Origin of the sequence: Franzmannia pantelleriensis (genome assembly GCF_900102875.1) — a bacterium.
Lineage (GTDB): Bacteria > Pseudomonadota > Gammaproteobacteria > Pseudomonadales > Halomonadaceae > Franzmannia > Franzmannia pantelleriensis.
Genome location: NZ_FNGH01000006.1, coordinates 111541 through 222317, shown reverse-complemented (window position 1 = coordinate 222317; position 110777 = coordinate 111541). Strand labels below are relative to the sequence as shown.

Below are 110777 nucleotides of genomic sequence, written 5' to 3'. Positions count from 1 at the left end.
TTTCTTCGGGTGCCCATTTGGTCGGGCTGCTCGGCTTAAGCGCCGACCGCCCCGAACTGGCCACCCCCTACGGCGGCGAGCATACCCGGCTGCAGGCGGTACTCGCCGGCGGCATGCCCACCGACCTGTTCAAGTTCAACGACGGGCGGCTAGTGGTGCAGTTCCTCGGCGGCACCCGCGCCGAGGTGCCCGAGCAGTATCGGCTCGCCTCGCCGGCGCGCCAGCTCGGCGACAGCGCCCCGGCCTTCTTCTTGTTTCATGGCACCCAGGACCGCCTGGTGCCGGTAGACCACGCCAAGGATTTCCATCAGGCGCTGCTCGACCGCGGCATTCACAGCGAACTCTATCTGCAGCGGCTGCGCGGGCACCTGACCAGCTTCGTCACCCGCGGCGGCGCCATCGACGCCGGCATCGACTTCCTAAGCCGTAGAGTCGACGACTGATCGTAGCACCATCCTCGGGTATCATGACTCGCCGACTCCTTAAGCCCGCAACAGGAAACCCGTCATGGCGCAGCCCCCTCGTCCGCTTCTCGTTATCTACACCGGAGGCACCCTCGGCATGCTGCCCAGCGTCGCGGGCCTGGTGCCCGGCGGCGACTTTGGCTCGCGTCTGACCACCGCCCTGGCCAGCCTACCCCCGGCGCGGCAGGCCGACCTGCCGGCCTTCGAGCTGATCGAGACACCCCAACCCATCGACTCCAGCGCCGCCACCCCCGCCACCTGGCAGGGCCTGGCCCGGCTGATCGCCGAGCAGCACGCCCGGCAGCGCTACGCCGGCATCGTCGTGCTGCACGGCACCGACACCCTGACCTGGAGCGCCGCCAGTCTGGCCTACCAGCTGCAGGGCATCGACATCCCGGTGGTGGTCACCGGCGCCATGCAACCGCTGGAGGCCGAGCGCTCCGACGCCCTGGATAATATCGAGGCGGCGCTGCGCTTTGCCGCCGAGCCCATGCTGCAGGAGGTCGCCGTATGCTTCGCCGGCAAGCTGCTGCGCGCCACCCGGGCGCGCAAGTGGCAGACCCAGGCCGCCGACGCCTTCAACAGCCCCAACTACCCGCCTCTAGGCGAACTCGTCGACCACCGTCCAGTGCTCTATCCCAGCCGCGGCCTGGCCGAGCAGCAGCGTGGCGCGCCACGCTTCGAGCTGCCCGACTATCAATCCAAAGTGGTGCGCATCGCGCTATGGCCGGGCATCGCCGCCTGGCAAGTCGCTGCCTGGCTCGAGCCCGCCGAGGTCCAAGGCGCCCTGCTCGAGGTATGGGGCGGCGGCAACGCCCCCGATGACCCCGAGCTGCTCGGCGTACTGGCCCGCGCCAGCGGTGAGGGCAAGCTACTCGTCGCCCTCAGCCAGTGCCCCCACGGCAGTATCGAGATCGGCCACTATGCCGCCGGCCGCGGCCTCGCCGATGCCGGCGTGCTGTGTGCCGATGCCATGACCCCGGAAGCCACATTCACCAAGCTTGTCCACCTGTTGGCCCAGCCGCTTGACCATGCCGAGCGGCGCCAACGCTTTCTCACCCCGCTGGCCGGCGAACGCTGACCGGCAGAGACGGCCGCGAGCCGCTATGGTGTAGGGACATGTCGTCTACCAGGGAGACTGCCATGCAGCCACCGGTACATCACTTCAGCGAGCTATTCGAACAGCTCGGCCTGCCCGCAGACGCCGCCTCGATCGAGGCCTTTATCGAGCAGCACTCACCGCTGCCCGACGCGCTACCACTGCCCGACGCCCCCTTCTGGAGCCGCGCGCAGGCCGACTTTCTCCACGAAGCACTGGAAGACGACGCCGACTGGGCCGAGGTGGTCGACCACCTCGATGCCTCGCTGCGCAAAGCCTGACCCCATCCCAAACGGCGCTGCCCGGCCAAATGGCCGGGCAGCGTGGTGTCAGGGTCAAGGCAACCCCGCTAAACCTGCATATTCATCACGTCTTTGTAGGCCGTGACAAGACGGTTGCGCACCTGCACGCCCATCTGAAACGCCACGCTGGCCTTCTGCATATCGACCATCACGTCGTTGAGCGCCACGTCCGGATCACCGGACTGGAAGGCCGTGGCCTTGGCGCTGGCGGTCTGCTGCAGGCGATTGATGCGCTGAATGGAGGCCTGCAGCTCGTTGGCAAAGCCGCCTTGACCAACTGCCGTCGACAGCTGCTGCCCCTTGTGCTGGGCGCCAGCGGCCTGGGTCGCCATCGACTGCATCTGCGCTACGGCTGATTGAATCGCGGGTGTACTCATGCACTCGACTCACTGGTTGGAGAGCGTGGCAGCAAGCCTAGCAAGGGAGGCCTCACCACCAAAGCATCAATTGGCGAGCAAAACTCCGGCTTTTCTTCCCTTTAGCCTTTACCTACCTCCGCATAATGGCGGTCATCACACGACCGCCCGCCCAAGGAGGCGGCGAATCGGACAGCTTGTGGAGCCGGATGGCGCAATGATTTTCGACACCGACATAGGGCAACGCCTCACAGCCGCAGGAGGCACGCCGTGAGCGAGGCCCAGACCAACGCTGGCGCTCAGGCCGCCGGCAGCCGCAGCAGCGAGGGTGCCGCAGCCGGCGCACGCGGCCTGTCTACCGCCAAGCTCGCCGAGCAGCTGCGCGCCAACCCGCTGGTACCGTTGATGGTCGCCGTGGCGGTGGTCATCGCGATCATCATCGCCCTGCTGCTGTGGGCCAGAAGCCCCGACTACCGCGTGCTGTACAGCAATCTCAGCGAGGCCGACGGCGGTCGCATCATCAACGAGCTAGACAACCGCGGCGTCAATTACCAGATGGGCTCCGGCGGCCAGGCCCTGCTCGTCCCCAGCGACCAGGTCCACAGCCTGCGCCTGCAGCTCGCCGAACAGGGCCTGCCCCAGGGCGGCAACGTCGGCTTCGAGCTGATGGACGACCAGGCCTTCGGGGTCAGCCAGTTCGCCGAACAGGTCAATTTCCAGCGTGGCCTGGAGGGCGAGCTATCGCGCTCCATCGAATCCCTGGGCCCGGTCAACCGCGCGCGCATCCACCTGGCCATGGCCAAGCCCTCGGTGTTCGTGCGCGAGCGCGAGCCGGCCAAGGCCTCGGTCGTGCTCACTCTGCATGGCGGCCGCAGCCTCAGCGAGGGCCAGGTCGACTCCATCGTTCACATGGTCTCGAGCAGCGTGCCGGAACTCTCCGCCGACGACGTCACCGTGGTCGACCAGGCCGGGCGCCTGCTCTCCCAGCGCGGTGGCAGCAGCCGCGACCTCGACGGCACCCAGCTGGCCTACATCGACGAAGTCGAGCGTTCCTACCAACGCCGCATCGAGAACATCCTGACCCCGATCCTCGGCAGCCAGAACGTACGCGCCCAGGTCGCCGCCCAGATCGACTTCTCCAGCCGCGAAGAGACCTCCGAGCGCTACGGCCCCAACCAGGCGCCTAACGAAGCGGCAGTACGCAGCTCGCAGCTGAATACCTCATACCGCGGCGGCGAAGAGCTCGCCCAGGGGATTCCCGGCGCGCTTACCAATACCCCGCCGGGCGTCGCACCCTCGCCGATCAACCAACCGCTCGACGAAGACGGCAACCCCATCGATGACGAACAGCTCGCCGAGGGCGGTGCCCCAAGCGACCTGCAGCACAGCAACGTCATCAACTATGAGGTCGACCGCAGCATCGCGCACATCCAGCACCGGCGCGGGCAGATCGATCGCCTCTCGGTGGCGGTGGTGGTCAACTATCGCGAAGAGACCAACGACGACGGCGAGATCGAGCGCGTCGCCCTCAGCGATCCCGAATTGGCCCAGCTCAACCGCCTGGTGCGTCAGGCCATGGGCTTCTCCGAGGCACGCGGCGACGAGATCGAAGTGGTCAACAGTCCCTTCACCCTCGATCAGGAAGAGTTCGAGCAGCGCGCCTGGTGGGAGTCGCCGGAACTCCGGGCCATGGCCATCAGCGCCGGCCGCTACCTGCTGATTGCCTTTATCGCCCTGCTGCTCTACTTGCTGCTGCTGCGCCCGCTGATCAAGCGCTACACCGAGCAGCCGCTGGCCGCCGTGGCCATGCCGGAACCCGGCCTGCGCACCAGCGTGGGCGGTCCCGAAGAGGACGACGATAGCCACGAGCAGCTCGAGGACGAGAGCACCTACGAGCCGCCGCGCAAGAAGCGCAAATCCTCGGCCTACGAACAGCAGCTCAAGGACGTACGCGAGATGGCCCAGGAAGACCCGCGCCTGATCGGCATGATCGTGCGCAGCTGGATCCAAAAAGACGAGGGCAAGAGCTGATGAGCAAGACCGCCCCTATCCCCATGAGCGGCGCTCGACGCAGCGCCATCCTGCTGCTCGCCCTCGACGAGGACAGCGCCGCCGAGGTGTTCAAATACCTGGCCCCGCGCGAGGTCCAGGAAATCAGCCAGGAGATGGCCACCCTCGACCAGGTCTCCCACGAGGAGATGCGTCAGGTGCTCAACGACTTCAATGACGAGTCCGAGCAGTTCACCGCCATCAACCTGCACTCCAGCGACCATATCCGCTCGGTGCTGACCAAGGCGTTGGGCAACGAGCGCGCCTCGAGCCTGATCGAAGACATCCTCGAGACCACCAGCACCAGCTCGGGCATCGACTCGCTCAACTTGATGGAAGGCTCGTTGGTGGCCGAGATGATCCGCGACGAACATCCGCAGATCATTGCCACCATCCTGGTGCATCTTGAGCGCAACCAGGCAGCCGATATCCTCGAACACTTCGACGACAAGCTGCGCAACGACGTAGTCCTGCGCATCGCCACCTTCAGCGGCGTGCAGCCAGCGGCGCTGCAAGAGCTCACCGAAGTCCTCGGCGGCATGCTCGACGGCCAGAACCTGAAGCGCAGCAAGATGGGCGGCGTAAGAACCGCCGCCGAGATCCTCAACCTGATGAACTCCAGTCAGGAAGAGGTGGTGATCGAGACGGTCCGCGCCCACAGCGAGGATCTGGCTCAGAAAATCATCGACGAGATGTTCCTGTTCGAGAACCTGCTCGACCTCGACAATCGCGCCATCCAGATGGTGCTCAAGGAGATCGACACCAACTCGCTGGTGATTGCCCTCAAGGGTGCGCCAGACGCGCTGATGGAAAAGTTCATGCGCAACATGTCACAGCGTGCCGCCCAGATGATGCAGGAAGACATGGAAGCCCGCGGCCCGATCCGTGTGTCTCAGGTCGAGGCCGAGCAGAAGACCATCTTGCAGGTGGTACGGCGTCTGTCAGACGCCGGCGAAATCGTCCTGAGCGGTGGAGACGACACCTATGTCTGACGCCTGGCGCGATCTCGATGATCGCGACGACGCCTGGCGGCGCTGGCAGATGGACGAGCTGGGCCAACCCCAGCGCGACCAGCAGGAGCGCGAACGCAAGCGCCGCGAGGCGATCCGCCAGCAGGCGTTCCAGCGCAACGCCGAGATCGAGGCGCTGCGCGAAAAAGTTCGCGAGGAAGCCCGTCAGGAAGGCTTTGCCGCCGGCCAGGCCGAGGGCTACCAGGCCGGCTACGAGCAGGGCCTGGCCGAGGGTCGCGAGGCCGGCGAGACGGAGCTCAAGCATCAGACAAAGAAGACCCTGGCGCCTCTCGCCCCGCTGGCGCAGCACTTCAGCGACGCGCTGACCCAGCTCGACCACGAGATTGCCGACGATCTGGTGGAGCTGGCACTGACCACCGGTCGCCAGCTTGCCGGCGACGCGCTCGACGCCCACCCCGAGCAGATCCTCGACATCGTTCGCGAGCTGCTCCACGCCGACCCAACCCTCAGCGGTCATCCGCGGCTGTGGCTGCACCCCGCTGATCTCAGCCTGGTCAAGGCACACCTCGGCGACGAATTCAGCGCTGCCGGATGGCGGCTACAGCCGGATGACACCATCAGTCGCGGCGGCTGCCGCGTAACCAGCCCCAGCGGCGAGCTGGACGCCACCTGGGAGCGGCGCTGGGCCACCATTACCGCCATGATTCGCCAGCGCAAGCAGAGCCCCAGCGCGCGCGGTGATGACAGCCAGACGGCCAGCGACGAGGAGGCCAGCGATGACTGACGCCGCCGCCCACAATCGCCACCAGGCCCACTGGCAGCAGACCCTTTCACGGGTCGGTGCGCGTATCGAGGCAGTGCCCCACTACCGCGCCAGCGGGCGCATCGTGCGCGCCACCGGCATGGTGCTCGAGGCGGTGGGGCTCAAGGTGGCACTGGGCAGCGGTTGTCGCATCGAGCTTAGCGGCCCGGGCGGTACCCACTACGCCGAAGCCGAAGTCGTGGGCTTTTCCGGCGACAAGCTGTTTCTAATGCCGCTGGCCGAGATCAGCGGGCTCTCCCCCGGCGCCCGGGTGCTACCGCTCACCGACAGCGACGGCGGCAATGCCCGGCGCTTCCCGATCGGTGATTCACTGCTGGGCCGCGTGGTCGACGGCAATGGCCGCCCCCTGGACGATCAGGGCCCCCTCGAGGACGCCCCGTTCGCCCCGCTGGCCACCCCACCGCTCAACCCGCTGTCGCGGGCGCCCATCGACGCCCAGATCGACGTCGGCATTCGCGCCATCAATGCGTTGCTCAGCGTCGGCCGCGGCCAGCGCATGGGGCTGTTCGCCGGCTCCGGCGTCGGCAAGTCGGTACTGTTGGGCATGATGGCCCGCTACACCCAAGCCGATGTGATCGTGGTCGGTCTGATCGGCGAGCGCGGCCGCGAAGTACAGGATTTCATTGACAACATCCTCGGCGAGGAAGGCCGCCGCCGCGCCGTGGTGGTCGCCGCCCCCGCCGACACCTCACCGCTGCAACGCCTGCAGGGCGCCTCCTACGCCACGCGCCTGGCCGAAGGCTTTCGCGATGCCGGCCGCAACGTACTGTTGATCATGGACTCACTGACCCGCTACGCCATGGCCCAGCGCGAGATCGCTCTGGCCATTGGCGAGCCGCCGGCCACCAAGGGCTATCCGCCCTCGGTGTTCGCCAAACTGCCGGGGCTGGTGGAGCGCGCAGGAAACGCCGAGCGCGGCGGTGGCTCGATCACCGCCTTTTATACCGTGCTCACCGAAGGCGACGATCAGCAGGACCCCATCGCCGACTCGGCGCGGGCGATCCTCGACGGCCATATCGTACTGTCGCGCACCCTGGCCGAGTCAGGCCACTACCCGGCCATCGACATCGAAGCTTCGATCAGCCGCGCCATGACCGCTATCGTCGATCCCGGCCAGCAGCGCCAGGCGCAGCAGTTCAAGCAGTTATTTTCACGTTTCCAGCGCAACCGCGACCTGATCAGCGTCGGCGCCTACAGCGCCGGCCACGACCCACAGCTCGACCAGGCCGTACAGATCTACCCACATCTAGAGCAGTTCCTGCAGCAGCGGATCGACGAGCAGGCCACGGTCGCCCAGTCGCAACAGTCGATGTCAGCACTCATTGGAGGGGCCTAAATGACGCAACAGCAACCGCTCGATACCCTGCTCGATCTGGCCAAAGAGGCGCGCGACAACGCCGGCATGGCACTCGCCAACGAGCGCCGTACTCAGCAGCACACCGTGGCCCAGCTCGATGCGCTGGGCCGCTACCGACTGGAGTACGCCCAGCGCCTGCAGGACGCTATGCATGCTGGCATCGACCCGGCCACCATGCATAACTACCAGCAGTTCCTGGCGTCACTGGACGCTGCTATCGCCCGCGCCAAGCAGGCACTCGGCGAGCAGGAGCAGCGCGTCGCCTCGAGCCAGCAGCACTGGCAGCAGGAGCAGCGCAAGCTTTCTTCCTACGATACTCTGGCCAGCCGCCGCGCCGCCCAAATCCGCCAGAAGGCCCAACGCCACGAGCAGCGCGTCAATGATGAACTCAGCGCCAACGCCATGCTGCGTCGCCGCCGCGAGCAAGACGAAAGCCACTGACAGGAGGCACTATATGGACATCACCGCGCTTCTAACGGCTCAAGCCGGCACCGGCAAGGCCGTCCAGGCCCAGCCCGGCAGCAAGCTGCCCGCCGATAGCGCCTTCGCCGAACAGCTCAGCCGCGCCGCCCAAGGCGCCGGCCTCACCCAGCTGCTGGGTGAGGCTCAGGGTAAGCACCCGCTGAGTGCCGATGGCGAACTGCCTCCCGAGCTTGCGGCGCTGGCCGAAGGGCTAACTGAAGGCGACGCCGAGAGCGAGATGATGGCGCTGCTTGAAGACGTAATGGACGATGCCGCCGGCATGGACGACCTAGCGCCTCTCGCCGCCCTGGAAGCAGCGCCCCTCGCCGCCCTGGAAGCACTGCTCAATGACACCGCCACACAGCGGCCGATGACAAACACGGTAACGCTGAGCGCGGATGAGGAGTCGGCGCTACTCGCCGAGGTCCGCCAGCGCATGGCGCTGATCGACGCTGCCGGCCGGCCGCAGGCCGAGACTGGCAAAGTGCTCACCAAGCAGCCCGGCGCCGAGCTGGCCGCCCTGCAGTCCCGCGCCCCCGGCCACGCGGAAGCAGAGGTGCGCCCGCTACGGATCGATGCCGAGCCCCTGCTGCTCGACCCCGCAGCGGCACGCGAAGCCAAGGGCAGTGGCCGCGACGCACTCACCGAGATCACCCAGCAGGCACTGCGCAGCGCCGCCCAGGCCGCGCCCACTGCCAGTCTCAGCGCCACCAGCGGCGCCACAGCCCAGCCGGCACCCTCAGCATCACAGCCAGGCAGTGACACGCCGCTATTCGCCGCGCTCGCCGGGCGCGGCGAGGCCCCCAACACAGCCAGCGGCGAGAACCAAGGCGTCCTGGCACCAGGCGCCGCCAGCGCCCAGGGCACCACCGCCAGCCCGCAGCCTCAGGGTCAGCCCGCGGCCAGCCCCAATGGCGCAGCGCTCAACGCGCCGGTGGCCAGTCAACAGTGGCAGCAGCAGCTCGGCCAGCAGCTGGTCAACCTCACCCAGCGCGGCGACCAACGCGTCGAACTGCGCCTCAACCCCGCCGAACTCGGGCCGCTGTCGGTGAGCCTCAAGATGGGCGAGAGCGGCGCCCAGGCGCAGTTCCTCTCCGCCCATGCCCAGGTTCGCGCCGCGGTCGAGCAGGCCATCCCACAGCTGCGTGAAGCCCTCGAGGAGCAGGGTATCTCACTCAGCGAAGCGATGGTCGGCGAACACGCTGGCGGCCAGCAGGGCGAGATGCAATTCGCCAACGGCGGCGGTAACGGCGCATCCGGAAGCCAGCCGAATGACACCCCAGACGGCAGCGACGAGGGCGACCACCAAGCGCCCCCGGCACGCTCCCTCGACCTCGACGGCCGCGTCGATCTCTATGCATGAGGCCCCGCATGACGGGGCATTTTCCCCACCACCCTCAATCTCTCATCCCCCCGGCCGATAACTCCTCATGAGGTCAAGGGCCATCGCTTTTTGGCAAAGCGCCAAGATACGCGGTTTAGGCCAGCCTTTTCGAACCATGGCGATGGCACGGCTATCGCCATACTGCTTTCTGGAATGCCCCCTGGGGGCGCCCATCCAACGGTGGCAAGACAATGGCAAAGAATCGCAGCGCGGGTAGCCGCAAACCCTGGTGGATCATCGGGCTCCTGATCATCCTGTTCTCGATGGGTAGCTCGGCCGCCATGTACTACATGATGGACAACCGCGACGGCTCCGAGACGGATAACGTCCAAGCCGCCGTCGAAGATCCCCGCGCCCCGGCGCCGATCTTCGTCGACATCAATCCGTTCACGGTCAACCTGCAGAGTCGCCACTACGACCAGCGGCTGCTGTACATCGGGCTGTCGCTGCGGGTCGGCAACGAGACCACCCGCGAGCTGATCGAAGAGCACATGCCGCAGGTTCGCAGCCGGCTGCTGATGCTGCTCACCAGCCAGCAGGCCGAGGCGTTGACCAGCCCAGAGGGCAAGCAACAGCTGTCGGCCGAGATCCTGGCACTGTTCGACCAGCCGCTGACCGACCCGCAGCCCTCGCTGATGGTCAATGACGTGCTCTACACCGAATTCATCGTCCAGTGACCGCGACGCTGAACCCTTGAGTCTTCACCGAGAAGTGCAATAGCGCCATGTCCCAAGACGACCTGCTCTCTCAGGAAGAGATCGACGCCCTGCTCAAGGGCGTCAGCGGCGAAGAAGAGTCCGCCCCTAGCGACAGCAAGGGTAGCGACAGCGACGCGCGCATTCGCCCCTATGATCCGGCCACGCAGCACCGGGTCATTCGCGAGCGTCTGCACGCCCTGGATATCATCAACGAACGCTTCGCGCGCCACTTCCGGATGAGCCTGTTCAACCTGCTGCGGCGCAGTGCCGACATCACCGTCGACACCGTGCGCTACCAGAGCTACAGCGACTTCGCCCGCAACGTGCCGGTGCCCACCAATCTCAACCTGGTGGCCCTCAAGCCGCTGCGCGGCTCGGCGCTGGTAGTATTTCCGCCCAGCCTGGTATTCATGGTGGTCGACAACCTGTTCGGCGGCGACGGGCGCTTTCTCACCAAGTCGGAAGGCCGCGAATTCACCCACACCGAGCAGCGCATCATTCGGCGTCTTCTCAACCTCGCCATCGACGCCTACCAGGAAGCCTGGCGCTCGGTATACCCGCTGGAGGTGGAATTCCTGCGCTCCGAGATGCAGGTCAAGTTCGCCAACATCACCAACTCGCCCAACGAGATCGTGGTCAACAGCACCTTCCATCTGGAAGTCGGCAACCTGACCAGCGATTTCCAGATCTGCATGCCCTACTCGATGATCGAGCCGCTGCGCGAACAGCTGAGTGGCCCGCTCACCGACAGCCACCCCGAAGAGGAGCGGCAGTGGGGCCAGCGCATGGCCGGTGAGATCAAGCGCTCCCACGTCGAGCTGATCGCCGACTTCGTCGATATTCCCAGCAGCATCGGCCGCGTGATGTCACTCGAGGTCGGCGACGTGCTGCCTATCGAACTGCCGGAAATCGTCACCGCCCGCGTCGACGGGGTGCCGGTGATGCGCTGCGAATACGGCAGCCAACACGGTCAGCGCGCGCTGCGCGTCAACAGCCTGATCGAGCATGCTTCGCCATCCAAGCCGGCCAAGGAAACTTTCGTCAAAGGGTCAACGCCGCAAGCCAAGGAATCCGATAATGACTGATCCCACCTCCTCTGATCCCAACAAGCCCGATCAGAACGCCACCGACGACGATTGGGCCAGCGCCATGGCCGAACAGGGCGATGCGGCGCCCGCCGACGACGACCCCTGGGCCGAAGCCCTGGCCGAACAGGCCGAGAGCGAGGCTGAGGAAGCCGCCGCCCCGGACAGCCAGCCGGAAGCCGCCGGCTCGAAGGTCTTCAAACCGCTCGACAAGGGTGAGGGCAGCGGTGCCGCCCGCGACCTCGAAATGGTCATGGACATCCCGGTCAAGCTCTCCGTGGAGCTCGGCCGCACCCGCATCACCATCAAGCAGCTTCTCGAGCTTGCTCAGGGTTCGGTGATCGAGCTCGATGGCCTGGCCGGTGAGCCCATGGACATCCTGATCAACGGCTACCTGATCGCCCAGGGCGAAGTGGTGGTAGTGGATGACAAGTACGGCATCCGCGTCACCGAGATCATCACTCCCTCAGAGCGCGTGCAGAAACTCAACCGATGAGCGATAGCGTTTCGACACCCGCGCCCACTCCCCAGGTCGATACCAGCGGCCTGGCGGCGCTCGAAGGTAGCGTAGGCACCAGCGACGCCCTGCTCGGCATGGCCGCGCTGGGCAAGACCGCCGCCGCCCTGGCGCTGGTGGTAGCGGTGATCTTCCTGTGCAGCTACCTGGTCAAACGCCTGCACCCCCAGGGCCGCCTACAAGGCCAGCACCTCAAGGTGGTGGGCAGCACCACCGTGGGCAACCGCGAGCGAGTGGTCATCGTCGACGTCGAAGGTACCTGGCTGGTACTCGGCGTGGGTGGCGGCCAGGTCAACAAGCTGCACGAATGCGCCGCGCCGGTGGACGCCTCGCCGCTCGCGCCGGAACATCCCGAGGGCAACAGCTTCGCCACGCGCTTCGCCAGCGCCTTGAAGCAGAATGCCGGCCTTGGCCGCGGCAAGGGAACGCGGTAGTGATGTCGATGAATCGCCTCGTTCTACCGTTACTGCTGGGCCTGCTGCTGTGGTGGCTGCCCGCCACCGCCTCCGCCCAGGCGACGATCCCCGGCATCATCACCCAGCCTACCGAGGATGGCGGCCAGCAGTGGTCGATGCATCTGCAGACCCTGCTGCTGCTCAGCTCGATGGCGTTTCTTCCGGCGCTGTTGCTGATGATGACTGGCTTCACCCGCATCATCATCGTGCTCAGCCTGCTGCGCACCGCCATGGGCACCCAGTCGGCGCCCCCCAACCAGGTGCTGTTGGGCCTGGCGCTGTTTCTGACCTTCTTCGTGATGTCGCCGGTATTCGCCCAGGTCTACCAGGACGCCTGGCTGCCGCTCTCCGCCGACGACATCAACTTCGACGAATTTCTGCTGGTCGCCAGCCAGCCGTTTCGCGAGTTCATGCTGGCCCAGACCCGCGAGCCGGACCTGGCGATGTTCGTGCGTCTGGCCGACGTCGGCGAGATGCAGGGCCCCGAAGACCTGCCGATGCGAGTCTTGATGCCGGCCTTCGTCACCAGCGAGCTAAAGACGGCGTTCCAGATCGGCTTCACCATCTTCATCCCCTTTCTGATCATCGACCTGGTGGTCGCCAGTACGCTGATGTCGCTGGGCATGATGATGGTGCCACCGGCGACCATCTCGCTACCGTTCAAGCTGATGCTGTTCGTCCTGGTGGATGGCTGGCAGCTGATCATCGGCTCGTTGGCCGAGAGTTTCTACATATGACCGCGGCGAGGAGACTGCAATGACACCCGAAGTCGTCATGGGGATGGCCTACCAGGGCATGCGGGTCACGCTGCTCCTGGCAGGGCCACTGCTGATCACCGCCCTGCTCACCGGCTTGACCGTCAGCCTGTTCCAGGCCGCCACCCAGATCAACGAGATGACCCTATCGTTCATCCCCAAGATTCTCGGGGTGTTCACGGTGCTGGTATTCGCCGGCCCCTGGCTGCTCAAGCTGATCAGCGACTTCACCCGCGAGCTGTTCACCAACATCCCGCTGATGTTGAGCTGACGGTGTAGGCTCATGGTCGAGGTGACCTTCGCCCAGCTGCAGACCTGGCTGATGCTATTTCTGTGGCCTTTCGTGCGCATTACCGCGTTTCTGATGGCCTCACCGCTGCTGGGTCACTCGGCGGTCCCCAATCAGGCCAAGATCGGCCTGGCGGTACTTCTCACCGTGGTCATCGGCCCCGGCCTGCCCGAGCTCCCCGACGCGCCGATCGTCTCCTGGGCAAGCCTCGGCATCATGGTCGAGCAGATGCTGATCGGTATCGCTATCGGGCTGACAATGCACGTGATGTTTGCGGTAGTGCAGGCGGCGGGGGAATTTATCGGCCTGCAGATGGGCCTGGCCTTTGCGACCTTCTTCGACGCCGGCAGCGGCACCAACACCATGATCCTGTCGCGGGTGTTCTACATGATCACCCTGCTGATGTTCCTGGCCTTCAACGGCCACCTGATCGTGATCGAGATCCTCGCCTCGACCTTCGTCACCCTGCCGATCGGCATGGGCGGCTTCAACGCCGGCGCCTTCGAAATGCTGGTGCGCTTCGGCGGCACTATCTTCGTCTCGGGGATGCTACTGGCGCTACCGCTGGTCGGCTCGCTGCTGATCATCAACCTGTCGTTGGGCATCCTCAACCGCTCGGCGCCACAGCTCACGGTCTTCAATATCGGCTTCCCCACCTCGCTGACCGTGGGCATTTTCCTGCTGATGGTACTGATGACCGACTTCGCGCGCTTCCTGCAGCGGCTGTTCAGCGACAGCCTGGGGTTCCTGCAGAGCCTGCTCGAGGCGATGGCGCCGCTGAACTGATGTCTCGCCTTACTCAAGGCGAGCGGCCCACGCCGTGGCTGCCGCCTTGAGTTGTTCGTGAGTACGTGCAAACACCTCCACTGACTGGCGGTAGGGGTCTTCGATTTCGCAATCACCTAGCCACTTGCCAAATAACATCGTCTTGCCCCACGACTCAGGCACCATCTGCACCACACCGTCACGCTGTGCCCGCCCCATGACCAATATCAATTGATGATTGTGCACCAACTCAGGCGTTAGCTGCCGCGCCAGGTGATCATCGACCCTCAGTCCGTCACGTTCAGCGAGGCTTCGTGCAGCGGGGTCGACCGGCCGACCGATACAGGCAGCCAGTCCCGCACTCGCGATAGCGCGACCGGGGAGGTGAGACGTCAGAAAGGCCGCACCTACCGGGCTGCGGCAAATATTGCCGGTACATACCACCAAAATCTTCTGGAACATGCCTCCCTCCTTGCGATACATCCAAGCCAACATCCTACCGCAGTAGGCTCAGCGCCTGTGCCAGCGACACCTCTTGCCGCTGCTGGTAGAGTGCGATCTCGTCGATGACCGCAGCCCCTAGCGCCTCCTCGAACTGCGCCTGGTTGGAGTGGCTGGCGTACTCGTCGTGCACGCCGTCGCCGAGGTTGGACTGGAAGATCCCCGCGGCGCTGACAGGCAGGAAGTCTTCGTAGGTCATGGGCGTGGCGACCAGCGCACCTTCGGCAATCAAGGCTTCGACGTCAGGCTCGCCGCCGACTCCGCTATCGGCGGTCGCACCCGACACGGCGCGGTAGTGAAAGAACGCCAGGCCGTCACGACGCAGCGTGGCGGGATCGTCAGGGAAGTCGGCAAACACCTCACTCAGTTGCGCCTGGTGGCTGACGTTGTCGGCGGCCGGGCCGCCCTTCCGCGAGGCCGTCAGCAGTCGATCGTAGCGCTCACGGCCCTTGCGCGTCAGCGCCACACCGCGCTGCTCGATCTCGCCGAAGCGCGCGGTGTGGTGGCCTTCGGCGGCGTCGGCGAAGCGGATCGGCTCCTCCAGCGCCTTGAAGCTGGTTTGCCGCAACAGGATCGGGCAGGCGCGGCGCGGCGGGCCTTCGATGATCGCCTTGGGGTCGATGCCGGCCTCGGGCATGCGCTGCTGAACGGCGTCGATATCCAGCGTACGCGGCGTCAGGTGGTTGATATGTGGGCCGCGAAAGCACACCACGTCGGCGATCAGGCGGTGCTCGTCGCTCAACGCGCGGTAGGTGCCCAGGTCGACGGTGGCCTCGCGGTGCCAGCGGAAGGTTTCCAGCGCCTCGGCCACGAAGCGCTCGGCCTGCTCGGCATCCAGCCCGCCCTGGCGCTCGGCGGTGGCGATCAGCTCCCGCGCCCCCGGGGTAAAGATATCGCGGGCGGCGAGGATCTCGGCGGCGCGCTGGCGCAGCGCGGCGTCTTCGATCAGCTCCAGGCGCAGCAGCGAGGTGAACACGCGGAACGGGTTGCGCTTGAGGGCAGCGTCGTCCACCGGGCGAAACGCCGTGGAGTGCACCGGCACGCCGGCCTCGGACAGGTCGTAGTAGCCTACCGGGTGCATGCCCATCACCGCGAACAACCGGCGCAGCATGGCCAGCTCATCCGGGGTGCCGACGCGAATTGCGCCGTGGCGCTCCACGTCCAGCCTCGCCAGCTCATCGCTGTCGCGCAGCTCGGCCGCCAGCGTGGGGTCGGCGTCCAGGGTCTCGCGGTTGACCGCCTCGACCAGCGCCAAAAGGCTGCCGTACTGCGGCACCTCGTGGCGGTACATCTCCGACATCGCCTTGGCGAAGTTACCGCGAATCTCGTCTGTGGCTATCCAATTGCTCATCTTGGCCTCCTGTGGCCGGTCTGTACTCAGCATAGAATGATCCAGGCGTAAAGGGATCTGGGCAGGCGGCTCAGGCCGCGAGCGACTCGAGGGCGCGCTCGAGGATCGCCAGGCCTTCGTCGAGCCGTTCGGGCTCGATGGTCAGCGGCATCAGCAGCCGGAGCACGTTCTTGTGCCGCCCGCTGGGCATCAACAGCAGGCCATGCTCACGGGCCTTGGCCAGCAGAGCAGCCAGGTGCTGGCTGCCGCTGGCGGCGGCGGTATCGTGGAAAACGATGCCGCGCATGGCACCGATCCCGGTCAGCTCGCCGAGCATCGGAAAGCGCTCGCTGGCCTGCCAGCGGCGGTGCGCCGCCACGATGGCCTGCTCGACCCGCGCGCCCCACTCGCTCAGCCGTGGCTCGCTCATGACCTGCATCACCGCTTTGGCCGCGGCGCAGGCCACCGGGTTGCCGGAGTAGGTACCGCCCAGCCCGCCCTTGGGCAAGGCGTTCATGATCGCCTCGCGCCCCGCCACTGCGGCCAGCGGCAGGCCGCCGGCCATGCTCTTGCCCATCAGCAGCAGGTCGGGCTCGATGCCCAGGTGCGAGAAAGCGAATCGCGTGCCGCTGCGCCCGAAGCCGGACTGGATCTCGTCGATGATCAAGACGATACCGTGTTGGTCGCAGACCTCACGCAGCTGCTCGGCAAAGGCGCGGTCGAGCAGGCGAAAGCCGCCCTCGCCCTGCACCGGCTCGACCACGATGGCGGCCACTTCATCAGCCGGCACCTCGACCTCGAACAGCCGCGCCAGGGCCGCCAGGCTCTGCTCGGCGCTGACGCCTCCGTCGGCGCTGGGGAACGGCAGGTGGTAGACCGGGCCTGGCAGCGCACCGAGCCGGCGCTTGTAGGGCGCCACCTTGCCGTTGAGATTGAGCGCCGCCAGGGTACGGCCGTGAAAAGCATCGTCGAAGGCGATCACCGCCTGGCGGCCGGTGTACCCGCGCGCCACTTTCAGCGCGTTCTCGGTCGCCTCGGCGCCGCTGTTAGTGAGCATGCAGCTAAGCGGGTAGCTGACCGGCACGAACGCCTGCAGCGCTTCGACCACATCGAGATAGCTGCGGTGCGGCACGGCGTTGAACGCCGAGTGGGTCAGGCGGCCGAGCTGGGCAACCGCCGCCTCGACGATCGCCGGATGGCAGTGCCCCAAGTTGAGTACGCCGATGCCGCCGACGAAGTCGATATAGCGACGCCCCTGCTCGTCCCATACCTCGGCATTGTGGCCGCGTTCGACACAGATGGGGTGCACCACCCCCATCGACTCGCTGACGAAAGGGAGCTCCATGCGCTGTCGTTCCTCCTGCTGATGAGCGGCTGTGCGCTTATCAGAGCAGAGCCCGGCGCGGGCCTCAAACGAAAAAAAGCACGCTATGCATTCCATTTCATCATAGACATGAGGGAGCATGGCAATTAAATGGCTGTATAACAGCCTTTTCCGCATCTTTTATGCCAGCATGGAATTTTAGACTGATGACACGCAACCTCCCCTCCACCACCGCCATGCAGTGCTTCGAGGCCGCCGCGCGGCACAAGAGCTTCACCCGGGCCGCCGAGGCGCTGAGCCTAACCCAGAGCGCGGTGAGCAAGCAGGTCGCGCAGCTCGAGGCCCACCTGCAGCACAAGCTGTTCCGCCGCGTGCGGCGCAGCCTGGTATTGACCCCGGAGGGGGCGATCTACCTCAGCGACGTGCGCAAGGTGCTGGCGCAGATCGAGATGTCGACCCACGCCATCATGACCTACAGCGGCAATAGCGAGGTGCTCAAGGTCGCCACCCTGCCCAGCTTCGGCGCGCGCTGGCTGGCCGACCGTCTGCCGGCGTTCCTCGCCGACAACCCGCGGATCAGCCTGGAGTTCCACGACCGGGTGGAGGACTTCGACCTCGAGCAGCAGAATATCGACGTAGCGTTCTTCTACGGCCACGGCAGCTGGCCGGACCTGGAGTGCCACAAGCTCGCCGACGAGGAGATGGTCGCCGTGGCCGCGCCCGAGCTTCTGGCCAAGCACGCGCCGAGCGGCGCCCGCGATCTCGCAGAGCTACCGCTGCTGCATCTCTCGACCCGCCCGGAAGCCTGGCATCAGTGGTTTACCGAGCAGCAGCTCGGCACCGACCGCAGTTATCACGGCACCCGCTTCGAGACCTTTCCGATGCTGATACGCACCGCCATGGCCGGCGGCGGCGTGGCGCTGGTACCGCGCTTCACGGTAGACGAAGAGCTTGCCGCCGAGCGCCTGGTCATCACCTCCCCCCACCGCCTACGCAGCGCCAGCGCCTACTATCTGGTCTATCCGGAACATCTCGGCGAACTGGCCAAGGTCAGGCGCTTTGTGGGGCATATTCTGGCATCGCTGTCGCCCGCTCGCGAATCCACTCGATAAACGAGCGCACCTTGTAGAGCTCGGCCATGTGCTCGGGATACGCCATGTAGTAGGCATCGCGGCTTTTTAGCGCAAACGGCCAGGGCATCACCAACTTGCCCTCCTGAAGTTCTTCTTCCGCCAGGAAGCGAGGCACCAGCGCCACGCCACATCCCGCCTGGGCGGCACGCAGCGCCATATAAAACGTATCGAAGCGCGGCCCGTGATAGCTGTGCTCGGTGTACTGCTGCTGGGCCTCGAACCAGTCGTGCCAGGCCTCGGGGCGCGTCGCGCTCTGCAACAGCACTAGTTGCGTCACGTCCAGCGGCTGGTCGATGGCGACCCGCTGTAGCGCCTCGGGCGAGCAGACCGCAATCATCTCTTCGTCGAGCAGCTTGATGCACTCGGCGCGCGGCCAGGCGCCGTGGCCGAAGAAGAACGCCACGTCGATGCGCTCCTGATGCAGATCGAAGGGTTCGACCCGGTTGCTGATGTTGAGGTTGATGCGTGGATAGCGGAAGCGGAAACCGTTGAGCCGCGGGATCAGCCAGCGTGCGCCGAAGGTCGGCAGCGTAGCCACATTGAGCACATCGCTCTCGCCGCCATAGGACTGCATATAACGGGTCGACATCTCGACCTGGGCGAGGATCTTGCGCGCTTCCGACAGATACACCGCCCCCTCCGGGGTGAGATGCAGCCGCCGACGTATGCGTCGAAATAGCGGATGCTCGAGCACCGATTCGAGCTGGGCGACCTGTTTGCTCACCGCGCTCTGGGTCAGGCTCAGCTCATCGGCGGCGCGGGTAAAGCTCAGGTGCCGAGCCGCCGCCTCGAAGCACTGCAGCCCGGCCAGGGAAGGAAGGTGGCGCCGACTCATGGGCCCTCCTCAGGTCACGATTTTATGGAATGATGTGGTTAGTAAACATCGTTTGATGGCGCTTAACCATGGTGGCGATACTCGATCTACGCTTTCGCGATTAACGACAACGATAGGAGTTAGAATGATCGACGATATCATGCAGCGGCTTGGTGTGGCGCCTACGCAGTACCGTGAGGGCGCTCTGGCAGTCACTACACCGGTGGACGGCAGCGTCATCGGCCAGGTGCATCCTGCCTCACAGGCCCAGGTCGACGTGCAGATTGACACCGCCGAGGCCGCCTTCCACGCCTGGCGTGAGGTCCCGGCGCCGCGCCGCGGCGAGCTGGTACGCCTGTTCGGCGAACAGCTGCGCGCTCACAAGGATGACTTGGGGGCACTGGTCACCTGGGAGTGCGGCAAGATCCTCCAGGAGGGGCTGGGCGAGGTGCAGGAGATGATCGATATCTGCGATCTCGCCGTCGGCCAGTCTCGCCAGCTGTTCGGCCTGACCATCGCCTCCGAGCGCCCCGGCCACCATATGCGCGAGAGCTGGCACCCGCTGGGGCCGATCGGTCTGATCACCGCGTTCAATTTCCCGGTGGCGCCCTGGGCCTGGAATGCTGCCCTGGCGCTGGTGTGCGGTAATAGCCTGCTGTGGAAGCCTTCCGAGAAGACCCCACTGACGGCCCTGGCCTGCCAGGCACTACTCGAACGCGCCATGTCAGACTTCGGCGATGAGGCCCCGCAGGGCCTGAGCCAGGTGATCATCGGTGAGCGCGAGGCTGGCGAGCGGGTGGTGGATGACCCGCGCGTGGCGCTGGTCAGCGCCACCGGCAGCACCCGCATGGGCCGCGAGGTGGGCCCGCGGGTCGCCGCGCGTTTCGGCCGCAGCATCCTCGAGCTGGGTGGCAACAACGCCATGATCCTGGCGCCCAGCGCCGATCTCGATATGGCCACCCGCGCCATCCTGTTCTCGGCGGTGGGCACCGCCGGGCAGCGCTGCACCACGCTGCGCCGCCTGATCGTCCATGAATCGATCAAGGACGAAGTGGTTTCGCGACTCAAGAAGGCCTATGCCGGGGTCTCCATCGGCAATCCCCTGGAAGGCAAGCTGGTCGGTCCGCTGATCGACCGCCAGGCATTCGATGCCATGCAGGGTGTACTCGCCAAGGCCCGCGACCAGGGCGCACTGGTGTTCGGCGGCGAGCGCCAGCTCAGCGATACCCACCCCGAGGGCTACTACGTGTCGCCGGCCATCGTCGAGATGCGCGAGCAGAACGAGCTGGTCAGGCACGAGACCTTTGCGCCGATTCTCTACGTGATGAGCTATCGCGAGCTGGATGAGGCGATCGCCATGAACAATGACGTGCCACAGGGGCTGTCGTCGTGCATCTTCACCACCGACGTGCGCGAGGCGGAAACCTTCGTCTCGGATGTCGGCAGCGACTGCGGTATCGCCAACGTCAATATCGGCCCCAGCGGTGCCGAGATCGGTGGCGCCTTCGGCGGCGAGAAAGAGACCGGCGGTGGTCGTGAGTCGGGTTCCGACGTATGGAAGAGCTACATGCGTCGCCAGACCAACACCGTCAACTACTCCCGTGAACTGCCGCTGGCACAGGGCATCAAGTTCGATTAAGCGTTACGCCCCCGTCTTCGCGACGGGGGCATGCCTGCTTCTCTTCGCGACAACGATAACAAGGAAGGCACCTCATGAATGACGATATCCGTATCGGCCCGCCTCCCGGGCTGACGATGGCGCTATTGCCGCTGTTGGTCACCACCGCCGTACTGATCCTGCAGTTCTTCGTTTTTGCCGATTTCACCCCTCACATTCCCTTGGCCTGCGGGATCATGGTCTGCGCCTTTTTCGGGCGCCTGCGGGGTATCCGCTGGACGCAGATGGAGGCCTCGATGCTGGAGGTGGTCAAGATCGGCATTCCGGCGATCTTCATCCTCATGGCAGTCGGCATGGTGATCGGGACCTGGATCCTATCCGGCACCGTGCCAATGCTGATCTATTACGGTTTCCATATGATCTCGCCGTCGGTGTTTCTGGTCGCCACCTGTTTGATCAGCGCGCTGGTCTCGCTGGCCACCGGCACCTCCTGGGGGACCGTGGGCACCCTGGGTATCGCGCTGATGGGCATCGGCGAAGGCCTCGGCATTCCCATGTACCTGACCGGCGGCGCGCTGGTGTCAGGCGCCTTCTTCGGCGACAAGATGTCGCCGCTCTCGGAAACCACTAACCTGACTCCGGCGGTGTGCGAGACCGACCTGTGGAGCCATATCAAGAGCATGATGGCGACCACCGTGCCGGCCATCGTGATTGCGCTGATTCTCTATGCCTGGCTCGGCGCCGGCTACGCCGATCAGCTCGAGCGCACCACCGATATCACTACCTTCCGTGAGACGCTGGCGGATACCTTTACCCTCTCGTGGATCACCATGATTCCCCCGGTGGTGGTGATCGGCATGGCGCTGGCCAAGCTGCCGCCCTTTCCCACCATCTTTACCGGCGCGGCGCTCGGCGGCCTGGTGGCCATCGGCATCCAGGGCGAGAGCCTGCACACCGTGTTCGATGTGATGCAGAACGGCTACACCAGCGATACCGGCAGCGGCGCCATCGACGAGCTATTGAGCAGCGGCGGCGTGCTGTCGATGACCTGGGTGGTGACGCTGACCTTCTTCGCACTGGGGTTTGCCGGGATGCTCGAGGCCTACGGCACCATCGACGCCATCATCCAGCGCTTGATGCGCCTGATACGCGGCCGCTTCAGCCTGGTGGCGACCAGCTCGGGCACCACGCTGGCGGTGAGCACTATCATCGGTGACGTCTACACCACGCTGGTGTTGCCCGGCCGCCTGCTCAAGGGCCAATACCAGGCGATGGGCTACAAGACCACGACCCTGTCACGCAGCATCGAGGACAATGGCACGCTCTCCTCACCGTTGATTCCATGGAACATGGGCGGTGGTTTCGTCGCCTCGACCATCGGCGTGCCGACCCTGGTCTATGCGCCGTTCGCCTTCGCTTGCTGGCTCTCGCCGCTGTTCGGTCTGCTGTGGGGCCTCACCGGTCACTTCATCCCGCGGGAAGCGCACGATCAGCCACCTGACACCGGCGCTCCCGAGCCCGAATACCGGCTGGCTAGCGGTCCTTCATCGTAATAGGCGATAGGCGGCGCTCCTGCCGCATGGGGGCGCCGCCGATCGATGCAAAAGGAGACACGCAGATGCAATCACACTGCCTGTGGGAGACGACCGCACGCGAGCCGTCGCCAGACACAGCCCGGCTCGGGCATGACCGCGAGGCCGCGGTGTGCATCGTGGGTGGCGGCATCACTGGCTTGAGCACCGCGCTGCATCTCGCCGAACAGGGCATCGACAGCGTGCTGCTGGAAGCCGGCGAGTCGGTGGCCAGCGGCGGCTCGGGCCGTAACGTCGGCCTGGTCAACGCCGGGCTATGGATACCCCCGGACGATATCGTCGAGGCGCTGGGCTGGGCCGACGGTGAGCGTGTCAATCAGATACTCGGTGCCGCACCGGCGGCGGTGTTCGACATCATCGAGCGCTACGCCATCGACTGCAGCGCAACGCGGACCGGCACTCTGCACCTGGGCCACAGCGCCAAGGGCTGCGGTGAATTGGCACGGCGCCACGACCAGCTCGCCTCCCGCGGTGCCCCGGTAACGCTGGTCGAGGGAGAGGCGTGTCATGCGCTGACCGGCACCCGCCGGATCCAGGCGGCACTGCTCGACGAGCGCGCCGGCACGCTCAACCCGGCCGCCTATACCCGCGGCCTGGCCAGGGCCGCCGTCGAGCAGGGTGCGCGGCTGTTTACCTGCAGCGCTGCCAAGGGTATCAAGCGTGACGGCGGGCGCTGGCGGGTCACCACCGAGCACGGCTCGGTCACCGCACCTCATGTGGTGCTGGCCACTAACGCCTATACCTGCGATGAGTGGAATCAGGTCAAGCAGCACTTCTTTCCCGGCCATTTCTTTCAGGTGGCTTCACAGCCGCTGGAGGGTGACGCCGCCGAGCGCATTCTTCCCCAACGCCAGGGCGCCTGGGATACCCGCATGGTGTTGAGCAGCATCCGTCGCGATGATCAGGGACGTCTGATACTCGGCAGCCTCGGCCAGGGCGAAGGCCGCCCGCAGGCTTATCTCGAGCAGTGGGCCAATCAGGTCCAGCGCCGCTACTTTCCCGAGCTCGGCAAGGTCGAGTGGCAAACCAGCTGGACTGGGCGCATCGGCTTTACACCCGACCACACCCTGCGCCTGTTCGAACCCCAGCCAGGCATTCTCGCCGCCAGCGGATACAACGGCCGCGGACTGACCACCGGCAGCGTGGTCGGCAAGGGGTTCGCGCACTTCATCGCCAGCGGTGACGACGCCCTGCTCCCGCTTCCGCTCAAGCGCCACGCGCCGATCCGCGCCCGCGGTCTGAGAAGTGCCGCCTATGAAAGCGGCTTCACGCTCTACCATGCCGGCCAGTGCCTGCGCGTGGTGACATAAAAAAACCGCTGCCGAGGCAGCGGTGAAGAGAGCAGCACATACCACTCAGAGACGATCGAACAGCGACATCCCCTGGATGTCGACGAAGGCCTTCTGGGCGGCCTGGAGGCCGACCTGGCGCAGGCTGTATTCGGAGATCGCCTCGGCGTAGTCGAGGTCGACCAGATCGGAGAGGGTCTGCTCGTAGTTGAGCATGCGGTTACCGCCCACCGAGTCGACCACATCGAGCTCGTTGAGCCGCGCGCCTACCGAGGCGCGCACGGTGAGGACGTTGTCGAGACTGTTGTCGAGCTCGCGCATCGAGGTATTGAGGGTATTGCGCAGCGCGGCCTTCTGCTGGGCGTTCTCGGCCGGATTCTCCAGCACCGCCAGGGCATTCTCGAAGGTCTTGAACAGGTTGGGGTCCATCTCGGTGGCACGACCCAGGGTAAAGCTATCGCCGTCGGCCGCTGTGCCGTTCAGCGTCAGGCTCAGGCCGCCGAAGCGGATCTGCTCACCGGCGACATAGTCGACGTCCTGGTAGTCCTCAGCGGGATCAAGATCCACCCATGCCTGAGCATTTGTATCGAAGGTTTGCACCGTATAGGTGGCATCCTCGCCGTCACCGCTGAACTCAATACGGTACTGCTGCCCATAGCCGTCGTCGGACGAATCCACTACCGTGGGCCCGCCAACGACCAAGCTGCCTTCATTATCGCCCATTTGGGTGATGTATTTGGCGCCGCTGGGCACGCTGGCGAAGATCTTGTTGCCGTTGTCGGCCACCGGCATCAGCCGCGAGGCATCAATGCGCTGCTCGCGGACGTTGTCATCCCCGACGTAGCTCACCGAGCCATCGGCTTCACGCACATAGGGGGGGCTGTTGTCCTGGTAGCCGCCGAACAGGTAGCGGCCGTTGCCGTCGGTGGCGTTGGCCTGGCCGATCACGGTCTCGTAGATACCGCGCAGCTCGCTGGCGATGGACTCACGGTCGACGTCGCTGAGGGTGTCGCTGGAGGCCTGGATCATCAGCGTCTTGGCGCTGGCAATGGCGTCGCTGACGCTGTTGAGGATGCTCTCTTCCTGGGACAGCGAGTTGCGCGCGCTGACCCGGGCGTCCATGTGCTGCTGGGTCACCGCCTTGGCCTGGTCGACGCCTACGGCCCGCGAGGCGGCCTGGGGGTCATCCGAGGGGTTGACCACGCGGCGCCCGGAGGCGATCTGCTGGCCGACCTTCATGAAATCATTCTGTTGGCGGTTCATGCTCGACACGCTCTGCTCGAACATGGTGACGGTGCTGACGCGCATCTTGGTTAACTCCTAAACGAATCAGGCACGCAGGCCCAGAATGGTATCCAGCATCGACGAACCGATATCGATGACCCTCGCATTGGCCTGGTAATACTGCTGATAGCGAATCAGGTTGGCCGCTTCTTCATCCAGATTGACGCCGGACTCGGACTGCTGGACCGCCTTGAGCTGGTCGGTGAGGCCCTGCTGGGCGTCGAGGTTGACCTGGACGATATTGGTACGGTTACCTACGTCGCTGACCATGGAGCCGTAGGCCTGGCTGACACTGGAAGTGCCGCCGACCAGCGAGACATCCTGCAGCCCCTGCATGGCCAGGGCATTGCGGTTGTCGCCGGAGCCGGGAGGCGCGGCGCCAAGGGTCAGGGTCTGACCTTCCTCGATATCGCCGAGGGTAAAACTGACGCCGTCGACGGTCAGTACATCGCCGGCCTGAATCTGATCGCCATCCTCAAGCACCTCTCCATTGCGTAAAACGTCAACGTCACCTGTGTCGTCGAACTCCAGCGTATCGCCTGCACCAACGGTGAGGTTAAAACCCTCCGCGCCGATATTCTGTAAAGCCCCGCTCTCGGCACTGAGCCCGCTGATCGGCATATCACCATCTGCTTCGACAAATCTCGCCGCAGCGATCTTGTCGAGGTCGTTGATCTGGGTCTCCATGCTGCCGGCTGCGCGGCGCGCCGGCTGGACCTCGAAGCGGTCGCCGTTCTGGAAGTCGCCATCATCAAAGCCGATCACCACGCCGCCGAAGCTCAGTTCGTTGGCATCAGGGTCGAAGTCGGCGCTGACCGACTGGCCATTGTCCTTGCGGGTAACTTCAAAGCTCGGCGGCTCGCCGGCATCGGTTACCCGCACGGTGTAATCGGTGGCGCGCAGGTCGTCGATATCACCGAAGCGGGTCGAAGCGATCTCGACATCGCCGGCGTTACGCTCATTGGCGTAGGCCTGGGGCTGGCCAATATTGAACAAGTCTGCGCCCTGCTCGCCGTTGAGGTCCTGGCCCAGGCGGTGCTGCTCGTTGAAGCCTGCCGCCAGCGAGACCGCCAACTGACCAATCTGATTCTGGGTCTTGTCGAGGGTCTCAGCGCGGAAGGTCATCAGCCCGCCCAGGGTGCCGCCGGTCACCGCCCCCTCATTGAGCTGCGAGAGGCTGCCGTTGCCGTCGCGATAGCCAAGCACCATGCGCTGAGGATCGTTGGCCGACTCCATGGCCTCGAGATCGAACTGGTTGGTGCCCGATACCAACGGCTGGCCGTTGGGCAGCGAGATGTTATAGGTCTTGCCGTCCTGGATATCGACGCGCACGTTCATGCGCTCACTGAGGTCGGCAATGGCCTGGTCGCGCTGGTTGAGCAGGCTGTTGGGGGCCTCGCCCTGGCGCGCCCGGGCCAGCGCGATCTCCTTGTTGAGACCGGCGATCTGGTCGGTGAGGTTGTTGATCTGGGTGACCTCATCGCGGATCTGACCGTTGACGCCCTGCTGCATGTCTTCCAGATAGCGGTCGAAGGAGCGGAACTGAGCGCTCATGGTATCAGCGGCGCCGAGCACGCCCTGGCGCGCGGCCGGGTCGGACGGCGATCCAGCCAGGTCTTCCATGGCCGAGAAGAAGTTCTGCATCAGCGGCGCCAGCCCGGCGTCGCGGTCGGCGAGCAGGTTGTCGATCTGGCTGACCTGGCCCTGATAGGCCTTGAGCGCGCTGGAGGAGCTGGTGGCTGCGTTGAGCTGGTCGGCGACGTACTGATTGAACTGGCGCTGAATGTCGTTGACCTTGACGCCGCCAGCCGCCCCGCCCTCGCCCAACAGCGTCAGTTCGCGGTTATAGCCCGGCGTGTAGACGTTGCTGATGTTGTTGCTGGTGGTGTTCAAGGCGTTTTGAGCGGCGTTCAGCCCGCTCAAGCCGATCGAAAAAATGCTCATGATTCCGTTCCCTTAAGCCAATGCTTGTTATATCGGCACCGCCGTTCACATCTTTAATCAAAACCAGCTGTTACCCGGCGCATAAATACTGCCGCTGGCGGGCGCCTCGCGGCTGGCCAGGGTCGGCCCGGCGGCCTCGACCGGTCCCAGGGTGTTCATGATCGAGACCAGCTTGTCGGCGTAGGCCGGATCGGTGGCATAGCCGCCCTGCTGCAGGGCGCGCGCGGCCTGCTCGGCATTGGGCGCTTCCACCACGCCGCTGTAGCGGGGATTGTCGCCGATCAGTCGGGCGTAGTCGGTGAAGGCTTCCTCGAAGGAGTCGTAGACGCGGAAGGTGTCGGTGATCCGGGTGCGCTGACCGTCGAAGTACTCATGGGTGGTGATGTCGGTGGTTTCACCCTGCCAGCGGCTGCCGGCCTTGATGCCGAACAGGTTATGGCTGTTGCCGCCGCGGGCATCGGGGATCTCGTGGCGGCCCCAGCCGGTCTCCAGTGCCGCCTGGGCCAGTATCAGCTCGGCCGGCACGCCGGTGGCCTGGCTGGCAGCCTGGGCCGGGCCTGCCAGCTCATCGACGAAGGCGCGCACGTGATCGGGCTGGTCGCCACGCGGCTCACTGCGCTCGGCACGAGCCGGCGCCTCAGCCGTCTCTGACTGGGTGCCGCGCTGCAGGTCGAGGGCATCCAGGAAGCTGCCCGGCAACACCATGCCGTCAGCGCTGTCCGCGGGCGCTCGCTCAGGCATATCGCCGGCGCTCAGGCCACCGCTGAGGGCTCGCGGCGTACCGCGGGGGATACCCGCGATCAGCGAGTCGACCTCGCTGTCGGCCTGCTCCCGACCAGGCACCATGCCGCGCCCCTCGAGCTGGTTAACCAGCTGCTCGGCGAGGCCCATGCCACGTCCGGAGAGGTGCTGCGCCCACTGCTGGTCGAGCAGCGACTCATAGAACTCGGTCTGCTGGCTGTGCAGCAGGTCCGAGCGCGGCGTGGCCTCGCGCATGCTCTTCATCATCATCTGCACGAACAGCGCCTCGAACTGCTTGGCCGCTTCGTCGAGGCCGGCGTTGGGGTCGCGGCTGGCGGTATGCCGCAGGCGCTGGATGCCCTGCATGTCCAGGGCGAACTGGCCGCCAAGATCGTTGCTCATCAGAGGATCTCCAGCTCGGCGCGCAGCGACCCAGATGCCTTGAGCGCCTCGAGAATCGCCATCAGGTCGTTGGGCGTGGCGCCCAGCGCATTGAGGGCGTTGACCACGTCCACCAGATCGGCGCCCTCGACCATCATCAGCGAGGCTTCCTGCTGCTCGACTTCGATGTCGGTATCCGGCACCACTACCGTCTCGCCCTCGCCAAACGGCGCCGGCTGACTGACCTGGAACTGAGTGTCGATAGTGATCGATAGGTTGCCGTGGGCCACCGCCGCTCGCCGAAGAGTCACCGAGCTGTTGAGCACCACTGAGCCGGTGCGCGAGTTGACCACGACCTTGGCCGGGGCCTCGTTGGGGGTGACGCGCAGGTTCTCGACCCGGGCCATGAAGTTGACCCGGTCGTTGGGGTCGGCGGGGCCCTGCAGGCGGATGGTGCGACCATCCTGGGCGGCGGCCACCGGCCAGCCGAAATCGTTGTTGATGGCTTCTACTACCTGACGTGCAGTACCGAAATCCGACTCCTTGAGCTGCAGGTCGAGCACGCCGCCGTTGGCGCCCAGCTGCAGCGGCACTTCGCGCTCCACCATGGCACCACCGGCGATGCGCCCGCCGGCCTGCTGGTTGATCTGCACGCTGCTGCCGCCGGCCTCGGCGCCGGCGCCGCTAACCAGCAGGTTGCCCTGGGCGATGGCATAGGTATCGCCATCGGCGCCCTTGAGTGGCGTCATCAGCAGCGTGCCGCCGCGCAGGCTGCGCGCGTTGCCCACCGACGAGACATTGACATCGAGGCGCTGCCCGGGCTGCGAGAACGGCGGCAGGTCGGCGGTGACCATCACCGCCGCGACGTTGCGCAGCTGCATGTTGGTGCCGGGTGGCACGGTGATGCCGAGCTGCGAGAGCATATTGGTCAGGCTCTGGCCGGTGAACGGCGCCTGCATGGTCTGATCGCCGGTGCCGTCGAGCCCGACCACCAGGCCGTAGCCGACCAGGGCGTTGTCGCGCACGCCGGCGAAATCGGCCAGCTCGCGAAGGCGCTCGGCGTGCACCGGACTTGTCACCATGCCAATCAGCACGGTCAGCACCAGGGCTTGCAGTAGGCGGCTGCCACGCAGCCGGGCGGTGAACGTCTTCATCGTCACGCGGCTCCGCTAGAAGGGTGAAACATTGAGGAAGAAGCGCTGCAGCCAACCCATGTGCTGCGCTTCGTTGATATAGCCGTCACCGACGTACTCGATACGCGCATCGGCGACCTGGGTCGAGGGCACGGTGTTCTGGCCGGTGATGGTGCGCGGGCTGACGACCCCCGAGAAGCGGATGAACTCGACGCCCTGATTAATGGCGATCTGCTTCTCGCCGCGCACCCGCAGGTTACCGTTGTGCATCACTTCGAGCACCGAGACGGTAATGGTGCCGGTGAAGGAGTTGTTGGCCTGGGAACCACCGCCACCGGAGAAGTCGCTGTCGCCGGAGACGTCGAAGCCGTAATCGGCGAGCTGCTCGAGCACATCGGGTAGCTCGAGGAACGAGAGCCCCGCCGAGCCGCCGCGGTTGGCGTTGCTCTGGGCGTTCTTGCTGGCACTGACTTCCTCATCGAGGACGATGGTCAGGATGTCGCCGACCATGCGTGGACGCCGATCCTCGAACAGCGGATGGTGGCCGCGGCTCGGCTGGTAGATGGAGCCGTTGGGCTCCGGCGCTTGGCGATCGGGGATGCTGACCTGCTCCTGCTCGCCGACCACCGACGGGCGCGGCATCTGCGCGCAGCCGCTGATCAGTGCCGCCAGCAGCAGCGCGCCGAGCAGCCGCCAGGGTCGCGATGAGGACGTGTGCCGTTTCATGCTCTGCTCCGCTGTGCTTACAGCTGGCTCAGGCGCGCCAGCATTTCATCGCTGGTCTGCACCGCCTTGCTGTTGATCTCGTAGGCGCGCTGGGTCTGGATCATGCTGACCATCTCCTCCACCACGTTGACATTGGAGGTCTCGACATAGCCCTGCATCAGCCGGCCGGCACCGTTCATGCCCGGCATGGTCTCGTTCATCGGCCCCGAGGCGGTGGTCTCGAGGTAGAGGTTGCCGCCAATGCTCTCGAGGCCGGTCGGGTTGACGAAGGTCGCCACGCTGATCTGGCCGACTTCCAGGCTCTGGTTGCTCCCCGGCTGGGTCACCGAGACGATGCCATCCTCACCCACGCTGACCGACAGCGCGTTCTCGGGCAGGATGATCGCCGGCTCCACCGGGTAGCCGTTGGCGGTGACCATCTGGCCGTTCTGGTCGAGCTGGAAGCTGCCGTCGCGGGTATAGGCGGTGTTGCCGTCCGGCATTAGTACCTGGAAGAAGCCCTTGCCGTTGATGGCCAGGTCGCGGGAGTTCTCGGTCTGCTCGAGGCCACCCTGGTTGTGCAAGCGCTCGGTCGCCACCGGGCGTACCCCGGAGCCGACCTGCATCCCCGACGGCAGCGCGTTCTGGATGTCGTTCTGGGCGCCGGGCTGACGCAGGTTCTGATACAGCAGGTCCTCGAACACCGCCCGCGAACGCTTGAAGCCGTTGGTGCCGACGTTCGCCAGGTTGTTGGAGATGACGTCCATCTGTACCTGCTGCGATTCGAGACCGGTCTTGGCGGTCCACAGCGATTTGATCATGAGAAAATTCCTTGGGTAGCGCCCCGATCAGGAGGCTTAGCCTTGAATCGACAGCAGGTTGTTGGCGCGCTGGGCGTTCTCGTCGGCGCTGTCGATCACCTTCATCTGCATGTCGTAACGACGCTGGGTATCGATCATCGCTACCATCGACTCGATGGCGCTGACGTTGCTGCCCTCGAGAGAGCCGGAGACCACCCGCACGTCCTGATTGGCGGCGAGAATCGGCACCTCGCCGTCGTCGCCTGGGGGCAGGCGAAACAGGCCATCGTCGCCGCGTGTCAGGGTCTGGTCCTCGGGGTCGACCAGCTTGAGCTGGCCCACCGGCACCAGCGCCGTGGGATCTTCGCCGGGGCCAATGGCGCTGATGGTGCCGTCGGCACCGATCGACAGCTGCGCCTCGAGGGGCACGATGATCGGCCCATCGTCGCCGATCACCGGACGCCCGACGCTGGTCAGCATGCCGTTCCCGTCGACCTGCAGGTCGCCGCGACGGGTGTAGGCCTCGCCGCCGTCATCGGTCTGCACCGCCAGCCAGCCGCTGCCCTCCAGCGCCACGTCGAGCTCACGCCCGGTGGTACTCACCGGGCCGTGGGAAAAATCCGAGCCGGGCGTGGTAGCGGCCACCGAGGTGCGCGTGGCCAGCAGGCCGTCGCCCTCCACCGGTACCGCACGCATGGCGTGCAGCTGGGCGCGGAAACCGGCGGTGGCGGCATTGGACAGGTTGTGGTTGACCACCGACTGCTGATCGAGGCTCTGCTTGGCCCCGCTCATGGCGGTATACAGGATGCGATCCATGGTTCAGTCTCCCCGAGGCGTCATCAACGCAGGTTGATGGCGGTCTGCAGGATCTCGTCCTGAGTCTTGATGGTCTGGGAGTTGGCCTGGTAGGCGCGCTGGGAGACGATCATGTCGACCAGCTGCTTGGCCATGTCCACGTTGGACATCTCCACGACCCCGGATTCGATGGAGCCGAACATCCCGGTACCCGGCGCGCCCATCAGCTCCTGACCGGAGGCGTTGGTGGCGGTCCAGCCGTTGTCACCGTTGGGCTGCAGGCCTTCGGGGTTACGGAAATACGCCAGGGCAACCTGGCCGGCGGGCCGCGACTGCTCGTTGGCATAGTTCATCATGATGGTGCCATCGTTCTCGATGGTGATGCCGACCAGCGCGCCGGAGGTGTAGCCGTCCTGGGTCAGGGCGCTGGTGGTGGAGTCGTTACCGAACTGGGTGGAGCCGCTCAAATCGAGACTGAAATCAAGATCATCGGGATCACCGCCCAGCGTTGCTGAGGCAAAACTGATCTGCGGCACGCCATCCTCAACATTGTCGCCAATTATTTCCTCCAACGTACCATTGTTGTTGAATTCTACTGTGAAATCGTTCGAGTCATTATAGAAGCCGTCCATTACTACCTTGGCATTCCAGGTATTACTCTCATCCGCTTTTTCGTAATACACCGTCACATTGCGCGGATTGCCCAGGGAGTCGTAAACAGTAAAGTTGTTGGAGTAGTGATACTGAATTTCAGCAGCGTCACCATCGACTTGAGTAGTGCTTCGCCCTTCCTCGAAGATCTCACGCGAGTCCAGGTTGATGGTCGTGCCGACATTTTCTGTCGCGCCAGCGGGCATCTCATCGGCGGGCACGTTAAGTACCTGCGGCTGGCCGCCCACCTGCACTTCACCGGCAGCGTTAAGGCCATAGCCCATCAGCTGGGCGCCCTGGGCGTTGACCAGGTTGCCGTCCGGGGTCAGGTTGAGCTGGCCGTTGCGCGAATAGACGATCTCACCCTGCTGCTCGTAGCGCAGGAAGCCCTCGCCGCTGACGGCGAGGTCGAGGTTGCGGTTGGTCGACTCGAGGTTGCCCTCGGTGAAGTCCTGCACCGTGGCCGAAACCCGCGTACCCAGCCCCACCGAGCCGGCGAAGACGTCGGCAAACTGGGTGCTCGACCCCTTGAAGCCAACGGTCTGCGAGTTGGAGATATTGTTGCCCAGGGTGCCGAGGCTCGATGACGCCGCGTTCAACCCGCTCAAGGCCTGTGAAAAGCTCATGGTCCTTCTCCCTGTGTCACCGTGTGTGGCGATTAGAGTCGTAAAATCTGACGAATGTCTTCGAGGGTGGCCTGTTCATTGATGCCGCCCAGATCGAGTCGCGGTGAGCCGTTGTTATCGCTGGATACGCCGCTGACCACCGCGTAGTTGAGGGCCTTGGCGTCGACGCTGTCATCGCCGGAGGTGGCCTCGAAGGAGATGCGGTAAGCGCCCTCCGGGGCCATTTCGCCGCTGTCGAGCTTGCCGTCCCACTCGAACGACTCGACCCCCGACGACACCGCACCGATATCGAAGCTGCGCACCACCTGGCCGCCGCCGTCACGGATAGTTGCCTTGACGTTATCGGCCGACTTGTCGAGTTCGATGCCGAACGGCGTCGCGCCGTCCTTACCGACCAGGATGCGGTCACCCGGCACCAGTACGCCCTGACCGATCAGGCCAGCGGCCTGCAGGGTATGACCGGCATCGATCTGCCCGGTGATACCCGCCAGGGTGCTGTTGAGCTCTTCGATACCGCTGACGGTATTGATCTGCGCCAGCTGCGAGGTCATCTCCGCGTTTTCCATCGGATTGAGCGGATCCTGATTCTGCAGCTGGGTGATCAGCAGGGTCATGAAGTTTTCGCGCAGCTCGTCGGACTCGCGGGCGCTGCCGCCGCCGGCGATGGCGTTCATGCTGCTTGTCACGCTGCTATCGATGATGTTGGACATGCTCAGCCCTCCCCGATGGTCAGGGTCTTCATCATCATCTGCTTGCTGGTGTTCATCACCTCGACGTTGGCCTGGTAGGAGCGCGACGCCGAGATCATGTTGACCATCTCATGCACCGGCTCGACGTTGGGCATCTGTACATAGCCCTGCTCGTCGGCCAGCGGGTGCTCGGGGCGGTACTCCATGCGCAGCGGGCTTTGGTCTTCGACCACCTCGCTGACGCGCACACCACCCACGCCGTGGCGGCCCTGGGCCTGGGTCTCGAACATCACCTGCTTGGCGCGGTAGGCTTCGCCGTCGGGACCGGCCACGCTATCGGCATTGGCCAGGTTGCTGGCGGTGGCATTCATACGCTGCGACTGGGCGCTCATCGCCGAGCCTGAAATATCGAAGACGGAAAATATCGACATGGACTGCTCCTGTTACTCGGGCTGCATGGCCGACTTGAGGCCCTGGATGCGGCTGTTGATCATGGTCAGTGCCGCCTGGTAGCGGACGGCGTTGTCGGCGAACTGGGTCCGCTCGCGGTCCATGTCCACGGTGTTGCCATCCAGGCTCGGCTGGTCCGGCACCCGGTAGAGCAGCTCCTGGCCGCCCGGCGCGCTTGCTTGCGCGGGAATATGCCGCGCCGATGTGGTCGTCAGCGCCATGCCGTTGCTACCGGACCGCCCGCTCTCCATCACCTTGGAAAGCTCGCGGGAAAAGTCCATGTCGCGCGCCTTGTAGTTGGGCGTGTCGGCGTTGGCGATGTTGCCCGCCAGCACTTCGTGGCGCTCGGCGCGCAGGTTGAGGGCTTCCTGATGAAAATTCAGAGCACCCGAGAGTTTGTCGATCATCCGCTGAGCCTCCCTTCTCGATGGCCGTTGGCGGGCCTTGGGGTATTGGGTCAGCGTGGAGAATAGATGACCTGCTGTCAGGACAAAGGCGCAAACAGGCACAGGTTTTCACGTCATTTTCAGCGTTGTGTTTTTGCCCAGCGGCCTAGAATCGTGATCCTCGGTCAACCTCGCCTGCGCGCTGCAGAGGACGTCACCATGCCGCTTACCCCCTATATCCGCATCTCCCTTGCGACACTGCTCGCAGCGCTATGTTTGAGCGCCCCCCTGGCCGCGAGCGCCGAGGCCTCACGCCAGCTGATGGTCGAGCGCGTGCACGGCTTTCTCTATGAGCGCACCCAGTCGCTGGGCAGTGAGGTGCATATCGAGGTGCACCCACCTTCGGCGCACCTGCCGACGTGCGAATCCCCCGAGCCATTCATGCCCAATGAGCGGTCGCCGGCCCAGGGCCGGGTATCGGTGGGGGTGCGCTGCGGTGAGCAGGGCCAGCAGGTTCGCTACATGCAAGCCTCTATCGCAGTGATCGGTGATTATGTGGTGTTGCGCCAGGACATTCCCGCCGGCACCCTGATCGAGCCGGGGATGCTCGAGCTCAGCGAAGCCGAACTCGGTCGTCTACCGCGCGGCGTGCTGACCGACCTCGACGACGTTATCGGCCAGGAGAGCGCGCGTGCGCTGCGCGCCGGTAGCGCCATCACCTCACAGCAGCTGCGCGAGGTTACGCTGGTGGAACGCGGCGCCTCGGTGCGCATCGAAGCAGTGGGCAACGGCTTTGCCGTCAGCCGTGAAGGCCAGGCCCTGGACAGCGGCGGCATGGGACGCGAGATCCGTGTGCGGCTTGCCAATCGCGAGATTCTCAGCGCCGAGGTCAGCGGTCGCAATCGGCTCAGTGTCGATTTTTGACCTCAGCACCGATTGTCAAAATAGTATTCAAGTTCGCTCCAGTCCCGCCGATACTAGGGGAAAGGACTGAGCGAGAGAGGCTTTCCCGTGAAAATCGATAGCTCCCACCCGCTGGCGCGCCCCACGCAAGGCGAGGCCAGCAACACCAGCAAGACGGCGGCGACCGGCAACGCGCCGGCCAAGCCCGGCAGCCCGGCGGCGGTGACGCATCTGAGTGACACCGGCGCCAGCAGCGGCCAGGACATCGACATGGCCCGCGTCGAGGAGATTCGCCAGGCGATCAGCGAGGGCAAGCTCGACATCCGTGCCGAGCGCATCGCCGATGGCTTGATCGACAGCGTGCGCAACATGCTGGGCGATGACAGCGGCACCCCGCGCACATGAGCCTGGCCGCCCACCTTGCCCGCCAGCAGCAGCGCCTGGAGTCGCTAGTCACGCTGCTCGAGCAGGAACGCGAAGCGCTCTGCGCCGGCCGCGTGGATGGCCAGCATCTCAACGAGCTGGCAGCCGGTAAGCAGGCCCTGTTCGACGAACTCGACCACCTCGAGAGCCAGCGCCGCAGCGCCCAGCACAAGCTCGGCTACGCCGAAGGGCTGCCTGGCGCCGAAGCCGCCGCGCGTGATGCAGGCTGCCTCGACGGCTGGCTTGCGATGCGTGACCTTGCCGAGCGTGCCCGCCTCCTGAATGCCCAGAACGGTGAGTTGATCACCACCCGCCTCAATCACAATCAACGCACGCTCAACTTCCTGCACGAAGCCGCCGGCAAGGCGCTCTACGGGCCGGACGGTCAGGCCAAGCGCAGGGGACTGGCAGGAATCGCCTCGCAAGCCTGATCCGGCCTTGACCTCAACGCAACGCCTGATTAATAGTCGGTTACACCGATATAACATTAGTCAGGTAAGCACGCTGTCCTTTTGGTCTTCGCGGCGCCTGGCACAGCAGGGACGGAGACCCGGCATGCCCCCCTTCGTAAAGCAAGACAGCGCTACGGGCCGCGCTGCCGGGCCAGACGACACCCCCGTGACGCTACCCGAGGCGTTGGCCGAGGTACTGAACACACACTGCGGCTTGCCCTCGCTGCCCAGTGTCGTGATGCAGATCGTCACCCTGGCCGACTCTCCCGATACCAACCTGCAGGAATTCACCGCCGTCATCGAGCGCGACCCGGCGCTGACGCTGCGCATGCTGGGACTGGCCAACAGTGTTTTTCACGCCTACGACACCCCGGTCGAGACCTGCCATGAGGCAATTACCCGCCTGGGGGTCGATGCGACGCTGTCGGTGGCACTCGGCTTCGGCCTCGCACAGCAACAGTCGACGCGGGTGCCCGGCCTTGACCTGAACCGTTTCTGGCAGCGTGCCTTGATCAGCGCCCTGACCAGCCACATGCTGGCCAAGCATCTGGCGCACCCGTCACCGGGCCGCGCCTTCACGCTGGGGCTACTGCAGGATATCGGCATGCTGGCCCTGGATGCCTGCCTGCCACGGGGCTATGCGGCCCTCTTGTCGAGCACCGAGCACCATGAGGCACTGAGTGCCGCCGAGCTCAAGGCGTGGGGCTGCGATCACGCCCTGGTCGGGGCCTGGCTTGCTCAACACTGGGGATTACCCAAAAGACTGGTGCGCGGGATCGCCGACAGCCACCTACCACTCGCTCAGACCACCACCGAACAACGCTGCGTGAACGCCTCGGGACCGTTGGCCGAGGCCTGGCTCGACGGCCTTGCAGAGTCTGTCTCCGCCGACGATACGCTGATGATCCGTATTTTGCAGCGTCTATCAAGTACCCTCGAGATCGATCAAGACGCACTGATCGAGCGACTGTGTGGCCTGCAGGACACCCTGCCGACCACCGCCGAGCTGATGCACATCACCTGCCCGGTGGGATTCGATGCCATCGGCACCCTGCTGAGGGCCAAGCAGCAGCTGCATGCCCACCACCTCAAGCTCAGCCAGCAGCTGCTCGACCAGCACCTGGAGCTCGAGCGCCTGCATCAGCGTCAGGCCGATCTCACCCAGCGAGTGCGCCATGACACCCTCACCGGCCTCTACAATCGTGCCCATCTGGAAGCCCTGCTCGAGCAGCACTTCCGTGAGGCGCTCGATCAACGCCTGGCGCTCAGCTTAGTGTTCATCGACCTGGACTTTTTCAAGCAGCTCAACGACCGCTACGGGCATCGCCTCGGCGACGAGGTGCTCAAGGGCTTCGCCGGCCTGCTGCGGGAGTTGATGAGTCCGACGGTATTGGGCGGGCGCTATGGCGGGGAGGAGTTCTTGCTGTTCTTGCCGGGCGGCGGGCGCGAGGCCGCCACACGCCTCGCCGAGACGCTGCAGCAGCGCATGGCGACGCACGCGCTGGCAAGGAGCGTCGACCACAGCGAGATTCGCGTCAGTGCATCGATGGGTGTGGTGAGCCTGGCTGACGGCGACTTTGTCGACGCCGACGACCTGATCCAGGCCGCCGACCAGGCGATGTATGTTGCCAAGCGTGCCGGACGCGGCCGTATTGTCCACTATGGCGACGGGGCGGTGTTCCGCGACCAGTCGCACAGCGCCTGACGTTCAGCCTTCGCTCTCTTCCTCGCGGCGGCGCTCCACGGCACGCCGTACGCCGGCACCCAGCAGCAGCAGTGCGGCCAGCGCCAGCAGCGGCAGGATGACGTCGACGCTAAGCGCATCGCCGGTTTCGACCGCCTCCAGGGCGCCGTGAATGGCGCTGGCATACACGGCCCACTTGACACCCAGGCCGATCACCGCAGCAACCACGAAGGTGCGCAGCGGCAGGTGCAGCAGACCGGCAGCATAGTTGATCACTGAGTGGGGAAAGCCTGGCAGGACGCGGAAGGCGCACTGGGTCAGCGCATCGCTGCGCCGACTCATGACAAACATGATGCGCCGCGTCAGCCCCTTGGGGGTATAACGCTGGCGAAAGGTGGCGGCCAACCAGTAGGCGCCGAGCGCCCCGGTGACACTGCCGAGAATGAGCATCAGCGTCGCCACCCACGGCGGATGGAAAGGCGCGATCAACCACAGGCCAATGCTGCCCGGGAGGCCCACGGCCAGGGTCACCGCCATCACTGCCATTACCGCCAGCATGGTCAACGGATGGTGAGATGCCTCATCGGCCCATTGGCGAAACGCGCTCAAGTCAGGCGATTGCCAGATCCACAGCAGTACGGCCATCAGAATCGATGCCCCAATCGCCACCAGCCGCCAGTGGCCGCGCGCTTCGCGCACCTCATCGTTTATGTCGCTTTGCATTGAGCCTTCCAGAGCATCCGCAGCCGGTTCAAAAGGCCCCAATAGTGCCACGAAACACCGCCAACATCATGCCGTCTACCGTCAAACCATCTCCGAATCGCTAGTAAAGAAAGCAGCGTCGGTAGCGAGGGACGCCGGCGGCGGATCAGTCCCGAGCGAGGCCGGCAACAGTTAACCCATCGGCGGGGGCGTATCGTCATCCTGCTGGGTCAGCATCGACGAGGCCGGGTTACCCGGTTGAATTCGCTGGTCGATGTAGTGCAACACGCCGAGTTGCACGACCAGGATCGACACGCACAGCATCAAGCTCTTCCACATGACGTCAGGTTCCAGGTATAGGAGCTGCTGCTCCGACAGCGCTAATATAGGCCCTGCCGCGGTGCCGCGATAGCGCTTTTTATGCATCGCCGCTGCGGTTTATAGCCGCGCTTCGACACGCGCCAGAATCTGCCGACTGACTTTGCTGACCAGCGGCTTGGCGGCCCGATTGACGGCCCGCTCCAGCAGCCGGTTATTGATGCGGTAGTCGATGGTCAACGATACCTCGGTGCCATCGTCGACTTGGCGCAGCCGGTAGCAGCCCTGGTTACGCACGCCATCCAAGGACTCCCATGCCAGCCGTTCGGGTGCCTGGCGCTCGGTGATCTCGACGTCGAAGGTCCAGTCCATGCCCACCGCGTGGATGTGCCAGCGATAGCGCTGGCCGCCGAGCGGCTCGATGGCCTCGATCAGGTCGGAATAGTCGGCGAAGTCCTCCACCCGCTCGAGCAGGGCGAATACCCGCTCCGGGGGGGCCGGTAGAATGGCACTGTGTTCGATGGTGGCCATGACGATCCCTTGCAGTGGTGACGACGCTGTCCCGAGAGTACCGGTACGGCCGGCGTATAGCCAGGCCCTGGCGTCACGGCTACAATATGCCGCCACCGGACCGGACCCCGGACAAATTCTCCGACAGGGGCTTTCCCATGACAACCGATGCTCGACCCGCCGTGGTGATCTACTCCGGCGGCATGGATTCGTATACCGTTCTTCACCGTGCGCTGCGCGATGGCCATCATGTCCACGCACTGTCGTTCGACTACGGCCAGCGCCACGCCCGCGAATTAGACGCCGCACGCGCCGTTTGCCAGCGCCTCGGCGTGGCACATCAGGTCATCGATATTCGCGCCATTCACGGCCTGATCGACAACTCGGCGCTCACCGATGCTAGTCGCGAGATGCCCAGCGGCGACTACGACGCCGACAACCTGGCGGCGACCGTGGTACCCAACCGCAACATGATCCTGCTCTCGCTGGCCATCGCCCAGGCGGTCAACATCGGCGCGCCCCGGGTCTACTACGGCGCCCACGGCGGTGACCATGTGCTCTACCCCGACTGCCGTCCGGCGTTCGTCGACAAGATGAACGCAGTGGCAGCGATCGCCAACTTCGATGCGGTGGAGATCGTTGCGCCCTACCTGCGCCGCGGCAAGGACGAGATCCTCGCCGACGGGCTGGCCATGGGTCTCGACTACGCCGAGACCTGGACCTGCTATCTAGGCGGCGAGCTGGCCTGCGGCACCTGTGGCAGCTGTCGCGAGCGCCTGGCGGCCTTCGCCGCCAATGGCGCGAGCGATCCGCTTGGCTATGTCGAGCGGCCCGACAGCGACGCTTCATCATCTGCCGGTGGAGCACCCCGCTGATGTATCACGTCAAGGAAGCCTTCTACACCCTGCAGGGCGAAGGCGCCCGCGCCGGGCGCGCCAGCGTGTTCTGTCGCTTCAGCGGCTGCAACCTATGGAGCGGTCGCGAACAGGATCGCGCCACCAGCGTTTGCCAGTTCTGCGACACCGATTTCGTGGGCACCGATGGCCCAGGCGGCGGACGCTTCAGCAGCGCCGATGCCCTCGCCGATCATCTGCTGGGCCAGTGGCCGGCCCGCAGTCACGGCGCCACGCCCTATGTGGTGTTCACCGGTGGCGAGCCGCTACTGCAGCTGGATACCGCTCTGATCGAGGCCATGCACGCGAGAGGCTTCGAGATCGCCGTGGAGACCAACGGCACCCTGGCGCCGCCCCCCGGCATCGACTGGCTATGTGTCAGCCCCAAAGGAGCCAGTCGACTGGCCGTGACTGGCGGCGACGAGCTCAAGCTGGTCTATCCGCAGTCGGCGGCGCCGCCGGAGCGTTTCGCCGAACTCGACTTCCAACATTTCTACCTGCAGCCAATGGATCTGGCTCCCCAGGGCCGCGACGGTACCACCCTCGAGGCGACGCTGGCCTACTGCCTGGCCACGCCACGCTGGCAGCTCTCGCTGCAGACGCACAAGATCGCGGGGTTTGCATGACACTATTCGTGAATCGCCTGACCCAGCTCGATGTCTCGCTGTGGTGCCCAAATCGCGGGCTGATCGGCGCCAGCTGGCACGTGGATGCCGAGCTGGATGGCGCGCTGGGCGAAGATGGCATGCTGTTCGACTTCGGTGAGGTCAAGCCGTGGATCAAGTCACGACTGGACGCCGGCGCCGACCATACGCTGCTGGTGCCGAGCCGCGCACCAGGCATCAGCGTGCAGGAGTGCCGCGAGGGGCTGTCGATACGCACCCAGCTGCCCTACCCCATGGAGGTACGTGGTCCGCGCCAGGCCTTCACCCTGCTGCCCTGGCAGGCCGTAAGCGCCGAGCGGCTCGGCGAGCACCTGGCCAAGGAGCTGATGCGACGCCCGCCACCTAGGGTCGAGGCGATCCGCCTGGCGCTGCGCGATGAGGCCATCGACGGCGCTGCCTTTACCTACAGTCATGGCCTCAAGCGGCATGCCGGCAACTGTCAGCGCATCGCCCACGGCCACCGCTCGCGCCTCGAGATCTGGCGCCAGGGACAGCGCGATGTCGGCCTGGAGGCGCGCTGGGCCGCCTGGCTGGCCGACCGCTATCTGGTCGACGCCGAGGACGTAAGCAGCGACGCCGATAGCGACGCCTTGACGTGTCGTTATCGCGCACCTCAGGGCAACTTCGTCATGCGCCTGCCCCGGGCGCGCTGCGCAATCCTGCCGTGCCCGACCACCGTCGAGCACATCGCTGCCTGGCTCGCCGAGCGGATCGCTCGAGAGTGCGGTGAGCGCATCAAGGTCAAAGCCTTCGAGGGCATCGACAAGGGGGCCATGGCCGAGGCGGGGCCGTGAGCGAGGCGGGCTGCCGACCGGGCTGTGGGGCCTGCTGCATCGCCCCCTCGATCAGCTCGCCGATCCCCGGCATGCCGGATGGCAAGCCAGCCGGGGTGCGCTGCGCGCAGCTCGATGAAGACAACCTGTGCCGGCTATTCGGCGACCCGCAGCGCCCGGCGGTGTGCCGGGACTTCGACTTCGATGCCGAGCTCTGCGGCAGCCACCGTGAGCAGGCACTGCAGCGCATCAGCGCACTGGAGCTCAGCACCGGCTAGCCGGCAAGCTCAGGCGTTATCAGCGCTCGCCGGTACGCGCTGGTCCAACAGGTTGCGCCAGCGTACCAATACCGGCGCGTCGCTGTGCGAGACCTCGCTGAGCAGACGCCGGAAGTCATCTCGCGCTTTGCCATCCGACGGGTCGATAAGCGTCAGCCATAGCTCCAGGGCGTGCAGCTGCTGATGCAGGTTCTCGTGCTCACGAGCCTGCAACAAGGCTTGTTCTGCCAGCGTCCTGACCGCGTCGCGGGGATGCCCCAGTTGATGGCGAACCCGTGCCAGCTGGGTGGCAATTTCCGGGAGGTAGAGCGAACCGCGCTCCTGGGCCACCAGTAGGCACTGGTCGAGGTAATCCTCGGCGCGGACGTATTCGCCAAGTGCCATGCAGGCATCCACGTACCACAGTACCGGGCGGGTGTATCGCTCGCGACCGGTCACTTCATCGAACTCCTCCATCCCCGCCTGCAGCATCACCAGGCCTTCGGCGTCACCGGCCAGGGCTCTCTGCCAGCCGATCAGACTCTGGGATGACACCTGCCAAAGGTGCAGGTCCGGGGTGCCGGTCAGTTCGAAGGCGCGCTGGGCACGCATGCCGGCCAGATGCACGTGTCCCAGCTGGCGATAGACCGCGGCCGAGAACAGCAGCGCCATAGCCAGCGAGCCGGGATGCTTGAAGCGCTCAGCGAGACGGATGGCAGCCTCGGCCTGCTGCTCGGCGCGGCGGTAGTCACCGCGCAGGCACAGCGCCCAGCCTTGATAGCAGGACGCTGCCACCTGAGGATGGTCGGAGAACGGCAGCCACTCGATCAGCATCGACTGGTTGAGCGGGTCGATCTCCTCGAGGTGGTCGTAGGCCTGGCGAATACGCCCCGCCCAGTATTCACAGGTCGCCTGGGCATAGTCAGCGAGGCGCTGATAGCGCACGTCGTCGAGGCGCGCCGCCAGATCGGCGAGATTGGAGGCCAGCGAAAAGGCATCGGCATGAGCATGGCGCTGGCTGCAGCCCACCCAAAGGCCCCACTTGACCAGGAAACGCTGCTCGAGATCCGCTTCCTCATCGGCCAACGTTTCGTTGCTGTCGCACGCCATCAGCTCGCGGGCACGCACGAAGCTCTCGTGTGCAGTCGGCGAGCCGTGACCCTCAAGGGCAAACGCCGCCTGGCCACGCACCGTGAGCAGACTGATCTCACGCTCGACCTGGTCGTTGACGTGGCGCAGACTGGCAAGCCCGGAATCGGCCATTTTCAGCGCGGTGCGGTTAGCACTGACCTTGAGCGCCTCGCGGGCGGCCAGTTCGAAGTAGCGCGCACCGCGCGCATAGTGGCCGCTGCGCCGCAGGTGAGTGGCGAAGTCGCCGGGGTGCCGGCTGATCCACATCGGGAAACGCTCCTCGATGAGGTTGACCACCTGCAGGTGAATACGCATGCGCAGGTCACGTGGGCAGGACAGATAGGCCGCTTCCTGCAGCAGTTGGTGGCTGAACTGGTAGTCGAACTCGCTGCCGCCGTCACAGACCTCGATGACCTCGAGCCGGCACATCTGCTCCAGCGCCTGCTTGAGGCGGGCCGGCTCCCAGCCGCTGCATTCGACCAGGAAATCGAGCCGGAACTGGCGCCCCAGCACCGCCGCCACATGGGCCACCTCGCGGTCCACATCGAGCTGATCGATGCGGCTGGCGAGCAGCCCCAGCAGGCCGCGGGGCAGTTCGTCGAGCTGCACGCTGCGCCCCTCACGGCGATCCATGTCGAGGCGCCGGCAGATCTCCTGCAGGTAGAGCGGCACACCGTCGCAGCGCTCGATCAGCTGATTGCGCAAGCGCGGGCTGAGGTGCAGCCGATAGCGACGCGCCAACTGCGACAGCAGCCGCGACGACTGCAGCGCGTCGAGCCGACCCAGTGCGATCTGCTGGTCCCAGTGCAGCTTGGCCGGCAGCGGCTCGCGGCCGTGATGGCTGGCCACGATCAGCAGCGGGCAGTTGATCGGTAGCCGTGCCTGCAATCCCGAGAGCACCTTGAACGACAGCTCGTCGAGCCACTGCAGATCATCGATCATCATCACCAGCGGCCGCTCCTGGGTCAGCAACTCGATCAGCCGCTGCATCAGGTTGACCACCAGTTCCACCGCCTCGCCACTTTGGGTCACCGCGGAGAGCTCTTCGGGTTCGCGCACGCCAAGCGCCTCCTCGAGCAGCTGACGCTTGTCGTCATCCGGGCTGAAACCCGGCAGCTGCTCGAGCAGCAAACCAAATGCCTGACTGTCGACGGCATCGCCCAGATGCCAGTGCAGCAGCTGGCGTGCCACACCGTAGGGCATCTGCACCGATAGCCGGGTGGTGGGTTGCCAGCATACGGCGGCGTCACGACTCTGCTCGATCTGGCGAAAGCCGACTAGCAGCGCCGACTTGCCCATCCCCGAGGCACCGCGCACCAGCACGCTCTGGCGCAGACCGATACCGGCCCGCGCCAGGGCGTCGCGCAGCTTGCGCAGCGCCGGCTCACGGCCGATCAGGCTCGGCGGCAGCGCCTCGCGGCCACCTTCGTTGGTACCCAGGACCAAGGCACGCAGGCGAACCTTGCCGTCACTGGCCAGCAGCCGCGATGACAGCCGCGGCTGGAGGTCGAGCGCCGGTGGCATGTGCTGGCTCGACTCCTGGGAGATCACCAGTTCGCTGCCTTCCGCGGCGCTCATCAGCTCCAGCGATACCTGGGTGACCTGACCGAGTGGGTCGACCAGCTGGCGCTCAGGCAGATATACCACCCGGCCACTGTTGAGGCCGGCGGCCAGCTCGAAGGAAGGAATCGCGCCGTCGCCGCTCCAGTGGCGCGCACTCTCGTCGGGCAGCGTGCGCCGGCAGTGTTCGTAGAGCGCCACCAGTTCGGCCAGTTGGTGCGCCGGGCCGTGGGTACCGAAGCAGGCCAGCCCCAGACCACCGGTAGCGCCCGGCAGCCAGAACCCCCCCAGGTGGTGACATTGCTGCTCGAGCCAGCGCATCAGTTCGATCTGCAGCGTCAGGCAGGCGCGGGTTTCGGCGCGATCCTGCCACTCCCCCTTGAGGCGCAGCCGGATAGCCATCACTGACAGCTGGCGCTGCTCGATCTCGTCGTCGCGCAGCGGCGAGCTATCGGCGGCCAGCGCCCGCGAGAAGGCGCCCTGGGGCGAGAGTCGCTGCAGCTCTCCTTTTCCGTCCGACCAGTGGCGAGCCAGCTGCAGGAAGTTTGGCTCGGGCTGCTGGCCGGACAGCGCCAGCAGTTGCAGATAGGCATTGTACTGTTCATGGGCCGCCGCCGACTGGCCCTGCTCGGCGAGCTGACGCACCAACCGTTCGTGGAAGGGACCGTAGCCGGAAAAACGGCTTACCAGGGCACGCAGCAGCGGTTCAGGCACCGCGTCGTGGGACTCGAGCACGGTCTCGGCGTAGGCAATGACCCGCTGACGCCACTCGTTGCGCACCCGTAGCAACCAGCGCTGGAACTCGGCGCAGGCCGACAGCTGCAGCTCTTCGACCAGATCACCGCGATAGATGTCGAGGATCGCTTCAAGGTTGGTGAGATCGGCGGGTGCGTCGAGCATCTCCTGCAGCTGATAGAGATCGAACACCCACTCCTCGGGCAGCTTGAAGGCGATGGTCTGACGCGACACCACCAGCACCCGTTCAGCCTGGTCGCCCAGCGACTGGCGCAGGCAGTGCAGCGCGTGGCGCAGGTTGGTACGCCCTGACGACAGCCCCTGGTCGGGCCACAGCAGCTCGGCCAGGGTCGAGCGATTGACGGGCTGGCGATGCAGCAGCAGATAGACCAGCAAGGCCTTGACCTTGTCGTAACTGAACTGGGAAAGGCTGTCCTCGCCGAGCATCAGAGAAAAGTGACCGAATAGCGCTAACTGCTCGTTGACAGGTGGTTCCCGCATCATGATGGTTCCTGCGTTATTATCTGCTCAGTATGCCATAGGCGCGCCTGGGCGGCTCATGCGGCGCGTGGCAAGCCGCTGTGGAAACGAAACTCGTTGTCCTCACAGTTGATCAACTCGGCTTCGCACTCGGCGAAGAAAGCAATGCGTGCTTCGACGTCGGCATCGCCTCCCTCGTCTGCGTAGCGGCGCGCCAGCATCAGGTAGTCCTCGAAGTGACGCCCTTCCGACTTAACCAGACTGCGATAGAACTTGGCAAGTTCAGCGTCGAGGTGCGGAATCAGCCGCGCGAAGCGCTCACAGCTGCGCGCTTCGATATAGGCCCCGATGATCAATATATCGACCAGCCGCGCCGGATCTTCAGTCCGCACCTCACGGCGCAGTCCTTCAGCGTAGCGTGAGGCACTGAGATGGCGGTAGGTAACGCCACGGGTCTCCATAATCTTGATGACCTGCTCGAAGTGCAGCAGCTCTTCCCGGGCCAGCTGCGACATCTTGGTCAGCAGCAGCGGCCGATCTACGTAGCGGTACATCAGGCTCATCGCCGTCGAGGCGGCCTTCTTCTCACACTGCGCATGGTCGATCAGCAGCAATTCTTCATTGGCGAGCGCCGCCGCGACCCAGGCATCGGGCGTGGGGCAGCGCAGAAAATGCGTAAGCGACTCGGGCAGCAGCGCCTCCGGGGAGTCTTGCATGGTCAGATTCTCTTGCATCATTAAGTGGCGGTTGGATGTAGACAATGGGGGTCAAGGCTCGGCGTCGCTGCGCGCCTGGGCGGCGGCATCCAGCGCCCGGTGGATCACCGTATAGAGCTCGACGGGATCCAGCGCTGCGACAGCATCGCGCGGCGCCAGCCCGTAGCGTGTCAGGTCGTTGATGCGCTGGCGTCCTACCCGGAGCAGTTCGATGGCACGCGACAACGCCGGCTGCTCGGGCCGGAAGCGAATCCGGTAACGCACCAGCTGTGTCTCGAGCAGTGCTGCATCGGTGATCATCAGATAGCGCTCGGCCACCGTCACGCGAAGCGCATCCAGCGCCTGCATGCGCGCCTCGCGCTCGCTGCCGTCATAGCCCAGCCAGTCACGAATCTCACGGTCGTGACGCTGGCAGCCGCGGCAGGTGGTGTCTCCCACCGTGGTAGAACACAGGCCCACGCAGGGCGACACGATCCGTTGGCTCATGCGTCTCCCCACTGAATCACTCAGACGAATTCACGGCGCCGATGGTACCGCGTCGAGGCCTTAGAGGCATCCTCGATATCGTCCCCGCCCCCACCTTCGCACGGCGCGCCGACCAAAGTTGAAGGCCCACCACGCCGCGCTTCCTTAACATTGTCGACAGTTTCACGTATAGTCCGCAGCACCCATTCATATGGTTACCGCGAGAACCGGGGCGACATGCGACTGGCGCCGTCAGCGGATCAGCTGCATACGGCGACCAGGCAACGTCCTGGCTTAGACACTTGATGAGGGCCCTATCGTGCTTGAAGCTTATCGCCAACATGTCGAGGAACGTGCCGCCGAGGGCATTCCGCCGAAACCGCTTAACGCCGAACAGGTCGCAGCGCTGATTGAACTGCTCAAGGCGCCGCCGGCGGGCGAGGAAGAGTTCCTGCTCGAGTTGATCACCGACCGCGTACCGCCGGGTGTCGACGAGGCTGCCTACGTCAAGGCCGCTTTCCTCAGCGCCATCACCAAGGGCGAAGCCAGCTCTCCCCTGATCGACAAGATTCATGCCGTCAAGCTGCTGGGTACCATGCAGGGCGGCTACAACATCGCCACGCTGGTCGAGCTGCTCGACAACGACGAGCTGGCCCGCGAAGCCGGCGAGCAGCTCAAGCACACCCTGCTGATGTTCGACGCCTTCCATGACGTGGCCGAACGCGCCAAGAACGGCAACGCCGTGGCCAAGGACGTGCTGCAGTCGTGGGCCGACGCAGAGTGGTTCCTGGCCAAGCCCAAGCTCGATGAGAAGGTCACCCTGACGGTCTTCAAGGTGCCCGGTGAAACCAACACCGACGACCTGTCGCCGGCGCAAGACGCCTGGTCGCGCCCCGACATTCCGCTGCATGCCAACGCCATGCTCAAGAACCCGCGTGACGGCATCGAGCCTGAGCAGCCCGGCACCAAGGGCCCGCTGGCACAGATCGAGGCGGTCAAGGCCAAGGGCTACCCGGTCGCCTACGTCGGTGACGTCGTGGGTACCGGCTCTTCGCGCAAGTCGGCTACCAACTCGGTGCTGTGGTTCTTCGGCAACGACATGCCCTACGTGCCCAACAAGCGCACCGCCGGCTACTGCTTTGGCGGCAAGATCGCGCCGATCTTCTTCAACACCATGGAAGACGCCGGCGCCCTGCCGATCGAGTTCGACGTCACCAAGCTCGAGATGGGCGACGTCATCGACGTCTACCCCTACGAGGGCAAGGTCTGCAAGCACGGCAGCGACGAGGTGCTCTCTACCTTCGAACTCAAGACCCGGGTGATTCTCGACGAAGTGCGCGCTGGCGGCCGTATTCCGCTGATCATCGGCCGAGGCTTGACCGATAAGGCGCGCAACGAGTTGGGCTTGGAAGCCTCCGAGGTGTTCAAGACCCCGGAACAGCCGGTCGACACCGGCAAGGGCTTTACCCTGGCCCAGAAGATGGTCGGCAAGGCCTGCGGCATGGAGGGCGTGCGCCCGGGCATGTACTGCGAGCCGAAGATGACCACCGTGGGCTCCCAGGACACCACCGGGCCGATGACCCGCGACGAGCTCAAGGACCTGGCCTGCCTGGGCTTCCAGGCCGATCTGGTGATGCAGTCGTTCTGTCACACCAGCGCCTACCCCAAGCCGGTCGACGTCGAGACCCAGCACACCCTGCCCGATTTCATCATGAACCGCGGCGGTGTTTCGCTGCGCCCCGGCGACGGCATCATCCACAGCTGGCTGAACCGCATGCTGCTGCCCGACACCGTGGGTACCGGCGGTGATTCCCATACCCGTTTCCCGATGGGCATCTCGTTCCCGGCGGGCTCCGGCCTGGTGGCCTTCGCCGCCGCCACCGGCGTGATGCCGCTGGATATGCCGGAATCGATCCTTGTGCGCTTCAAGGGCAAGCGTCAGCCCGGTGTCACCCTGCGTGACCTGGTCCATGCCATCCCCTACTACGGGATCAAGCATGGCCTGCTGACCGTCGAGAAGTCCGGCAAGAAGAACGCCTTCTCGGGCCGCGTACTGGAGATCGAAGGCCTCGAGGACCTCACCGTGGAGCAGGCCTTCGAGCTCTCCGACGCCTCCGCCGAGCGCTCCGCCGCCGGCTGCACCATCACCCTGGGTGAGGACAGCGTCGCCGAGTACCTGAAGTCCAACATCACCCTGCTCAAGTGGATGATCAGCAACGGTTACGGCGACGAGCGCACCATCAGTCGCCGCATCCAGGCCATGGAAGCGTGGCTGGCTGACCCGAGCCTGATGCGCGCCGATGCAGACGCCGAGTACGCCGAAGTGATCGAGATCGACCTTGACGAGATCAAGGAGCCGATCCTCTGCGCGCCCAACGATCCGGACGACGCCCGCCTGCTCTCCGACGTGGCCGGCGAGAAGATCGATGAGGTCTTCATTGGCTCGTGCATGACCAACATCGGCCACTTCCGCGCCGCGGGCAAGCTGCTCGAGCAGCAGCCGGCCGGTAGCCTCAAGACCAAGCTGTGGCTGGCACCGCCCACCAAGATGGACCAGCACCAGCTCACCGAAGAGGGCTACTACGGCATCTACGGCCGTGCCGGTGCACGCATGGAAATGCCGGGCTGCTCGCTGTGCATGGGTAACCAGGCGCGCGTGGCCGCCAAGTCCACTGTGGTCTCGACGTCGACGCGTAACTTCCCCAACCGTCTGGGTGATGGTGCCAACGTCTATCTAGCTTCCGCCGAGCTGGCGGCCGTGGCCGCGGTTGAAGGACGCCTGCCAAGCGTGGAAGAATACCAAGGCTACATGGGACAGTTCGACGCGATGGCATCTGAGATCTATCGTTACATGAACTTCCATGAAATCGAGCAGTACCAAAAGGCTGCCTCGAATGTGATTCCGGTCGCCCAGGAAGCCTGATCGACCGCATCACACCTATCGTCGCCGATGCTCGCAACATCGATGGCCATGCTGCCCGGCAGCAAACGCCATAGCCGATGACCGAAACGCCCCGCCACGTGCGGGGCGTTTTTTATTGGCGCGACAAGCTCGCCGCGCTTATGACTTATGCTCAAGACACCCTCCACCGTTCATCCTGAAAGGAGCCGTATGATGAGTCATATCGTCACGCCGGATATCTGCGACGCTCACCCCGAAGTACAGGTGCTCGACCCTATCTTCGCTAACGTCGGCGGCCGCGAGACGTTCTGCGGTCCGGTGCGCACCATCAAGTGCTTCGAGGACAACGCCCTGCTGATGCAGGCCCTCGCGGAACCCGGCAATGGTTGCGTGCTGGTCGTCGACGGCGGCGGCTCGCTGCGCTGCGCGCTGCTGGGCGACCGTCTTGCCGAGCAGGCCCTGGAGAACGGCTGGGGCGGTGTGGTCCTCTACGGCTGCGTGCGCGACGTCGACGTGCTGGCTGAAATGGAATTTGGCGTGCAAGCGCTGGGGGTGCACCCGCGGCGCGGCCAATGCAACGGCGATGGCCAGCGCGATGTCGGCGTGCAGTTTGCCGGCGCCAACATGGTGCCGGGTCAGTGGCTCTACGCCGACAACAACGGCATCGTCATCGCCGCGACGCGGCTACCGCTGGAGGCGTGACACACACAAGGTCGGGCGAGCTGCCAGGCAGCGGGAATTGCCAAGCGCGCGCCATGGTGACAGGCTAGATACAGGATGCTCAACCAAATGGACTGCCATGCTGTCACTGTCACAGCTAAACGGTGACGTGCTTCGCTCGCTGCGTGAGCATTTTCGCCCCCTGCTTGCTTACCATCTGTTCTTCACCGTCCTCGCCTCGGCGGTGCTGCTGCCTTCGGTAGCCTGGACCCTGACCTCGCTGCTCGGCCAGTTTGGCCGGCCGGTGATCAGCAATGCCGAGCTGCTCGACATCCTGATCTCGCCCGGTGGGGTGCTGTGGCTACTGGCCGCTATCGGCCTGACCTTCCTGGTGCTCTACCTGCAGCAGGCCGGCATGATCCTGGTCGCGGTTCGCCCCCGCGACAATCACTATCGGCTGGCCTGGGAGGCCTTCTGGGGCAGCCTGGGCCGGCTACCGGCCCTGGCCGGGCTGGTGGTCGTACAGGTCGGCGCTCACCTGCTGCTGATCCTGCCGCCAGTACTCGCGATAAGCTGGCTCTACGGCATCTTCCTTGGCGGCCTCGACCCCTACTATGTGCAGCGGGTCCGCCCGCCGGCCATGTGGCAGTTCCTGGCCGTTAGTCTGCCACTGGCACTGGTCTGGGCGAGCATCGCTGCGACGCTGTATTTCCGCTGGATCCTGGCCCTGCCACTGGTGGTGCTCGAAGCACTTGGCCCGATGCGCGCCCTGAAGCGCAGCCATCGTTTGACCCGCAGCCGCCGCCGGCCGATTGCCGCCGCGGTGATCCTGCTGCTGATCGCCATCGTGGCACTGCCTTTCTTGATCACGGCGCTGTTCGATCGCATCTTCACCCCGATGCTATGGTGGCTGCCGGAACGCAACGCAGTGTTGATACCGGCCATGCTCGCCTATCTCAGCGGCTATGTGCTGCTGACACTGGCAGTGACCTTCGTGGGGATTGCCGCCAACAGCCTGTTGTCGGCGTGCCTCTATCTGCGCCTGGTGCACCGCGAGCCACGCCCGCCCCGACCCGGCGCCGACTCGCACCCTGGGCACTGGGCCTGGGCCGTTGAGCTGGGGGTGATCGCCTTCGCGATCAGCCAGGCATGGCTGATCGTCAACAGCTTCGAACTACGCGACGAGGTGATGATCACCGCCCACCGCGGCAGCTCAATGGCGGCCCCGGAGAACACCATGGCCGCCATTGAGCAAGCGATACTGGATGGTGCCGACTTTACCGAAATCGACGTCCGTCTCACCGCTGACGATCAGGTGATTCTCTACCACGATCGCACCCTGCAGCGCCTGACCGGCGATCCACGTAATGTACGCGACCTGACCCTCGAGGAGCTGCAGCAGTTTGATGTGGGTAGCTGGTTCGGCGATGCCTTCGTCGGCGAACACATGCCGACGTTGGACGAAGCGCTGGCACGCACCCGCACCCAGAGCCCGCTGATGATCGATTTGAAACCCGACCCGGGCCGTGAGCTGGATCTGGTCGACGCGGTACTCGAGAGCCTGGCGCAGGAAAACCAGGCGCGCCAGAACTGCCGCGAGCAGGAATCACAGCCACCTGAGGGCTGCGGCAGCGACGACGTCCACGACGACGTGCTGGTAGCGACCATGTCGCCGTCGCTGGTGCGCGAGATCAAGGCCCGCGAGCCGCAGCTACGCACCACCCTGCTGGCACAGTTCGTGCTGCCAGGCACCCTCGACCGAAGCAGCTTCGACGCCCTGGGACTTCGTCACAACCGGGTCAGTGACGCCGAGATCCGCGCGGCCCGTTACTACGGCTATGAGCTACACACCTGGACGGTCAATAACCGTGCACGCATGTCGCAGCTGATCGACATGGGCGTCGACAATATCATCACCGACCGCCCCGACTTGCTCGCCGAACTGCTTCACGACCGCCGCGAGCTCAGCGATGGTGCGCTGCTGCTGGTCAAGCTGAGGAACTGGTTGAGAAACTGAGTTAGCGCCGAGCGCCGAGCTGAATGGCCGGGCGCTGGGCGCTTTCAGTTCGCTGCTACTCCCCCATCACCACGCCTTCACGGCGTGGATCGGCACCACCGTAGAAGCCGTCGTCGACCACCTGCAGCGCCTGCAGGCCGCTGACCAGCTCGCGCTCGCTGGCGTCGTGACCGCGCTGATTGAGCGCTTCCAGTACTGCCGGCGGAAACGCATTTTCCTCGAGGAAGACCGGCCCACCCAGGGTGATGGCGTGAGGCAGGTTAAGCGCCTGCTGCGCGTCCAGCCCCCAGTCGAGCATCGCCACTAGCGCCTTGGCGGTATAGTGGATGATCGCCGCACCACCCGGCGAGCCGAGGCTAGCCACCAGCGCATCGCTGTCGCGGTCGAACACCAGCGTCGGGCTCATGCTCGAGCGCGGCCGCTTGCGCGCTTCGACGCGATTGGCAATGGGGTTGCCGTCGGCGTCTTCCGGGGTGAAGGAGAAGTCGGTGAGCTCGTTGTTGAGCAAGTAGCCCCCGGGCAAGCCGGTGCCGCCGTCGGCCATGATGCGTGAACCGAAGGCGGACTCGATGGTGGTGGTCATGGCCAAGGCATTGCCCTGCTCGTCGATGATGCTGATATGGCTGGTGCCGTACTCGGGCTGATCCGGCTGCACCGCCCAGGCCGTGCTCAGCTCGCCGGGATTGCCCGGCTCGGCACCGTCGCTACCAAGGCTCTCCTCGCCCAGCAGCGCCGCACGTCCGGCAAGATAGTGAGGGTCGAGCATACTGTTCCAGTCGTTACCAGGCGCCTGGACGAAGTCGGGATCGGCGATGTACTTGCCGCGGTCGGCGAAGGCCAGTCGCGAGGCTTCGAGGAACTGGTGCAGCCAGTCGACGCTGGGGCGGTCGTCCTCGAGCGGCGCCTCGAGCTCGGGCAGGTGCTCGAGGACCCCCAGGATCTGCATGATGGTCAGGTGCCCCGAGGACGGTGGCGGGAAGCCGCAGACGCGATAGGCCTGCCAGTCGTTGCACAGCGGCGTGCGGGTCTTGGCCGAGTAGCTGGCCAGGTCCTCGAGGCTCAGGCTGCCGGGCCGTTCGGCGTGGTCCTGGACGCGGAACACTAGGTCTTCGGCGATGCTGCCGGTATGCAACGCCTTGCTGCCGCGCTCGGCGATTTCGCGCAGGATCGCCCCCAGCGCCGGATTCTTGAGTTCGTGGCCCTCGGCCAGCGGCTCCCCGTCAGGGTAGTAGAACGCACCTCCCAACGGGTCATCGCGCAGCCGCTCTTCGCCGGCCAGGCTGGCGTGCAGGCGCGGGCTGACCGCAAAGCCCTGCTCGGCCAGGGCAATCGCTGGCTCGAACAGCGCCGCCCAGGGCAGCTCACCGTGGCGCTCGTGGGCCAGTTCGAGCATGCGCACGGTGCCAGGGGCACCCACCGAGAGTCCGCTGGCCGCTGCGTCCATGAACGCCAGGGGGTCGCCGTCGTCATCGAGGAATAGCGCGCCATCGACGTCGCCTGGGGCCGTTTCGCGGCCGTCATAGGCCTGCACCGCCTCGCCGTCGAAGTGCACCAGGAAGGCCCCGCCGCCGATCCCGCTGGACTGCGGCTCGACCAGGGTCAGTACCATCTGCACGGCAATCGCCGCGTCGACCGCGCTGCCGCCGGCCTTGAGTACCTGGTAGCCGGCGTCAGTGGCGAGCGGGTTGGCGGCGGCCACAGCGAAGCGCTGAGTGGCCCAGCCGGGCTTCTCTTCGCTTCCCGAGCTGACCTCGGGGGCGATCGCCGGAACATCGTAGTCGAAGGCCACCTCGGCGTTGGCTGCGACCGATACGCCAAGCGTCAGGGCTACGGCCCATGGCAGCAGGCAGCGGCGGAAGGGAATATATGAAACAGGCATCGGACAGGCTCCTTGTCGCAGGCGTGGGGGGAAACTGACAGCATAGACGAAAAGCGCCCGCTCGACGGCAGTCGTCGAGCGGGCGTTAGTAGGGACATCGCCTAAAGCGGCACCGCTCGGGACTGATCCGGCGGTAGGCCTACGAGGGGGCGCTGTGAACCCATCCCTGGGCGCTACCTTGCGCCCTGCTTCGCTCTCGCATCCTGCTTCGCTTGCAGGACCAGGGCCGGCCATCCATGGCCAGCCCGTTCGGAGCAGTGCTCCTCACCCATAGCGCAAACCCCCTCTTCGACCTACCTCCGGCGTCCCTCGCTAATAGCAACCAAGGTGGCTTACCCCGGGGGGTGCAGGCTGTTAGCTCAGCGTTTCGCCGGCGAGCATGAACCAGGTCTCGAGCACCGCGTCCGGGTTGAGCGACACCGAGTCGATGCCCTGCTCCATCAGCCACTTGGCAAGCTCGGGATAATCCGAGGGGCCCTGGCCGCAGATCCCGACGTACTTGCCCTGGGCCTTGCAGGCCTGGATCGCCATCGCCAGCAGCTTCTTGACCGCAGGATTACGCTCGTCGAACAGGTGCGCGACGATACCCGAGTCGCGATCCAGGCCCAGGGTCAGCTGGGTGAGGTCGTTGGAGCCGATCGAGAAGCCATCGAAGTGGGCGAGGAACTCATCGGCCAGCAGCGCGTTGGCCGGCAGCTCGCACATCATGATCACCTGAAGGTCCCTGTCACCCCGCTTCAGTCCGTTGGCGGCGAGCAGGTCGACGACCGCCTTGCCTTCGTCCGGGGTACGCACGAACGGCACCATGATCTCGACGTTGTCGAGCCCCATCTCGTCGCGTACCCGCTTGAGCGCCTGACACTCGAGCTCGAAGCATGGCCGGAAGGCGTCGGAGATATACCGCGAGGCGCCGCGGAAGCCGAGCATGGGGTTCTCTTCACCCGGCTCGTAGAGCTTGCCACCGATCAGGTTCTCGTACTCATTGGACTTGAAGTCCGACAGCCGCACGATGACACGCTGCGGATAGAAGGCGGCGGCCAGGGTCGAAATGCCCTCGACCAGCTTGTCGACGTAGAAACTCACCGGGTCGCTATAGCCGGCGGTGCGCAGGTCGATGCTCTGCTGAAGATCGAGCGGCAAGGTGTCGTAGTCGATGAGCGCCTTGGGGTGCACGCCGATCATGCGGTTGATGATGAACTCCAGCCGCGCCAGCCCGACACCGGCATTGGGCAGGCCGGCGAAGCTGAAGGCGCGATCCGGGTTACCGACGTTCATCATGATCTTGAACGGGATCTCGGGCATGGCGTCGACGCTGGAGATCTTGCGATCGAAAGACAGCAGCCCTTCGTAGACGTTGCCGGTATCGCCTTCGGCGCAGGACACGGTGACCTCGCGGCCGTCGCTGAGCACCGCGGTGGCATCGCCACAGCCGACTACCGCCGGGATGCCCAGTTCGCGAGCGATGATCGCCGCATGGCAGGTACGACCACCACGATTGGTGACGATCGCCGAGGCGCGCTTCATGATCGGCTCCCAATCGGGATCGGTCATGTCGGTGACCAGCACGTCGCCATCCTTGACCTTGTCCATCTCATCCGGCGTCAGGATCACCTTGACGTCGCCCTGGCCGATGCGCTGGCCGATGGCGCGGCCGCTGACCAGGGTGCGGCCCTTCTCCTTGAGCTGGAAGCGCTCGAGCTTGCCGCCCTCCTGCTGCGAGACCACCGTCTCGGGCCGCGCCTGAACGATATACAGCTTGCCATCGTCGCCGTCGAGTGCCCACTCGATATCCATCGGGCGCTGGTAGTGCTGCTCGATGATCACGGCCTGACGCGCCAGGTCCATGACCTGGGCATCATGGATGCAGAAGCGGCCGCGCTCGCTGAGCGGGACCTCGACGGTTTCTACCGACTTGCCAGCGCTGGTGTCGTCGGTGTAGACCATCTTGATCAGCTTGGAGCCCAGGTTGCGGCGCAGCACCGCCGGCCGCCCAGCGGCCAGGGTGGGCTTGTGCACGTAGAATTCATCAGGATTGACCGCGCCCTGCACCACCGTCTCGCCGAGCCCCCAGGAGGCGGTGACGAAAACCGCATCGCGGAAGCCGGATTCGGTGTCGAGGGTGAACATCACCCCGCTGGCGCCGGTCTCGGAGCGCACCATCTTCTGCACCCCGGCGGACAGCGCCACGTTCTCGTGGGCGTAGCCGCGGTGCACGCGGTAGGAGATGGCGCGGTCGTTGAACAGCGAAGCGAACACCTCGTGAACCGCGCGCTTGATGTTGTCGAAGCCTTCGATATTGAGGAAGGTCTCTTGCTGGCCGGCGAAAGAGGCATCCGGCAGATCCTCGGCAGTGGCCGAGCTGCGTACCGCAGCCTTGAGGCTGGGGTGTTTGGCTTCCATCTGCTGATAGGCCTCGCGCAGTGCGGCCTCGAAGGCCGGCGGCAGCGGCGTGTCGATCACCCACTGGCGGATCTCGGCACCGACCCGGGCCAGCTCGGCAACGTCGTCGACATCGAGCCGCGCCAGGGCCTGATTGATGCGTTCATTGAGCCCTTCGTGGGCGAGAAATTCGCGGTAGGCGTGGGCGGTCGTGGCGAAGCCGCCGGGCACGCTGACGCCGGCACCGGTCAGATTGGAGATCATCTCACCGAGCGAGGCGTTCTTGCCTCCGACGCGCTCGACGTCATTCATGCCCAGCTGGTCAAACCACAGAATGTACTCTTCCACGAGACCCCCTTGTTCAGGTGCGGGATACCGCTTGTGGCGGTATGGACGCAAGGCGCGGCAATGCCGCTAGCAAAGTGTGGCTCACCCTACCAAGCCAGGGTCGTATTCGCCATTGGTCTAACAGCGAAGTCACTGGAGGATTTTTACAACATGGGGGGTTTTGTGTAGTAATCGCCCCACCGCGACCAGACGAGATCACCATGACCCGCACCGCCTTCTTCATATCCGACGGCACCGGCATCACTGCCGAAAGCCTCGGCCGCAGCCTGCTGGCCCAGTTCGAGAGCGTCGAGATCCGTATGCTCACCAAGCCCTATATCGATAGCGTCGACAAGGCCGAGGGGCTGGTCGAGGTGATCAACGCCACCGCAGTGCGCGACGGTGCCCAGCCGATCATCATCGACACCATCGTCGATGCCGACGTCCGTAGCGTGATCAGCCAGGCGACCGGCTTCAAGGTCGATATCTTCTCGACCTTTCTCGAGCCGCTGGAGAAGGAGCTCGCCACGCGCTCTACCTACAGCGTGGGCAGCACCCACTCGATCGGCCGCGACGACGCCTACATGAACCGTATCGATTCGGTGCACTTTGCCCTCGACAACGATGACGGCGCGCGCACCCATCAGTACGACAAGGCCGATATCATCCTGGTCGGCGTGTCGCGTTGCGGCAAGACGCCGACCTCGCTCTACCTGGCGCTGCAGTTCGGCATTCGCGCCGCCAACTACCCACTCACCGACGACGACCTCGACGAGGATGGTAGCCTCAAGCTGCCGCCGGCGCTGGCGCCCTTCCGCCACAAGCTGTTCGGCCTGACCATCGACGCCCGCCGGCTGGCGGCCATCCGCAGTGAGCGTCGACCCAACAGCCGCTACTGCTCGATGGATCAGTGCATGCAGGAGGTTCAGCAGGCGGAGGGCTTGTTCCGCCAGATGCATGTGCCGTTTATCGATACCACGCGCTTCTCGATCGAGGAGATCTCGACGCGGATGATTGCCGAGACCGGCCTCAGCCGGCGCTTCTCGCCGCGCTAGCGGCTAACGCTGGGCGCTACCCAATGATCCCCTGCTCCCGCAGCGTATGTATCTGCTCGGCGTTGAGGCCCATCTCGCCGAGCACACGGTCGCTGTCCTGGCCGATCCCCGGCGGCGCTCGACGGCTGGTCTGGCTGTCGCCGTCGAAGCGCAGCGGATTGCCGACCTGCGGCACGGCGCTGCCGTCGCGCTGTAGGGTGGTGACCATGCCGCGGTGCAGCACCTGGGCATCGTGCAGCGCCTCGGAGATGGTGTTGATGGGCCCGGCGGGAATGCCATGGGCTTCGAAGTCGGCCAGCCAGGCATCCCGCGTGCGGGTCACCAGGCAGGCTGCGATCAATGGCACCAGCGTTTCGCGGTGGGCGACCCGCGCGCCGTTGGTGGCGTAGGCCGGGTCGCTGGCCCACTCGGGGTGGCCAAGCAGCGTAGCGAAGCGCGCAAACTGGCTGTCGTTGCCCACCGTCACCACCAGATGTCCGTCGGCGCAGGCAAAGGCCTGGTAGGGCACGATATTGGGGTGAGCATTGCCGTGACGCTGTGGATCCTGCCCGGAGACCAGGGTGTTGAGCGCCTGGTTGGCGAGGGTCGCCACCTGCACGTCGAGCAGCGCCACGTCGACATGCCGGCCGCGACCGGTGCGCGAGCGCTCGTCGAGCGCCGCCAGCACGCCGACGCAGGCATATAGGCCGGTCATGACGTCGGTGATGGCCACGCCGGTCTTCATCGGCATGCTATCGGCGTCACCGGTCACGCTCATCAAGCCGCCCATGGCCTGGATCATGAAGTCGTAGCCGGCGCGCTGGGCATAGGGGCCGTCCTGGCCGAAACCGGTGATCGAGCAACCGATCAGCCCGGGGTTGAGCTCGCTCAGGCTGGCGTAGTCGAGGCCGTATTTCTTAAGGCCGCCGACCTTGAAGTTCTCCAGCAGGATATCGGCGCGGGAGGCCAGCTCGCGCACCAGCGCCTGGCCTTCGGCGCGGGTGATATCCACCGCCAGCGACTGCTTGCCGCGATTGGCGCACAGGAAATAGGCGGCTTCCAGCGGGTCACCGGCGGCGTCTTCCAGCCACGGCGGCCCCCAGCTGCGGGTGTCGTCACCGCTGCCGGGGCGTTCGATCTTGATCACCTGGGCGCCCAGATCGGCCAGCAGCTGGCCGGCCCAGGGGCCGGCCAGCACGCGTGACATATCGAGCACCAGACGTCCCTCAAGCGGTCCGCTCATCTTGTCTCCTTGATCACTCGGACAGGGCTATCGAGATAGGCAACACCGCTTGCTCGGATCCGACGACAGGCCTACAAGGAGGCGCTGTAAACCCGTCCCTGGGCGCTACCTTGCGCCCTGACTGCGCTCTCGCATCCTGCTTCGCTTGCAGGACCTGTGCTGGCCATCCATGGCCAGCCCGTTCGGAGCAGTGCTCCTCACCCATGGCGCAAACCTCCTTTTCGACCTGTCCCCGGCGTCCTTCGCTTGGCTGCCATCCCCCCCTCAGGCTAATCCGCTCGATCAGCCGCTGAAGGCCTGAATGCCGGTTTGGGCCCGGCCCAGGATCAGCGCGTGAATATCGTGGGTACCCTCGTAGGTGTTAACCGCTTCGAGGTTCATAACGTGGCGAATCACGTGGTACTCGTCGGCGATGCCGTTGCCGCCGTGCATGTCTCGCGCCACCCGCGCGATATCCAGCGCCTTGCCGCAGTTGTTGCGCTTGATCAGCGAGATCGCCTCGGGCACCAGCTGGCCGTCGTCGATCATCCGCCCGACGCGCAGCGCCGCCTGAAGCCCCAGGGCAATCTCGGTCTGCATGTCGGCGAGTTTCTTCTGGATCAGCTGATTGGCGGCCAGCGGGCGGCCGAACTGCTTGCGATCCAGGGTGTACTGGCGCGCCGCGTGCCAGCACGCCTCGGCGGCGCCCATGGTGCCCCAGGCAATCCCGAAGCGAGCCCGATTGAGGCACGAGAACGGCCCCTTGAGCCCCTTCACGCCGGGCAGGATCTGGTCGTCGGAGACCTCCACGTCCTGCATGGCGATCTGGCCGGTGATCGAGGCGCGCAGGCTGAACTTGCCCTCGATCTTGGGCGCCGAGAGCCCGGCCATGCCCTTCTCGAGAATGAAACCGCGCAGGTCGCCCTCGTCGTCCTTGGCCCACACCACGAACACGTCGGCAATCGGCGAGTTGGTGATCCAGCTCTTGGTGCCGTTGAGCTTGTAGCCACCCTCGATCCTGGTGGCCCGGGTGCTCATGCCGTTGGGGTCGGAGCCGTGATCGGGCTCGGTGAGACCGAAGCAGCCCACCCATTCGCCGCTGGCCAGCTTGGGCAGGTATTTGTCACGCTGGGCGTCGCTGCCGAAGGCGTGGATGGGGTACATCACCAGGCTCGACTGGACGCTCATGGCACTGCGGTAGCCGGAGTCGACGCGCTCGACTTCGCGGGCAATCAGGCCGTAGCTGACGTAGTTGAGGCCGGCGCCGCCGTAGCCCTCCATGGTCGCGCCGAGCAGCCCCAGCTCGCCCATCTCATTCATGATCTCGCGATCGAAGTGTTCGTGGCGATTGGCTTCCAGGACCCGCGGCAGCAGCTTGTCCTGGCAGTAGTCATGGGCGGTCTGATGGACCATGCGTTCGTCTTCGCTGAGCTGGTCGACGAGACGGAACGGGTCGTCCCAGGTAATCGGGGTAATCTGGCTCATGGTGGCTCCGGAGTCGCGACGTTAAAAATTTCTACATTTTTATAGAATGTAGAATAAAAACGTTAGAAAGGCTAGCCCTTCTCGCGCCCGAGCGCCGCCAGCGGGTGATCGTCACCCTGCCAGACGCTTTGCAACATGGCCTCGATCTGCGCCGGGGGAACTGCCGCAACCTTCGCGTGGCTCCACTGCGGGCGCTTGTCCTTGTCGATCAACAGGGCCCGCACGCCCTCGGCCAGGTCACCTTCCAGACAGCAGCGCAGCGAAAGACTCAGCTCATCGCGCAGTGCTTGAGCGAGACTGGTATGACGATGGCGCTGGAGCATGCCCCAGGCCAGCTGGGCGGTGAGTGGACAACCTTCGGCCAGCCGGCGACGATTGGCGTCCAGCCAGTCATTCTGCTCGGGGTCGGCGAGGATGGCCGCGCAGGCCTGGCCGGCGTCGGCGGCGCTGGTAAGACGCTGGATATGGTCACGCCACGGCCATAGTTGAGCAGGCGGCGCCAGGTTGCGGTCGGCGACCTCGGCCAGCGCTGCATGGATGGCGCGCTCATTCAGGAGCGCGTCGCTGCCTGGCCCATAGTCGGCGCGGCACAGCGCCCCGATCAGCGCTTCACGCCGCTGGGCAGGCACCAACTGATCGGCCAGGCCCAGGTCGAGCGCGTCGCGGGCGTTGAGCTGGGCGCCGGTCAGCGCCAGGTAAGCCCCGATACCCGGCGGCATGCGGTTGAGAAACCAACTGGCACCGACGTCCGGGTAGAGCCCGATGCTGATTTCGGGCATCGCCAGACGCGTGCGCTCGGTGACCAACCGATGCCGAGCACCGGCCAGCAGTCCCATGCCGCCGCCCATGACGATGCCGTCGCCCCATGCCAGCAACGGCTTGGGATAGGTGTGCAAGCGGTAGTCGAGGGCATACTCGGCGCTGAAGTAGCGCACCACGTAGTCCCTGGCGGTCTGGGCATCACCCTGCAAGGCACGATACAGCGCGACGATATCGCCGCCGGCGCAGAATGCCCTGTCGCCGGCCCCTTCCAGCCACACCGCCACCACACTGTCATCGTGCTGCCAGGCGGTCAGCTGCTGGTCGAGGGCCTCGATCATGCTAAGCGTCAGGGCATTGAGGGAGGCTTCGGCATCGAGGGTCGCCACGCCGATACGTCGACCGTCGCGGGTTGGCCAGTCACTAAAACGCACGGGGGATGAAGGAGTGGTCATCGGGCCTCCAGGCAGGGTCGCGAATGTCCCCCAGCATGATCGGCGATTTACGTTAACGTCAACTCTGGGTATCCTATCTCGCATGATATCCGATGGCGCCCGCACCTACTCGATCAGTGAGCTCTCGCGCATGTTCGAGGTCACCCCACGTACCATCCGCTTCTACGAGCAGGAAGGACTGCTCGAGCCTCAGCGACGCGGCCAGACGCGTGTCTACCACGACAAGGATCGGGTGCGCCTCAAGCTGACCCTGCGCGGCAAGCGCCTGGGCTTTTCGTTGGCCGAGATCCGCGAGGTGATCGAACTCTACGACGCCCTGCCCGACGGTAACGCCCGCCAGCTGCGGCGGCTGCTCGAACTGCTCGCCGAGAAGCGCACCAACCTGCAGCGTCAGGAGGAGGACATCCGGCTGATGCGCAGGGAGCTGGATGACGTCGAGGGCCGCTGCCGCGAGGCGCTGGAGGCGCTGCCTGAAAACACCGAGGGCTGACCCAACGGGTCAGCCCTCGTCCGCTCAAGCGCGCGTGCGGCTTTCGCCCTTGTTCACGGTCGCTTGCTCAGCCCCCTTCATTCAAAGCCCTTTGGGCGCGAAGATTCCCGGCGCGTTACGCCAATAGCCCTTGTAGTCCATGCCGAAGCCGAATACATAGCGGTCGACCACTTCCAAGCTGCAGTAATCGGCGGTCAGCCCCGGCACCGCCTTGCGGTCGTGGCGCTTGTCGACCAGTACCGCGGTCGAGATGCTCGCCGCACCGGCCTCTTCGCAGTAGCGCAGTATTGCCGCCAGGGTCGCGCCCTCATCGAGGATATCGTCGACGATCACCACGTGACGTCCGGCCATGGGGATCTCCGGCGAGACGCGCCAAAACAGTTCGCCGCCGCGCAGGCCTCCGCGGTAGCGAGTAGCGTGCAGATAATCCACCTCGAGGGGGAAGCCGAGCCGGGTCAGCAAGTGGCCGGTAGTGATCAGGCCACCGTTCATCACGCAGTAGAACACCGGCAGCTTGTCGCCCAGGTCGGCGCTGATCTCGTCGGCCATGCGGTCGAGGGCGCGCTCGACGTCGGACTGGGTGATCAGGCAGTCGGCGTTGTCCATCACCTCGCGCATGGTGGTGAGAGACTCATGAGTGTGCGGATCGAGGTTATGCATCGTTATCCTGGGTCGCATTGCTGGAAGAGGAAGCGGCTTCGTCGCCGCGTAATTTGCCCTGTCCCTTGGGCTGGTCGCCGCCCGGCTCTGGCGGCCGCTCGGCCGCAGCGTTGTCGCTGCTGGAGGTGTCATGCTCGCTGGCCTCCAGAGCAATCGCCTGGTTGAGGGTCAGCTCGCGCACCGGTAGCGCCAGGGCGGCGTCGTGTTCATCAAGAATGTCGGCGATCCGCAGCAGCACATCCTGCTGAATGTCCTGGTGCTCAGCCCAATCGGTGGTCGCGGTGTAGACGTGCAGCATCACGTCGAGAGTGTGCTCCCCCACCCCGGTAAAGTTGACCAGCATCGGCTGGTCATGATCGATGTATTCATGGGACTCGAGCATCTCACGAATCGCCGCTACCACGGCACGCACCTGGGTCATGTCCTGATAGCGCAGGCCCAGCGTCTGGAAGATACGCCGATGGTGCATGCGCGAGGGATTCTCGACGGTGATGGTGCTGAACGCCGAGTTGGGCACGAACAGCAGCCGCGAATCGAAGGTCCGGATACGCGTCAGCCGCCAGCCGATGTCCTCGACCACGCCTTCGATCTCGCGATCAGGCGAGCGAATCCAGTCACCCACCTTGAACGGGTCGTCGAGGTGCACCGCCAGGCCGCTGAAGAAATTGGCCAGCACGTCGCGGGCGGCGAAACCGACCATGATCCCGCCCACGCCACCGAAGGCGAGAATACCCGAGAGCTGTACCCCCAAACGCTCCAGGGCCAGCAGGCTGACCACCACCAGTACGCTGGCACCCACCACCTTGCTGATCGCCGAGGCGCTGCTGGCATCGATGGGCTTGGCGGGATGCCCCGGCGGGGGGAACAACAGCCGCTGCTCGACTTGCTTGACCATGCGTAGTCCGACCCAGGCCAGCATCAGCAGCGTGAACAGGCTGCGTATCTTGATTGCCTCGCCGTCAGACCAGTCCAGCTCGAAGCGAGCCACCAGGAAGGCTGCCACCGACAGTAGCGCGAAGCCCCAGATCCACACCCGCAGCGGTCGCCGAAAGGCCATCACTACTGCGTCATCCCAGCGGCTGCGGGTGCGCTGCAGCAGCGGCCCCAGACGCCAGGTGATCAGCCAGGCCGTGAGGTCCGCCAGCAGTGCAACCGCCAGGATAAGCAGCGGCGCCAGTAACCAGTGGGGCAACCCCAGATGGTCCTTGGCGAAGGCTTCAAGGGGCGCCAGCAGCTCGAGCATGTCAGGACTCGTTGTTGCCGCTCAGGGCCTCGAGGCGGGCATGTACCCGCCGCCAGCGTGACAGCGCCGGCAGCGCGTCGAGGCTGGGGCGGGCGCGCCGATAGCGTAACTTGGCCTGGCGCTTGCTAGCGCGTCCGGCGCTGGCATCGAGGGCCTCCAGCGCCGCGGCGCGGTCGTTGCATACCAGCACCATGTCACAGCCGGCGTCGAGCGCCGCCAGCGCGGCCTGACCGGGACTGCCGGCCACGCGGGCAGCGGCCATCGACAGATCGTCGGAGAAGATCGCCCCCTTGAAGCCCAGCTCTTCGCGCAACAGGCCCAGCCAGCTGCGCGAGAACCCCGCCGGCTTGTCGTCAAAGGCACTATAGATGACATGGGAGGGCATGATTCCATCGAGGCGTGAAGCCAGCTCGGCGAAGGGGCGCATGTCGTGTTCACGCAGCGCCGCAAGCGGACGAGGATCCACCGGCAGCTCGTGGTGCGAGTCTGCCACCACGCCGCCGTGACCGGGAAAGTGCTTGCCGACGGCGACCATCCCGGCATCGTGCAGGCCGCTGATGAAGGCGCCGCCGAGCAGGCTGACGGTCTGGGGGTCGGCAGAGAAGCTGCGGTCGCCGATCACCGCCGAGTCGCCGTCGTCGATGTCGAGCACCGGGGCGAAGGAGAGGTCGAGACCACAGGCCGCCATCTCCATGCCCAACAGCCAACCGGCATCCTGGCACTGCTGCAGCACCGCCTGCGGATCGTCATCGTAGCCCGCCGCCAGTTGGGCCATCGACGGCAGTCGGGTGACGCCATCACGCAGCCGCTGCACGCGGCCACCCTCCTGGTCGATGGCCAGCAGCAGGTCCGGACGTACTCGACGGATCGCCGCACACAGCGCCTGCACCTGGGCGGCATCCTCGACGTTACGGGAAAACAGGATCACGCCACCCACCTCGGGACGCTTGAGCATGTCACCTTCTTCTCGGCTAAGCCGGGGCCCCTCGAGGTCCAGCATCACCGGGCCGATAGGTTGCGTCATGATCATCTTCCTTGGCTGAGAAGGGGCCGATTCTAGACCAACCACCAGGCCGACAACAGGGCATGGTGAATGGTCAGTCGTGAAGCCACACCGGCGTACCGGGAGGGGCGAAGTCGAATACCTCGAGCAGTGCCACGTCGCGCAGCCGCACGCAGCCGTGCGAGGCCGGCGTGCCCATCGGCTGGTCCGGGGGGGTGCCGTGCAGGTAAATATAGCGTCGTTGGGAATCGACGTTTCCGCCACGGTTGACGCCTGGCTCGAGGCCACATAGCCACAGAATGCGGGTCAGGATCCAGTCGCGCTGCGGGTACTCGGCGGCCAGGGTAGCATCGAATACCTCGCCGGTCGGGCGACGACCGCGAAAAACAGCGCCCAGTGGCTGGCCTGCGCCGATCGCCGCACGCACGTAGTGCCAGCCAAGCGGGGTCTGGCCGCTGCCGTCGCGCTGCCCGATGCCTGCACTGCCGCTCGAGATCGCGTAGTCGGCGCCCCGCTGCTGACCATCCCAGCACCATAGGCGCTGGGTCGAGAGGTCGATTTCCAACCAGTGACCGGCGGTTGGCGGCAACTGTTCGAGACGCGGTGTCATGGCCATCACACCGCCGCCGGCAAGCTGTCGGAGGCCGGATCAGGCAGCGGTGCATTCATGGCCGCCACCACCACCGGGCGCAGGCGGCGAATCAGGTCGCGCACGCTGACGTGCTCGCCATAGTCCTTCTCGGCGATGTCGCGCAGCGCATCCAACCCCGACAGGGTAAAGATCACCGTGCCGAGCACGAAGTGCAGCCGCCAGAAGCGCTCCGCTTCGGGCAACTCAGGCGTGGCCTGGCGTACCAGGTCGGTAAACCGACTGAATACGCTACCGTAGTGATCCTGTATATAGCGACGCAGATGGCCCTGGGCCTGACTGTAAGCCAACCCTAACAGGCGCATGAACACCTTGAGGCTGTTGCGCTCGGCGGGCACATCCAGCACGGTCTTGGCCATGGTTTCCAGCAGCACCTCGAGGGGGATGACGCGCCCGGCATACTCCGCCTCAAGCGCATCCAGCGCCGCATGGAAGCGCTCGGTGAAGGGATCGAGATAGCGGGCGAACACCGCCTGGATCAGCGCCTTCTTGGAGCCAAAGTGATAGTTGACCGCCGCCAGGTTGACCTTGGCCTTGCTGGTAATGTTGCGTAGCGAGGTCTCCGCGAAGCCTCGCTCGGCAAACAGCACCTCTGCGGTGTCGAGAATGCGCGTCACGGTATCCGGTTGCGCCATACCTACCCCCCTGCCGAGCTGGTAAACAGCTGTTTTAAACGTAATTACATTCTACGCAAGATGACAGTTCGTCACAAACTTGGCGTTTTAAACGCTGCAACACTTTTACTGGATACTCAGCCATACTGTATACTTAACCAAACACCGCCACCCACTTGCGGAGGTCACATGACCCGCCCTCTCACCCCACGCCAGCAGAACGTCTACGACTTCATCGTCAAGACCATGTCCGAGCTGGGCTATCCGCCAACCCGTGCCGAGATCGCACGGGCCTTGGGCTTTCGCTCGCCCAATGCCGCCGAGGAGCACCTGCGTGCGCTCAACAAGAAGGGCGTGATTCGCATGGTGGCTGGCACCTCAAGGGGGATCCGCCTGCCCGCGCAGGAGCAGGACCCAGAGCCCGATGCCAGCCCCCAGCCCGGCCTGCCGATCATCGGCGAGGTGGCAGCCGGCAGCCCGATCCTGGCCGCCGCGCATATCGATCGTCACTGCCCACTGCCGCCGGAATACTTTACCCCACGCGCCGACTATCTGCTGCGTGTGCGCGGCCTGTCGATGAAGGACATCGGCATTCTCGAGGGCGACCTGCTCGCCGTGCACCGCACCGAGCGTATCCGCGATGGCCAGATCGTGGTGGCGCGACTCGACGACGAAGTCACCGTCAAGCGCTTCAAGCGCCAGGGGCATCAGGTGTGGCTGAGCGCGGAGAACGACGACTTCGCCCCCATCGAGATTGACTTGCGCCATCAGGAACTCGAGATCGAGGGCATCGGCGTCGGGGTGATTCGCGGCGGCAACGGCCAGGCACTGGGCTAAGCCTCACCCGCTCCATGCGCAAGATCCTGCACGCTGACTGCGACTGCTTTTACGCCGCGGTAGAGATGCGCGACCAGCCTGCGCTCCGCGAGGTACCGCTGGCGGTGGGCGGCAGCGCCGAGCGCCGCGGTGTGGTCGCCACCTGCAACTATCCCGCCCGCGCTTTCGGCGTGCGCAGCGCCATGCCCACCGCCAAGGCGCTGCGCCTGTGCCCCGAGCTGGTAGTGCTGCCTCCCGACTTCGCGCGTTACCGGGCCGTCTCCGAGCAGATCCAGACACTATTTACCGAGCTCACTCCCTTGATCGAGCCACTGTCGCTAGACGAAGCCTATCTGGACGTGAGCGAGGTCGAGCGTTTCCGCGGCAGCGCCACCTGGATGGCACGCTGGCTCAAGGAGCAGACCCTGGCACGCACCGGCATCACCCTGTCGGTGGGCGTGGCGCCGAGCAAGTTCCTGGCCAAGATCGCCAGCGACTGGGACAAGCCCGATGGCTTGACGGTGATTACCCCCGCTGACGTGGACGGCTTTCTGCGTACCCTGTCGGTCGCCAAGCTGCACGGGGTGGGACCTGCCACCACGGCCAAGCTCGAGACGCTGGGCATTCACACCTGCGACGATCTGCGTCAGCGCTCGCTGGCCGAGCTACTGGAACGCTTTGGCAAGTTCGGCCGGCACCTCTATCAACTCGCCCGGGGCATCGATGAGCGCGAGGTCAAGATCACCCGCGAGCGCAAGTCGGTCAGCGTCGAGACCACCTTCGACCACGACCTGCCCGACCTCGCCGCCTGCCGGCAGGCGCTGATGCCGTTGTTCGACAAGCTACAGCAGCGCCTGGCACGTCATGACCACCCGCCCAGCGACAAACGCTTCGTCAAGGTCCGCTTCGATGACTTCAGCCTAACCAGCATGGAGAGTATGGGAACCGCCAGCGACCCGCACGGCTTCCAGCATCTGCTCGAGCAGGCCTGGCAGCGCGGCGCGCGCCCGGTGAGGCTGCTCGGGGTCGGGGTCCGGCTGGTCCCCGAGGACGCTCAGCGCCAGCTGACGCTATTCGACGAGGGGTGAGCGATCACGGCGCTGACCAACCGCTATTTGGTATCGATGTAGCGCTGGGGATTGAAGGTCGCGACCCATTCAGGGTGATAGACCACCAGCACGCTGAGCAGCATGCCGCTGATAAAGGCCTCGGAGGGCATCAGCAGCGGCAGGAAGCGTGCATACTCCGAGGCCAGGAACCACGCCTCGGGATCATTGGCCCCCAGCCCCACGATAGCGACTGCGGTCATGCCGCTGGCCAGGGTGGCCAGCGCCGTGCCGAAAAAGCCACAGACGAACACGAACACTGGCAGATTGTCGGCGAGCCAGCGATCCACCAGTCGCCAGGCAATCACCATCACCAGTGCCGGCACCACCCCGCTGACCAGTACATTCACACCCAGCAGCGGCCAGGCCACACGCCCCAGCAGCACCATGGCGAAGTTGACCACCACGCAGATCAGCAGCGCCAGCGGTGCCTTGAAAATCAGCGTCAGCAGCGCTGTAAACACCAGGTGCAGGGTCAGCCAGTCCACCGCCTGAGCGCGCAGCTGCCATAGCAGCAGCACGGCAACCAGCGCAGCCAGCCAGCGATGCTGCAGACCAACGTCGACCAGCAGCGCCCGCCACGGACGCTGCGCAAGTGCCAGCCCCAGCACTGCGGCACTGATCAACCAGCCAATGCCCAGCATCCACGGCATCAGCACTACCTCGGCGAAGGTCATGGCGCGCTCCGTGATCGCTCAGGCGAAGACAACCGTTTTGTTGCCGTGAATCAGCACTCGGCCCTCGAGATGCCAGCGCAGCCCACGGGCGAGGACCGCTTTCTCCACGTCACGCCCGAAGCGCACCAGATCATTGGCAGTGTGGCAGTGGCTGACGCGGTGGATATCCTGCTCGATGATCGGCCCGGCATCCAGCTCTTCGGTGACATAGTGGCAGGTCGCCCCGATCAGCTTGACGCCGCGCTCATAGGCCTGATGGTAGGGTTTGGCGCCTGCGAAGGACGGCAGGAAGCTGTGGTGAATATTGATCACCCGCCCGGCATAGCGCTGGCAAAGCGCCGGCGGCAGGATCTGCATGTAGCGCGCCAGCACCACGCTGTCAGCGCCGGCCTCCTCCACCAGGCGCTCCACCTCGGCGAATGCCTGGGGCTTGGTGTTCGGAGTCACCGGCACCTGGTGATAGGGAATGCCGTGCCACTCGACCAGCGCGCGCAGGTCGTCGTGATTGGAGATCACGCAGGGAATCTCGCAGTCGAGCTCACCGGCGGTCCAGCGATACAACAAATCGACCAGGCAATGACTCTCCCGGGACACCATCAGCACCACCCTGGGCCGCCTGGTGGTATCGGTAAGCGCCCAGTCCATGGCGAACTCGTCGGCGATCGGCGTAAACGCCTCGCGAAGCTGCTTAGCGCTCAGCCCCACCGAGTCGGCGAGAATCTCGTAGCGCATGAAGAAACGACCGGTAGCCAGGTCAGAGTGCTGGCTGGCCTCGGTGATCGAGCCGCCCTGACGCGCAATAAAGCCAGACACACGAGCAACGATCCCGACCTGGTCGGGGCAGGACACTACCAGGCGATAGTAATCGGACATCGGGTAACCATCAGTAAGAAAACAAATACTCCAAGCCCCACTGGACTCGACGATAGTGTAACGAATTCAACGGCATCGGAATACGCGCGTTGTGGGGCCGGCGAGCCTTACCGTATGATGAAAGTCCGCTTCCATCAGGCCCCAGCCAGTCATGTCGCAACCCCGCATTACCGTTCGCCGTCGCCAGCGCCCGCCACTCAAGCTGCTGCCTCTCGGCGGCTGTGGCGAGATCGGCATGAACCTCACGCTCTACGGTTATCAGGAGCACTGGCTGGCGGTGGACTGCGGGATGATGATTCGCCAGGACCTACCGGACACGCCGCTGCAGGTGCCCAACCTGACGACCCTCGCCACCCAGGAGATCACGCCCCAGGCGCTAGTGATCACCCACGGTCATGAGGATCACATCGGCGCGGCCGCGTGGCTATGGCCGCGCTGGGGCTGTCCGATCTACGCCACCCCGCTGGCAGCCGGGCTGCTACGCGCCAAGTTTCACGAGCGCGGCCTGGCCAGCGACGCCATCCAGGTGATCGAGCCGGGCGAAGCGCTGGATAACGGGCCCTTCAGCCTGCGCTACCTGCCGCTGACCCACTCGATTCCAGAGAGCTGTGCACTGCTGATCATGACGCCACACCACAAGGTACTGCACAGCGGCGACTGGAAGCTCGATCCCGAGCCGCTGATCGGGGCCCCCATGGACCCGGCGCTGTTCCAGGCCCTGGCACCGATCGACCTGGTGGTCGGCGACTCCACCAATGCCACCCTGCCCGGCCATTCGCGCAGCGAGGGCGACGTGGCACGCGCGCTAGAACGCACGCTTGCTGCCTGCCCGGGCCGCGTGATCGTCAGCTGCTTCGCCAGCAACCTGGCGCGGGTGCTGGCAGTGGGTCGCGCAGCGGCGAATACCGGCCGCCGCGTCTGCCTGATGGGGCGCTCCATGGAGCGCATGGTCGGCGTGGCTCGCGGGCTAGGCTATCTTGACGACCTACCACCGCTGGTGCCGGTGCGCGACCTCGGCTACCTGCCGCCCGAGGAGGTACTGGTGATCGCCACCGGCAGTCAGGGCGAGCCGCGCGCTGCGCTGTCGCGGCTGGCGCAGAACCGCCACCCCCACTTCGAGCTGGTCGACGGCGACAGCGTGATCTTTTCCGCCAAGGCGATCCCCGGCAACGAGCGCCTGATCGAGCGCCTCCAGCACGGCCTGCGACGGCTAGGTGTCGCCCTCTTCGATGAGCATCAGCACCCTGAGCTCCACGCCTCCGGGCATCCCGCCCAGGATGAATTGGCGATCTTTTATGACTGGATCAAGCCTCGCCACCTGCTGCCGGTACACGGTGAACAGCGCCATCAGCAAGCGCATTCGGCGCTGGCCGAGCGCCTCGGCATCGCCGCCCCGCTGATTCCGGTCGACGGCGATCTGATACGCTTCGACGCTGATGGCCTGGCGCTCGAAAGCCGTCATCCGCAGCCTCCCTGCATCGTCAGCCAGAATGCCGTGACCCCGGCGCCGGGACTAAACGGCAGTGACACGACGCGTCGCGGCAGCCTGTTTTTGGCGATCACGGTAATGCCAGATGGCGATGGCTGGGCTCGTATCGGTCGCCTGGTGGTCGATGCCAGCGCCGCTTCACACCTCGATGAAGACGAGCTCGGCGACTGGCTGGACGATCAATTGGCGGCACTCTACGCCGACGATCTGGCCGACCTGCGTCGTCGGTTGCAACCACGCATGATCGACTATCTCGGCGAACGCATGCGCCATTTACCCACCGTCCATCTGCAACTGCTGGCGGGGGAACGCGTCGAACCATAGCTCGTTTCACCGCCCGCCCTACAACGAAAGGACGAACCCTTAGGCCCGCCCTTTCAACATACCCGAATAACTTTCGTTCAGCTTTTATTGGCGTTCTTCGGTGGACGGCCCCGACGACGCTTGGGCTGTTCACCCACCAGGTCATCCAGAGAAAGCCCGGCGTCATTGATGGCCTCACGAATCTCGGCCAGCTTGCGCTCCTTCATGGCTTCCTCTTGCTGGCGCTGCTTGTCCTCATCCTGCTTCTGTTCGATCACTTCGCCGATGACCTCGGCGAGCTTATGCAGTTGCTCCATGCTCAGCTGACGCGCGGCGGCACGAGCAACGTTCTTATTGCGAGCGATACGCTCCAGAGATTCGGAAGACATCGGCCTCCTCCATGTCGAAAGTCAAGGGATACGAACACGCGATACCTGGTTAAAAAGTATAAGCAGATATTACAACTTGGCAAGAAAAGACAAGAGAAAAAAACCGCCACTCTCAATCGATATGGCGGTCATTGACACATCACAAACCAGGATGAGCTGAGGGGGTTGAATACTATCCGCCGGTCATATTCATAAAGCGAACCACCTGAACATCACCGTCGGTGGTGAAATGATGGCGCTCGGGCTTGAGCGGCATGGCCTCGATAATGGCCGTCTTGAGCGCCTCCATATCCCCCGGATGACGGCGCAGCACGGCGCGAAGATCCACCGAATGCTCATTCCCCAGACATAGCAGCAAGCGCCCTTCCACCGTGACCCGTACGCGATTGCAGGTCGAGCAGAAGTTGTGGCTGTGGGGAGAAATGAAGCCAACCCGCGAGTCGCTATCGGCCATGCGGAAATAGCGCGATGGGCCGAGCGTGCTTTCGGTGGTGGGCACCAGCGGGTAACGCGCCTCAATCAACGCCTGGACCTCGTCGCTGGAGCAGAAAGTCTCGGCCCGCGAGTGATCTGAGACATCGCCTAGCGGCATCTCCTCGATGAAGCTGATGTCCAGCGCTTCGCGCCGCGCGAACTCAACCAGATCGAGGACCTCGTCATCGTTACGCCCCTTGAGTATCACCGCGTTGAGCTTGATACGTTCAAAACCGGCCTCACGCGCGGCACGAATGCCGTCGATTACCTTGTGCAGGTCCCCGGTACGGGTAAGCTGGCGAAACTTGTCGGCATCCAGCGAATCGAGGCTCACGTTGAGCCGCTGGAGCCCCCCATCGCGCAGGGTCCGGGCATGCTTGACCAGCCCGGCACCGTTGGTGGTCATGGCAAAATCCTTCAAACCCAGCGTGCCAATCTCAGACACCAACTGCTCGATACCGCGCCGTACCAGCGGCTCACCACCGGTCAACCTGACCTTCTCTACCCCGAGTTCAACGAAAGCACGCGCCACCATCGACAGCTCTTCCAGGGTCAACACCTGGGCGCGAGGCAAAAAGGTCATCTCCTCGCTCATGCAGTAGACACAGCGGAAGTCGCAGCGATCGGTCACCGAAATGCGCACATAGCGCACACGGCGATTGAAGTCATCGATCAGCGTCGTCATATGCTCTCCCAGCGGCGTGCAGCATGAGTGTCGGTGGCTCGTTCGGCCACCCAATAAGCACCGTGCCGGGTATGCTCTTTCTTCCAGAACGGCGCTCGGGTTTTGAGATAGTCCATGATGAAGTCGCAAGCCTCGAAGGCCGCACGCCGATGCGCGCTGGCCACCGCGACCAGCACGATGGGATCGCCCGGTGCGAGCCGGCCTACGCGGTGAATCAGGTGCACACCGTCGAGGGGCCAGCGCTGCTCGGCTTCGCTAACGATTTGCGACAACGCCGCTTCGGTCATGCCTGGATAGTGCTCGAGGCTCAGCGCTTCCACATCGGGTTTTTCGTTGAAGTCACGCACCAGGCCAGTGAAACACACCACCGCGCCGATATCACTGCGGCCTTCGCACAGCGCTCGCTGCTCGGCACCGGCATCGAAAGGCGCCTGCTGAATTCGAATCATCATCAGCCTCCCGTGACGGGGGGAAAGAAGGCCACCTCGTCACCTTCGGTCAGCGGCGTGTCGTCGCCGCCCATGACTTGATTGACGGCGCACAGAATGCGCCCCTCCTCGAGTAACACGAAGTTGGCATCGCGCGCCTTGAGGGCCAGTTTGAGCGCTGCGACATCCGGCCGCGCCAACGACGCAACGGGAATTTCCAGCTCACTGACGCCGAGCCGCTCACGCAACTCGGCAAGACACTTGACGCGCACGCTGCGCGAATCGGCGTGCGGACCGAGGCTTACTTCGCCACTGTAACAGTCATCGGTCACGATCTGGGCACCTGTGCTCGACGGCATCTCGCCGCGCCGATAATCGCCGGACTTTCCGCCCTGCTTGGAGAGCAGGCGAATCTCGCCGATCAGCATATCCTTGTCGACCGCCTTGCACATGTCATACAGCGTCAAGCAGGCCACCGACACCGCCGTCAGCGCCTCCATTTCGACGCCAGTACGGCCATTCAAGCGACAGCTGGCGGTGACCTCGACGCAGCTACGCTGTTCATCGAGGCGGAAGTCGACGCTGACCTTGGACAGTGCCAACTGGTGGCATAGCGGAATCAGCTCGTGGGTCCGCTTGGCGGCCTGTATGCCGGCGATACGCGCAGTGGCCAACACGTCGCCCTTGGGCAGGCCGCCGTCGGCCAGTAACGCCAGCGTTGCCGGACGCATCGTGATACTGCCGCCAGCCACCGCCTCGCGGCGACTCTCTTGCTTGTCGGCGACATCCACCATGTGGGCCTCGCCGCGGGTGTTTAGATGGGTCAGGCTCATAGCGTTGCATGCCTCATATCAGACTGTCGAAGGGTTGCACGGTGACCGCTTCTCCACTGGCCACCCCGGCACGCGAGGCGTCGATCTCGATCAGGCAGTTGGCGGCGCTCATCGACGACAGAATGCCAGAGCCCTGGGCGCCGGTACTGCGCACCCACAGCTGGCCATCGGCGTCGCAGCGGTAGATGCCACGCACGAAGTCGACCCGCTCCAGGCGGCTATCAAGCGCCCCCTCGGCACGCGCCGTCAAGCGCGGCGGCTGCCAGTCCGGCTCACCCTGCAGGCGCCGTAACACCGGCTGCACGAATTCGAGGAAGGTCACCATGACCGCCACCGGATTGCCGGGCAGCCCAAAGAAGGGCACCTGCCGCGGCCCCAGGCGTCCACAGGCCAGCGGGCGACCAGGGCGAATGGCAATCCGCCAGAAGCCGAGCTCGCCAAGCTCATTGAGTGCCGCCTTGATCCAGTCGGCCTGCCCCACCGAAACCCCACCGCTGGTGATCAGCATGTCGTGGTCACCGGCGGCCGCGGCCAGCGCGCTGACCACCCGCTCACGGCAGTCGGCAAGTATCCCCAGATCGACCACCTCGACGCCGAGCCGGGTCAGCATGCCGCGCAGCGTGAAACGGTTGGCATCATAGATGCCCGCCTCGGGTAACGGTTGTCCCGGCGCAGTGACTTCGTCGCCGGTGGAGAAGATCGCCACCCGCGGCCGGCGATGGACGCTGGCACCTGCCAATCCCAGCGAGGCCAGCAAACCGAGATGCTGAGGCTGCAGTCGCGTGCCAGCGTCCAGCACCCGCTGACCGCGAGCGATGTCCTCGCCGGCCTGGCGCACGTTCTGACCACGCCGCACGCGCTCGGCGCGACTGATCTCGACCGCCCGGTCACCATCTGCCGCGAGCTGTTCGCTCATGATCACGGTGTCCGCCCCGTCGGGCAGCGGCGCGCCGGTGGTAATGCGCAGCGCCGTACCGGCCGCCAGTGGCTGCGACCAGCGCTGGCCGGCCAGTACGTCGCCCACCACCGGCCAGCGACGCAGCGGGTGCTCGGGCCAGGCCAGCGCGATCCCGTCCATCGCTGCGTTGGTGTTCTGGGGGACATCGATAGGCGACACCAACGGCTCGGCCAGCACCCGCCCGAGTAGCGCCTCGAGGGGCACTTGCTGGGTCTCGAGTGGCGTCGCGAACAGGCCGTCCAACGCGGCGCGGGCCTCGCCAACGCTGAGCATGCGCTCGCCGAGCTCGAAGCACGACAGGCTCATGACGTCACCTCCCGTGGCCGCGCCTGATGGGGCCAATCCCGCTGCCAGGCCAGTATCCAGTCACAAAGCCGCTGATGATCGTCCAGATCGAGCCCCTCAACCTCCGCCGGCAGGTCCAGCGCATCGGGACTGGCGACCGCTCGCACCCAGGGATCGTCATGTGCCAGCAGCGGCTTGCCCAGCGCTGCGCGATGCAGCTCGAGCTTGGGCAGCGGCCAGGCCTTGAAGCCCTCGACCAGCACCAGGTCGGGGGCCAGCGGCGCCAGCTGGGCAAGCAGCTGCGCCAGGTCCGGTTCGCCGGCATCGGGCGTATTGAACATCAAGGCAGTGCGTGCCCGCGAGGCGATCAGCATCGGCGCGGCGCCGGCTTCGCGCAGGCGGTAGCTGTCCTTGCCTGGCTGGTCGATATCGAAGGCGTGATGGGCATGCTTGATCACCGCGGGCCTGATCCCGCAGGCCTGTAGCCGGGGCAACAGGGCCTCGAGCAAGGTGGTCTTGCCGGTGCCGCTCCAGGCGGCAATGCCGAGCAGCGGCAGCTGCGCATCGAAGGTCAGCGTCATCGGGATACCGTTGGCGTGTTCGCCGCCAGGCGCCGCTCGAGCGCCTCGCGCTCAGCGGGGCGATTGAGATTGGCAAAGGCCTCGGGGCAGTCGCTGAAGTCGACGTAGCAATCGTTGTGACGGGCATACCAGCGGTCGATCTTGCGCTCGCCATCGGCCAGTGCGGCGGCGAGATCGTCGGCCAGATCGCGGCGCATCAGCGCCACCACCGGGTGGGCTCGCTCGCCGTCGTGGGCTACCGCGATGTCGTGCGCGCCAATGCCTTGCCACAGCCGCGGCACCAGCGCCATGGGCAGCGCCGGGGTATCGCAGGGCACCACCACGACCCAGTCCTGGCGCGCGGCCAGCAAGCCGCTCCAGATACCCATCAACGGCCCCTGGTAGCCCGCTTCGCGGTCGCACACCACACGACAGCCCAACGCCCGGTAATCCTCCAGGTGGCGGTTGGCGTTGAGCACCACCTCCTCGACGTGGGGCTCCAGGCGCTCGCGCACGTGAGCGACCAGCGGCCGCCCCAGGAAGGTGCTGAGCCCCTTGTCGCAGCCGCCCATGCGCCGGCCTTCGCCACCGGCGAGAATCACGCCGCTGAGCGGCAGCCGCTGGTTCATCTCCACGCCCCTCGTCATACCATCTTCGCCTCGCGGCAGCCCATTGTCCGCTCCTTGACCTTGTCTCATATTGACCAAATGATCAAACCCGACAGGCGTTGTAAGTCTTTGTCTAAAGACTACCCCATGGGCGCTATCACTGCGACCGTCAGAGGCGCTATACAGGCCTAAAGTCATAGCCGATTCATCGGCTTATCTTTGTAGCGGGGACACGCTATCATGCCGTCAAGGATCTTCAACAAGGACAGCGCATGAGTGGTTTCGACGTCGGGGCACGCCTCAAGCAGTTGCGACTAAGGGCAGCGCTCTCGCAGCGCGAACTGGCCAAGCGTGCCGGAGTGACCAACAGCACCATCTCGCTGATCGAGCAAAACAGCGTCAGCCCGTCGGTCAGCTCACTGAAGAAGATACTCGATGCCATGCCGGCCTCGATCAGCGAGTTCTTCGCTGGTGAACAGAGCAGCCAAGAGAAGGTCTTCTACCGCGCCAGCGAACTGACCGAAATCGGCGATGGCCAGCTATCATGGCGGCTGGTCGGTGCGCGGCGACCCAACCGCAGCATGTCGATCATCCACGAGCGCTACCCGCCCGGTGCCGACACCGGCGACGACATGCTGGAGCACGACGGCGAGGAAGGCGGCGTGGTGGTGGCCGGTACCATCGAGCTCACCGTCGATGGCGAGGCGCGCCTGCTGACCGCCGGCGACGCCTACTACTTCGATTCGCGGCTACCCCACCGCTTTCGCAACGTCAGCGACAACGAATGCGTGATCGTCAGTGCCAACAACCCACCGTCGTTTTCTGATGGCAGTGGCGAGCACCACCACCATTAAAGGGTCATTCGCCCTCGCGTGCCGGCGGCAGGATCAGGTTGAGGACGATCCCCACCACTGCCGCCAGACTCACGCCCTGCAGGGTGAACTGACCGCCGCCGAACTGCATTCCGCCGATGCCGAACACCAGAATCAACGACACCACTACCAGGTTACGCGGCGCGGTCAGCGAGTGGCCAGCGCGCACCAGGGTGTTCATGCCGACCACCGCGATGGAGCCGAACAGCAGTACCATGATGCCGCCCATCACCGGCCCGGGAATGGTCTGCAGCACGGCGCCGAGCTTAGCGACGAAGGCCAAGAGGATGGCGAAGCAGGCGGCAACGATCATGTAGCGCGGATTGAAGGCGCGGGTCAGGGTCACCGCCCCGGTCACCTCGGAGTAAGTGGTATTCGGCGGGCCGCCGAACAGCGCCGCAGTGGAGGTGGCCAGACCATCCCCGAGCAACGTGCGATGGAGGCCGGGTTTCTCCAGGTAATTCTTGCGGGTCACCGAGCCGATCGCCACCATGTCGCCGATATGCTCCACCGCCGGCGCTATCGCCACCGGAATCATGAACAGGATCGCCGCCCAGTGGAAACTCGGTGCAGTAAAGCTGGGTAGCGCCACCCAGCTCGCCTCTCGCACCGGCGAGAAATCGACAACGCCCATGGCCAGCGCCAGCAGATAGCCGACGACGATACCGCCCATGATCGGAATCAACCGCAGCAGCCCGCGGCCAAATACCGCCAGCACCAGGGTCACCATCAGACTGATCATCGACAGCGTGATGGCCTGGCCGTAGCCGATATGCTCGCTGGTCTCGCCGCTGGCCATATCGACCGCCACCGGCGCCAATGCCAGCCCGATCACCATGATCACCGGGCCCACCACCACCGCCGGCAGCACCCGATGCAGCCAATCGGTGCCCTTGACACGCACCACTTGCGACATGGCGACATAGACGAGCCCCGCCGCCAGCAACCCGCCGAGGGTCTCGGAGACACCGAAGCTGGCGACTGAGCCCTGTATGGGTGCGATAAAAGCAAACGACGAGGCCAGGAATACCGGCACGCTCTGCCGCGTCACGGCATGGAATACTAGCGTGCCCGCCCCGGCGGTAAACAGCGCCACGCTGGGATCGAGGCCGGTCAGCAGCGGCACCAGCACTAGCGCGCCGAAGGCCACGAACAGCATCTGGGCGCCGGTCAGCAGCGTCTTGGGCAGGCTGGGCGACGGCTCCACTGGGGCCGCAGTCGAGTCGCTCATGGGTTGCTTCCTCTAGTCATCAAATTGTTGTGAACAAAAAAATGCCCCTCGAAAGGGGCGCAGAATGCATGTTGACGTCAGCGGGTGCCGAAGATCTTGTCCCCAGCATCTCCTAATCCGGGCACGATATAGCCGTTCTCGTCGAGGCGCTCGTCAATCGCCGCGGTGTAGATCTCCACCTCGGGGTAGGCCTCCTGCACGCGGCGAATGCCCTCCGGTGCAGCCACCAGTACGATCACCTTCATCAGCGGACAGCCGCGGGCCTTGAGCATGTCGAGGGTGGCCAGCATCGAACCACCGGTGGCCAACATCGGATCGATGACGATCGCCAGGCGCTCGTCGAGATCGTTGGTGAACTTCTCGAAATAGGGCACCGGCTCGAGGGTCTCCTCGTTACGATAGAGCCCCACCACGCTGATCCGCGCGCTGGGTATCAGGTCGGTGACGCCGTCCAGCATGCCCAGCCCGGCGCGCAGGATCGGCACGATGGTGACCTTCTTGCCCTTGAGCAGCTGCACCGGGATCTTGTCACCGCTCCAACCGTCGATCTCCTGGGTCTGCAGCTCGAGATCCTTGGTCGCCTCGTAGGTCAACAGTTTGGCCAGCTCACCAGCCAACTCCCGGAAGCTCTTGGTACTGATCCCCGCTTCGCGCATCAGCCCGAGCTTGTGCTGTACCAGAGGATGGTCGATGGCGTGAACGCTCATGGCGGAAGGCTCCCTCGTCAGGCTGACGTCTATTGGATGAACAAATTGCGCGCAATTCTAGCCTGATCAGGCGTTCAGGTTAAGGCCCGACGGCGTCAGGGGCAGCGGGCAGCTGCCAATCGATGGGCTCGCGCCCGCGGGCCGCCAGGAACGCATTGGCCTGGGAGAAATGCCGCTGGCCGAAGAACCCGCGGTGCGCCGACAGCGGCGAGGGGTGCGGCGAGTGCAGTACCAGGTGACGGCTGCGATCGACGAAGGCGGCCTTCTTCTGGGCGTAGCTGCCCCACAGCAGGAAGGCGACGTGGTCGCACTGCTCGTTGACCGCGGCAATGGCGCGGTCGGTGAAGGTCTCCCAGCCGCGACCGCGATGCGAGCCGGCATTGCCCTGCTCCACGGTCAGCACGCTGTTGAGCATCAGCACGCCCTGGCGCGCCCAGTGCTCGAGAAAGCCGTGACTGACCGGGGTGGTGCCAAGGTCTTGAGCCAGCTCCTTGTAGATGTTCTGCAGCGACGGCGGCGTAGGCACCCCCGGGCGTACCGAGAAGCATAATCCATGGGCCTGACCGGGTCCGTGGTAAGGGTCCTGCCCAAGCACCACCACCCTGACCTGATCCAGCGGAGTCAGCTGAAAAGCGCGGAACCAGTGGGCCGAGTGCGGATAGATCACCTTGCGCGCGGCCTTCTCGGCCGCCAGGAAATCGCGTAGTGCCTGCATGTAAGGCGCCTGCAGCTCATCGCCAAGCGGCGCCTGCCAACTCTCGGGAAGCGGTGATTCCGGCATCATGGCCTCCTTGACGCGAGACATTCAGGGCGTCTGGCCACGCACCTGATCGACAAGCGGTTCGACATAGGCGATGCCCATGTCCCAGGGGAACTGGATCCAGCAGTCCTGGGCGACTTCGGTCAGGCACTGGTCGACCAGCGGACGCCCTTCGGGCTTGGCATAGACGGTCACGAAGTGCGCCTTGGGCAGCATCTCGCGAACCGCCCGTGCGGTCTTGCCGGTATCGACCAGGTCGTCGACCAGCAGCCAGCCGTCACCATCGTGCTCGACGCCCTTCATGACATCGAGGCCGCCCTGGTCCATATGGTCATAGCTCTTGATGCACACGGTGTCGATCAGCCGCACGTTGAGTTCGCGGGCAATCAGGGCCGCGGGAATCAGCCCACCCCGGGTGATGGCGATGATGCCCTTGAAGTCCCGCTCGACCAGTTGATGGCACAGCGCGCGCACATCGCGATGGAGCTGGTCCCAGGAAACGGTAAAGTGCTGCTGATAGCGGTTGGCGCTCATGATCGGATACCGGTAAACGACAGGGTGAAGACGCTATTACTCGTCCTCGGTGAAAGAACAGACCGCGAAAACGCCGTAACCGGCATCGCGAATCTTCTGCGACCCACCGAGTTCCGGCAGATCGATGATAGTGGCGGTTTCCACCACCTGGCCGCCGCTGCGCGTGATCAGCTTGGACGCGGCCAGCATGGTACCGCCGGTGGCGATCAGGTCGTCCATGACCAGAATCCGGTCGCCCTGCTGAAAGGCGTCGGAGTGCAGCTCGACCTCCGACTTACCGTACTCCAGGGTATAGGTCTCGCTGACAGTACGGAACGGCAGCTTGCCCTTCTTGCGTACCGGCACGAAACTGCAGCCCAGCTCGTAGGCCAGCGGCGCGCCGATGATGAACCCGCGCGCATCGATGGCAGCGATCGCGTCCAGATCCATTTCCTGATAGCGGTGCACGAAGCTGTCGATCAGTTTGCGGAAGGCCGCACTGTTCTGCAGCAGCGGCGTGATATCGCGGAAGTTGACTCCCGACTGCGGCCAGTCGGGGACGGTACGAATCACGGATTTGATGTAGTCGCCGTATATGCTCATCGCGGATCGGTCTCATCGGGTCAGTCGAGGAAAAGGAACTTGAGGACAAACAGCAGCGCCAGCACGATCACCGCCGGGTTGAGATCGCTAAAACGGCCCGACAATGCCTTGATCGCCACATAGCTGACGAAGCCCAGCGCAATGCCCTCGGCGATCGAGAAGGTCAGCGGCATGGCCAGTGCGGCAATCAGCACCGGGGCCGCCTCGGTGACATCTTCCCAGTCGGCGTGAGCCAGGCTACCGGCCATCAGCACCGCCACGTAGAGCAGCGCCCCGGCGGTGGCATAGGCGGGGATCGAACCGGCCAGCGGGGCGAAGAACAGGCTGACCAGGAACAGCCCGGCCACCACTATTGCGGTGAGGCCAGTGCGGCCACCCGAGGCGATACCCGCGGTAGATTCAATGTAGCTGGTGGTGGTGGAGGTGCCCATCACCGCGCCAGCCATGGAGGCGCCACTGTCGGCCATCATCGCACGCCCGATGCGCGGCAGCTTGCCGTCCTTGTCGAGCAGCTTGCCGCGGTGGGCTACCCCGATCAGGGTGCCGGAGGTATCGAACAGGTCAACGAACAGGAACGCGAAGATCACGCTGAGCATGGCAACGTCCAGCGCCCCGGCGAAATCGAGCGCCATGAAGGTCGGGGCGATCGACGGCGGCGCAGAGACCAGGCCGCCGTACTCGTTGTGGCCGAGCAGAATGGCCATCACGGTGACGCCCAGAATCCCGATCATTACCGCACCGGTGACCCTGAGATAGGCCAACGCGGTGATCGCAAAAAAACCTACCAGCGCATAGATCGCTGCCGGCTCGGAGAGATCACCGAGCGCCACATAAGTGGCCGGATTGGAGACCACGATACCGGCGTTCTTGAGCGCGATCATTGCCAGGAACAGGCCGATACCGGCGGCGATGCCCAGTCGCAGCGAAAGCGGAATGGCGTTGATGATCCATTCGCGGATCTTGAACACGCTGAGCAGAAAGAAGATGAAGCCCGAGAAGAACACCGCGCCGAGCGCTGCTTCCCAGGTGTAACCCATACCCAGCACCACGCCGTAGGTGAAGAAGGCGTTGAGGCCCATGCCCGGCGCCTGGGCAATCGGATAGTTGGCCCACAGCCCCATGATCAGACAGCCCACCGCGGCGGCCAGACAGGTGGCGACGAACACCGCGCCGTAGTCCATGCCTGTCTCTGAGAGGATGCTGGGATTGACGAAGATGATGTAGGCCATGGTCAGGAAAGTGGTGATCCCGGCAATGACCTCTGTCTTGATGGAGGTATTGTGTTCAGACAGCTTGAAGTGGTTGTCCAGCAGTCGTTTCATCGGCTTAGTCCTGCGCGTGGGCGCTCAGCGCCCGAGGTGCGAGAAAAGCCGCACATGGTACCCAAAGGCGTCGGCGGATGCGAGACGCGTATCGAGCGGCATGGCGACCTGCGTTGATTGTTGTGATGGCCGGCAAGGCGCCGGTCCCGTCTATCTATAAGCAAGCCTTGCGCCATTGACCACTCTCACCACCAACGAAAACTTGACGGAGCGGTCAAAGCAAGCGTTTTAGTGCGCATACCGACTCGCCAGCACCCGCTCGACGGTCTCGACAATGGCCTGGGTCTGGGGGTCGATCTCGATATTGACGCGATCACCGGGCCGGCGCTCGGCGAGGGTGGTGCGCGCCAGGGTCTCGGGAATCAGATTGACGCAGAAGCGCACCCGCCCTGGCGTAGCGTCGGCCAAGCCGCCGATGGTCAGACTGATACCGTCCACCCCGATATAGCCCTTGTCGAAGATGAAGCGACCGAACTCGGCGTCCAGCTCGAACCATAGCCGGCGATTATTGGGGGCTTCATCCAGCTCGACCAGCTCGGCCATGCTGATGACATGGCCCGACATGGCGTGACCACCGATCTCGTCGCCGAATCGCGCCGCACGCTCGATATTGACGCGATCGCCCTCCTTCAGCGCACCAAGATTGGTCAGCCGCAGGGTCTCGCGCATCAAGTCGAAGCTGACCTGATCGCCATCGAGCGCAGTGACCGTCAGGCACACGCCGTTGTGAGCCACCGACGCCCCCAGCGTCAGTCCCTCGCGCAGCGCTGCGTCAAGCTCGAGTACGTGGGTGCGAAACTCGGTTTTTTCGATGACGCGGGTGACCGCGGCCGTTCCCTGTACGATGCCTGTGAACATGCTCTCTCCTGACGCTGGCCGACCCACACCCGACAGTCGTGCCAGGCGCTGGAAAGCCATCTAGTGTAATGAATCGGCGTGCCAGGCGTCCATGTGGAGCGTCCTGTCAGGGCTTCGCCCATATCAGACGAAATGTCTGAAAAATGCAATAATGCAGGAATATTTACCACGCCACTGGCAAGCGGCCTTTATCTTGAACTAAAGTCGTTGACATTATCCGAGCGAGGCGCCTAGAATTCTCGCCACATATTTCAGGCGCCGATTTGACCCCGGATTGCGGGCGCCCTCCTTCCCCCAGGGAAGGAGAAGTGCAGCTAAAAGGGTGTGTCCAGCGTTGATGGCCACCCGCAAGGGTGGCCTTTTTTTTGCCCCCACTGCCCCGCCCGCCAGCGCCGCAACGCGACAGGACCATGATTACACTTTCCAACGTCTCCAAGACCTATGGCCAGGGCCACGCCGCCGTCGAGGCACTCAAGCCGCTCGACCTGCACGTTCCCGAAGGCACCATCTACGGTGTCATCGGGCTCTCCGGTGCCGGAAAGTCGACGCTGATCCGCTGCGTCAACCTCCTCGAGCGCCCCACCAGCGGCAGCATAAGCGTCGACGGTCAGGAACTCACCACCCTCAGCGGTGACGCCCTCAACCAGGCTCGTCATCGCATCGGCATGATCTTCCAGCACTTCAACCTGCTGGCATCACGCACGGTCTTCGCCAATGTCTCCTTACCGCTCGAGCTGATGGGCGTACCGCGGGCCGAGATACGCCAGCGGGTCGCCCCACTGCTGGAGCTGGTCGGCCTCAGCGACAAGGCCAACCAGTATCCGGCGCAGCTCTCCGGTGGCCAAAAGCAGCGGGTGGCCATTGCCCGCGCCCTGGCCAGCAAGCCCAAGGTGCTGCTGTGTGACGAGGCCACCTCGGCCCTCGACCCGCAGACCACCGGCTCGATCCTGGCACTGCTGCAGGAGATCAATCGCAGCCTGGGCCTGACCATTCTGCTGATCACCCACGAGATGGAAGTGGTCAAGCGGATTTGCCACCGGGTCGGCCTGATTTCGGCTGGCAGCCTGGTCGAGGAAGCCGAGGTCGGCGATTTCTTTACCGCACCACGCACTCAACTGGGCCGCGAGTTCATCACCGAATTCCTGAAGCTCGAACCGCCCCGCGCACTGGTCGAACGGCTCGACGCCGACCCCGGCGACCACTCGCACCCGGTCGTCCGCCTGGCATTCTCCGGCGATGCCGTATCGACGCCGCTGATCTCGCGCCTGGCTCGCGACTGCCAGATCGATGTCAGCATCCTGCAGGCCAAGGTCGAGTCGATCCAGGATCGCACCCTGGGGCTGATGATCGCCGAGCTGATCGGGCCGTCGGACAAGACCCGCGAAGCCATCGACTACCTCGAAACCCATGATCTTCACGTGGAGGTGCTCGGCCATGTCCAGCGCGATGCTTGACCTGATTCTCAAGGCGACACTCGACACCCTGTATATGGTCGGCGTATCGAGTCTGATCTCGGCGCTGCTGGGCGTGCCGCTGGGCGTAATGCTGTACGTGACCCGGCCACGCCAGATCCTTGCCCAGCCGGCACTCAACCGGGTACTGGGCGTAGTGACCAACATCGGCCGCTCGGTGCCCTTCATCATCCTGATGGTGGCGATCATTCCCTTTACACGAATGATCGTCGGCACCTCCATCGGCACCAACGCCGCCATCGTACCGCTGACCATCGCCGCGATTCCGTTCGTGGCACGCCTGGTCGAAGGTGCGCTCAACGAGATCTCGCCGGGCCTGATCGAAGCCGCCCAGTCGATGGGCGCCACACCGCTACAGATCATCACCAAGGTGCTGCTGCCCGAGGCACTCGGCGGCATCATCACCGGGCTGACCATCACCGTAGTCACCCTGGTCAGCTATTCGGCGATGGCCGGTGCCGTCGGTGGCGGAGGGCTGGGCGACCTCGGCATCCGCTACGGTTACAACCGCTTCGACCCTACGGTGATGCTGATCACCGTGGCGATCCTGGTGGTCATGGTCCAGGGCTTCCAGAGTCTCGGCGACCACCTGGTGCGCCGCACCGACCACAAGTGATCCGTTTTCACTCGGCGCCGCACCTGGAATAGCGGCGCCTTCCACCGCCTCGCTTCGAGGCATCAAGGAGATACTGCGCTCATGAATGACACCCTCTCCCGTCAGTTCACCCCGTCGCGCCTGCTCGGCGGCTTGATGCTCGCCGGCAGCCTGGCACTGGCCGGCTGCGGCAACGGCGACGATGCCACCGAGAGCCGCTCGATCAGCGTCGGCACCGTGGCCGGCCCCGAGACCGAAGTCATGGAAGTCGCGGTGCGCATCGCCAAGGAGGAGTACGATCTCGACGTCGAGATCGTCGAATTCACCGACTACGTCTCCCCCAACGCCGCACTGGCCGACGGTAGCCTCGACGCCAACGCCTATCAGCACGAGCCCTACCTGCAGAGCATGGTCGACGATCGCGGCTACGAGCTGGTCGCCGCCGGACGCAGCTTCGTCTACCCGATCGGCGCTTACTCCGAGCGCCACACCAGCATCGACGAGTTGCCCGATGGCGCTATCATCGCCCTGCCCAACGACCCGTCCAACGAGGGTCGCTCGCTGATCCTGATGCACAACGAGGGCCTGATCGAACTCGACGACCCGGAGAACCTCGAAGCCACGCCGGTCAACGTCATCGAGAACCCGCGCGACTTCCAGTTCCGCGAGATCGAGGCGGCCCAGCTGCCGCGGGTACTGCCCGACGTCGACATGGCCTTCATCAACAACACCTTCGCCCAGCCCGCCGGCCTCAGCCTCGACGATGCGCTGGTTCGCGAAGGCCCCGAGTCGCCCTACGTCAACCTGATCGTGGTGCGTGCCGGCGATGAAGAGCGCGAAGAGATCCGCCAGCTGGTCAGCGCCTATCAGCGCGACGAAGTGGCCGCCAAGGCCGAAGAACTGTTCGACGGCGGCGCGATTCCCGGCTGGGAGTAACACCGCCATTGCAACGCCACCGACAACAGGCCGGCCATGCCGGCCTGTTGTCGTCAGGAGGCCCCATGCCAACCGACTATTCATCTCTGGCGCGCCAGCTGGCGTCGCTGCTCGACGACCGTGACTGGCTGACCAATAGCGCCCAGACTAGCGCCTTTATCATGCACAGCGTGCCCGACCTCAACTGGGCCGGCTTTTATCTGCAACGCCAGCCGGAGCAACTCTCACTGGGCCCCTTCCAGGGCAAGCCGGCCTGCCATCCCATCCCGTTCAGCCAGGGGGTCTGCGGCGCCGCCGCACGCAGCCGCGACACCCAGCGCGTCGATGATGTGCACGCGATCGCCGACCACATCGCCTGCGACGCGGACTCGCGCTCGGAGCTGGTGGTGCCGATACTCAGTGGCGAACGACTGTGGGGCGTACTCGACCTCGACAGCCCACTTCCGGCCCGCTTCACGCCCACTGATCAGGCGGGGATCGAACGACTGGTGGCAGTATTCGTCGCTCGCAGCGACCTCGAGAGCGACAGCTAACCCCGCCCTAGATGCAAAGCGGCCCCGCAGCTAAGTAGCTGCGGGGCCGCTCTTGAATCTGGTAGGACCAAGCGGATTTGAACCGCTGACCTCCACGATGTCAACGTGGCGCTCTAACCAACTGAGCTATGGTCCTGCTGTCTTTGCCTATGCACATACCGCGAGTCGCAGTATGGTAGGACCAAGCGGATTTGAACCGCTGACCTCCACGATGTCAACGTGGCGCTCTAACCAACTGAGCTATGGTCCTACTGCCTTCCAGGAGATGGCTTGCCTGGCAACGGATGCGTATTTTACGCATCCGCCCCGGGAATGCAATAGCGGCGTAAAAATTCTTGGCGATCAGCCGCTTGGCCACATCCGGCGTCAGGATTTGACGCGCGCCACGGCGTCTTGCCAGCCCTGGTAGAGACGTTCGCGCTCATCATCGGGCATCCGCGGCTCGAAGGTGCGTTCACAGCGCCACAGCTCGGCGATCTCGTCCAGATCGCGATACCAGCCGATCTGCAGGCCGGCCAGATAGGCGGCCCCCAGCGCGGTGGTCTCGAGCACCGTGGGTCGATCCACCGGCACGCCAAGCATGTCGGCCAGAAACTGCATCAGCCAGTTGTTGCGCACCATGCCGCCATCGACGCGCAGCGTCCCGGTATTGGCCGCCATATCATCGTTCATGCATACCTGCAGATCGCGGGTCTGGTAGCAGACCGCCTGCAGCCCCGCGGCGACAATCTCGGCGATCCCGGTGTCCCGGGTCAGACCGAAGATGGCACCGCGTGCCTGGGGATCCCAGTGCGGCGCCCCGAGCCCGGTGAACGCCGGGACCAGATAGACATGATGCCCCTCCCGGGTCTTCCTGGCCAGCGCCTCGGTTTCGGCCGCGTCGTGGAACAGCTTGAGGCCGTCGCGCAGCCACTGCACTGTGGCCCCGGCCACGAAGATGCTGCCCTCCATGGCGTAGGTCGGCTTGCCGTTCAGCCGGTAACCCACGGTGGTCAACAGCCGATTGCGCGACGTCTCGGCGCTGTCGCCGGTATTGAGAATCATGAAGCAGCCGGTGCCATAGGTACTCTTGCCCATGCCCGGCTCGAAGCAGGCCTGACCGAACAGCGCCGCCTGCTGGTCGCCGGCCACGCCGGCAATCGGCAGCGCTGCACCCAGAAAGGACGCATCGGCATGGCCGAAGTCGTCGCTGGAGTCCTTGACCTCCGGTAACAGCGAGGCCGGAATGTCGAACAGTGCCAGCAGCTCATCATCCCAGCGCTGCTGGTGAATATTGAACAGCGCGGTACGCGAGGCGTTGGTGGCGTCGGTGGCGTGCACCTTGCCCCCGGTAAGACGCCAGATCAGAAACGTATCGACGGTGCCGAAGGCCAGCTCGCCGCGCTCGGCACGTGCGCGCGCGCCCTCGACATTCTCCAGCAGCCAGGCCAGCTTGGTGGCGGAAAAGTAGGGGTCGATCAGCAGCCCGGTACGCTCCTGCACCAGCGAGGTATGGCCGGCATCACGCAGGCGCTGGCAATAATCCGCCGTACGGCGATCTTGCCAGACGATTGCCCGATGCAGCACCTCACCAGTGTTGCGATCCCACAGCAAGGTGGTCTCGCGCTGATTGGTGATACCAATCCCGGCCACCTCGTCGGCGCCAACCCCCGCCTGCTCGAGCACTTGATGGGAGGTCTGCTCTACGGTCTTCCAGATGTCCTCGGCATCGTGCTCGATCCAGCCATCTTCGGGAAAGTGCTGGGTGAACTCCTGCTGAGCCACTTCAATGACGTTGGCCTGACGGTCAAACAGGATCGCCCGCGAACTGGTGGTACCCTGATCGATGGCAAGCAGGTAGGCAGGCATGGCGTTGTCCTCTATATCATTGGCTTTGAGTTTTCGTTTTCGCTGAATTCATGTTCGTTTTCGATAATTGGAGACTAAACTACTCACGGTAACGGCTCAAACCTTTGCAGGCGACTCGGCCTTGCACCTTAGTCGCACGCCGTACTGCGCACCTCCATCGAGCATTGCGCATACCTGATGTTTCATATTGACGAAATCACGTAAACTCATCACAACATCAAGGAGGTCGCATGAATCAGCGGGAACGTCAGGACGCCATCGTGGCACTGGTGAAACGCCAGGGCTACGCCGCCATCGAACAACTTACCAGCCACTTCGACGTGACGCCCCAGACCGTTCGCCGCGACCTAAACGCACTGGCCGCGGAAGGCTTGATACGTCGGGTTCACGGCGGTGCCGGGCTGGAATCGAGCACCGTCAACACCTCCTACAGCACCCGCAAGACGCTCAATCTGGATGCCAAGCGCCGCATCGCCGAGTTGCTGGCCTCCAAGATTCCCGACAACGCCTCGTTGTTCATCAATATCGGCACCAGCAACGAAGTCATCGCCGAGGCCCTCGATGATCACAAAGGGCTCGAGGTGATCACCAACAATCTCAATGTGGCCGCCACCCTGCAGCACAAGGAAGACTTCAACGTGATCGTCGCTGGCGGCCAGGTGCGCGCCCGGGACGGCGGCATCATCGGCGAAGCCACCATCGATTTCATCAACCAGTTCAAGGTCGATTTCGGCATTATCGGCATCAGCGGCATTGATGAAGACGGCTCGCTGCTCGAGTTCGACTACCAGGAGGTACGCGTCGCCCAGGCGATCATCCGCAACTCCCGGCAGGTCTTTCTGGCCGCCGACCACTCCAAGTTCCATCGCAACCCGGTGGTGCGCCAGGGCAACATTTCCCAGCTGGATGCCCTGTTCACCGACCGGCGACCGTCCGAGACCATCTGCCGCCTACTGGAGAACCACGACGTCACGCTGCATATCGCCTGACACCATGTTCGCTTGCGAACGTCACTCAGGAATGCCACCACGCGTCAGTGCCGCCGGGTCAAGAAGCCGCTCTAGTTCCTGGCGCGACAGCTCGGTCTGCTCCTCGGCCACATCGAGTATCGGTCGCCCCGCCTGATAGGCCTGCTTGGCAATCGCTGCCGCAGCGTCATACCCAATCACCGAGTTGAGTGCCGTGACCAGGATCGGGTTGCGTGCCAGCGGCTCACGCAAATTGGCTTCGCGGACCTTGAAGGTGGCAATGGCGCGATCGGCAAGCAGCTGACTGGTGTTACTGAGCAGTGCAATGCCGGTCAACAGGTTATTGGCAATCAGTGGCAGCATGACGTTGAGCTGGAAGTTGCCGCTCTGCCCCGCCACCGTCACCGCGCTATCCAGACCGATCACCTGGGCCGCGACCTGGGCCGCGGACTCGGGAATCACCGGATTGACCTTGCCCGGCATGATCGAACTCCCCGGCTGCAGCGCTTCGAGTTCGATCTCACCGAGACCGGCCAGCGGCCCCGAATTCATCCAGCGCAAATCGTTGGCGATCTTCATCACCACACAGGCGTAGCCGCGCAGGTGGCCGGAGAGCTCGACGGCGGCATCCTGGGACGCGAGGCTGGCAAACAGGCTATCGTTGGGGGTCAGCGCAAGCCCGGTCTGCTCGGAGAGCACGCGCGCCATGCGTTCGGCAAACTCGGGATGCGCGTTGATCCCGGTACCCACCGCGGTGCCTCCCTGGGCGAGTCGCATCAAACGCTGCTGACCGCTCACCAAGCGTTCACCGGCCTGCGCCACCTGGCTCGCCCAGGCCCCCAGCTCCTGGCTCATGCGCACCGGCATGGCATCCATCAGATGCGTGCGCCCGGTCTTGACGACAGCGTCCAGTTCGACCGCACGCGCCTCGATGGTGGTGCGCAGGTGGTCCAGGGCCGGCAGCAACCGCCGCTCGACCTCGAGGGCCGCTGAGAGATGAAGCGCGGTGGGAATGACGTCGTTGCTCGACTGGCCCATGTTGACGTGGTCATTGGGCCCCACCGGCAGGTCTTGACGCGTGGCCAGATGGGCGATCACCTCGTTGACGTTCATGTTGGTCGATGTACCGGAGCCGGTCTGGAAGACATCTACCGGGAACTGGTCATCATGGCGGCCATCGAGGATCTCTCGGGCGGCAGCAGCGATCGCCTCGGCTCGGGGCTTATCGAGCAGGCCCAGTTCGGCATTGACCCGCGCCGCCGCCAGCTTGACGTAAGCCACGCCGTGGATGAAAGCCGTCGGCATGTGCTGGCCGCTGACCGGAAAGTTATTCACCGCACGCTGAGTCTGGGCACCGTAGAGGGCGTCAGCCGGCACCTCCAGTTCCCCCATGCTGTCGCGTTCGCGCCGTGTATTGACCATGCTCGTCTCCCTGTCGGTGAGCCACTATCACTACCATGGTAGCGGGGCGCGTGGCTTTCAAGCGACAGTGGCACGCTCGATGCGCGCAGCTTAGACTCAAGGGCGACGGCCACTCAGCTGACACACGGATGTAGGAGACACGCAATGCAACACGGGCTGCTGAAATATCTGCTGATGGGTGCTGCCGCCCTCGCCGTGAGCGGCTGCCAGCTGATCGATACCACGCCCGGTCCACCACCCGAACGCATTGACGTCACAGACGTTGGCACCCAGGCCGAACGACCTACCGATGAAGGCCCGCCGCCGGGCCGGGTAGCCCGCGAGGTGGCGTTTCCCGAAGCCGAGTATGCGGCACTCGAGAAACACGGCAACGCCTCGATCAGCGGCCGCCTGACCCTGCAGACAGGCTCGGGCACCGTGGTTGGGCGCAATAGTCGGGTATCCGTGGCGCCGGTCACCACCTACTCCGCCGAAGCCGCCGAGAAGGCACTGGCCGGCCAGGCCGTGGAACCCGCCGATCCCCGCGCCCAGGCCTACACCCGCCAGGCCAGTACCGACGACGACGGGCGCTTCACGGTCAACGGCCTGCCGGCAGGCGATTATTATGTCTCCGGCAGCGTGACGCCGGCCGACGGTCGGCCGCGGATCATCATCAACCAGGTCAGGCTCAGCAACGGCCAGCGCGTCAAAGTCAATCTGTCGCGCTGAGACCCCGCCGCATTACCAGCCCAGCGCCTGCTTGACGAAGGGAATCGTCAGCTTGCGCTGGGCGGAGAGCGAGGCGCGATCGAGGGTGTCCAGGGCCTCGCACATGTCGCCGAGACGCCGCGGCCCGCGGTGCAGCAGATAGCGCGCCACTTCGTCGGGCAGCTGCATTCCCCGCACGCCGGCACGCAGCTTTAGCGCTGCCAGACGCCCCTCGTCATCGAGGGGATGAACATGAAAGGTGGTGCCCCAGGTGAGGCGTGAGGCAAGATCGGGCAGCGCCACGTCGAGTTGACGCGGCGCCGCCGGTGCGGCGATCACCAACCGCTTGCCGGCATCGCGCAGCCGATTGAAAGCGTGAAACAGCGCCTCTTCCCAGCGCCGGCGCCCCAGCACTTTGTCGAGGTCATCGATGGCCACCAGGTCGAGACGCTCAGGGTCTTCGAGCATATGCGGCGGGAAATGGCCGAGTTCGGCGAGGGGCAGGTAGAGCGCACGCTTGTCGTGGTCGCTGGCGGCGTGGCAGGCAGCCTGCAGCAGATGACTGCGGCCAACGCCCTCCGCCCCCCACAGAAACAGGAACGGCTCACCGTCCGGCTGCCACTGGGCGCGCAGCGTCTCTACCAGGCTGGTATTAGCTGCCGGCAGGAAGTTGGCGAAGGTCGCATCGTCACGCAATCCTACGCCCAACGGCAACTGCGCAGGGGCGGGGCTCATGGGGGCTCCTCGTCACTGCCGCCATTCCGCGCGGCATCATATAAGGTACTGTTTTTGTAGCGTTCCTTGACCTCTCGCAATAGTACCATGATGACTGCGGCGGCGGGTAACGCCAGCAATACCCCGGTAAACCCAAACAGATTGCCACCGGCCAGCACGGCGAAGATCACCGCTACCGGGTGCAGCCCGATCTTGTCGCCGAGCAGCTTGGGTTGTAGCACCGTGCTCTCCACTGCCTGGCCGATGCTGAACACCGCCACCACGCCTAGCAGCGCCAGCCAGCTGCCAAACTGGAAAAACGCCACCACCAGCGCCACGCTGATACCCACGATAAAGCCCAGAAACGGCACGATGCTGGCAAGGCCCGCCATCAGGCCGATCAACAGGCCGAAGCGCACCCCCATCAAGGTCAAGCCCAGCGCATAGATCGCCCCCAGGCACAGCATCACCAGCAGCTGGCCACGTAGAAAGGCCGATAGTACCTCGTCGCAGCGCTTGGCCAGACGCGTCACATCCGGCTCCCACTGTCGCGGTAGCAGGCTGCGGATGTTGTGCAGCAGGCGCTCCCAGTCGAGCAGCAGGTAGAACGCCACCACCGGCACCAGCGAGAGGTAGGTGATCCAGGTCAGGAACGCGCGCCCGGAGCGCCCGACGCGCCCGAGTATCTCCGCCGCGGGGCCGGCGGCTTCCTGCCAGTGCTCGGCCAGGGTCTCCTGCAGGTTGTCGAGCTCGGCGCTGAGGTCGTAGCCGGTCCAGGCCTGCAGCTGGGGTGCCAGTACCGTCTCGAACCACGCGAAGATGGTCGGCACCACCTCGCCAAACTGCCGCGTCTGCTGCACCGTCAGCGGAATCAGGATCAGCAGACTGATGCCGAGCACCAGGATCATCACCAGAAACACCCCGCTGACCGCCATCGGCCGCGACAGCCCCCAGCGCTGCAAGCGATTGGCCAGTGGATCGCCCAGGTACGCGATGATCATCCCGGCGATAAACGGCATCAACATCGATTCGAGCTGCATCAGCAGCCATACCAAGCCGACCGCAACGGCCAGCAACCACCACTCTCTGCGCATCCTCGACTCCCTGGTGCAGATCCGCCACTCCTGTGGGCGCTACCCCATGCATTTGCCACGCACCGGCGGTGCGAGCGCTGTCAGGTGATGCTACAATTCACGCCGCATTTTCACCCTATCTTTCTCGCCGCATTTCGACAGGATTGGTCATGACCCGCAGCTCGTCCGACTCCTCCCAGCCGTCCCAGACGTCCCTCAGCTATAAGGACGCCGGCGTGGACATCGACGCCGGCAATGCGCTCGTCGAGCGCATCAAGGGCGTTGCCAAGCGTACCACTCGTCCCGAGGTAATGGGCGGTCTCGGCGGCTTCGGGGCGCTGTGCCAACTGCCCAGCGGCTATCGTGAGCCGGTGCTGGTGTCCGGTACTGACGGCGTCGGCACCAAGCTGCGCCTGGCCATGGACCTCGACAAGCATGACACCATCGGCATCGACCTGGTGGCGATGTGCGTCAACGACCTGGTGGTGGCCGGTGCCGAGCCGCTGCTGTTTCTCGACTACTATGCCACGGGCAAGCTGGATGTCGACATCGCCGCCGACGTGGTGACCGGCATCGGCGAAGGCTGCTTCCAGGCCGGCTGCGCCCTGGTCGGTGGCGAAACCGCCGAGATGCCGGGCATGTACGAAGGCAGCGACTATGACCTGGCCGGCTTCTGTGTCGGCGTGGTCGAGAAATCCGAGATCCTCGACGGCACCAAGGTCGCCGCCGGCGACGTGCTGCTCGGCCTGGCCTCCTCCGGCCCACACTCCAACGGCTATTCGCTGATTCGCAAGATTCTCGACGTCGCCGCGGTCCCGTTGGACACCGAGCTCGACGGCCAGCCGCTGCGCGAGGCGCTGCTCGCCCCGACCCGCATCTACGTCAAGTCGCTGCTGTCGCTGATCAAGGAGAGCGGCGTCGAGGTACATGCGCTGTCACACATTACCGGTGGCGGCCTGCTCGAGAACATCCCCCGCGTACTCCCCGACAACCTCACCGCCCACGTCGACGTGACGCGCTGGCGCCGTCCGGCAGTGTTCGACTGGCTACAGCAGCAGGGCAACGTCGACGAGCATGAGATGCATCGCGTGCTCAACTGCGGCGTGGGCATGGTGGTGGTGGTGTCCGCCGATCAGGCCGAGGCCGCACAAGCGCATCTGGAGACGCAGGGCGAGCGCGTCTATCGGCTCGGCGAGATCACCGCTCGGCACGGCGATGAAGCCCAGGTCCAACTGGAGAACCTTTCGGCATGAGCAGCAGCGGCGACGCCCCCACCCCGGCCAGCGACACCCTCAACGACTTCAGCGCCGAGGCCAGTCAGGCGCGCCGCGTGGTGGTGTTGATCTCCGGCAACGGCAGCAACCTCCAGGCGTTGATCGACGCCCAGTCCTACGATGAGCTGGGCGGTGAGATCGTCGCGGTGATCTCCAACCAGGCCGACGCCTATGGCCTCAAGCGTGCCCGCGACGCCGGCATCGACGCCGTAGCGCTGCCGCATCGCGAGTACGACAGCCGCGAGGCCTTCGACGGCGCCCTGATCAAGGTGATCGAGCGCCACGAGCCCGACCTGATCGTGCTGGCCGGCTTTATGCGCATCCTCACCCCGGTGTTCGTTCAGCGTTTCTACGGCCGCCTACTGAATATCCACCCCTCACTGCTACCCGCCTATCAGGGGCTCGATACCCACGCCCGGGCGCTGGCCGATGGCGTCACCGAGCACGGCTGTAGCGTGCACTTCGTCACCGAGGAGCTCGACGGCGGACCCGTGGTGGTACAGGCTGCGGTTGCGGTGGATACCGAGGATGACGCCGCCTCGCTCAAGGACAAGGTCCACCTCCGCGAGCACCTCATCTATCCCATCGCCATCAAGTGGTTCCTCGAGGGCCGACTGCAGCTTGGGCAGCAGGGTCCGACCCTCGACGGCATGCCGCTGCCGCCGCAAGGTCTACGCCTGTCGCATGCCGATGCGGCGGAAGAGCTGGACGAGGAGTAGCGCTCAGGTCCTGGGCAGGGTCACGCCACGCTGCCCCATGTACTTGCCGCCACGGTCCTTGTAAGACGTATCGCAGACCTCATCGGACTCCAGGAACAGCATCTGCGCCACGCCCTCGTTGGCGTAGATCTTGGCCGGCAGGTTGGTAGTGTTGGAAAACTCCAGCGTCACATGGCCTTCCCACTCGGGCTCAAGCGGCGTGACATTGACGATGATTCCACAGCGCGCATAGGTCGACTTGCCAAGACAGATGGTCAGCACGCTGCGCGGAATGCGGAAATACTCCACCGTGCGCGCCAGCGCAAAGGAGTTGGGCGGAATCACGCAGACGTCACCCTTGATGTCGACGAAGCTCTTCTCATCGAACGCCTTGGGATCGACCACCGCCGAGTGGATGTTGGTGAACACCTTGAAGTCATCGGCGCAGCGCACATCGTAACCGTAGCTCGAGGTGCCGTAGGAGATCACCCGGCGCTCGTCGACGTAGCGCACCTGCTCAGACTCGAACGGTTCGATCATGCCTTCCCGCTCGGCCATGCGGCGGATCCACTTATCGGATTTGATGCTCATCGGGGCGTCCTTGATAGGGCAAAGCTGCCGCGCCGTCGCGCCAGCACAAAGAAATCGGGCCGTTATGATAACGGCCCGCTAGAGGAATACAAAGCTGCTGCTATCGCGCTCAGTCGCCGAAGCTGATGGCTGGGCCTTCGCTCTGCTGGCCCTGAACGCCCTCGGCCACTGCGCGCGCCACGCCGCGGAATGTCGCTGCCGCCTCGCTGTCAGGATCGCTGATCACCGTCGGCCGGCCACCGTCTGACTGTTCGCGAATCGACAGCGTGAGCGGCAGCTGACCGAGCAGCTTGGTCTGATACTGTTCGGCGATACGCTCACCGCCGCCGGCGCCAAAGATCGGCTCGCTGTGCCCGCACTCCGAGCAGACGTGCAGGCTCATGTTCTCGACCACACCGAGCACCGGCACATTGACCTTGCGGAACATCTCGATGCCCTTGCGCGCGTCGAGCAGCGCAATGTCCTGTGGGGTGGTGACGATCACCGCCCCCGACACCGGCACCTTCTGCGCCAGGGTCAGCTGGATATCGCCGGTACCCGGCGGCATATCGATGAACAGGTAGTCGAGATCGTTCCAGGCAGTCTGATTGAGCATCTGCTGGAAGGCCCCGGCGACCATCGGACCACGCCACACCATGGGCTCATTGATGTCGACCATGAACGCCATCGACATCGCCTGGATGCCGTGAGCCTCGAGCGGTTGGAATTGGTTCTCACCGGCCTGCTGCGGCCGCACGCCCTCGCCGATCCCCAGCATCTGAGCCTGGCTGGGGCCATAAATATCAGCGTCGAGCAGTCCCACGCGGTAGCCTTCAGCGGCCATCGCCAGCGCCAGATTGACGGTCACGGTAGACTTGCCAACGCCCCCCTTGCCCGAGGCCACGGCAACGATATGCTTTACCCCTTCAATCACGGTTCACTCCTGCTGGTCAATCATGGTGACCGGTCATGGCCGGTCGGTGTAGCGGCGAGTATAACCCGGCAGCGGGCGGTATAACCAAGCACTGCACTCAACTTTAGCGTTGCCCATGAAAAACGGCGGCGAGCCAGGAGCCTCGCCGCCGCATCAGGGCATCTACACGCCAGGCGTCAGGTCATTCATCCTCTTCCTGATCGGCAGCGGCTGCTTCAAGACCGGCTTCGAGCTCGCTGAGCTCATCGCGCCAACTGACCAGCTGAGCCTCGAGCCGCTCAAGCTGCTGAGTCCGCGCGCTGGTCTGCTCGGAGAGCTCGTTGAGGCGTGCTTCTGCCTCGTCGACCTGTGCCTGGGTTTCCTCATACTCGGTGAGCGCTGCTTCAAGGCCCTCTTCGACATGGTCGAAGCTGCGCTGGGATGCCGCGATCTGGGCGTCCAGCTCATCAAGCGTTGCCTCGCGCTCCTCGACATGCCCGTCGAGGGTGTCGATCTCCTCCTGCAGGGCGGCGATGCGGTCCTGATCGGCATCGATCTGGCTAGTAAGCTCGGCCTGGCGGCCTTCGGCCTCGGCGATCTGCTCCTCGAGACCTTCGAACTCCTGGCGGGCAGCGTCGCGCGCATCACGTGCCTCGCTGGCTTGGGTCTCCAGCGTCTCGAGCTCGGCTTCATGCTGGGCAACCTGCTCATCCAGGGACTGGGCCTGCTGCTCGAGTTCGTCGATCTGCCCCTCGAGTTCATCGCGACGCGTGGCAAGCTCGTCTTCCTGCTCCTGGCGACGTGCTTCGAGCTCCTCTTCCTGCTCGGCCTGGCGCGCCTCGAAGGCGGCCTCCTGCTCGGCCAGTCGCGCCTCGCTATCGGCCAGCTCGTTCTCGACCTCCGCCAGACGCTCACGGGCATCTTCGGTCTCGGCTTCCAGAGCGGCCAGCTCCTGCTGGGCGTCTTCGACGCTGCCCTGGGCCTCGGCGAAGGTATCGACTTCGCTGCGCAGCGCATCGTTCTCGCTCTCCAGCACCGCCACGCGCTCCTCGAGGCTATCACGCTCCTCACGCGCCGAGCTGGCGCCCGAGCTGGCAATCAACGCATAGACCAGCGCGATTACCGCCACCCCGGCCAGGATGCGTACCCGGTTATCTCGGGAGAGTTCACTCATCGATTGTTGTGCCATTTATCAGTTCCCCTTGGTCAACTGCGTTTACGCCGCCATCGCCGCTACGGCGTTAGGGTAAGGCTCACCATTCAGCATACACACTCGCGGCAACCAGAAAAGCCACTGCCACAAATTGTCATACCCAGGCATGACGCTCTGCCATTACCCAGGTGATAGAAACTCAATCTCGCGAGCTCGTCGTGATTCGCCAGCGCGATAGCCAGGCCGAGCCTCGTACCTCCATGCCCAACTCCTGGAGCCACTCGACGACCTTGAGATTGGACTGATGGGCGGCCCAGTAGTCACGCGAATACGGGACGAAATAGAGACCATACGTCTCGCTGTACACCGCTGGCGATGCGGCCTCGGCGTGGTAGGCATCGAGTCGCTGACGCAGCATCTCGACCCGCTCGGCCTCCGCCTCGAGGGCATGTACCCGCTGGCGCCCCTCGGGGGTGACCCGAGCCGGTAGCGGCGGCACCTCGAGTGCAGCATGCTCCTTGCGCCCAAGCCCGCCCGGCGTCGGCCACAGCAGCGCCGATAGCCCCGCCAGGGTTCCGCGCTGGCCCTCCACGTACCAGCCCCACTCCCCGTAAGAGTAGCGCGTCAGGCCATCCTCGTGGGGAATCACCAGACTGGCATGGCGGCTGTGGTCGACCAGATAGACCGGCTGGGGCGCCTCGAGTTGGGCCTGTGGGGTGACGCGTGCGGCGCATCCGCTGAGCAGCGTTGCGACGAGCATCACGCCTATCGCCAGCAGCAGCCGATAGCGGAACGTACCGAACATGGCCACCCCCTGCCGCTGTCTCAGCGTATGCCGAGCAGCGACAGCACGAACATGACCACGACGATCAGGCCGATGATATAGATGATGCTTCGCATTGCAGCACTCCTTGCAGCTGGGTAGGTAAAGGACAATGCGGCGTCTTCCTGACGGCACGCCATTGCCCTGATCGATCAGCGTTTGCCACGCTGACGCTTCCAGCCTAGCAGTCTGCCGTGACCTTGCCCACCTGGCGCATCACGCCCTAACCATGGGAACCAACCGCGACCGGCAGGGCTCGAAGCCTGGCCAACCCCACAAGGAGATCCGCCTATGCCCGTCTCGGCTCAGGGATGGACGCGAACGCTGGTCATCGCGCTGGCAAGCCTGGCACTGAGTGGGCTGGTGGCTGCCAGCGCGGCCGCCGACACGCCTTCCGCACAGGCGCTCGCCGCCATGCAGGAAGCCGCCGAGCGGCTCGACAGAGTGCATGCGGTAGTGGTCGCCCACGACGGCGAGATCGTGCTCGATCACCATCAGGGCGGCCCGGGTACCGCCGAGCCGACCAACGTCAAGTCACTATCGAAAACGGTGCTGGCCGCCCTCACCGGGGCCGCGATTCATGCTGGCGTGATCGAAAGCGACGATCAGACGCTGGCCGAGCTGCTCGGTGACCGCGTGCCGGCCGATGCCGACCCGCGCGTCGATGACATCACCGTCGGCCACCTGCTGGCACTTCAGGCCGGACTCGAGCGCACCTCCGGCGGTAACTACGGCGCTTGGGTCGCCAGCGCCGACTGGGTCGCCGACGCCCTGCGCCGGCCGTTCGTCGACGAGCCGGGCGGACGCATGCTCTACTCAACTGGCTCCAGCCACCTGCTGTCGGCGGCGCTGACTCGGGCCAGCGGTGAGTCGACCCTGGCACTCGCCCGGCGGCTGCTCGGCGAACCGCTGTCGATCAGCATTCCGGCCTGGGCTCGCGACCCCCAGGGCATCTACTTCGGTGGTAACGACATGCTGCTGTCACCGCTGGCGCTGATACAGATTGGCGAGCTGTATCGTCACGACGGTCAGCTCAACGGCCAGCGCATCCTGCCGGCCGACTGGGTGGAGCGCTCTTGGCGTGCCCGCGGCAGCTCACCCTGGACCAACGACGGCTATGGCTACGGTTGGTTCGTCACCACCCTGGCGGGCGAGGCGGCCTACTATGGGCGCGGCTTTGGCGGTCAGGCGCTGTACGTGATTCCTGAGCGCGAACTGACGATTGCGATCACCTCGAACCCCAATCCGCCCTCCCCCGGCGGTCAGTTCCAGCAGCGCCTCAATGCGCTGGTGGAGACTCTCCTCGCCGCCGAGTAACGCTCACTCATTGCCCCACTGTCCGCTGCGCTTCATCGCGCCCCACTGGTGCTTGCGGCGGGCAAACCACTGCCACAGTCCGCGGCAGCGCCATAGGGTATTGAGCTGGCGGTAGCCAACGTTCTCGAGGATCGCGACCAGAAACAGCCGCAGCATGTCGCGTCGGCGCTGATAGACACGAAACGATAGCGTCTCCAGCAGCAGGCCGTTGACCGACAACAGGATGCCCATGCCGATGGCCACCAGCAGGAACACCGTCAGTGCCAGCGGCGAGATGATGCCCAGGCTGAATCCGACAATCATGAACAGGTAGCCGCTCACCTCGACCAGCGGCCCCAACCACTCGAACAGCGTCATGAACGGCCAGGCCAGGTGCCCCGGCGCGCCACCGCGTGGGCCGGTGGCAAGCCTGGCATGGCGACTCAGGCTCTCGGCCAGCCCACGCTGCCAGCGACTGCGCTGACGCCCCAGGGTGCCAAGGTCCTCAGGGGCTTCGGTCCAGCAGATCGGATCGGGCAGATAGCGGATGCGATAGGGTAAGCGTCGTTCGCGATGATAGCGGTGCAGCCGCACCACCAGCTCCATGTCCTCGCCGACCGTCGAGGTGCTGTAGCCGCCCACGGCCATGACGCGTTCGCGGTCGAACAGCCCGAAGGCACCGGAGATGATCAGCACCGCGTTCATCGGTGACCAGCCGAGCCGTCCGAACAGAAAAGCCCGCAGGTACTCGACGATCTGGAAGCGTGCCAGCAGGCTGGTAGGCAGCCCCGCCTCGAGCAGGAAGCCACCGCGCACCTTGGAACCATTGGCGATGCGCACGGTGCCACCGGCCGCCACGGTACGCTCGTCCTCGAGAAACGGCTGCACCACACGCAGCAGGCTGTCGCGCTGCAGGATGGAGTCGGCATCTACCGCGCAGAACAGGCCGTGCCGCGCCGCATTGATCCCTGCATTGAGGGCATCGGCCTTGCCACCGTTAGCCTTGTCGAGCACCTTGAGATTGGCATAGCGACGCGAGCGGTAGCCCCCCCGTACCTCCTGATGCGGCACCGTGCGTCGCAGCGGCTCGGGATAGGGTACGAGCTCGAAGGCCTCGATCAGCACCGCCAGGGTCTCGTCCCTGGAGCCATCGTTGACCACCACCACCTCGAACTCCGGATACTGCAGCTGGAGCAGCGACAGCACCGAGGTGCGAATGGTCGCCGCCTCGTTGTACGCCGGCACCAGCACCGAAACGGCTGGCTCGACGCCGAGATAAGGGGCATCTTCGCCGAGCTCGGCACGCTGGCGCATATAGCGCCGCAGGCTGATCATCGACAGCAGATTGAGCGCCAGATAACCGCCGTTGAGCAGCACAAAGTAACCGATGAAGCCGACCTGCCCCCACCACACCCAGTCGATCGCCGCAGTCGCAGCCAGGATATCCATCAGCGCCTCCCCTCGGCCATGGCTCGGCGCAGGGCATCCTGGCCATATCGATCGGTCAACGACGCAAGCAGCGTCGTCAAGGCGGCATCATCCATGTCCGGCAGCGCCACCAACGCATCCGCTGCAGCCTGACGCACCCACCAGTTGGGGTCGGCGAGCAGCGAGGCAATCAGCGCCTGGTCGGCAACACTGGCCTGACGACGCAGCGCCGCCAGTGCCGCCAGCCTCACCGCCGGTGCCTCATCATCAAGGTGGGCGACCAGCAGGTCGCGGTCGCGCGGATCACGCAGCTCACCGAGGCTGCGCAGTGCCGCGCAGCGAGACTCGTCGTGCAGCTCCTGCACCTCATGGCTCGCCGACTGATCGGCCAGCAAGCGGCGAGCCCAGGGCGCCGCCTGGCCGGGCTCGGCCCACCACAGCAGCGCCACTGCTCTTGTTGTGCCGCCCCTCGGTGCGCTCAACCGGTCCAGTAGTGGCGCTGTCACCGCCTGGCGTCCGGCCTGCTGACACAGCGCCTCGAGGCGTGGCATCGCCCAGTCGCGGCGCTCCTCCAGCTTCGACATGATGCGCTGCATAGCGCGCTCCGGGTCCATTGCCACCAGGGTCTGGGCGGCGGCCAGGGAGATCGTAACGTTGCGTGAGTCGAGCAGTGGCGATACCGCCGACCAGTGGGCGACATCCGCCAGGTGGCGAAGACAGGCCAAGGCCACCAAGCGGCGATGCACGGCGCGACTCTCGAGCAGGCCGAGCACCGGGGCGATCATGCCGAGCCGCTCGAGCAAGACGTTGAGCCGCTGTTGGGCGGTGCCGCGCAGCTGGCGCTGCACGCGGCTCCACAGCAGCAGGAACCATATCCGCTCTTGACGGCTTCGTGGCGGGGCGGGCAACGCCTTGTCCTCGGCCTCCAGGCTCCAGGCTGCCAGGTGTGGTCGCCAGGCGGCGATAAACCCCCGGCGTCGGGCTTCCCGGCGCGACGCCAGCTCGGAGAGCACTACCACCTGCGACATCACCACCAGGGTCAACAGCGCCAGGGCCAAGGCGCTATACACCGCCAGGCGCAGCACCCGATCGTCCGGCAGGATCGTCAGCTGCGCCAATCCCGACATGAGCAGTGCCACCAGGCTTGCCACCTCAGAAGGCATGTCGCACGCCCAGTTGAATGCCGTGTCGATCATAGAGATCGCCCTGGCTGAGGCTGCCCAGCTCCCATGACACTGCCCAGTCGTCATCCAGCCAGTGACGCCCGCGCACCGCCAACGCGGTGACGTCACTGGTGACCACCCGACCACCGGGCAAGCCCTCCTCCTCGCGCCCTACACTGGCACGCACGCCGATCACGCTGCGCTCTTGGTAGTAGCGATCCAGCGCCACGGCATGCCCCACCGGGTTGCCGGCCCCCTGTACATCACTGACATTGAGCGTGTAAGCCGCGCGCCAGTTACCCCAGTAGCGCTCGGCGCCGAGCGCCAGGCGATCCACCCGCGAGGCATCGTACCGAGTGCGGCGCAGGCTCGCGCTGCCGACGAATCCCTGTGGCAGGCGTCGCTGCAGGCGCAGATCGGCATACCACTCGGGCAAGAAGTCGGCCCCGAAGGTGCGGCCTACTTCGGGCTGCAGTACCCAGTTGTCATCCAGCGGCACGGCCGCCCCCAGCTCAAGGCCTTCGTCCCAGGTGCCGAAGCGCCGCTCGCGCAGCGCCGCGCCGTACCAGGTCGTGTCGCCAGGGCGGGTCGACTGCAGATCGAGTCGCTGGGTCTGCCAATCATCGAAGCCGCTGTCGAGGCTGTCATAGCGGTAGGAGATCTCCCCTTCCAGGCGCCGCTCCTCGGCCACGGCCTCGGCACCGATCAGCAACAACGCCAGCGCCAGCGGACGGCCCAGTCTTGCCCCACGCATCAACGTCTCCTCATGAAGCGACGCAACCGCGCCAGCAGTTCGTCGGGTTGAAAGGGTTTGGTCACGTAGTCGTCGGCGCCAAGCTCCAGCGCCCGCACGATATCGGCTTCGCGTGCTTTGGCGGTCAACATCAGCACCGGCACCGCCTGCCAGGCCGGCTGGTCACGCAGCCGCTCGAGGATTTCAAGGCCGTCGTGATAGGGCAGCATGATGTCCAGCAGTACCAGATCAGGAATATCACTACCGGCGGCGGACAGGCCAAGGCGCTCCAGCGCTTGGCGCCCGTCCGCGGCATGCTCCACCGCATAGCCATTGCGCTCGAGCAGAAAGCGGATCAGGAAGGCAATGTCCTCCTCATCTTCGACCATCAGGATTCGCGGCGCCTTGGCGCCAGCGGCGGCTTCGCTCATAGGGTCCCCTTACCTTGAGTGACTGACGATAAATCTCGACGCGGCAGCCGTATCCGAAAACACGTGCCCTCACCCGGCGTCGAGGTGAAATCGATCTCGCCGCCCATCTCCTCGACCAGCGCGCGGGTGATGGCCAGGCCCAGCCCGGTACCGCCGGTGCGCCGCCGGTCGGAAGCATCGGCCTGGGCAAAGCGCTCGAAGACCCGCGGCTGAAATGCCAAGGGGATGCCGGCACCATGATCGGTCACCGCCACCTCGAGCCACTCTGCCCCATCGGCGGCCTGAGTGACGATAACCCGCTCACCCGACGGCGAGTGCTTGCAGGCGTTGGAGATCAGGTTGGCCATGACCTGGGCGAAACGGTGGCGATCGACCTCTACCAGCCCCTCGACCGGCTGCCCCTCGGCCACTAGGGTGATCTCGAAACTCGTGGCCACCGGCGTATTGTCGCGTAGTGCCGCCTCGACCAGTGTCGCCAACGGCAGCGTTTCCCACTGAAACGACAGGCGGCCGGACTCCAGCTTCTCGATATCCAGGATGTCGTTGATCAGGTGCACCAGCCGCTCGCTGTTATGGTCGGCGATCTCCAACAGCGGTGCGGCATCCTCGGGCAGCCTACCCGCCATCCCGCTATTGAGCATGCTCACGGCGCCACGGATAGCGGTCAAGGGCGTGCGCAGTTCGTGACTGACCGTAGCGATGAACTCGGCCTTCATGCGCTCCATGGCGCGCCGTTCGGTAATATCCACCGCCACGGCCAGCAAGTAGCGGCTGCCGTCGGACAGCGTCAGCGGACGCTTTAGCAGCTGCAGCCAGCGGGTCCGTCCATCGGCGTCCTGCACCTCGAGCGCCATGGCGCGCTGCTCGGGCTTGCCTGCCAGCAGCTCGCTGTCACCGGCCATCATGGGCAGCAGGCGCTGTCCGTGGTGCAACTCGGCGGCGCTGCGCCCCTCCAATTCATTGGGAGTGACGCCCAGGAAAGCCGCGAAGGCCTGGTTACACATGCGGAAACGGCCGCTGACGTCACGAGCGAAAATCAGGTTTTCATCGGCATCGACGATACTACGCAGAAAGGTCTGCTGGTCACGCAGCCGCCGACGGCTGCGCAGCCGGTCGGTGACATCGCGACACACCGCCAGGTACTCGCCATCGCGGGTCGGCAGCATGCGCACTTCAAACTCATCACCGCTGTCGGCGTGCCACATGAAGCTGTGTTGCAGATCTTGCTCGTCGCCCAGGCGCCCTGCCAGCTCCTCGGCAAAGGCTGCGTCGACGGGTGATGGAGGTTGCTGGCTATGCAGCAGACGGCTCACCCCCTGCCCCGGCACGATGCGGTAGAGCTCATCGGGCACCGCTTCGAGCAGCGCCTCCATGCGCGCCTCACGGTGCAGCGCCTCGAGCGCCAGCCGACGCCGCAAGCGCAGGTTACGATTGACCGATAGAAACGCCGCCAACAGCAGCCCGCCGGCCAACAAAGCGCCGCCCAGGCCTAGCCAGCGGGCCCGCTCGGCTTGATCGGCGGCACGCTGCGTATCCGCGCCCAGGCGACGACGTTCATCATCTTCCAGCTGTTCGAGGCTGCCACGCAGGCGATCCATGGTCTGGCGCCCACCGGCCGCCAGCAGCCTCAGTGCGGCGGCTTCCATGCCGTCGCTGTCACGCACGGCAATGTTGGCTTCGCTGATCTCGAGGCGACGCGCGATCAGGGCATCCAGCTCGGCAAGCGCCGCCTGATCGACGACGCTGCGCTGCTCCAGAAGCTGCTGGAGCGATTCGCGCTCGGCGGAGACCCGCTCAAGGGCCTGATGATAAGGCTGAAGGTAGGCCGCCTGGCCGGTGATAACATAGCCGCGTTCGCCGGTTTCGACATCCTGCAGGGTCAGCTGCAGATCCTGAATGACGGTGATCAATTCGAGGCTGTGATTGACCTCGGCATTGGCATCCAGCAGCGCCTGCTGGACGCGCATGCCCTGCCAGCCGAGGCCGAGCAGGAGCGTGAAAGTGAGAATAAAGGCAAGGGTGTGGCGCCAGGTACCGGGGATGTGTCCTGCGTCGTGCAATCGTCGAGCTCCCTGCAGAATGGATGGCCAGTGCGGCGAAGCGTACCCTGAGTCTCAGGCTGGAACGCAGGTTACGACAACCGCGAGGCTACGGATAGCATAGCCGCTATATTCATCAGGAGACATGGATGCAACTCAGGCGCCACCGCTACGCCACGCTGCTGCCTCGCCTGGCCCACTTCGCCTGGCGGGTGGTGACGGCCTTCATGCGCAACCGCGGCATCCTGCTGGCAGGCGGGGTAGGCTATAACGTGATGCTGTCGGTGGTGCCATTGCTGGCCCTGCTTGGGGTGCTGCTGGCAAGCGTCGTCGACGAGCAGCAATTGCTCGGGGTGATGGCAGTGCAGACTCAACACCTGGCACCGGCACATGCCGATATCCTGCTCGACGCAGTGCGCGCGCTGATCGACTCGCGTGATGCCATCGGCACCCTTGGACTGCTGGTGCTGCTGCTGTTCAGCTCGTTCGCCTTTCGCATGCTCGAGGACGCCATGGCGATCATCTTCCATCAGCCCGACAACCCCAGCCGCCGCAGCGCCTGGGTCTCGGCACTGTTGCCCTATGCGTTCATGCTAGTGCTCGGCGGCGGCATACTGGGCCTGACACTACTGGTATCGACGGCCAGCGCCATCAACGATCTGTGGCTGGCGATACTCGGCCGTGAACTGCCGCTGGCGGGCCTCTCCTGGGCGGCGCTAAACCTGTTGAGTTTCGTGGGCGTATTCGCACTGTTCAGCGCCGTCTACAAGGTACTGCCAGTGGTGCGTATTGCGCTGCGCCGGGCGCTGGTCGGCGGCTTCGTCGCCGCCCTGCTATGGGAGGGGGTCAGGCTGCTGCTGGTGGTCTACTTCGCGCAGATTTCATTCGTCAACGTGGTCTACGGCTCACTTGCCACCCTGATCGTGGTACTGCTGAGCCTCGAAATCGGCGCCATCATTCTACTGCTGGGCGGGCAGGTCATCGCCGAACTCGAGCACAGTGACCGGGTCGGTGTTGCCTGGCATGTCGACCCGCGCCACGCGGTGATCACCACCGTGGAGTAGCCAGCGGCTCAGCGCCGATGCTCCCGCGAGCGCAGGCGCCTGATCAATGCCATCAGGCTCTTGCCGCTGACCATGCCCAGCACATAGATCACCACCAGCAACAGCGCCAACGGCAGCGACAGACTCCAGGTCAGGAACGTGACCTCGACCACGCGGATGTTCTGCACGAACAGCACCACGATGATCAGCGTGATCAGGATCTTGAGAATCAGGTATACCTTGTCCATGGCAAGCGTCCTTTCGAGAGAGGCCAGGCCAGGGCTCGACTCAGCCGAGCCCTGCAACGATAGCGACCAGCGTAGCAACGCTGACCGTAAAGGCGAACAGCGCCGCCACGCCATCTTCGGACATCAGTGCCAGGCCGAAACCGCTCAGCGCAAGCCCGGCGCCGTTAGCCGAGAACGGCACCAACTCCATGGGCGGCATCATCAACGCCACCCCAATGCAGCAGATCGCCATGGCCGTGACGGCGTGATCGCCGACCAACGCCTGCCAGCGCCGCCGCAGCAGCGCGTCGAGCGGTCTTGCCACCGGGGCCAACCAGCGGCTCGCCTTGTGCAGCGACGTGAGGGCCACACTGCGCGTCAGTAGCCAGCGTGGCAGCCAAATAGCGCGCCGCTGCAGCAGCAGCTGCACGGCGACCAGCAGCACCAGGCCAGCCATCAGGGTGGGCACGCCGGGAATGCCGCCGATCACCGGCACCACGGTGACGATACCGGCAAGCAACAACAGCGGACCGAAGGCCCGCCGCCCCAGGGTTTCCATGACATCCTCGAGACTGACGCGCCCATCAGGCCTATCAATGTGCTCAAGGCGTTCGAGCATCTCGCCGAGTGTCTGCGGCGGCGAGTCGCTCCCGCTCATGCAGGTTCCTCGTCGGATCCTCGCGCGTCCTGCACCGCAAGCTTAGCGAGTATGAAGTCGCTGTGCCCGACGTGGAGCAGATCCGCCAAACGCCGGATTCGGTGCTCCTCGAGTGGGTCGATGCTGCCATCGGCCCAGGCTAGCTGCCACATCAGCTGCACCAGCTCGCAGCGCTGCGGGTAGCCATAGTGCTCCTTGATCAGGCTGACGAACTGATAATGGTCGACGGCTTCCTCGACCTCGCGCCGGGCAAGCGTCATCAGCTCGTCGACGGCGACATCTGTGAGGTGGTAGCGCTCAACCAGCATGCGACGCAGAGTATCGAGCTCCGCGTCACTGGTGTCGTAGTCAGCGCGCATCACCTCGCAGAGTAGTGCTGCCGTCGCCAGCTCCAGCGTCAGGCCACGATCTTCCCTGGCCTCGGGTTCGGCCAGGGTGCGCTGAAAGAACTGCTGTATCGCATCGAGCATGCGTTAACGACTCCTTCAGTGGCCCTGGCCGACCGGCTTGGACTCGTCGCGAGGTGTGATCTGATCAATGACCACCTCAGGGTGATGACGGCGCACCATCTCTTTCACCGTTTCCTCTCGGTCGCTAGGCACATCGGCGATCATCATCAGCGCTCCGCGATTAAGCGCCTTCTTGTACTTGTCGACCTTCACGTCCTTGACGGATATACCCACCATGGTGCTGGTCCACAGACCGAACAGACCGCCAAACACGGCCATCGCCGGCACGATTATGATCAGACTCGGCCCCAGTACGAGGTGAATGATGACACCCAGCACCGCGCCCAGCCCGGCGCCAACCGGCACCCCACGCTTGGGAGCATTCATCACATCAGTGGTCTCACGCACGGTGGCCACCGGCACACCCTCACGCTCGAGCGGCTTCCAGTTGCGCCCCACCACGTGGAGGTCGTCTTTGGTCAAGCCCATCTGACTCAGCTCGTCGGCGATATCCGAGGTGATATTGGCATTGGGTGTCAGAAAATACAGGCGTTGCATGATGATACTCCCCTTCCTTGTTAGCGATCCCCGAGGCGTCCGCCTCGGCGTTCAACCCCATGTGTCTCTTACTAGCGACAAGTATAGTCGAGATTACGTTCCCTTCTGACGCTGTTTGAGCTGTTCGCGGAGTTGGCTGGGCAGGGTCTTGATGATCAGCCGTTCGCGGGTCTCATCGTACTCGACGCTCGATCCCAGCAGGTGCGAATCGAAACTGATCGAGACACCTGCGGCGCGCCCGGTGAAACGACGAAACTGGTTGAGAGTGCGCTTGTCCGGAGGTATTTCCGGCGCCAACCCGTAATCGGCGTGCCGGATATGCTCATAGAACGCCTTGGGCTGCTGTTCATCGACCAGCGCCGAGAGCTCGTCGAGGGTGATGGGCTCGCCGCGGTTAAGCTGTTCGCTGGCATAGTCGACCAGAGTATCGGTCTTCTCGCGACTGGTGTCCTCGTCGAAGTCACTCTGTTCGACGTAGTCGCTGAACGCCTTGAGCAGGGTGCGCGTCTCGCTGGGCGCATCGATACTCTCCGCGACGCCGAGCAGCTCGAGCATGCTTTCCGCGAGTTTCTTGCCACCGCGATCCTTGAGGAAGGAGACATACTGAGTGCCAGGCGACTCGCTGCGCCACTGGCTGAGATTGATGCGTGCTGCCAGCGTCAGCTGGCCGAGGTTGAGCTGAGCGGCTGGCACCGCCTGATGATTGTCGTCGATCCCAATACCCTGGCGCTGCTGCACCAGCGCCAGGCTAAGGCTCTCCGCCTCACCGCGGCGGCTGTGGTCGAAGATGAGGTAGCCGCCTACCGACAGACGGTCCTCGAGTAGGCCGGCCAGTCGCTCGGCAATCGCCTGGGTGATATCGGCGAAGTCGCGTTCGCCGTCGAGGTAAGCTGCCAGCCAGCCGGCCAGCGGACTTGCCCCCTCACCCTCGGCGAACTGGCCCCAGCCCTTGGGCTTGGGGTTGTAGGCATCGCTGATGGCGGCCACCAGCTCACTCATGACCGCACTGTCAGGGTGCGCGGTCGCAGCCGCCTTGACCACCAGGCGGTCGTTGTCACTACTGGGTTCGAGACGATGGACGATACTTTGCAGTACGGGCATAGGTCACGTTTGAGCAAGTGGGAAAAGGCAGCCGTGAGCGCCAGCGCTCACGGCTTGAGGCGGTAGCCGGTGCGGAACATCCAGGCGATCACCGCCAGGCACAGGGCCAGGAAGACCAAAATCATGGTGACGCTGGCCATCAGGCTGACATCGCTGATGC

Annotated in this window: 114 protein-coding genes and 2 tRNA genes (2 of these 116 only partly in view); 47 read left to right on the top strand and 69 right to left on the bottom strand. The window is 64.9% G+C overall.

Going from position 1 to position 110777, the window contains the following annotated elements; all coding sequences use genetic code 11:
* The 3 genes from BLT16_RS09585 to BLT16_RS09575 form a co-directional block, all read left to right on the top strand.
* A protein-coding gene (locus BLT16_RS09585) for an alpha/beta hydrolase (protein ID WP_089658309.1) crosses the window boundary here: on the top strand, positions 1-443 show its end. 454 nt of this gene lie to the left of the window's left edge; only the last 443 of its 897 coding nucleotides appear in the window; the start codon falls outside the window, past its left edge; it ends in the stop codon at positions 441-443.
* Positions 444-507: 64 nt separating this feature from the next.
* Positions 508-1545: an asparaginase gene (locus BLT16_RS09580; protein ID WP_089658308.1), complete on the top strand. Its 1038-nt coding sequence runs from the start codon at positions 508-510 to the stop codon at positions 1543-1545.
* Between the two features lie 62 nt (positions 1546-1607).
* Positions 1608-1844, top strand: coding sequence for a DUF2789 domain-containing protein (locus BLT16_RS09575; RefSeq protein WP_089658307.1), 237 nt, complete (start codon positions 1608-1610; stop codon positions 1842-1844).
* A 68-nt stretch (positions 1845-1912) separates the two neighbouring features.
* Here the strand turns inward: BLT16_RS09575 and fliE are convergent, their stop codons facing one another.
* The gene (gene fliE / locus BLT16_RS09570) at positions 1913-2242 is read right to left on the bottom strand and encodes a flagellar hook-basal body complex protein FliE (protein WP_089658306.1); all 330 of its coding nucleotides are present in this window, start codon (positions 2240-2242) and stop codon (positions 1913-1915) included.
* A 249-nt stretch (positions 2243-2491) separates the two neighbouring features.
* On the opposite strand from fliE, the gene fliF reads away from it, so the two are divergent.
* The 13 genes from fliF (at position 2492) to fliR (ending at position 13852) form a co-directional block, all read left to right on the top strand.
* Positions 2492-4252, top strand: coding sequence for a flagellar basal-body MS-ring/collar protein FliF (gene fliF, locus BLT16_RS09565; RefSeq protein ID WP_089658305.1), 1761 nt, complete (start codon positions 2492-2494; stop codon positions 4250-4252).
* Complete coding sequence (gene fliG / locus BLT16_RS09560; RefSeq protein WP_245701572.1) at positions 4252-5262, top strand: flagellar motor switch protein FliG; 1011 nt, start codon at positions 4252-4254, stop codon at positions 5260-5262. The genes fliF and fliG overlap by 1 nt, the downstream gene beginning before the upstream one ends.
* Positions 5255-6025, top strand: coding sequence for a flagellar assembly protein FliH (fliH, locus tag BLT16_RS09555; protein ID WP_089658304.1), 771 nt, complete (start codon positions 5255-5257; stop codon positions 6023-6025). The genes fliG and fliH overlap by 8 nt, the downstream gene beginning before the upstream one ends.
* Positions 6018-7400 carry a flagellar protein export ATPase FliI gene (gene fliI, locus BLT16_RS09550; RefSeq protein ID WP_089658303.1) on the top strand — a complete coding sequence of 461 codons (1383 nt, stop codon included), beginning with the start codon at positions 6018-6020 and terminating at the stop codon, positions 7398-7400. Before fliH ends, fliI begins: the two co-directional genes overlap by 8 nt.
* On the top strand, positions 7401-7862 hold the full coding sequence (gene fliJ / locus BLT16_RS09545) for a flagellar export protein FliJ (RefSeq protein ID WP_089658302.1): 462 nt from the start codon (positions 7401-7403) through the stop codon (positions 7860-7862).
* A 13-nt stretch (positions 7863-7875) separates the two neighbouring features.
* Positions 7876-9246 carry a flagellar hook-length control protein FliK gene (locus BLT16_RS09540; protein WP_143025057.1) on the top strand — a complete coding sequence of 457 codons (1371 nt, stop codon included), beginning with the start codon at positions 7876-7878 and terminating at the stop codon, positions 9244-9246.
* Between the two features lie 212 nt (positions 9247-9458).
* Complete coding sequence (gene fliL, locus BLT16_RS09535; RefSeq protein ID WP_089658300.1) at positions 9459-9944, top strand: flagellar basal body-associated protein FliL; 486 nt, start codon at positions 9459-9461, stop codon at positions 9942-9944.
* Between the two features lie 47 nt (positions 9945-9991).
* Positions 9992-11050: a flagellar motor switch protein FliM gene (fliM, locus tag BLT16_RS09530; RefSeq protein ID WP_089658299.1), complete on the top strand. Its 1059-nt coding sequence runs from the start codon at positions 9992-9994 to the stop codon at positions 11048-11050.
* Positions 11043-11546 carry a flagellar motor switch protein FliN gene (gene fliN, locus BLT16_RS09525; protein WP_089658298.1) on the top strand — a complete coding sequence of 168 codons (504 nt, stop codon included), beginning with the start codon at positions 11043-11045 and terminating at the stop codon, positions 11544-11546. Before fliM ends, fliN begins: the two co-directional genes overlap by 8 nt.
* The gene (gene fliO / locus BLT16_RS09520; protein WP_089658297.1) at positions 11543-12001 is read left to right on the top strand and encodes a flagellar biosynthetic protein FliO; all 459 of its coding nucleotides are present in this window, start codon (positions 11543-11545) and stop codon (positions 11999-12001) included. Before fliN ends, fliO begins: the two co-directional genes overlap by 4 nt.
* Before the next feature lie 8 nt (positions 12002-12009).
* Positions 12010-12759, top strand: coding sequence for a flagellar type III secretion system pore protein FliP (gene fliP, locus BLT16_RS09515; protein ID WP_089658352.1), 750 nt, complete (start codon positions 12010-12012; stop codon positions 12757-12759).
* 19 nt (positions 12760-12778) lie between these two features.
* Positions 12779-13048 carry a flagellar biosynthesis protein FliQ gene (gene fliQ, locus BLT16_RS09510; protein ID WP_089658296.1) on the top strand — a complete coding sequence of 90 codons (270 nt, stop codon included), beginning with the start codon at positions 12779-12781 and terminating at the stop codon, positions 13046-13048.
* A gap of 12 nt (positions 13049-13060) precedes the next feature.
* Entirely contained in the window at positions 13061-13852 is a 792-nt protein-coding gene (gene fliR / locus BLT16_RS09505) for a flagellar biosynthetic protein FliR (RefSeq protein WP_089658295.1), read from the top strand.
* A 9-nt stretch (positions 13853-13861) separates the two neighbouring features.
* On the opposite strand, the gene BLT16_RS09500 is transcribed toward fliR, so the two are convergent.
* The 3 genes from BLT16_RS09500 to BLT16_RS09490 form a co-directional block, all read right to left on the bottom strand.
* Positions 13862-14293 (bottom strand): low molecular weight protein-tyrosine-phosphatase, encoded by a 432-nt coding sequence (locus BLT16_RS09500; protein ID WP_089658294.1) that lies wholly within the window; start codon positions 14291-14293, stop codon positions 13862-13864.
* Between the two features lie 34 nt (positions 14294-14327).
* Positions 14328-15683: a 2-oxoadipate dioxygenase/decarboxylase HglS gene (hglS, locus tag BLT16_RS09495; protein WP_089658293.1), complete on the bottom strand. Its 1356-nt coding sequence runs from the start codon at positions 15681-15683 to the stop codon at positions 14328-14330.
* A 70-nt stretch (positions 15684-15753) separates the two neighbouring features.
* On the bottom strand, positions 15754-17007 hold the full coding sequence (locus tag BLT16_RS09490; protein WP_089658292.1) for a 2-aminoadipate transaminase: 1254 nt from the start codon (positions 17005-17007) through the stop codon (positions 15754-15756).
* Between the two features lie 182 nt (positions 17008-17189).
* Here BLT16_RS09490 and BLT16_RS09485 point away from each other — a divergent pair, with 182 nt between their 5' ends.
* The gene (locus tag BLT16_RS09485) at positions 17190-18098 is read left to right on the top strand and encodes a LysR substrate-binding domain-containing protein (protein ID WP_089658351.1); all 909 of its coding nucleotides are present in this window, start codon (positions 17190-17192) and stop codon (positions 18096-18098) included.
* On the opposite strand, the gene gcvA is transcribed toward BLT16_RS09485, so the two are convergent.
* The gene (gcvA, locus tag BLT16_RS09480; RefSeq protein WP_089658291.1) at positions 18037-18954 is read right to left on the bottom strand and encodes a transcriptional regulator GcvA; all 918 of its coding nucleotides are present in this window, start codon (positions 18952-18954) and stop codon (positions 18037-18039) included. The two genes, BLT16_RS09485 and gcvA, sit on opposite strands and share 62 nt — an antisense overlap.
* A 124-nt stretch (positions 18955-19078) precedes the next feature.
* Here gcvA and amaB point away from each other — a divergent pair, with 124 nt between their 5' ends.
* The 3 genes from amaB to amaA all read left to right on the top strand — a co-directional run bounded on the left by amaB (position 19079) and on the right by amaA (position 23453).
* A complete protein-coding gene (gene amaB / locus BLT16_RS09475) occupies positions 19079-20572 on the top strand; it encodes an L-piperidine-6-carboxylate dehydrogenase (RefSeq protein WP_089658290.1) in 1494 nt (497 codons plus the stop codon).
* Between the two features lie 74 nt (positions 20573-20646).
* Positions 20647-22104: a Na+/H+ antiporter NhaC gene (nhaC, locus tag BLT16_RS09470; RefSeq protein WP_089658289.1), complete on the top strand. Its 1458-nt coding sequence runs from the start codon at positions 20647-20649 to the stop codon at positions 22102-22104.
* Positions 22105-22169: 65 nt separating this feature from the next.
* Positions 22170-23453: an L-pipecolate oxidase gene (amaA, locus tag BLT16_RS09465; protein WP_089658288.1), complete on the top strand. Its 1284-nt coding sequence runs from the start codon at positions 22170-22172 to the stop codon at positions 23451-23453.
* Positions 23454-23498: 45 nt separating this feature from the next.
* On the opposite strand, the gene flgL is transcribed toward amaA, so the two are convergent.
* The 11 genes from flgL to flgB all read right to left on the bottom strand — a co-directional run bounded on the left by flgL (position 23499) and on the right by flgB (position 34038).
* Positions 23499-24740: a flagellar hook-associated protein FlgL gene (gene flgL, locus BLT16_RS09460; protein WP_089658287.1), complete on the bottom strand. Its 1242-nt coding sequence runs from the start codon at positions 24738-24740 to the stop codon at positions 23499-23501.
* Between the two features lie 21 nt (positions 24741-24761).
* A complete protein-coding gene (gene flgK / locus BLT16_RS09455) occupies positions 24762-26660 on the bottom strand; it encodes a flagellar hook-associated protein FlgK (RefSeq protein WP_089658286.1) in 1899 nt (632 codons plus the stop codon).
* 57 nt (positions 26661-26717) lie between these two features.
* Positions 26718-27803: a flagellar assembly peptidoglycan hydrolase FlgJ gene (gene flgJ / locus BLT16_RS09450; RefSeq protein WP_422717927.1), complete on the bottom strand. Its 1086-nt coding sequence runs from the start codon at positions 27801-27803 to the stop codon at positions 26718-26720.
* Positions 27803-28864, bottom strand: a complete 1062-nt coding sequence (locus tag BLT16_RS09445; protein WP_281243303.1) for a flagellar basal body P-ring protein FlgI — start codon at positions 28862-28864, stop codon at positions 27803-27805. Before BLT16_RS09445 ends, flgJ begins: the two co-directional genes overlap by 1 nt.
* Positions 28865-28951: 87 nt before the next feature.
* Positions 28952-29557 carry a flagellar basal body L-ring protein FlgH gene (locus BLT16_RS09440; protein ID WP_422717928.1) on the bottom strand — a complete coding sequence of 202 codons (606 nt, stop codon included), beginning with the start codon at positions 29555-29557 and terminating at the stop codon, positions 28952-28954.
* A 101-nt stretch (positions 29558-29658) separates the two neighbouring features.
* Positions 29659-30441: a flagellar basal-body rod protein FlgG gene (gene flgG / locus BLT16_RS09435; protein WP_089658282.1), complete on the bottom strand. Its 783-nt coding sequence runs from the start codon at positions 30439-30441 to the stop codon at positions 29659-29661.
* A gap of 36 nt (positions 30442-30477) precedes the next feature.
* Positions 30478-31236, bottom strand: a complete 759-nt coding sequence (locus BLT16_RS09430) for a flagellar basal body rod protein FlgF (RefSeq protein WP_089658281.1) — start codon at positions 31234-31236, stop codon at positions 30478-30480.
* 23 nt (positions 31237-31259) lie between these two features.
* A complete protein-coding gene (flgE, locus tag BLT16_RS09425) occupies positions 31260-32492 on the bottom strand; it encodes a flagellar hook protein FlgE (RefSeq protein ID WP_089658280.1) in 1233 nt (410 codons plus the stop codon).
* 32 nt (positions 32493-32524) lie between these two features.
* The gene (flgD, locus tag BLT16_RS09420; protein ID WP_089658279.1) at positions 32525-33202 is read right to left on the bottom strand and encodes a flagellar hook assembly protein FlgD; all 678 of its coding nucleotides are present in this window, start codon (positions 33200-33202) and stop codon (positions 32525-32527) included.
* Between the two features lie 2 nt (positions 33203-33204).
* Positions 33205-33612 carry a flagellar basal body rod protein FlgC gene (gene flgC / locus BLT16_RS09415; RefSeq protein WP_089658278.1) on the bottom strand — a complete coding sequence of 136 codons (408 nt, stop codon included), beginning with the start codon at positions 33610-33612 and terminating at the stop codon, positions 33205-33207.
* A gap of 12 nt (positions 33613-33624) precedes the next feature.
* Entirely contained in the window at positions 33625-34038 is a 414-nt protein-coding gene (gene flgB, locus BLT16_RS09410) for a flagellar basal body rod protein FlgB (protein ID WP_089658277.1), read from the bottom strand.
* Positions 34039-34236: 198 nt separating this feature from the next.
* Between flgB and flgA the strand changes: the two genes are divergently transcribed.
* The 4 genes from flgA (at position 34237) to BLT16_RS09390 (ending at position 37500) form a co-directional block, all read left to right on the top strand.
* On the top strand, positions 34237-34941 hold the full coding sequence (gene flgA / locus BLT16_RS09405) for a flagellar basal body P-ring formation chaperone FlgA (RefSeq protein WP_089658276.1): 705 nt from the start codon (positions 34237-34239) through the stop codon (positions 34939-34941).
* A gap of 87 nt (positions 34942-35028) precedes the next feature.
* Positions 35029-35325, top strand: coding sequence for a flagellar biosynthesis anti-sigma factor FlgM (flgM, locus tag BLT16_RS09400; protein ID WP_089658275.1), 297 nt, complete (start codon positions 35029-35031; stop codon positions 35323-35325).
* On the top strand, positions 35322-35774 hold the full coding sequence (locus BLT16_RS09395; RefSeq protein ID WP_089658274.1) for a flagella synthesis protein FlgN: 453 nt from the start codon (positions 35322-35324) through the stop codon (positions 35772-35774). Before flgM ends, BLT16_RS09395 begins: the two co-directional genes overlap by 4 nt.
* Positions 35775-35898: 124 nt before the next feature.
* A complete protein-coding gene (locus tag BLT16_RS09390; RefSeq protein ID WP_089658273.1) occupies positions 35899-37500 on the top strand; it encodes a GGDEF domain-containing protein in 1602 nt (533 codons plus the stop codon).
* 3 nt (positions 37501-37503) lie between these two features.
* Here BLT16_RS09390 and BLT16_RS09385 read toward each other — a convergent pair whose 3' ends face one another.
* From BLT16_RS09385 to BLT16_RS09375, 3 genes are all read right to left on the bottom strand, one after another.
* Positions 37504-38202, bottom strand: coding sequence for a TVP38/TMEM64 family protein (locus BLT16_RS09385; protein ID WP_245701570.1), 699 nt, complete (start codon positions 38200-38202; stop codon positions 37504-37506).
* Between the two features lie 171 nt (positions 38203-38373).
* A complete protein-coding gene (locus BLT16_RS20825) occupies positions 38374-38520 on the bottom strand; it encodes a hypothetical protein (RefSeq protein ID WP_156889338.1) in 147 nt (48 codons plus the stop codon).
* A gap of 99 nt (positions 38521-38619) precedes the next feature.
* Positions 38620-39030 carry an SRPBCC family protein gene (locus BLT16_RS09375; protein WP_089658271.1) on the bottom strand — a complete coding sequence of 137 codons (411 nt, stop codon included), beginning with the start codon at positions 39028-39030 and terminating at the stop codon, positions 38620-38622.
* 137 nt (positions 39031-39167) lie between these two features.
* Here BLT16_RS09375 and queC point away from each other — a divergent pair, with 137 nt between their 5' ends.
* Genes queC through BLT16_RS09355 form a run of 4 tightly spaced genes read left to right on the top strand, consistent with a single transcriptional unit; the run spans position 39168 to position 41618 of the window.
* On the top strand, positions 39168-39884 hold the full coding sequence (queC, locus tag BLT16_RS09370; protein WP_089658270.1) for a 7-cyano-7-deazaguanine synthase QueC: 717 nt from the start codon (positions 39168-39170) through the stop codon (positions 39882-39884).
* Positions 39884-40528 (top strand): 7-carboxy-7-deazaguanine synthase, encoded by a 645-nt coding sequence (gene queE / locus BLT16_RS09365; RefSeq protein ID WP_089658269.1) that lies wholly within the window; start codon positions 39884-39886, stop codon positions 40526-40528. The genes queC and queE overlap by 1 nt, the downstream gene beginning before the upstream one ends.
* A complete protein-coding gene (locus BLT16_RS09360; protein WP_089658268.1) occupies positions 40525-41361 on the top strand; it encodes a 6-carboxytetrahydropterin synthase in 837 nt (278 codons plus the stop codon). Before queE ends, BLT16_RS09360 begins: the two co-directional genes overlap by 4 nt.
* The gene (locus tag BLT16_RS09355; protein WP_089658267.1) at positions 41358-41618 is read left to right on the top strand and encodes a YkgJ family cysteine cluster protein; all 261 of its coding nucleotides are present in this window, start codon (positions 41358-41360) and stop codon (positions 41616-41618) included. Before BLT16_RS09360 ends, BLT16_RS09355 begins: the two co-directional genes overlap by 4 nt.
* 9 nt (positions 41619-41627) lie before the next feature.
* On the opposite strand, the gene BLT16_RS09350 is transcribed toward BLT16_RS09355, so the two are convergent.
* Genes BLT16_RS09350 through BLT16_RS09340 form a run of 3 tightly spaced genes read right to left on the bottom strand, consistent with a single transcriptional unit; the run spans position 41628 to position 46705 of the window.
* On the bottom strand, positions 41628-45527 hold the full coding sequence (locus BLT16_RS09350; RefSeq protein ID WP_089658266.1) for an ATP-binding protein: 3900 nt from the start codon (positions 45525-45527) through the stop codon (positions 41628-41630).
* 53 nt (positions 45528-45580) lie between these two features.
* On the bottom strand, positions 45581-46219 hold the full coding sequence (locus tag BLT16_RS09345; protein ID WP_245701566.1) for a MiaE family protein: 639 nt from the start codon (positions 46217-46219) through the stop codon (positions 45581-45583).
* A gap of 51 nt (positions 46220-46270) precedes the next feature.
* A complete protein-coding gene (locus BLT16_RS09340; RefSeq protein WP_089658264.1) occupies positions 46271-46705 on the bottom strand; it encodes a DUF1289 domain-containing protein in 435 nt (144 codons plus the stop codon).
* 298 nt (positions 46706-47003) lie between these two features.
* Between BLT16_RS09340 and acnB the strand changes: the two genes are divergently transcribed.
* The 3 genes from acnB to BLT16_RS09325 all read left to right on the top strand — a co-directional run bounded on the left by acnB (position 47004) and on the right by BLT16_RS09325 (position 52263).
* Positions 47004-49607, top strand: a complete 2604-nt coding sequence (gene acnB, locus BLT16_RS09335) for a bifunctional aconitate hydratase 2/2-methylisocitrate dehydratase (RefSeq protein ID WP_089658263.1) — start codon at positions 47004-47006, stop codon at positions 49605-49607.
* Between the two features lie 192 nt (positions 49608-49799).
* Positions 49800-50288 (top strand): ribonuclease E activity regulator RraA, encoded by a 489-nt coding sequence (gene rraA / locus BLT16_RS09330; RefSeq protein ID WP_176817201.1) that lies wholly within the window; start codon positions 49800-49802, stop codon positions 50286-50288.
* 97 nt (positions 50289-50385) lie between these two features.
* The gene (locus BLT16_RS09325) at positions 50386-52263 is read left to right on the top strand and encodes a glycerophosphodiester phosphodiesterase family protein (RefSeq protein WP_089658261.1); all 1878 of its coding nucleotides are present in this window, start codon (positions 50386-50388) and stop codon (positions 52261-52263) included.
* Positions 52264-52318: 55 nt separating this feature from the next.
* Here BLT16_RS09325 and ggt read toward each other — a convergent pair whose 3' ends face one another.
* Positions 52319-54142, bottom strand: coding sequence for a gamma-glutamyltransferase (gene ggt / locus BLT16_RS09320; RefSeq protein WP_089658260.1), 1824 nt, complete (start codon positions 54140-54142; stop codon positions 52319-52321).
* Positions 54143-54496: 354 nt separating this feature from the next.
* On the bottom strand, positions 54497-56869 hold the full coding sequence (gene ppsA / locus BLT16_RS09315) for a phosphoenolpyruvate synthase (protein WP_089658259.1): 2373 nt from the start codon (positions 56867-56869) through the stop codon (positions 54497-54499).
* Positions 56870-57069: 200 nt separating this feature from the next.
* Here ppsA and ppsR point away from each other — a divergent pair, with 200 nt between their 5' ends.
* Entirely contained in the window at positions 57070-57903 is an 834-nt protein-coding gene (gene ppsR / locus BLT16_RS09310; protein WP_089658258.1) for a posphoenolpyruvate synthetase regulatory kinase/phosphorylase PpsR, read from the top strand.
* 16 nt (positions 57904-57919) lie between these two features.
* Here the strand turns inward: ppsR and BLT16_RS09305 are convergent, their stop codons facing one another.
* The 3 genes from BLT16_RS09305 to BLT16_RS09295 all read right to left on the bottom strand — a co-directional run bounded on the left by BLT16_RS09305 (position 57920) and on the right by BLT16_RS09295 (position 61803).
* A complete protein-coding gene (locus BLT16_RS09305) occupies positions 57920-59125 on the bottom strand; it encodes a CaiB/BaiF CoA transferase family protein (RefSeq protein ID WP_089658257.1) in 1206 nt (401 codons plus the stop codon).
* 282 nt (positions 59126-59407) lie between these two features.
* Positions 59408-60589 carry an acyl-CoA dehydrogenase gene (locus BLT16_RS09300; RefSeq protein WP_089658256.1) on the bottom strand — a complete coding sequence of 394 codons (1182 nt, stop codon included), beginning with the start codon at positions 60587-60589 and terminating at the stop codon, positions 59408-59410.
* 71 nt (positions 60590-60660) lie between these two features.
* Complete coding sequence (locus tag BLT16_RS09295) at positions 60661-61803, bottom strand: enoyl-CoA hydratase/isomerase family protein (protein ID WP_089658255.1); 1143 nt, start codon at positions 61801-61803, stop codon at positions 60661-60663.
* Positions 61804-61885: 82 nt separating this feature from the next.
* Here BLT16_RS09295 and BLT16_RS09290 point away from each other — a divergent pair, with 82 nt between their 5' ends.
* A complete protein-coding gene (locus BLT16_RS09290; protein ID WP_089658254.1) occupies positions 61886-62293 on the top strand; it encodes a MerR family transcriptional regulator in 408 nt (135 codons plus the stop codon).
* Between the two features lie 81 nt (positions 62294-62374).
* Here the strand turns inward: BLT16_RS09290 and BLT16_RS09285 are convergent, their stop codons facing one another.
* The 5 genes from BLT16_RS09285 to BLT16_RS09265 all read right to left on the bottom strand — a co-directional run bounded on the left by BLT16_RS09285 (position 62375) and on the right by BLT16_RS09265 (position 66483).
* The gene (locus tag BLT16_RS09285) at positions 62375-62953 is read right to left on the bottom strand and encodes a hypoxanthine-guanine phosphoribosyltransferase (protein WP_089658253.1); all 579 of its coding nucleotides are present in this window, start codon (positions 62951-62953) and stop codon (positions 62375-62377) included.
* Positions 62946-64196: a mechanosensitive ion channel family protein gene (locus BLT16_RS09280; protein WP_089658252.1), complete on the bottom strand. Its 1251-nt coding sequence runs from the start codon at positions 64194-64196 to the stop codon at positions 62946-62948. The genes BLT16_RS09285 and BLT16_RS09280 overlap by 8 nt, the downstream gene beginning before the upstream one ends.
* A gap of 1 nt (position 64197) precedes the next feature.
* The gene (gene nagZ / locus BLT16_RS09275) at positions 64198-65220 is read right to left on the bottom strand and encodes a beta-N-acetylhexosaminidase (RefSeq protein ID WP_089658251.1); all 1023 of its coding nucleotides are present in this window, start codon (positions 65218-65220) and stop codon (positions 64198-64200) included.
* Between the two features lie 73 nt (positions 65221-65293).
* Entirely contained in the window at positions 65294-65815 is a 522-nt protein-coding gene (locus tag BLT16_RS09270) for a L,D-transpeptidase (protein ID WP_089658250.1), read from the bottom strand.
* Positions 65815-66483: a TetR/AcrR family transcriptional regulator gene (locus BLT16_RS09265; RefSeq protein ID WP_089658249.1), complete on the bottom strand. Its 669-nt coding sequence runs from the start codon at positions 66481-66483 to the stop codon at positions 65815-65817. The genes BLT16_RS09270 and BLT16_RS09265 overlap by 1 nt, the downstream gene beginning before the upstream one ends.
* A gap of 168 nt (positions 66484-66651) precedes the next feature.
* On the opposite strand from BLT16_RS09265, the gene lexA reads away from it, so the two are divergent.
* On the top strand, positions 66652-67299 hold the full coding sequence (gene lexA, locus BLT16_RS09260; RefSeq protein WP_089658248.1) for a transcriptional repressor LexA: 648 nt from the start codon (positions 66652-66654) through the stop codon (positions 67297-67299).
* A gap of 14 nt (positions 67300-67313) precedes the next feature.
* On the top strand, positions 67314-68366 hold the full coding sequence (gene dinB / locus BLT16_RS09255; RefSeq protein ID WP_089658247.1) for a DNA polymerase IV: 1053 nt from the start codon (positions 67314-67316) through the stop codon (positions 68364-68366).
* A gap of 23 nt (positions 68367-68389) precedes the next feature.
* Here dinB and BLT16_RS09250 read toward each other — a convergent pair whose 3' ends face one another.
* Both BLT16_RS09250 and purU read right to left on the bottom strand, forming a co-directional pair.
* Positions 68390-69061: an energy-coupling factor ABC transporter permease gene (locus BLT16_RS09250; RefSeq protein ID WP_089658246.1), complete on the bottom strand. Its 672-nt coding sequence runs from the start codon at positions 69059-69061 to the stop codon at positions 68390-68392.
* Between the two features lie 18 nt (positions 69062-69079).
* Complete coding sequence (gene purU / locus BLT16_RS09245) at positions 69080-69934, bottom strand: formyltetrahydrofolate deformylase (RefSeq protein WP_089658245.1); 855 nt, start codon at positions 69932-69934, stop codon at positions 69080-69082.
* A gap of 235 nt (positions 69935-70169) precedes the next feature.
* Here purU and BLT16_RS09240 point away from each other — a divergent pair, with 235 nt between their 5' ends.
* Positions 70170-71747 (top strand): ribonuclease J, encoded by a 1578-nt coding sequence (locus tag BLT16_RS09240; RefSeq protein ID WP_089658349.1) that lies wholly within the window; start codon positions 70170-70172, stop codon positions 71745-71747.
* A 77-nt stretch (positions 71748-71824) separates the two neighbouring features.
* On the opposite strand, the gene BLT16_RS09235 is transcribed toward BLT16_RS09240, so the two are convergent.
* From BLT16_RS09235 to mobA, 7 genes are all read right to left on the bottom strand, one after another.
* On the bottom strand, positions 71825-72115 hold the full coding sequence (locus BLT16_RS09235; protein ID WP_089658244.1) for an H-NS family histone-like protein: 291 nt from the start codon (positions 72113-72115) through the stop codon (positions 71825-71827).
* Between the two features lie 172 nt (positions 72116-72287).
* Positions 72288-73274, bottom strand: coding sequence for a GTP 3',8-cyclase MoaA (moaA, locus tag BLT16_RS09230; protein WP_089658243.1), 987 nt, complete (start codon positions 73272-73274; stop codon positions 72288-72290).
* A complete protein-coding gene (gene moaE, locus BLT16_RS09225; RefSeq protein ID WP_089658242.1) occupies positions 73271-73723 on the bottom strand; it encodes a molybdopterin synthase catalytic subunit MoaE in 453 nt (150 codons plus the stop codon). The genes moaA and moaE overlap by 4 nt, the downstream gene beginning before the upstream one ends.
* Before the next feature lie 2 nt (positions 73724-73725).
* Complete coding sequence (moaC, locus tag BLT16_RS09220; protein WP_089658241.1) at positions 73726-74535, bottom strand: cyclic pyranopterin monophosphate synthase MoaC; 810 nt, start codon at positions 74533-74535, stop codon at positions 73726-73728.
* A 13-nt stretch (positions 74536-74548) separates the two neighbouring features.
* Positions 74549-75799, bottom strand: coding sequence for a molybdopterin molybdotransferase MoeA (gene moeA / locus BLT16_RS09215; protein ID WP_089658240.1), 1251 nt, complete (start codon positions 75797-75799; stop codon positions 74549-74551).
* Positions 75796-76359, bottom strand: coding sequence for a molybdopterin-guanine dinucleotide biosynthesis protein B (gene mobB, locus BLT16_RS09210; RefSeq protein WP_089658239.1), 564 nt, complete (start codon positions 76357-76359; stop codon positions 75796-75798). The genes moeA and mobB overlap by 4 nt, the downstream gene beginning before the upstream one ends.
* Positions 76356-76985: a molybdenum cofactor guanylyltransferase MobA gene (gene mobA, locus BLT16_RS09205; RefSeq protein ID WP_245701564.1), complete on the bottom strand. Its 630-nt coding sequence runs from the start codon at positions 76983-76985 to the stop codon at positions 76356-76358. The genes mobB and mobA overlap by 4 nt, the downstream gene beginning before the upstream one ends.
* Before the next feature lie 233 nt (positions 76986-77218).
* On the opposite strand from mobA, the gene BLT16_RS09200 reads away from it, so the two are divergent.
* Positions 77219-77800, top strand: a complete 582-nt coding sequence (locus BLT16_RS09200) for a cupin domain-containing protein (RefSeq protein WP_089658238.1) — start codon at positions 77219-77221, stop codon at positions 77798-77800.
* 4 nt (positions 77801-77804) lie between these two features.
* Here BLT16_RS09200 and BLT16_RS09195 read toward each other — a convergent pair whose 3' ends face one another.
* The 7 genes from BLT16_RS09195 to BLT16_RS09165 form a co-directional block, all read right to left on the bottom strand.
* Complete coding sequence (locus tag BLT16_RS09195; protein ID WP_089658237.1) at positions 77805-79049, bottom strand: uracil-xanthine permease family protein; 1245 nt, start codon at positions 79047-79049, stop codon at positions 77805-77807.
* 77 nt (positions 79050-79126) lie between these two features.
* The gene (upp, locus tag BLT16_RS09190; protein ID WP_089658236.1) at positions 79127-79756 is read right to left on the bottom strand and encodes a uracil phosphoribosyltransferase; all 630 of its coding nucleotides are present in this window, start codon (positions 79754-79756) and stop codon (positions 79127-79129) included.
* Positions 79757-79835: 79 nt separating this feature from the next.
* Positions 79836-80537 carry a uracil-DNA glycosylase gene (gene ung, locus BLT16_RS09185; protein WP_089658235.1) on the bottom strand — a complete coding sequence of 234 codons (702 nt, stop codon included), beginning with the start codon at positions 80535-80537 and terminating at the stop codon, positions 79836-79838.
* Between the two features lie 24 nt (positions 80538-80561).
* On the bottom strand, positions 80562-81050 hold the full coding sequence (gene gpt, locus BLT16_RS09180) for a xanthine phosphoribosyltransferase (RefSeq protein WP_089658234.1): 489 nt from the start codon (positions 81048-81050) through the stop codon (positions 80562-80564).
* Between the two features lie 36 nt (positions 81051-81086).
* Positions 81087-81632, bottom strand: coding sequence for an adenine phosphoribosyltransferase (locus BLT16_RS09175; protein WP_089658233.1), 546 nt, complete (start codon positions 81630-81632; stop codon positions 81087-81089).
* A 20-nt stretch (positions 81633-81652) separates the two neighbouring features.
* Positions 81653-82954 carry an NCS2 family permease gene (locus BLT16_RS09170; RefSeq protein ID WP_089658232.1) on the bottom strand — a complete coding sequence of 434 codons (1302 nt, stop codon included), beginning with the start codon at positions 82952-82954 and terminating at the stop codon, positions 81653-81655.
* Positions 82955-83182: 228 nt separating this feature from the next.
* The gene (locus tag BLT16_RS09165; RefSeq protein ID WP_089658231.1) at positions 83183-83812 is read right to left on the bottom strand and encodes a riboflavin synthase subunit alpha; all 630 of its coding nucleotides are present in this window, start codon (positions 83810-83812) and stop codon (positions 83183-83185) included.
* Between the two features lie 410 nt (positions 83813-84222).
* Here BLT16_RS09165 and BLT16_RS09160 point away from each other — a divergent pair, with 410 nt between their 5' ends.
* From BLT16_RS09160 to BLT16_RS09145, 4 genes are all read left to right on the top strand, one after another.
* Positions 84223-85266 (top strand): methionine ABC transporter ATP-binding protein, encoded by a 1044-nt coding sequence (locus BLT16_RS09160; RefSeq protein WP_089658230.1) that lies wholly within the window; start codon positions 84223-84225, stop codon positions 85264-85266.
* The gene (locus BLT16_RS09155; RefSeq protein ID WP_089658229.1) at positions 85247-85900 is read left to right on the top strand and encodes a methionine ABC transporter permease; all 654 of its coding nucleotides are present in this window, start codon (positions 85247-85249) and stop codon (positions 85898-85900) included. Before BLT16_RS09160 ends, BLT16_RS09155 begins: the two co-directional genes overlap by 20 nt.
* A gap of 81 nt (positions 85901-85981) precedes the next feature.
* Positions 85982-86815 (top strand): MetQ/NlpA family ABC transporter substrate-binding protein, encoded by an 834-nt coding sequence (locus tag BLT16_RS09150; RefSeq protein ID WP_089658228.1) that lies wholly within the window; start codon positions 85982-85984, stop codon positions 86813-86815.
* A gap of 65 nt (positions 86816-86880) precedes the next feature.
* Positions 86881-87348, top strand: a complete 468-nt coding sequence (locus tag BLT16_RS09145; protein WP_089658227.1) for a GAF domain-containing protein — start codon at positions 86881-86883, stop codon at positions 87346-87348.
* A gap of 59 nt (positions 87349-87407) precedes the next feature.
* Here BLT16_RS09145 and BLT16_RS09140 read toward each other — a convergent pair.
* The 3 genes from BLT16_RS09140 to glpK form a co-directional block, all read right to left on the bottom strand.
* Positions 87408-87484 (bottom strand) — tRNA-Val (locus BLT16_RS09140).
* Between the two features lie 37 nt (positions 87485-87521).
* Positions 87522-87598 (bottom strand) — tRNA-Val (locus BLT16_RS09135).
* 116 nt (positions 87599-87714) lie between these two features.
* Entirely contained in the window at positions 87715-89196 is a 1482-nt protein-coding gene (gene glpK / locus BLT16_RS09130; protein WP_089658226.1) for a glycerol kinase GlpK, read from the bottom strand.
* 230 nt (positions 89197-89426) lie between these two features.
* Between glpK and BLT16_RS09125 the strand changes: the two genes are divergently transcribed.
* Positions 89427-90185: a DeoR/GlpR family transcriptional regulator gene (locus BLT16_RS09125; protein WP_089658225.1), complete on the top strand. Its 759-nt coding sequence runs from the start codon at positions 89427-89429 to the stop codon at positions 90183-90185.
* A gap of 21 nt (positions 90186-90206) precedes the next feature.
* Here the strand turns inward: BLT16_RS09125 and BLT16_RS09120 are convergent, their stop codons facing one another.
* Positions 90207-91586, bottom strand: coding sequence for a class II fumarate hydratase (locus tag BLT16_RS09120; protein WP_089658224.1), 1380 nt, complete (start codon positions 91584-91586; stop codon positions 90207-90209).
* 144 nt (positions 91587-91730) lie between these two features.
* On the opposite strand from BLT16_RS09120, the gene BLT16_RS09115 reads away from it, so the two are divergent.
* On the top strand, positions 91731-92294 hold the full coding sequence (locus tag BLT16_RS09115) for a carboxypeptidase-like regulatory domain-containing protein (RefSeq protein WP_089658223.1): 564 nt from the start codon (positions 91731-91733) through the stop codon (positions 92292-92294).
* Between the two features lie 12 nt (positions 92295-92306).
* On the opposite strand, the gene hda is transcribed toward BLT16_RS09115, so the two are convergent.
* Together hda and BLT16_RS09105 are read right to left on the bottom strand one after the other, a co-directional pair.
* On the bottom strand, positions 92307-93008 hold the full coding sequence (gene hda / locus BLT16_RS09110) for a DnaA regulatory inactivator Hda (protein ID WP_089658222.1): 702 nt from the start codon (positions 93006-93008) through the stop codon (positions 92307-92309).
* On the bottom strand, positions 93005-94081 hold the full coding sequence (locus BLT16_RS09105) for an AI-2E family transporter (RefSeq protein WP_089658221.1): 1077 nt from the start codon (positions 94079-94081) through the stop codon (positions 93005-93007). Before BLT16_RS09105 ends, hda begins: the two co-directional genes overlap by 4 nt.
* 149 nt (positions 94082-94230) lie before the next feature.
* On the opposite strand from BLT16_RS09105, the gene purM reads away from it, so the two are divergent.
* Positions 94231-95313, top strand: coding sequence for a phosphoribosylformylglycinamidine cyclo-ligase (purM, locus tag BLT16_RS09100; protein ID WP_089658220.1), 1083 nt, complete (start codon positions 94231-94233; stop codon positions 95311-95313).
* Entirely contained in the window at positions 95310-96053 is a 744-nt protein-coding gene (gene purN, locus BLT16_RS09095; RefSeq protein ID WP_089658219.1) for a phosphoribosylglycinamide formyltransferase, read from the top strand. The genes purM and purN overlap by 4 nt, the downstream gene beginning before the upstream one ends.
* A 3-nt stretch (positions 96054-96056) precedes the next feature.
* On the opposite strand, the gene dcd is transcribed toward purN, so the two are convergent.
* From dcd to BLT16_RS09075, 4 genes are all read right to left on the bottom strand, one after another.
* Entirely contained in the window at positions 96057-96623 is a 567-nt protein-coding gene (gene dcd, locus BLT16_RS09090) for a dCTP deaminase (RefSeq protein ID WP_089658218.1), read from the bottom strand.
* A 109-nt stretch (positions 96624-96732) separates the two neighbouring features.
* Positions 96733-97533: an iron-sulfur cluster carrier protein ApbC gene (gene apbC / locus BLT16_RS09085; RefSeq protein ID WP_176817203.1), complete on the bottom strand. Its 801-nt coding sequence runs from the start codon at positions 97531-97533 to the stop codon at positions 96733-96735.
* A 184-nt stretch (positions 97534-97717) separates the two neighbouring features.
* Positions 97718-98704, bottom strand: a complete 987-nt coding sequence (locus BLT16_RS09080; protein WP_089658216.1) for a coiled-coil domain-containing protein — start codon at positions 98702-98704, stop codon at positions 97718-97720.
* A gap of 163 nt (positions 98705-98867) precedes the next feature.
* The gene (locus tag BLT16_RS09075; RefSeq protein ID WP_089658215.1) at positions 98868-99473 is read right to left on the bottom strand and encodes a hypothetical protein; all 606 of its coding nucleotides are present in this window, start codon (positions 99471-99473) and stop codon (positions 98868-98870) included.
* A gap of 309 nt (positions 99474-99782) precedes the next feature.
* On the opposite strand from BLT16_RS09075, the gene BLT16_RS09070 reads away from it, so the two are divergent.
* Complete coding sequence (locus BLT16_RS09070) at positions 99783-100808, top strand: serine hydrolase domain-containing protein (RefSeq protein ID WP_176817200.1); 1026 nt, start codon at positions 99783-99785, stop codon at positions 100806-100808.
* 3 nt (positions 100809-100811) lie between these two features.
* On the opposite strand, the gene BLT16_RS09065 is transcribed toward BLT16_RS09070, so the two are convergent.
* From BLT16_RS09065 to BLT16_RS09045, 5 genes are read right to left on the bottom strand one after another with little or no spacing between them, the layout of a single operon-like run.
* A complete protein-coding gene (locus BLT16_RS09065) occupies positions 100812-102236 on the bottom strand; it encodes a glycosyltransferase family 2 protein (RefSeq protein ID WP_089658214.1) in 1425 nt (474 codons plus the stop codon).
* Entirely contained in the window at positions 102236-103411 is a 1176-nt protein-coding gene (locus BLT16_RS09060) for a HEAT repeat domain-containing protein (protein ID WP_218124429.1), read from the bottom strand. Before BLT16_RS09060 ends, BLT16_RS09065 begins: the two co-directional genes overlap by 1 nt.
* A complete protein-coding gene (locus tag BLT16_RS09055) occupies positions 103368-104132 on the bottom strand; it encodes a YaiO family outer membrane beta-barrel protein (RefSeq protein ID WP_089658213.1) in 765 nt (254 codons plus the stop codon). Before BLT16_RS09055 ends, BLT16_RS09060 begins: the two co-directional genes overlap by 44 nt.
* On the bottom strand, positions 104132-104542 hold the full coding sequence (locus BLT16_RS09050) for a response regulator (RefSeq protein WP_089658212.1): 411 nt from the start codon (positions 104540-104542) through the stop codon (positions 104132-104134). The genes BLT16_RS09055 and BLT16_RS09050 overlap by 1 nt, the downstream gene beginning before the upstream one ends.
* Positions 104539-106602 (bottom strand): sensor histidine kinase, encoded by a 2064-nt coding sequence (locus BLT16_RS09045; protein ID WP_089658211.1) that lies wholly within the window; start codon positions 106600-106602, stop codon positions 104539-104541. The genes BLT16_RS09050 and BLT16_RS09045 overlap by 4 nt, the downstream gene beginning before the upstream one ends.
* Before the next feature lie 128 nt (positions 106603-106730).
* Here BLT16_RS09045 and BLT16_RS09040 point away from each other — a divergent pair, with 128 nt between their 5' ends.
* A complete protein-coding gene (locus BLT16_RS09040; RefSeq protein WP_089658210.1) occupies positions 106731-107645 on the top strand; it encodes a YihY/virulence factor BrkB family protein in 915 nt (304 codons plus the stop codon).
* Positions 107646-107653: 8 nt separating this feature from the next.
* Here BLT16_RS09040 and BLT16_RS09035 read toward each other — a convergent pair whose 3' ends face one another.
* The 6 genes from BLT16_RS09035 to BLT16_RS09010 all read right to left on the bottom strand — a co-directional run.
* Entirely contained in the window at positions 107654-107872 is a 219-nt protein-coding gene (locus BLT16_RS09035) for a lipopolysaccharide assembly protein LapA domain-containing protein (RefSeq protein WP_089658209.1), read from the bottom strand.
* 40 nt (positions 107873-107912) lie between these two features.
* A complete protein-coding gene (locus BLT16_RS09030; RefSeq protein ID WP_089658208.1) occupies positions 107913-108509 on the bottom strand; it encodes an exopolysaccharide biosynthesis protein in 597 nt (198 codons plus the stop codon).
* Positions 108506-108979, bottom strand: coding sequence for a tellurite resistance TerB family protein (locus tag BLT16_RS09025; protein ID WP_089658207.1), 474 nt, complete (start codon positions 108977-108979; stop codon positions 108506-108508). Before BLT16_RS09025 ends, BLT16_RS09030 begins: the two co-directional genes overlap by 4 nt.
* Before the next feature lie 15 nt (positions 108980-108994).
* Positions 108995-109516, bottom strand: coding sequence for a DUF1269 domain-containing protein (locus BLT16_RS09020; RefSeq protein WP_245701562.1), 522 nt, complete (start codon positions 109514-109516; stop codon positions 108995-108997).
* Between the two features lie 93 nt (positions 109517-109609).
* A complete protein-coding gene (locus BLT16_RS09015; RefSeq protein ID WP_089658205.1) occupies positions 109610-110617 on the bottom strand; it encodes a nucleoid-associated protein in 1008 nt (335 codons plus the stop codon).
* Positions 110618-110664: 47 nt separating this feature from the next.
* A protein-coding gene (locus BLT16_RS09010; protein WP_089658204.1) for an ABC transporter permease crosses the window boundary here: on the bottom strand, positions 110665-110777 show its 3' end. 649 nt of this gene lie beyond the right edge of the window; the window shows 113 of its 762 coding nt (coding positions 650-762); its start codon lies off the right edge, out of view — the gene reads right to left on this strand; the stop codon is at positions 110665-110667.

Coding starts and splice junctions, on each gene's coding strand:
- BLT16_RS09580 (WP_089658308.1), top strand. CDS start 508: ATGGCGCAGCCCCCTCGTCCGCTTCTCGTTATCTACACCGGAGGCACC.
- BLT16_RS09575 (WP_089658307.1), top strand. CDS start 1,608: ATGCAGCCACCGGTACATCACTTCAGCGAGCTATTCGAACAGCTCGGC.
- fliE (WP_089658306.1), bottom strand. CDS start 2,242: ATGAGTACACCCGCGATTCAATCAGCCGTAGCGCAGATGCAGTCGATG.
- fliG (WP_245701572.1), top strand. CDS start 4,252: ATGAGCAAGACCGCCCCTATCCCCATGAGCGGCGCTCGACGCAGCGCC.
- fliH (WP_089658304.1), top strand. CDS start 5,255: ATGTCTGACGCCTGGCGCGATCTCGATGATCGCGACGACGCCTGGCGG.
- fliI (WP_089658303.1), top strand. CDS start 6,018: ATGACTGACGCCGCCGCCCACAATCGCCACCAGGCCCACTGGCAGCAG.
- fliJ (WP_089658302.1), top strand. CDS start 7,401: ATGACGCAACAGCAACCGCTCGATACCCTGCTCGATCTGGCCAAAGAG.
- BLT16_RS09540 (WP_143025057.1), top strand. CDS start 7,876: ATGGACATCACCGCGCTTCTAACGGCTCAAGCCGGCACCGGCAAGGCC.
- fliL (WP_089658300.1), top strand. CDS start 9,459: ATGGCAAAGAATCGCAGCGCGGGTAGCCGCAAACCCTGGTGGATCATC.
- fliM (WP_089658299.1), top strand. CDS start 9,992: ATGTCCCAAGACGACCTGCTCTCTCAGGAAGAGATCGACGCCCTGCTC.
- fliN (WP_089658298.1), top strand. CDS start 11,043: ATGACTGATCCCACCTCCTCTGATCCCAACAAGCCCGATCAGAACGCC.
- fliO (WP_089658297.1), top strand. CDS start 11,543: ATGAGCGATAGCGTTTCGACACCCGCGCCCACTCCCCAGGTCGATACC.
- fliP (WP_089658352.1), top strand. CDS start 12,010: ATGAATCGCCTCGTTCTACCGTTACTGCTGGGCCTGCTGCTGTGGTGG.
- fliQ (WP_089658296.1), top strand. CDS start 12,779: ATGACACCCGAAGTCGTCATGGGGATGGCCTACCAGGGCATGCGGGTC.
- fliR (WP_089658295.1), top strand. CDS start 13,061: ATGGTCGAGGTGACCTTCGCCCAGCTGCAGACCTGGCTGATGCTATTT.
- BLT16_RS09500 (WP_089658294.1), bottom strand. CDS start 14,293: ATGTTCCAGAAGATTTTGGTGGTATGTACCGGCAATATTTGCCGCAGC.
- hglS (WP_089658293.1), bottom strand. CDS start 15,683: ATGAGCAATTGGATAGCCACAGACGAGATTCGCGGTAACTTCGCCAAG.
- BLT16_RS09490 (WP_089658292.1), bottom strand. CDS start 17,007: ATGGAGCTCCCTTTCGTCAGCGAGTCGATGGGGGTGGTGCACCCCATC.
- gcvA (WP_089658291.1), bottom strand. CDS start 18,954: ATGAGTCGGCGCCACCTTCCTTCCCTGGCCGGGCTGCAGTGCTTCGAG.
- amaB (WP_089658290.1), top strand. CDS start 19,079: ATGATCGACGATATCATGCAGCGGCTTGGTGTGGCGCCTACGCAGTAC.
- nhaC (WP_089658289.1), top strand. CDS start 20,647: ATGAATGACGATATCCGTATCGGCCCGCCTCCCGGGCTGACGATGGCG.
- amaA (WP_089658288.1), top strand. CDS start 22,170: ATGCAATCACACTGCCTGTGGGAGACGACCGCACGCGAGCCGTCGCCA.
- flgL (WP_089658287.1), bottom strand. CDS start 24,740: ATGCGCGTCAGCACCGTCACCATGTTCGAGCAGAGCGTGTCGAGCATG.
- flgK (WP_089658286.1), bottom strand. CDS start 26,660: ATGAGCATTTTTTCGATCGGCTTGAGCGGGCTGAACGCCGCTCAAAAC.
- flgJ (WP_422717927.1), bottom strand. CDS start 27,803: ATGAGCAACGATCTTGGCGGCCAGTTCGCCCTGGACATGCAGGGCATC.
- BLT16_RS09445 (WP_281243303.1), bottom strand. CDS start 28,864: ATGGTGACAAGTCCGGTGCACGCCGAGCGCCTTCGCGAGCTGGCCGAT.
- BLT16_RS09440 (WP_422717928.1), bottom strand. CDS start 29,557: ATGCCGCGCCCGTCGGTGGTCGGCGAGCAGGAGCAGGTCAGCATCCCC.
- flgG (WP_089658282.1), bottom strand. CDS start 30,441: ATGATCAAATCGCTGTGGACCGCCAAGACCGGTCTCGAATCGCAGCAG.
- BLT16_RS09430 (WP_089658281.1), bottom strand. CDS start 31,236: ATGGATCGCATCCTGTATACCGCCATGAGCGGGGCCAAGCAGAGCCTC.
- flgE (WP_089658280.1), bottom strand. CDS start 32,492: ATGAGCTTTTCACAGGCCTTGAGCGGGTTGAACGCGGCGTCATCGAGC.
- flgD (WP_089658279.1), bottom strand. CDS start 33,202: ATGTCCAACATCATCGATAGCAGCGTGACAAGCAGCATGAACGCCATC.
- flgC (WP_089658278.1), bottom strand. CDS start 33,612: ATGTCGATATTTTCCGTCTTCGATATTTCAGGCTCGGCGATGAGCGCC.
- flgB (WP_089658277.1), bottom strand. CDS start 34,038: ATGATCGACAAACTCTCGGGTGCTCTGAATTTTCATCAGGAAGCCCTC.
- flgA (WP_089658276.1), top strand. CDS start 34,237: ATGCCGCTTACCCCCTATATCCGCATCTCCCTTGCGACACTGCTCGCA.
- BLT16_RS09395 (WP_089658274.1), top strand. CDS start 35,322: ATGAGCCTGGCCGCCCACCTTGCCCGCCAGCAGCAGCGCCTGGAGTCG.
- BLT16_RS09390 (WP_089658273.1), top strand. CDS start 35,899: ATGCCCCCCTTCGTAAAGCAAGACAGCGCTACGGGCCGCGCTGCCGGG.
- BLT16_RS09385 (WP_245701570.1), bottom strand. CDS start 38,202: ATGCAAAGCGACATAAACGATGAGGTGCGCGAAGCGCGCGGCCACTGG.
- BLT16_RS20825 (WP_156889338.1), bottom strand. CDS start 38,520: ATGTGGAAGAGCTTGATGCTGTGCGTGTCGATCCTGGTCGTGCAACTC.
- BLT16_RS09375 (WP_089658271.1), bottom strand. CDS start 39,030: ATGGCCACCATCGAACACAGTGCCATTCTACCGGCCCCCCCGGAGCGG.
- queC (WP_089658270.1), top strand. CDS start 39,168: ATGACAACCGATGCTCGACCCGCCGTGGTGATCTACTCCGGCGGCATG.
- queE (WP_089658269.1), top strand. CDS start 39,884: ATGTATCACGTCAAGGAAGCCTTCTACACCCTGCAGGGCGAAGGCGCC.
- BLT16_RS09360 (WP_089658268.1), top strand. CDS start 40,525: ATGACACTATTCGTGAATCGCCTGACCCAGCTCGATGTCTCGCTGTGG.
- BLT16_RS09350 (WP_089658266.1), bottom strand. CDS start 45,527: ATGATGCGGGAACCACCTGTCAACGAGCAGTTAGCGCTATTCGGTCAC.
- BLT16_RS09345 (WP_245701566.1), bottom strand. CDS start 46,219: ATGCAAGACTCCCCGGAGGCGCTGCTGCCCGAGTCGCTTACGCATTTT.
- BLT16_RS09340 (WP_089658264.1), bottom strand. CDS start 46,705: ATGAGCCAACGGATCGTGTCGCCCTGCGTGGGCCTGTGTTCTACCACG.
- rraA (WP_176817201.1), top strand. CDS start 49,800: ATGAGTCATATCGTCACGCCGGATATCTGCGACGCTCACCCCGAAGTA.
- BLT16_RS09325 (WP_089658261.1), top strand. CDS start 50,386: ATGCTGTCACTGTCACAGCTAAACGGTGACGTGCTTCGCTCGCTGCGT.
- ggt (WP_089658260.1), bottom strand. CDS start 54,142: ATGCCTGTTTCATATATTCCCTTCCGCCGCTGCCTGCTGCCATGGGCC.
- ppsR (WP_089658258.1), top strand. CDS start 57,070: ATGACCCGCACCGCCTTCTTCATATCCGACGGCACCGGCATCACTGCC.
- BLT16_RS09305 (WP_089658257.1), bottom strand. CDS start 59,125: ATGAGCGGACCGCTTGAGGGACGTCTGGTGCTCGATATGTCACGCGTG.
- BLT16_RS09300 (WP_089658256.1), bottom strand. CDS start 60,589: ATGAGCCAGATTACCCCGATTACCTGGGACGACCCGTTCCGTCTCGTC.
- BLT16_RS09295 (WP_089658255.1), bottom strand. CDS start 61,803: ATGACCACTCCTTCATCCCCCGTGCGTTTTAGTGACTGGCCAACCCGC.
- BLT16_RS09290 (WP_089658254.1), top strand. CDS start 61,886: ATGATATCCGATGGCGCCCGCACCTACTCGATCAGTGAGCTCTCGCGC.
- BLT16_RS09285 (WP_089658253.1), bottom strand. CDS start 62,953: ATGCATAACCTCGATCCGCACACTCATGAGTCTCTCACCACCATGCGC.
- BLT16_RS09280 (WP_089658252.1), bottom strand. CDS start 64,196: ATGCTCGAGCTGCTGGCGCCCCTTGAAGCCTTCGCCAAGGACCATCTG.
- nagZ (WP_089658251.1), bottom strand. CDS start 65,220: ATGACGCAACCTATCGGCCCGGTGATGCTGGACCTCGAGGGGCCCCGG.
- BLT16_RS09270 (WP_089658250.1), bottom strand. CDS start 65,815: ATGGCCATGACACCGCGTCTCGAACAGTTGCCGCCAACCGCCGGTCAC.
- BLT16_RS09265 (WP_089658249.1), bottom strand. CDS start 66,483: ATGGCGCAACCGGATACCGTGACGCGCATTCTCGACACCGCAGAGGTG.
- lexA (WP_089658248.1), top strand. CDS start 66,652: ATGACCCGCCCTCTCACCCCACGCCAGCAGAACGTCTACGACTTCATC.
- dinB (WP_089658247.1), top strand. CDS start 67,314: ATGCGCAAGATCCTGCACGCTGACTGCGACTGCTTTTACGCCGCGGTA.
- BLT16_RS09250 (WP_089658246.1), bottom strand. CDS start 69,061: ATGACCTTCGCCGAGGTAGTGCTGATGCCGTGGATGCTGGGCATTGGC.
- purU (WP_089658245.1), bottom strand. CDS start 69,934: ATGTCCGATTACTATCGCCTGGTAGTGTCCTGCCCCGACCAGGTCGGG.
- BLT16_RS09240 (WP_089658349.1), top strand. CDS start 70,170: ATGAACCTCACGCTCTACGGTTATCAGGAGCACTGGCTGGCGGTGGAC.
- BLT16_RS09235 (WP_089658244.1), bottom strand. CDS start 72,115: ATGTCTTCCGAATCTCTGGAGCGTATCGCTCGCAATAAGAACGTTGCT.
- moaA (WP_089658243.1), bottom strand. CDS start 73,274: ATGACGACGCTGATCGATGACTTCAATCGCCGTGTGCGCTATGTGCGC.
- moaE (WP_089658242.1), bottom strand. CDS start 73,723: ATGATTCGAATTCAGCAGGCGCCTTTCGATGCCGGTGCCGAGCAGCGA.
- moaC (WP_089658241.1), bottom strand. CDS start 74,535: ATGAGCCTGACCCATCTAAACACCCGCGGCGAGGCCCACATGGTGGAT.
- moeA (WP_089658240.1), bottom strand. CDS start 75,799: ATGAGCCTGTCGTGCTTCGAGCTCGGCGAGCGCATGCTCAGCGTTGGC.
- mobB (WP_089658239.1), bottom strand. CDS start 76,359: ATGACGCTGACCTTCGATGCGCAGCTGCCGCTGCTCGGCATTGCCGCC.
- mobA (WP_245701564.1), bottom strand. CDS start 76,985: ATGACGAGGGGCGTGGAGATGAACCAGCGGCTGCCGCTCAGCGGCGTG.
- BLT16_RS09200 (WP_089658238.1), top strand. CDS start 77,219: ATGAGTGGTTTCGACGTCGGGGCACGCCTCAAGCAGTTGCGACTAAGG.
- BLT16_RS09195 (WP_089658237.1), bottom strand. CDS start 79,049: ATGAGCGACTCGACTGCGGCCCCAGTGGAGCCGTCGCCCAGCCTGCCC.
- upp (WP_089658236.1), bottom strand. CDS start 79,756: ATGAGCGTTCACGCCATCGACCATCCTCTGGTACAGCACAAGCTCGGG.
- ung (WP_089658235.1), bottom strand. CDS start 80,537: ATGCCGGAATCACCGCTTCCCGAGAGTTGGCAGGCGCCGCTTGGCGAT.
- gpt (WP_089658234.1), bottom strand. CDS start 81,050: ATGAGCGCCAACCGCTATCAGCAGCACTTTACCGTTTCCTGGGACCAG.
- BLT16_RS09175 (WP_089658233.1), bottom strand. CDS start 81,632: ATGAGCATATACGGCGACTACATCAAATCCGTGATTCGTACCGTCCCC.
- BLT16_RS09170 (WP_089658232.1), bottom strand. CDS start 82,954: ATGAAACGACTGCTGGACAACCACTTCAAGCTGTCTGAACACAATACC.
- BLT16_RS09165 (WP_089658231.1), bottom strand. CDS start 83,812: ATGTTCACAGGCATCGTACAGGGAACGGCCGCGGTCACCCGCGTCATC.
- BLT16_RS09160 (WP_089658230.1), top strand. CDS start 84,223: ATGATTACACTTTCCAACGTCTCCAAGACCTATGGCCAGGGCCACGCC.
- BLT16_RS09155 (WP_089658229.1), top strand. CDS start 85,247: ATGTCCAGCGCGATGCTTGACCTGATTCTCAAGGCGACACTCGACACC.
- BLT16_RS09150 (WP_089658228.1), top strand. CDS start 85,982: ATGAATGACACCCTCTCCCGTCAGTTCACCCCGTCGCGCCTGCTCGGC.
- BLT16_RS09145 (WP_089658227.1), top strand. CDS start 86,881: ATGCCAACCGACTATTCATCTCTGGCGCGCCAGCTGGCGTCGCTGCTC.
- glpK (WP_089658226.1), bottom strand. CDS start 89,196: ATGCCTGCCTACCTGCTTGCCATCGATCAGGGTACCACCAGTTCGCGG.
- BLT16_RS09125 (WP_089658225.1), top strand. CDS start 89,427: ATGAATCAGCGGGAACGTCAGGACGCCATCGTGGCACTGGTGAAACGC.
- BLT16_RS09120 (WP_089658224.1), bottom strand. CDS start 91,586: ATGGTCAATACACGGCGCGAACGCGACAGCATGGGGGAACTGGAGGTG.
- BLT16_RS09115 (WP_089658223.1), top strand. CDS start 91,731: ATGCAACACGGGCTGCTGAAATATCTGCTGATGGGTGCTGCCGCCCTC.
- hda (WP_089658222.1), bottom strand. CDS start 93,008: ATGAGCCCCGCCCCTGCGCAGTTGCCGTTGGGCGTAGGATTGCGTGAC.
- BLT16_RS09105 (WP_089658221.1), bottom strand. CDS start 94,081: ATGCGCAGAGAGTGGTGGTTGCTGGCCGTTGCGGTCGGCTTGGTATGG.
- purM (WP_089658220.1), top strand. CDS start 94,231: ATGACCCGCAGCTCGTCCGACTCCTCCCAGCCGTCCCAGACGTCCCTC.
- purN (WP_089658219.1), top strand. CDS start 95,310: ATGAGCAGCAGCGGCGACGCCCCCACCCCGGCCAGCGACACCCTCAAC.
- dcd (WP_089658218.1), bottom strand. CDS start 96,623: ATGAGCATCAAATCCGATAAGTGGATCCGCCGCATGGCCGAGCGGGAA.
- BLT16_RS09080 (WP_089658216.1), bottom strand. CDS start 98,704: ATGGCACAACAATCGATGAGTGAACTCTCCCGAGATAACCGGGTACGC.
- BLT16_RS09075 (WP_089658215.1), bottom strand. CDS start 99,473: ATGTTCGGTACGTTCCGCTATCGGCTGCTGCTGGCGATAGGCGTGATG.
- BLT16_RS09070 (WP_176817200.1), top strand. CDS start 99,783: ATGCCCGTCTCGGCTCAGGGATGGACGCGAACGCTGGTCATCGCGCTG.
- BLT16_RS09065 (WP_089658214.1), bottom strand. CDS start 102,236: ATGGATATCCTGGCTGCGACTGCGGCGATCGACTGGGTGTGGTGGGGG.
- BLT16_RS09060 (WP_218124429.1), bottom strand. CDS start 103,411: ATGATCGACACGGCATTCAACTGGGCGTGCGACATGCCTTCTGAGGTG.
- BLT16_RS09055 (WP_089658213.1), bottom strand. CDS start 104,132: ATGCGTGGGGCAAGACTGGGCCGTCCGCTGGCGCTGGCGTTGTTGCTG.
- BLT16_RS09050 (WP_089658212.1), bottom strand. CDS start 104,542: ATGAGCGAAGCCGCCGCTGGCGCCAAGGCGCCGCGAATCCTGATGGTC.
- BLT16_RS09040 (WP_089658210.1), top strand. CDS start 106,731: ATGCAACTCAGGCGCCACCGCTACGCCACGCTGCTGCCTCGCCTGGCC.
- BLT16_RS09035 (WP_089658209.1), bottom strand. CDS start 107,872: ATGGACAAGGTATACCTGATTCTCAAGATCCTGATCACGCTGATCATC.
- BLT16_RS09030 (WP_089658208.1), bottom strand. CDS start 108,509: ATGAGCGGGAGCGACTCGCCGCCGCAGACACTCGGCGAGATGCTCGAA.
- BLT16_RS09025 (WP_089658207.1), bottom strand. CDS start 108,979: ATGCTCGATGCGATACAGCAGTTCTTTCAGCGCACCCTGGCCGAACCC.
- BLT16_RS09020 (WP_245701562.1), bottom strand. CDS start 109,516: ATGCAACGCCTGTATTTTCTGACACCCAATGCCAATATCACCTCGGAT.
- BLT16_RS09015 (WP_089658205.1), bottom strand. CDS start 110,617: ATGCCCGTACTGCAAAGTATCGTCCATCGTCTCGAACCCAGTAGTGAC.